This is a genomic window from Serratia sp. HMSC15F11 (assembly GCF_001808215.1).
Classification (GTDB): Bacteria; Pseudomonadota; Gammaproteobacteria; order Enterobacterales; family Enterobacteriaceae; genus Serratia; species Serratia nevei.
Map to the genome: position 1 here is coordinate 57,672 of NZ_KV792422.1, position 110,983 is coordinate 168,654.

A 110,983-nucleotide genomic window follows, 5' to 3' on the forward strand; every position below is an offset into this window, starting at 1 on the left:
AGGTGCGGCGCTGCCAGTCATCGCCGGCTTTGCCCGTTTCACCGCTGCCCAGCCAACGCCGGGCGATCAGCATGTAGCCGACGCCCAGCGCCAGCACCACCAGGCCAATGGGCGTCACGCTGAAGAAACCGAAACCATGGATGCCTTCACGCACCAGTTCGCTGTTGACCACCATGTTGGGCGGCGTGGCCACCAGCGTCATCATGCCGCTGATCAGCCCGGCGAAGCTGAGCGGCATCATCAGCCGCCCCGGTGCGATCTTCATTCTGGCCGTCACGCTGAGCACCACCGGGATAAAGATCGCCACCACGCCGGTCGAGCTCATGAACGCCCCCAGCCCGGCGACCGTGACCATCAGCAGCATCAACATTTTGGTTTCGCTGCTGCCGGCCACTTTCACCAGCCAGTCCCCCACCTGATAGGCCACGCCGGTGCGCACCAGCCCTTCACCGATCACGAACAGCGCCGCGATCAAAATCACGTTGGGATCGCTGAAACCGACCGTCGCCTCCTGCAGGCTGAGCGTGCCGCTCAGTACGAAGGCGATAATCACCAACAGCGCCACCACGTCCATGCGCAGCTTGTTGGTGGTAAACAGCACGATGGCAATCAGCAGTAAACTCAGCACCCACAGTAATTCGCTGTTCAAAACGGCCTCATCCGGCAAATGTCCAAGGGTCTAAAAAATAGCATAAAAAAAACCCGCCGAAGCGGGGTCTAATCAATTAGGGTGAAGATAATGCCGCTCAGGCCAGCCGGCGAACGATTGCGCCCTGCGCCGTTTTATCGACGGCGATCTGCGCCAGCGAATCCAGCCGCAGGTCGACCTGATCCAGCTTCGGCGCATCCGCCGGCGCGTTGACCGCAATCACCTGGCAGCCCGCCGCCAGGCCGGAGAGAATGCCGGCCGGCGCGTCTTCAACCACCACGCACTCGTGCGGCGCAAGCCCCAGGCGCTCGGCGCCCAGCAGATAGGCGTCGGGCTGTGGCTTACCGTGTTTAACCTGCTCGGCGGTGATGAACACCTCCGGCTGCGGCAAACCGCCGGCCTGGCGGCGAGCGCCGGCCACCGGCACCGAACCTGAGGTGACGATCGCCCAAGGGATACCGAGCGCGTTCAGGCGCTCCAGCAGCACAATCGCGCCCGGCAGCGCGCGAACGCCGTCGGTATCCTGCGCTTCGGCCTGCTCCAGCAACTCGAACTCGCGCTGAATTTCCGCCTCGCTTTCGCCCGGCATAAAGTGGCGCAGAGAAGTAATGGCCTGTTTACCGTGAATGAAGTCCAGCACCGCTTGCGGGTTGACGCCGCGGCGCTCGGCCCAGTGCGTCCAGGCGCGCTCTACCGCCGGCAATGAATCCACCAGGGTGCCATCAAGATCGAACAGAAAACCCTTACACTCCACAGAAAACCTCTTCTTAATCAAGCATTGATGATTTGCGCTATCTCAACGGCGCTCAGGTGATACTGGCGCGGACAAGCCAGCCAGATCGCCAGCATACGCTGGTATTTTTCCCACATTTTGGTCTGGGCGTTGAAACCGTGGCTGCCGGAATCGAAGTGAGTATAACGCCCCTCGGTGCTGACCAGGAAACGCACGTAGCTCAGGTAGCGCGCTTCGGTGGCGGCGTCGAAACCGAGAAACGCCAGGCGGCGCTCGTCCAGATCCTGCTTCTCTTTCAGGTTGCCCCAGGAAACCTGCAGCGCATGGTGCATCTCCATCACGTTGATGATGGTGCGGCACACCTCTTCGCTCAGTTCGCCGAAGTCGCGATCCAGTTCGCGCATTTGCAACCCGAAGCCGCGTTCGACGATGGTTTGCAACCGGCGATAACGGTCGCCGTTGTCCGGATCGAGCAGGGTCATCATCTTGTACTGGTTCGACAGGATCAGCCGCTGGGCGTTGGTCATTTCCATCAGGATTTCCTCATTTCTGTGTGATGGCGGGAGCATCGCACAGCGCAAGAACGCAGGAAATCACAACTCGACCGTTCTTTGATTTAAACCGGGGTTATTGACGCTTAGACGAAAAAGGCCGCATCAACGCGGCCTTTTCTCAGTTACAAATCGTCGAGGAAGGTTTTGTCCAGCTGCTTGAAAGCACGCTTGAGCAGATCGGCCAACGTCTGATAGGTCGGCGTGCCTTCGAGCGGCGCTACCGCCTGCCCGGCTTCCGTCAGCTTGTTGCGCACCTCATGGAACCATTGCAGCAGCGTCGGCGGCAGCGGCGTAACAGAACGGCGCCCCAGCCACCACAAGCCCTGCATCGGCAGGCTGCAGGCGAACAGCGCGGTGGCGATCGCCGGGCCGAGCTGGCCGCCCAGCGCGATCTGCCAGGTCAGCGTGAAAATCGCCAACGGCGGCATGAAACGGATAGCGAAACGGGTGGCACGCGCAACGCGGTTCTCCGGAAAGACCGGTGCCAGACGTTTGTCTGACGGCCAGGTTTTCATATAATGCTGCCCGCGCTGGAAGACCTGAAACCAGCTTACGGAACCGGACGGTTTGCTCGTCATTGCGTACCTCAACGTCACGTAAAGAAACTAAAAGCGTGCTGCCAGAGCCCATACTAAAAAATTTGAAGCTTTAAATTTATTTTGTGTTTGCACCGGGCTATCGGTATCCTAAGCCGGCCTTGTGGCCGGTAGAAGATGACGTAAATTTTGTCAACTTTTAGCCCTATAAAAATCAAGATTATTTAAACCGCAGAGAAATCATCGGTTTTTCCATCATCCTGTGATTTGTGCACTTCACATGATGTTAATCATAAATGTCATCGGCACTATGCGCTACGCTTGTTGTCTGATTGACGATTAATTCACCACGTGTTTTCGATTTTCTTTTAACAACACGACTATTTAAGTAGGTACTTCCATGTCGAGTAAGCTAGTACTGGTTCTTAACTGCGGCAGTTCTTCTCTGAAATTCGCCATCATCGATGCCGTTAACGGCGACGAATTCCTCTCCGGTTTGGCCGAGTGTTTCCACCTGCCTGAAGCGCGCATCAAGTGGAAAATGGACGGCGCCAAACACGAAGCTGCCCTGGGGGCCGGCGCTGCACACAGCGAAGCGCTGAACTTCATTGTTAATACTATTCTGGCACAAAAACCAGAGCTTTCTGCGCAGCTGACCGCTATCGGCCACCGCATCGTGCACGGCGGCGAGAAGTTTACCGCTTCCGCTGTGATCAACGACGAAGTTCTGCAGGGTATCAAAGATTCCGTGCCGTTTGCACCACTGCACAACCCAGCTCACCTGATCGGCATCGCGGAAGCGCTGAAATCCTTCCCTAACCTGGCCGACAAGAACGTTGCCGTGTTCGACACCGCGTTCCACCAGACCATGCCGGAAGAATCTTACCTGTACGCCCTGCCGTACAGCCTGTACCGCGACCACGGCGTTCGCCGCTACGGCGCACACGGCACCAGCCACTTCTACGTGACTCAGGAAGCCGCGAAGATGCTGAACAAGCCGGTAGAAGAAGTGAACGTGATCACTTGCCACCTGGGCAACGGCGGTTCCGTTACCGCAGTGCGCAACGGCCAGTGCGTTGACACCTCCATGGGCCTGACCCCGCTGGAAGGCCTGGTGATGGGCACCCGCAGCGGTGACATCGATCCGGCTATCATCTTCCACCTGCACGATTCTCTGGGCATGAGCGTTGACCAGATCAACAAGATGCTGACCAAAGAATCCGGCCTGCTGGGCCTGACCGAAGTCACCAGCGACTGCCGTTACGTTGAAGACAACTACGACAGCAAAGCCGACGCCAAACGCGCCATGGACGTGTTCTGCCACCGCCTGGCCAAATACGTCGGCGCCTACAGCGCGCTGATGGAAGGCCGTCTGGACGCGGTGATCTTCACCGGCGGCATCGGCGAGAACGCCGGCATGGTGCGTGAGCTGACCCTGAACAAACTGGGCCTGCTGGGCTTCGAAATCGACCACGACCGCAACATGGCCGCTCGCTTCGGCAAATCCGGCGCCATCACCAAAGACGGCAGCCGCCTGGCGCTGGTGATCCCGACCAACGAAGAGTTGGTCATCGCGCAGGACGCATCCCGCCTGACCGCGTAATGCTCTCAAAACACCGTCAGCCCAGGCTGACGGTGTTGTTTTAGCCTCATGTTAATCGTGAAGAGGACTATTCTGTGTCACGTACTATTATGTTGATCCCCACCGGCACCAGCGTCGGCCTGACCAGCGTCAGCCTGGGTGTCATCCGCTCCATGGAGCAAAAAGGCGTTCGTCTGAGCGTGTTCAAGCCTATCGCTCAACCGCGCACCGGCGACAACGCGCTCGACCAGACCACCACCATCATCCGCAGCAACTCCACCATCCCGGCGGCCGAACCGCTGCGCATGGACTACGTTGAGGGCCTGCTGAGCTCCAACCAGCAAGACGTGCTGATGGAAGAGATCGTGGCGCGTTACCACGAGAACACCAAAGACGCGGAAGTGGTGCTGATCGAAGGCCTGGTGCCGACCCGCAAGCATCAGTTCGCCAACGCGCTGAACTACGAGATCGCCAAAACCCTGAACGCCGAGATCGTCTTCGTGCTGGCGCTGGGCAACGACTCCCCGGCGCAGCTGAAAGAGCGCATCGAACTGGCGCGCACCAGCTTCGGCGGCAGCAAGAACAAAAACATCACCGGCGTGATCATCAACAAGCTGAACGCACCGGTCGACGATCAGGGCCGCACCCGTCCTGACCTGTCCGAAATCTTCGACGACTCCACCAAAGCCAGCATCGCCCACGTCGATCCTGCGCAGCTGTTCGCCAACAGCCCGCTGCCGGTTCTGGGCTGCGTGCCGTGGAGCTTCGATCTGATCGCCACCCGCGCCATCGACATGGCTCGCCACCTGAAGGCCCGCGTGGTCAATGAAGGCGACATCATGACTCGCCGCGTGAAGTCCGTGACCTTCTGTGCGCGCAGCATCCCGCACATGCTGGAACATTTCCGCCCGGGCTCTCTGCTGGTAACCTCCGCAGACCGTCCTGACGTGCTGGTCTCCGCCTGCCTGGCGGCGATGAACGGCGTGGAAATCGGCGCCATCCTGCTGACCGGCGGCTACGCCATCGACGAGCCGATCAAGAAGCTGTGCGAACGCGCCTTCCAGACCGGCCTGCCGGTGTTCATGGTTGACACCAACACCTGGCAGACCTCGCTGAGCCTGCAGAGCTTCAACCTCGAAGTGCCGGCGGACGACCACCAGCGCATCGAGAAAGTGCAGAACTACGTGGCCAGCCACATCAACACCGAGTGGATCGACTCGCTGACCGCCACCTCCGAGCGCTCACGCCGTCTGTCTCCACCGGCGTTCCGTTACGAGCTGACCGAGCTGGCGCGTAAAGCCGGCAAACGCATCGTGCTGCCGGAAGGCGACGAGCCGCGCACCGTGAAAGCGGCGGCCATCTGCGCCGAACGCGGCATCGCGGAATGCGTGCTGCTCGGCAACCCGGACGAGATCCAGCGCGTCGCGGCAGCGCAAGGCGTTGAGCTGGGCAAAGGCATCGAAATCGTCGATCCGGTCGCCGTGCGTGAAAACTACGTGCCGCGTCTGGTTGAGCTGCGCAAGAGCAAAGGCATGACCGAAGTGGTCGCGCGCGAGCAGCTGGAAGACAACGTGGTGCTCGGCACCCTGATGCTGGAACAAGGCGAAGTCGACGGTCTGGTCTCCGGCGCGGTTCACACCACCGCCAACACCATCCGTCCGCCGTTGCAGCTGATCAAAACCGCGCCGGGCAGCTCGCTGGTGTCCTCCGTGTTCTTCATGCTGCTGCCTGACCAGGTACTGGTCTACGGCGACTGCGCGATCAACCCGGATCCGACCGCCGAGCAGCTGTCTGAAATCGCCATCCAGTCTGCGGATTCCGCCGCGGCCTTCGGCATCGAGCCGCGCGTAGCGATGATCTCCTACTCCACCGGCAACTCCGGTGCGGGCAGCGACGTCGAGAAAGTGCGCGAAGCGACCCGTCTGGCGCAGGAAAAACGCCCGGACCTGATCATCGACGGCCCGCTGCAGTACGACGCCGCCATCATGGCCGACGTTGCCAAGTCCAAGGCGCCGAACTCACCGGTAGCCGGCCAGGCGACCGTGTTCATCTTCCCGGATCTGAACACCGGCAACACCACCTACAAAGCGGTACAGCGTTCCGCTGACCTGGTCTCCATCGGGCCGATGCTGCAAGGCATGCGCAAGCCGGTGAACGACCTGTCGCGCGGCGCACTGGTTGACGATATCGTCTACACCGTTGCGCTGACGGCGATCCAGTCTTCCCAGGCTGACGCTGCCGCCAAGGCGTAATTCATCGCCAAACGAAACAAGGGCCGGCATTGCCGGCCCTTGCTATTTCATTCATCCCTTCTCTCGCTTTATTACTCCGCGCTGGCAATAACCTGCAAAATCTGGCCGTCGCTGATTTTCAGCGAGAAACTGCGCTGCCAGAAACGTTTGGAATCTGCATCCTGAGGATCCACGGTACTGATTGCCACGGTGTATAGCGCATTGCTCTCAAATGCCTTGAACGAGTATGGGATACATTGGCCGGGCGTAATCGTCTCAACGGGCTTCGGTGGTAGAGTGGTCCTGCGCCAGAGCTCATGCGTTTGACTATCCAACCGTTGTTCAATAGCGATGCTGACCAGACTGAACCTGCCACTCTGTGTTGAGTAGGTTTGCGGTAAGATCATTTCCCCGCAGCGTAATGTCCGCAGCGTAAAAACGTTGCTTTTCAAGGATACAGCCACTGAGCAACATCATCATGATGAGGGTATAGATTCTTCTCATTTCAGGTTTCCCTGTCGGCAGGAGTATTAAGAAATCCTTTCAAAACATGCTCATAACGGCTTTTCAAATCAGGACCTATAATACCTTGCATCAGTTTCACCTCAAACCACCGTTCTTTGCCATAACGAGAAAGGATGAAGTAATCTGCAAGAAGGCTGGCTTATGCCTCCATACCATAATCAGCTAAGGAGTAGTAATCAGGCAGCGAGTATTTATAAGTTACCGCCCAGCTCATTATTCCCCGCAGCCGGACGTTCATCCCCATCTGATACTGCCATACGTGGGCCATTTCATGCATGAACCACCATAGGTAGCGCGTTGTTTCTGTGGAAAAATCTTCCCTGAAGTGTTTTTTAGGCCAATAAAGTTCACCATTAGGCGTAACGGCCGTTTCCTCATTCTGCAAACCAAACGGGAAATAGCTCGCGTTATGCACTTTAACAAGACTGTAGTCGATGGCATTTTTATAGAGAAAACGGGATAGCGTGATCTCGCCTGGCGTCAGCCTTCTGAACGAGCCTCTTGCTGTTATCATTATTCACACCATGAATATAACTTATTGTATTTATTAGACTGTTTTTATTATCTCTTTTTACCCAAGCATTGACTATCTATTATCCATTAAAAACAAAAAGCCCCCTAAGGGGCTTCTCAGTTGATAACGTATGAGTCATAACTCAGATACTGGGCAGGAAGGTATGTGCTTTATACATAGCACCAGACCTCATTCGTTACAGCAGTTGTTATTGACTCGAGAACTGCTTTTGCAGCAACTGCCCGGCGGCCTCCAGGATATGCTCGGCGGTCAGGCCGTACTCCTGCTGTAGAAATGCCTGGGTGCCCACCTGGCCGTAACGCTCCTTCACCCCCACGCGCCGCATCGGTGCCGGGCACTCTTCCGCCAGCACCTCCGCCACCGCCGATCCCAGCCCGTTATGAATGCTGTGGTTTTCACAGGTGACGATGCGCCCGGTCTTGGCCGCATAGGTTTTGATCAGTTCACGGTCGATAGGCTTGAGGGTGAACATATCGATCACCGCCGCGCTGACGCCCTGCTGCGCCAGCATCTGCGCCGCCTTCAGCGCCTCCGCCACCATGATGCCATTGGCAATCAGCGTAATGTCGTCGCCGTCGCGCAGCAGGTTGCCCTTGCCGATGGTAAAGCGCGAGCCCTCCTGGTAGATGCGCGTCGCCTGCTTGCGAATGGTGCGCACCCAGTAGAAGCCGCGCAGATCCATCAGCTGACGCAGAATATCGGCGAACATGGTGGCGTCGGTCACCTCCAGCACCACCGAATGCGCCAGCCCGCGCACAATGCCCATATCCTCGAACGACATGTGGGTGCCGCCGTTGTGGCAGGCGCTCACCCCGGCGTCGGAGGCGATCACCTTGACGTTGTTGCGCTGATAATCCAGCGACATGAACAGCTGATCGAAACAGCGGCGGCTGGCGAAGGCGGTAAAGGTATGCACAAACGGCACCCTGCCGGTGAGCGACAGCCCGGCGGCGACGCCGATCACGTTGGCCTCCATGATGCCGCAGTTGATCACGTGCTGCGGGTGATCCTTGTGCACGCCGTCCATCGCCATCGAGCTCATCAGATCCGCCTCCAGCGCGATGATCGGCGCGCCCGCCTCAATCTGCCGACGCACCGCGCCGGCGTAGACTTTGCGCATTTCGACGGCGTCGTTTTCCAACTGCGTCACTACGTTAAACATGGGCGGCCTCCAGTTCGGCGATGGCTTTTTCGATTTCCTGCTGCACGTCCGGCGTCAGGCGCAGGTGGTGAGAGTTCGACAGGTTTTCCAGATAGGCCACGCCCTGCCCTTTGATGCTGTCGAGCACGATCGCCAGCGGCCGCTGTTCGCCGCCGCGCGCCGGCGCCACCGCCGCCAGCAGCGCCGCGATGTCGTCGCCCTTGATGGTCTGCACCTCAAAGCCGAAGGCGCGGAACTTGGCGGCCAGATCGAACGGTTGGATCACCTCGTCCAGCGCGCCGTCCAGCTGTTGCTTGTTGTAATCGATGAACAGCGTCAGGTTGTTCAGATTGTGGTGGGCGATAAACTGGAACGCCTCCCAGCACTGCCCTTCGTTCAGTTCCCCGTCACCGAGGAGGCTGAACACCCGATTGCGGCGCCCCGCCAGCCGATGGGACAACGCCATGCCGGCGGCGATCGACACGCCCTGCCCCAGCGAGCCGGTGGTGGCGTCCACGCCACGCGTGCGCAGCCGGTCCGGGTGGCTCGGCAGACGCGTGCCGTTCTGGTTAAGGGTCTTCAGCTCCGCCAGCGGGAAGTAGCCCTTGATCGCCAGCGTGCTGTACAGCGCCGGGCCGGCGTGCCCTTTCGACAGCACGAAGTCATCGCGCTCCGGCCAGTCCGGATCCGCCGGATCGATACGCATCACGCTGCCGTACAGCACCGCCAGCGTCTCCACCACCGACATGCAGCCGCCGTAGTGGCCGAAGCCCAGCCCGGTCAGCGCTTTCAGCGTTTCCAGGCGGATCGCCCGCGCCAGGGTATGCAGCTCTTCAATTTCCGTTTCGCTCGTTGTGTCGTTCATCAGTCTGCCCTCGTTATTTCTCGACGCGGTCAGCGGCCGGCGCGCCTTTGCGTTTTCCCAGGAAGTTATGCGCCACCAGCAGCGCGAACACGGCGACGATCGCCAGCATGATCATCTCCTTCGACATAAAGCGCGCCATATTGCCCAGCAGGATGCCGATCGCGCCGAAGTCGGCGTCGGAGAAGGTGGTGTTGGCAAAGCCCAGCGCCCCCAGCACCGGCAGCAGCAATACCGGCAGGAAGGTGATCAGCAGCCCGTTGGCAAAGGCGCCCAGCATCGCGCCGCGCCGCCCGCCGGTGGCGTTGCCGAACACCCCGGCGGTAGCGCCGGTGAAGAAGTGCGGCACCACGCCGGGCAGGATCAACACCATCTTCAGCTGCCCCAGCAGGAACAGCCCGGCCAATCCGCCAAGGAAGCTGAACAGGAAGCCGATCAGCACCGCATTGGGGGCATAGGGATAGACCACCGGGCAATCCAGCGCCGGCCGCGCATTCGGCACCAGCTTTTCCGAGAAGCCGGTGAACGCCGGCACAATTTCCGCCAGAATCAAACGCACGCCCTGCAGGATGATGAACACCCCGGCGGCGAAGGTGATGGCCTGAATGATCGAATACACCAGGTAGTTCTGGCCGCCGCTGAGCTCGCTTTCCACATAGGCCCGCCCGGCGCAGATCGCCAGGATCAGGTAGATGACGATCATGGTCATCGAGATCGAAATGGAGCTGTCGCGCAGGAAGCTGAGGTTTTTCGGCAGGTTCATCTCCTCGGTCGAGCGCGAGTTTTTGCCCACCTTCGAGCCGATCCAGCCGGACAGCACGTAGCCCAGGGTGCCGAAGTGACCGAAAGCGATATCGTCATTGCCGGTGATGCGGCGCATATAGCGCTGGGCGATCGCCGGGAAGAACGCCATCACCAGCCCCAGGGTCAGCGCGCCGGTAAACACCAGCTGCACGCCCTCGAAGCCCGCCACCGTTAGGATGATGCCGATCATGCAGGCCATGTAGAAGGTGTGGTGGCCGGTCAGGAAGATGTATTTCAGCCGGGTGAAGCGTGCCACTACGATATTCGCCACCATGCCGAACGCCATGATTAGCGCGGTGGAGGCGCCGTATTTCTCCAGCGCGATGGAGACAATGGCTTCGTTATTCGGAATGATGCCCTGAATATTGAACGCGTGTTCGAACATGCCGCCCAGCGGATTGAGCGACCCGACCAATACCGTGGCGCCGCCGCCCAAAACGATAAAGCCGAGAATGGTTTTTACCGTGCCTTTCACCACGTCGGAAAACGATTTTTTTTGCGCCAGCAAACCGATCAGCGCAATAAGCCCGACCAGTACCGAAGGCACCTTTAATATATCCACCACAAACTTAAGCGTTTCCTGGATAAACATATCCACCTCGCCAATCGTTTTATTCAGATGATTGAGTGGGCTTCGAAGTAAGCGCGCAGCTTGGCTTCCAGCTCATTAATGTCGATGATGTTGCTGATCACCACCAGCTGCTCGGCCGGTACGCTGGCGCTGTCGGCGATGTCTTTCGCCATCACGAACACGTCGGCGGCGCCGGGGGTGGCGGACGACAGATCGGAGTGTTCGACCTCGGCCGCCACGCCCATCTTTTTCAGCACCTTTTTAATGTTCATTTCCACCATAAAACTGCTGCCGAGACCGGAACCGCAAATCGCCATGATTTTCATAATATCCACCTGTTGAATTTAGCGTGTAGGGTAGCGCCGCCGGTCATATTCCCGGCGTTGTTAGCATTAATAGTGTTCCTGGTGATTAAGCGTTAATAGCGGGCGATAATATCCTCGATTTGCCGTTTATCTTTGGCGTGAAATAACGCCTCCATGGCCTGATTGTCTGAAAATAATTCCGCCAGTTGCGAAATCAATTCGATGTGGCTGTCGCCGTCGGGCGCCGAAAGCATCACCACCACCTGAACCGGATCGTTATCCGCGGAATGAAAGTTCACCCCCTGATGGATCTTCAGCAGCGATAATCCCAACGCGTTGGCGCCCTCCTCCGGCCGGGCGTGCGGCATGGCGATGCCCGGTGCCAGGACAAAGTAAGGCCCGAGCTTCTCCTGCTGATGAAAGATGGCCGTCAGGTAATTCGGCGTGATCACGCCGTCTTGCAGCAGCGGCTGCGCACTCAGCGTTACCGCCTGGCGCCAGTCCTCCACCCGTTCGCACAGCTGTATATGATCGGCGGTCAGCCACTCTTTCAGCACGTTACCCTCCTAAAGGTTGATGGTTTCGGCCGGTGATTAATTCACCGACGACGGTAAAACTTTAATCAACCCCTCCCGGCCACACAGTGATGGATATCACAAAGATAGCGCTACCAAAGCGCTATCATGCAGATCTGTGATAGCGCTATCAAAACACCGCGCCGCGGCATGGCGTTAACCACAATTTTTTCTCGCTCTTTCGGGTAACGGGGTAGAATGTGCCGCATACGGGGATCGTCGAAGCCGCGCCGTCGGCTTCCCGCCCTCACCATTTTTATGCGCCGCGCGCGCATTTCAGTCGGGATTAGGCATGTCGATCGGTAAAAAACGACGCAGCACGGGCAGGGTGACGTTGGCTGACGTAGCGCAGCTGGCAGGCGTCGGCACCATGACGGTGTCGCGCGCGCTGCGCACGCCGGAGCAGGTTTCAGACAAACTGCGCGAGAAGATTGAAGCCGCGGTGAGCGAACTGGGGTATCTGCCCAACCTGGCCGCCAGTTCGCTGGCGTCGGCCTCGTCCTACACCATCGCCATGGTGGTGCCCAGCCTGTCCGAATCCGGCTGCGCCGAGATGTTCGCCGGCCTGCAGAAAGTGCTGCAGCCGGCCGGTTATCACATCATGCTGGCGGAATCGCAGCATCACCTCGAACGCGAAGAGAAGCTGCTGGAGACCCTGCTCTCTTACAACCTGGCGGCGGCGGTGCTGCTCAGCGTCGAGCATTCGCAAAACGCCCGCAACGCGCTCATCGCCGCCAACATTCCGGTGGTGGAGATCGGCGCCGTGCGCGCCGATCCGATCGACATGAGCATCGGCATCGACTACGTGGCGGCCATGTATCAGCTGACGCAAACGGTGATCGCCAGCGGCTACCAGAACATCGGGCTGCTGTGCGCCAATCAGGAACAGTGGATCTTCCAGCAGCACCTGCAGGGCTGGCACAAGGCGCTGCTGCGCAACCATATGTCGCCGCATCGGGTGATCAACGCCGCGCAGCCCGCCAGCTTCAGCACCGGCGCGCAGCAGCTGCCGGAATTCCTGCTGGCCTGGCCGGAGCTGGACGCGCTGGTGTGCGCCTCGGACGAACTGGCCGGCGGCGCGCTGTATGAATGCCAGCGGCGGCGCATCAAGGTGCCGGACAATCTGGCGGTGGTGGGGTTCGGCAACAGCGAGTTCAGCCGAGTCTGCCAGCCGCCGCTGACCACCATGACCATTCCGCATCGTGACATCGGCATTCAGGCCGGCCAGGCGCTGCTGGCGCGCCTGAACGAGCAGCCCTGGCTGCCGGCAGGCTCCCTGCCCGCCACGCTGTGCCGCCGCGACAGCTGCTGAACCCGCGCCATAAAAAAAGCCGGTCGATGACCGGCTTTCTCACGCGTTGGCGTCTCAGTGGTTGTCGAGCGGCTTACCGTAATCCTGTTCGTTGTTGCGCGTCAGCCACAGCGACAGCGCCTTCAGCGAATCCGGGGTAAACTCGTCGCAGCGCGCGGTGATCTCTTCCGGCGTCAGCCAGCACACCTCGGCCACTTCTTCTTCCTGCAGCGCGAACGGGCCGTGCGATACGCAGCTGAACAGCGCGCCCCACACCCGGCACTGCTCTTCTTCGAAGTAGAACAGACCGTGTTCGGCGAAAGGCACACCGGCGATGCCCAGCTCTTCTTCCGCCTCGCGGCGCGCCGAATCCAGCACGTTTTCACCGCTTTGCACTACGCCACCCGCCGTTGCGTCCAACCAGCCCGGGTAGAGGTCCTTGATCTCGGTGCGACGCTGCACCAGAATTTTTCCCATCCCATCATGCACCACAATATAGGTAGCACGATGACGCAGCCGCTCCGCCCGCATCTGTTGACGACTGGATTGCGCGATCACCTCGTTTTGCTCGTCGACGATATCAACCCATTCGGTATCTGCAGCCTGACCCTGTTCCGCCATCCTCTAAAACCTTCTATTTTGGCGCGATGCATCCCGCGCGCTGGTTAATCAATGAGTGTTTTTCAAAGATTTTTATTGTGTGTGTATAAATTAGTGCGTTTAGCGTGTTAACGCCACTTCCGCGACGACCTTGCCGTCGTCGAGCGTCAGCACGCGCAAAGTGCCCCGATCCAACATGCCGTAGCTGGCCGGAAAGCCCCCTTTGGGAATGCTGACCGAGCCCGGATTGAAGCAATAGATCTCACCCTGCCGCTCCGCCTGCGGCAGATGCGTATGGCCGTAGGCCAGGACGTCACCGCGGGATAACGGCGGCAGTGCCGAGGGATGATAAAGGTGACCGTGGGTCAAAAACAATCGTCTTTTTTGCAGTAAAACCTGTTGCCAGGGTGCCTCGATGGGAAACGTCAGCAGCATCTGATCGACCTCGCTGTCGCAATTGCCGCGAACGGCGATGATCTTGTCGCTATAGCGATTCAATCGTTCGGCAACCTGAGCGGGCTGATACCCGGCCGGCAGCGCGTTGCGCGGGCCGTGATTCAGCAAATCACCCAGAAGAATCAACCAGTCGGCGCCGTTTTGTTCGAACAATTCCAGCACGCGTTCGGTAGCAGGCAGCGATCCGTGAATATCCGAGGCGAACATCAGCTTCATAACCTTGTCCTATAGAGGGAAATAAGCGCCATTTTACCGCGCCGGCGCCGTGCGGCAAACCGCCGCCCGCCCCGGTGGAGAATTGTGATCCAACCGCGCAGATAGCATCGGACGAATCCCACATAGCCTGCTATCCTTAGCTGCTATTGTTGGATCTCTGATATACCTTTGTGCGCGGCGAAGACCGCAGCAACGTGTAATGAATTACAGATCACCTTACCGCAGGAGGCAACATGATTGACCTGTATTACGCGCCTACTCCCAATGGTCACAAGATCACCTTGTTTTTGGAAGAGGTCGGCTTACCCTACCGTATCCATCGCGTAAACATCAGCGCCGGCGAGCAGTTCAAACCGGACTTTCTGAGCATTTCTCCCAACAACAAAATCCCGGCGATCGTCGATCAGCAACCGGTGGACGGCGGCGCGCCAATCAGCCTGTTCGAGTCCGGGGAAATCCTGCTGTATCTGGCGGAGAAAACCGGCAAGCTGCTGAGCAAAGGCCTGCGCGAACGCGCCGCCACCCTGCAGTGGCTGTTCTGGCAGGTGGCCGGTTTCGGGCCGATGCTCGGGCAGAATCACCACTTCAACCACTACGCGCCGCAGCCGGTGCCTTACGCCATCGAGCGCTACCAGCTGGAGACCAAGCGGCTGTACGGCGTGCTGGAAGCCGAACTGCAAAAACACCCGTACCTGGGCGGCGACAACTACAGCATCGCCGATATCGCCACCTACCCGTGGGTGGTGTCGCATCCGCGCCAGCGCATCGATCTGGCGGATTACCCGGCGGTGCGCAACTGGTTCGAGCGCATCAGCAACCGCCCGGCGACCGAGCGCGCCTATAAGCTGGCTGAACAGGGCTAACCCCCGCTCCCCGACTCGACTCCCCGCCGCCGGGGAGTCACATCGCCCCTGCGTTATCATTTCTCTACTTTCCGTGTATTCTGAACGCCAATAATCAGACCTATGGAGAATCTCTGATGTCTTTCAGTCAACCCGACGCCGTTATTCGCATTAAAAATCTGCGGTTGCGCACGTTCATCGGTATCAAGGAAGAAGAAATCAACAACCGACAGGACGTCCTGATTAACGTGGTGATCCACTACCCGGCGGACAAGGCACGCAACAGCGAAGACATCGCCGACGCGCTCAACTACCGCACCATCACCAAAGCGATCATCCGCCATGTGGAAGATAACCGTTTCGCGCTGCTGGAAAAATTAACGCAGGATGTGCTCGATATCGTAAAAGAACACGCCTGGGTGACCTATGCTGAAGTGGAGATAGATAAACTTCTGGCCCTGCGCTACGCCGATTCGGTCTCCATGACCATGAGCTACCGCCGGGACTAACTCAGGGAGGTCGACCATGCGGATCCTGATCACCGGCGCTACGGGATTGATAGGCAGCAGCCTGACGGCCAGGCTGCTGGCGCTTTCTCACCACATTACGGTGCTGACGCGAGACGAACGGCGAGCCCGGGCCAGGCTGGGCGACCAGCCGAGCTATTGGCAAACGCTGGACGACCGGCAGTCGCTGGATGACTTCGATGCGGTGATCAATTTGGCCGGCGAACCTATCGCCGACAAGCGCTGGAGCGCACAGCAGAAAGAGCGGCTGTGCCATAGCCGCTGGGATCTGACCGAGCGGTTGGCGCAGCTTATCAAGGCCGGCAGCACGCCGCCCGGCGTGCTGATTTCCGGCTCCGCCGTCGGCTACTACGGCGACCAGGGACAGGCGGTGGTCACCGAAGAGGAGCCGCCGCACGACGAATTCACCCACCAGCTGTGCCAACGCTGGGAAGCGCTGGCGCTGCAGGCGCAGAGCGGCGCAACCCGCGTCTGCCTGCTGCGCACCGGCGTGGTGCTGGCGCCACAGGGTGGCGCGCTGGCTAAAATGCTGCCGCCGTTCCGCTTCGGGCTGGGCGGCCCGATCGGCGACGGCCGCCAATACCTGCCGTGGATCCATCTCGAAGACATGGTCAACGGCATTATTTATTTGCTGGATCACGCCACTCTGACCGGCCCGTTCAACATGGTCGCTCCCTACCCGGTGCATAACGAGCAGTTCGCCGCCCAATTGGCCAACGTGCTCGATCGCCCGGCGTTTCTGCGGGTGCCGGCGTTCGTCATGCGTTTGTTGATGGGGGAAGCGGCGGTGCTGGTGCTCGGCGGCCAGCGGGCGGTGCCGAAGCGGCTGGAGGAGGCCGGCTTCCACTTCCGCTATCTGGAGCTGGAACAGGCGCTGGATGACGTGATTAATCAGCGGGCCGAAGCCCGCTGATCTGAAGTTACTTCAACGCGCCGGACAGGAACTGCTGCAGGCGCGGGCTTTTGGGGTTGCCGAACAGCTCGGCCGGCGGCCCCTGCTCTTCAATCAACCCTTTGTGCAGGAAGATCACGTGGTTGGAAACGTGGCGCGCAAACTCCATTTCGTGCGTCACCACCACCATGGTTTTCCCCTCCTCCGCCAGCTTCTGCATGATACGCAGCACCTCACCCACCAGCTCGGGATCCAGCGCCGACGTCGGTTCGTCAAACAGCAGCACTTCCGGCTCCATCGCCAACGCGCGGGCGATAGAAACACGCTGCTGCTGGCCGCCCGACAGGTGCACCGGGTATTTGCCGCGCGCCCGCTCATCGATGCCCACCTTATCCAGATAGCGCACCGCGCGCTCGTGCGCTTCGGCCTTGCTCAGCCCCAGCACCTGCACCGGCGCCTCCATCACGTTCTCGAGCACCGTCATGTGGCTCCACAGATTGAAATGCTGGAACACCATGGTCAGGCGGGTGCGCAGCAGCTGCAGCTGCTTCTTGTCGAACACCTTCAGCTGGCCGTCTTTGTCGCGCACCATGCGAATGTCTTCGTTGTTCAGGCTGATCGAGCCTTCGCTCGGCTTCTCGAGGAAGTTGATGCAGCGCAGAAAGGTGCTTTTGCCGGAGCCGGAGGAGCCGATGATGCTGATCACATCCCCGGCGTTGGCCGCCAGCGAGACGCCCTTCAGCACTTCGTGGTCGCCATAGCGTTTATGCAGTTCCGTGACGGCTAATTTATTCTCAGACATGGTTTTTCTTCCCGTCATTTATCAGTGACTAACGTGTGCCATCCAGCGTCTTTCAGCCTTGCGGAACAGGCTGATTAACACGTAGGAGATGATCAGGTACAGCACCGCCGCAATGCCGAAAGCGTAAAACGGCTGATAGGTCGCGGCGTTGATGTCGCGCGCGATCTTCAGCAGATCCGGCACGGTGGCGGTAAACGCCAGCGCGGTGGAGTGCAGCATCAGGATCACTTCGTTGCTGTAAGCCGGCAGCGCGGTGCGCAGCGCCGAAGGCAAAATGATGCAGCGATACATCTTGAAGCGCGAGAAACCGTAGGCGTTGGCGGCCTCGATTTCACCGTGCGGCACCGAGCGGATGGCCCCGGCGAAGATCTCGGTGGTATAGGCGCAGGTGTTGAGCGTCAGCGCCAGGATGGTGCAGTTGAGCCCGCTGCGGAAAAACGCGTTGAGAAACTCGCTGCCGCGCACGATCTCAAGGCTGTACATGCCGGAGTAGAACACCAGCAGCTGCACGTACAGCGGCGTACCGCGAAACACATAGGTGTAGAGCCACACCGGGAAACGCACCCAGCGGATGGAAGAGACGCGCGCCACCGCCATCGGGATCGCCAGCAGCCCGCCCATCACCACCGAGGCGATCAGCAGCCACAGCGTTACCGCCACGCCGGTGAAGCGGTAGCCGTCGCTCCACAGCAGCGACTGCCAATACTGTTGCAGGATCTCAATCATAGCTCGGCCCTCTTGACGCCCAGTGAGTAACGCCGTTCAAGCCACAGCAGCACGCCGTTGGAAACGGTAGTGAAGATCAGGTAAACCACGCCGGCCACGATGGCGAAGAAGAACGGCTGATAGGTGCCTTTCCCCGCCAACTGCGTGGCTTTCACCACGTCGTTCAGGCCGAGGATCGACACCAGCGCCGTCGCCTTCAGGATCACCTGCCAGTTGTTGCCGATGCCCGGCAAGGCGAAACGCATCATCGCCGGGAACAGAATGCGCCGGAAGATCTGCGCGCCGCTGAAGCCGTAGGCCGTCGCCGCTTCGATCTGCCCTTTCGGCACCGCCAGATAGGCGCCGCGGAAGGTCTCGGTAAAATAAGCGCCGTAGATAAAGCCGAGGGTAATGATGCCGGCGCCGAGCGGATCGATATCGATCTGCGCGAAGCCCAGCAGCATGGTGATGTTGTTCAGCGCGATCTGCAAACCGTAAAAGATCAGCAGCATCAGCACCAGATCGGGCACGCCGCGGATCAGCGTGGTATAAGCGCCGAACAGGCCGGAGATAAAGGGGTTATGAGACAGTTTGCCACCGGCGCCGATCAGACCGATCACCACCGCCAGCACCACGGAACTGAGGGCCAGCTCCAACGTCACCAGAGCCCCCTCGAAAATCAGTTGGGAATAGCCTTGCAGCATCTACTTCACCCTGTGGTCTAGGATCCGAACCATCGGGGCCGGCGCACCGGCCCCGCAGTCACAGCATGGAACGGGAAGCGGATTACCCGCCGTAGACGTCAAAGTCGAAGTACTTTTTCGCGTATTTGTCGTAGGTGCCGTCTTTACGCATCTCGGCGAAGGCTTTGTCCAGCGCCGCTTTCAGCTCGGTATCGGTCTTGCGCAGCCCCATGCCGGTGCCGACGCCGAAGAACTTGTCATCCTTCACCGATTCGCCGGCGAACGCATAGTCTTTGCCCGGCGGCTGTTTCAGGAAGCCGTCGCTGCCCGCCACTTCATCCTGGAAAGCGGCATCGATACGGCCGGAGGCCAGGTCGGCATAAGCCAGATCCTGGTTCTGGTAAGGCACGACGGTCACCCCTTTCGGCTGCCACATGGCGTTGGCGTAGGCTTCCTGGGTGGTGCCCTGCAGCACGCCCACGCTCTTGCCTTTCAGCGCTTCGGCGGTCGGCAGCAGCTTGGAGCCCTTCGGCGCGATCAGACGCGCGTTGGCGGCATAAAGCTTGTCGGTAAAGGCGATTTCCTGCTGGCGTTTTTCAGTGATGGACAGCGAAGAGATAATGGCGTCAATCTTCTTCGCCTTGAGGGATGGGATCAGCGCGTCGAAGTCGCTCTCCACGAAGGTGCATTGGGTATTGATGCGTTTGCACAGCTCTTTGGCCAAATCGATGTCAAAGCCAACCAGCTCGCCTTTGGCGTTTTTGGATTCAAACGGCGCGTATGTCGGATCGGTGCCAATCTTCAGCGTGGAAGGAATGGCGGCAAAGGCGCTGCTGGCGGCGCTCAAAGCCAGAACTAACGGCAAAATCAAAACCCGCTTTTTCATAAATTACCCTCAAATTGATTTTTTTGATGCCACTACGGGCATTACTTTCCCCACCAAATCAATTTGCAGTAATCGTGCCACATTCGGTGCTACGGGCGGAGGGAACGGCTCCGGCCTTCACAATACTGTTTCCTGGGACGATAACCGCAAAATTAAATCGGCCGGTCGGGGCCGCGCCACTGGCAGCCGCGACAAGGCGGCGCCATGAAACAGTGAGCGTGATGAAGTGGGATCATTATGGTGCATACTCCGCCCTAATTCAGTGCGGTGTTGCACAAATGTACCAATTTAGGGATGAAACTGTTAATTAACACCCTGCCAGCGGGTGAACAGGTCGGTCGGCAGTTCGATATCAAACTGGTCGATCACCCGATTAACGGTCTGATCGATGATGTCTTCCACGCTTTTCGGCTGGTGGTAAAACGCCGGCACCGGCGGCATGATCACCGCCCCCATCTCCGCTGCCTGGGTCATCAACCGCAGGTGCCCCAAATGCAGCGGCGTTTCCCGCACGCACAGCACCAAACGGCGGCGCTCTTTGAGCACCACGTCGGCGGCCCGGGTCAGCAGCCCGTCGCTGTAGCTGTTGACGATGCCGGACAGGGTTTTGATCGAGCAGGGCAGGATCGCCATGCCCAGGGTCTTGAAGGAGCCGGAGGAGATGCCGGCGGCGATGTCGCGCGCATCGTGCACCACATCGGCCAGCGCCTGCACTTCACGCAGGCTGTACGGCGTTTCCAGCGCCAGCGTCTGTCTTGCCGCATTGCTCATCACCAAATGGGTTTCCACCTCTGCGACGTCGCGCAAAACCTGCAACAGGCGCACGCCGTAGATAGCGCCGCTGGCGCCGGAAATGCCGATGATGAGTCGTTTCATGGAAAATGGCCTCTGCCGTAAAAAGTAAGATCAGGCAGACTTTGCCGCAATGGCGAGGGATAAGCAAGTCAGAGGAGCAAGGTGCACCGCCGCAGACGCGGCGATGCACCCTGAGGGAGCAACGCAGGCGGTTAGCCTTCGTTATGCAGTTCCAGATTTTCCGCTTCGGTTTGCCCCCGCAGCGCCTTGGCGTCGTCGCTGCGCAGCGACTCCAGGTATTCCAGATAGCTTTGGTCGACGTCTTTGGTCACGTAGATGCCGTTGAACACCGAACATTCGAACTGGGTGATGTCCGGGTTCTCTTCGCGCACCGCTTCGATCAGATCGTCCAGGTCCTGGAAAATCAGCCCGTCGGCGCCGATGATCTGGCGGATTTCATCCACTTCACGCCCGTGGGCGATCAGTTCGTTGGCGCTCGGCATGTCGATGCCGTAGACGTTCGGGAAGCGCACTTCCGGCGCGGCGGAAGCCAGGTACACGCGCTTGGCGCCCGCTTCGCGCGCCATCTCGACGATCTGTTCCGACGTGGTGCCGCGCACGATGGAATCATCCACCAACAGCACGTTCTTGTCGCGGAACTCGGCGCGGTTGGCGTTCAGCTTGCGGCGCCCCGACTGGCGCCGCGCCTGCTGGCCCGGCATGATGAAGGTGCGGCCGACGTAGCGGTTCTTAACAAAGCCCTGGCGGTATGGCTTCTCGAGAATGCGCGCGATCTCCAGCGCGATGTCGCAGGAGGTTTCCGGAATCGGGATCACCACGTCGATGTCCAGATCTTCCCACTCGCGGGCGATCTTCTCACCCAGCTTCTGGCCCATGCGCACGCGGGCGCTGTAGACCGAGATCTTGTCCATAAAGGAGTCCGGGCGCGCGAAATAAACGTATTCGAACAGGCACGGGTTGGTTTTCGGGTTCTCCGCGCACTGGCGGGTGAACAGCTGGCCCTTGGTGGTGATGTACACCGCTTCGCCCGGCGCCACGTCGCGCAGGAACTCAAAGCCCAGGGTATCCAGCGCCACGCTCTCGGAGGCCACCATGTACTCGCTGCGGCCATCCTCCAGCGTGCGCTTGCCGATCACCAGCGGGCGAATGCCGTTCGGGTCGCGGAACGCCAGCAGGCCGTGGCCGATGATCATCGCCACGCAGGCATAAGCGCCGCGCAGTTGCTGATGCATGGCGGCGACCGCGGTAAAGATGTTGTCGGCCTCCAGCGGGTAGTGCGGGAAGCGGTCCAGCTCGCTGGCCAGCACGTTCAGCAGGATTTCCGAGTCGGAGGTGGTGTTGACATGGCGGCGGCCGCTTTCGAACAGATTTTGGCGCAGCTCATGGGCGTTGGTCAGGTTGCCGTTGTGGGCCAGCGTAATGCCGAACGGCGAGTTGACGTAGAAAGGCTGGGCCTCAGAGGCGCTCGAGCTGCCGGCCGTCGGGTAACGCACATGGCCAATGCCCATGTTGCCCTGCAAGCGTTGCATATGGCGCGCCTCAAACACATCCTTCACCAGGCCGTTGGCTTTACGCAAACGGAACCCGTTGTGGGCGTCAATGGTGACGATGCCTGCGGCATCCTGGCCACGGTGCTGAAGCACCGTCAGCGCATCATAAATCGACTGGTTTACCGGCATGAAACCGGCGATACCGACAATACCGCACATGTTGTCTTTTCCTCATCAGCGCTACCGCCCCGGCAATTGGGTCGGCAAGAAACTCGACGTGCTCTGCAGGTAGTCAAAGAACCACCTGATGACGTAACTGAACTGGGGAATGAGCTGCGACTGTTTCCAGTCGGCGCTTTGTGAGAAGCCGGTAAAGGTGTCCAGGAAGAACAGGATCGCCGCGACGATCAACACTCCGCGCAGCGCGCCGAAGCAGATGCCCAACACGCGGTCGGTGCCCGACAACCCGGTTTTCTCTACCAGTGAGCTAATCACATAGTTAACAATAGCCCCTACGATCAAGGTCGCGATGAACAAAATCGCGATCGCGATGCCGTTTCGCACCAGTTCATCTTCAAAACGAGTGAAATAGACCGCAAGGTAAGAGTAGAAATGGCTGGCAACAAAAAACGCACATCCCCATGTCACAAGTGACAATGCTTCGCGAACAAACCCTCGGATCAGGCTCACCAGAGCCGAAAATCCAATCACCGCTATAATGACGTAATCAATCCAGACCATGAACTATTCCAATGACGAATCGCCCCTGCATCCAATTCGCGGCGAATTCTAACAGAAAAAGAAAACGTTTGCGTAGGGGATTTCCTACCACGTTACAAATAAAAAGCGGCGCTCAAAAAATTCCCAATCGCCGCGCCTACATAGGTGATTTCGCCTGTAAAAGGCGCGGTTTTTCTCGCTTTCTCTCCACAACTCCTTAATTCAGGGGCGCATCGTGCTGCGCCCCTGCGGGGTTTAACGGCCGTACGGCTTCACCTGCCCGCTCAGCCCGCTGATCGAGTTCAGCGACGGCAGCGCCGCCTGCAGCTTCTGCTTGGAAGCGTCCGGGCCGACGTAGATGCGGGTGATCTGCCCCTGCACCGGCGTTGACGGCACGGTAAAGGCGCGATAGCCCGAGAGGCGCAGCGAGGCGACAATCTCGTTCGCCTTGGCGGCGTTTTTCAACGCCCCGAGCTGCACGACATAGGCTTGTCCAGCCGGCGCTTTTTCTTCCGCCGGTTTCGGCTGCGGTGCCGGTTCAGGCTTCGGCGTCGGTTCAGGTTTCGGCTCCGGCTTCGGCGCCGGCTTCACTTCCACCGGCTTCGGTTGCGGCGTCGGCTTCGGCTTCACTTCTACCGGTTTGGTTTCTACCGGTTTCGGCTTGGGCTGCGGCACCGGTTGAGGACGAGTTTCGACCGGCGGCGGTGCCACCTGCGTCGGCTGCTGAGCAGTCTGCCGCGCCGCCTGTTGCGCCGCCGCTTCGTTGGCCGCCTGCTGCTCGACCAGCGCGCCCGCCCCTTCCGGCGGCTGTGCCGGCAGTGGCTGCGTCACCGGCGGCAGCACGTCGTTCTCTTCGACATCGCCCGCCTTCGGCACCAACGGAATGGCCGCGAATTCATCCTCGTAATGCTTCTTTTTGCCGTCCAGCAGCCCTGGCAGGATGATTACCCCCAGCGCTACCAGAATCACGGTTCCAACCAGTCGGTTCTGAAATTTACTCGCCACTCACACTCCCCGCATCTCGTCTAACGCCGCCATCACCTGCGCCACGGTGTGGAACGATCCACAGACGATCACAATATCCTGTTTATCAGCATCCTGCATAGCCTGCCGCCAGGCAGTTTCGACATCATTAAAGCGGCGCGGTTCCGTCAGATGTTGCGCCAGCTGTTCGACGCTGGCGCCGCGCGGCCCGTCGAGCGGTGCGCAGTACCATTCATCCACCTGCTCGCTGAGGCAGGCCAGCGTGCCGGCGATGTCTTTGTCCGACAGCATGCCCACCACCGCGCGCACCTTGCCGCCGTCGCGCGGCAGTTTGGCCAGGCGCCCGGCCAGATAGCCGGCGGCGTGCGGGTTGTGCGCCACGTCGAGGATCAGCGTCGGCTCCCGCCGCACGATCTGGAAACGCCCCGGCAGTGTCGCCTGTTGCAGCCCGGTGAAGATCGCGCGTTCGTCGATTTCCAGTGGGGAGCAGTTCAGCGCCGCCAGCGCGGTAGCGGCATTGGCCAGCGGTACATTCGGCGTCGGCAGATCGGTCAGCAGCGTGTCGCCGCCCTGCCACTGCCAGCGATCTCCCTGCTCGCTGAAGCTCCAGGCTTCGCCGCGGCGATACAGCGGCGCGACCAGCGTTTCGGCAACCTGACGAATGCTGTTCGGCATGTCGGGTTCGCCCACCACCGCCGGCTTGCCGCTGCGGAAAATGCCGGCCTTCTCGCGGCCGATGCTTTCGCGATCGTTGCCCAGCCAGTCGGTGTGATCGAGCGCGATGCTGGTGATCACCGCCACGCTCGGATCGACGATGTTTGTGGCGTCGAGACGCCCGCCCAGCCCCACTTCCAGGATCACCACGTCGAGCCGCGCCTGTTTGAACAGCTGCAGCGCCGACAGGGTGCCGAATTCGAAATAGGTCAGCGACGTTTCGCCGCGGCCGGCTTCAATGGCGGCGAACGAGCGGCTGTGCTCCGCTTCGCTCAGCTCTTCCCCCTGAATGCGCACGCGTTCGGTATAGCGCACCAGATGCGGCGAACTGTAGACGCCGACGCGCAGGCCGGCGGCCAGCAGAATGGCTTCGAGGGTGCGACAGGGGGTGCCTTTGCCGTTGGTGCCGGCAACGGTGAACACCGTGGGAGCGGGGGTCAGTAAATCCAGATGTGCCGCGACGCGCTGTACGCGCTCAAGGCCGAGTTCGATCGCCTGGCTGTGCAGACGTTCCAGATAATAAAGCCACGAGCTCAATGGCGACGTGGCTTGGGGAATTTGGTGGTTTTGCATGAGTCCCATCACTGAACTTGGGTTCATTAATCCATCAGGGCACCACCCTCACCGCGGTAAAGGCGATGCGCTTCGTGACTGCCGCCAGCCTGCAAACCGCAGCGAGAAGGGCTGCGGCCGTCAGGGAACGGGCATCAGCCGTCACTTAGCCACAAAGTGGCGGCTGAACCCGGGCGGGATCCGTCTTTGCCTCAGGCGTCGGCCTGCTGCTCCGGCTCAATGACCGGCGCGGCCTCATCGAAATGCGGCTGCGGCTGGTTGGTCAGCTTGGACAGAATGCTCGCCAGCGTTTGGCGCATTTCCGGGCGGCGAACGATCATGTCGATCGCGCCTTTTTCGATCAGGAACTCGCTGCGCTGGAAGCCCGGCGGCAGTTTCTCGCGCACGGTCTGCTCGATCACGCGCGGGCCGGCAAAGCCGATCAGCGCTTTCGGCTCGGCGATGTTGATGTCGCCCAGCATCGCCAGGCTGGCGGAGACGCCGCCCATGGTCGGGTCGGTCAGCACGGAGATGTACGGCAAGCCGCGCTCCTGCATTTTGGCCAACGCCGCGCTGGTTTTCGCCATCTGCATCAGCGACATCAGCGCCTCCTGCATGCGCGCGCCGCCGCTGGCGGAGAAGCACACCAGCGGACAGTTGTCCTCCAGCGCCTGCTCAACCGCACGCACGAAACGCGCGCCAACCACGGAAGACATCGAACCGCCGATGAAGGCGAATTCAAAGGACGCCGCGACGATCGGCATGCCGTACAGCGTGCCCTTCATCACCACCAGCGCATCTTTCTCGCCGGTCGCTTTCTGTGCGGCGACCAGACGATCTTTATAGCGCTTGGAATCCTTGAATTTCAGAACGTCTTTCGGCTCCAGATCGCTGCCCAGCTCCACTTCGCTGCCTTCATCCAGCAGGGTATGCAGACGCGCGCGCGCGCTCATACGCATATGGTGGTCGCACTTCGGACACACTTCCAGATTACGCTCCAGCTCGGCGCGGTAGAGAACCTGGCCGCAGCTGTCGCATTTGGTCCAGACCCCTTCAGGAATGCTCGCCTTACGGGTTTGTGTGATATTGCTCTTGTTAAGAATTCGTTCAATCCAGCTCATCGATGACCTTTCTGTTTGAACCTGGCACACGCCAGTCCGCTGTTCATGCTTTAACAATCCCCCCGAAAACACCCCAATGAAAAAATGCCCGTTCGCGGCGCGGCAAGCGCGGCGACTGAGGCATCGGCTTCAGGGTTGTTCGCAGGAACAGATCATAATGTCGCTCATTAAACCATATCGGCCCGACGCTGTGGACAAAAAACTGGTCGAACCGACAGGTTGAGCGATGTTTTTATTGTTTTTGCTGGCGGGCGGCGGCGCGCTTGTGGCGCCAAATTTCAATCACGCCCGGCAGAATCGAAACGATGATGATCCCGACGATCAGCAGTTTCAGGTTCTCCTGCACCACCGGCAGATCGCCGAACAGGTAGCCAGCATAAGTGAAGAGCAGCACCCAAACCAGTGCGCCAATCACGTTGTAGGCGGCGAAGTGGCGATAGGACATATGCCCCATACCGGCGACGAACGGCGCAAAAGTACGCACGATCGGCACGAATCGCGCCAGAATAATCGTTTTCCCACCGTGTTTCTCATAGAACTGGTGCGTCTTGTCCAGATAGCTGCGGCGGAAAATTTTCGAATTCGGGTTGCTGAACAGCTTCTCGCCGAACAATCGCCCGATAGTGTAGTTCACCGCATCGCCGAGGATCGCCGCCACCACCATCAACGCCACCATGGTGTGCACGTTCAGATCGTTGGTCGGCAACGCCGCCAGCGCACCGGCGACAAACAGCAAAGAATCCCCCGGCAGGAACGGCGTCACCACCAGACCGGTTTCGCAAAACAGGATCAGGAACAGAATAGCGTAGACCCACATGCCGTATTGTGCGACCAGTTCGGCCAGGTGCACATCAATATGCAGAATGAAATCAATAATAAACTTGATGATGTCCATAAATTCTCTCATTGATGCCGGGTGTTTCAGTCACCCGGCAGAAGCACAAGGGAGCGACGCTTTCAGGCGTGCCGGCGTTTAATCGTCGGGCAAAAACAGCGGCCCCATCGGCGGTCGCGGTAGACCAAAGTGGTCAGGGTAATCCACGGCAACCAGATACAGCCCCTCGGCTCGCGCCGTCGCCGCCGCCAGGTTGCGATCTTTCAGCGCCAGCAACTTGGCCATCCAGTTCTCATCCTGATTGCCGCAGCCGATCTCCATCAGGCTGCCGACGATGTTGCGAACCATGTGATGCACGAAGGCATTCGCCTTGATATCTACCACAATATATTCGCCGTAGCGCGTAACCTTAACGTGTTTTACGCAGCGCCACGGGGTGCGCGACTGACATTGCACCGCGCGGAACGAAGTGAAGTCGTTTTCGCCCAGCAGCGCCTGCGCCGCCCGATGCATACGATCGGCGTCCAGCGGGTGATAAAAATGCGTCACCCCCTGTTGCAGCACCGCCGGCCGGTAGCGATGGTTGAAAATAATATAGCGGTAGCGGCGCGCGGTGGCGCTGAAACGCGCGTGAAAATCGTCGGCGACGGGGCTTACCCAACGCACCGCGATATCCGGCGGCAGATGGGTGTTTACCCCCATCGTCCAGGCGGCGTCCTTGCGGCGCGCGGTGGTTTCGAAATGCACCACCTGCCCGGTGGCGTGCACCCCGGCGTCGGTACGCCCGGCGCACAGCACGCTAATCGGCGCATCCGCCACCTTGCTCAACGCCTGCTCCAGGCGTTGCTGCACGCTGGCCACTTCTTGCTGCCGCTGCCAGCCGTAGTACCGGCTGCCGTCATATTCGATGCCCAGCGCAATTTTCAGCGTCGGCTGAACGGGCAAGACCACCTCAGACATCAGTACATCTGCTCCTGCACCAAACGCTCGGCGGTTTCGATAGCCATCAATGCGCCGCCGAAGCGCACATTGTCCGCGACGGTCCAGAACTGCAACAGCTCGGGGATGCCGTAATCGTTACGCAGACAACCGATGCTGAGCGCATCGCTGCCGGAGGCGTCGGTGACCTGAGTCGGGTAATCGTCCTCTTCGCTCAGCTGAATGTCCTCGACCTCTTCGAGCTCGCTGCGCGCCTCTTCGGCGGACAGCGGGCGCAGCGCTTCCAGGTGCACCACCTGCGCGTGGCCGTAAAACACCGGCGACTGAACGCAGCTCACCGAAATCGGCAGCCCTTCATCCTGCAGCACCTTGCGCACCTGATCGACGATCAGGCGTTCTTCGCGCACGCTGCCCTGCTCGTCGGCAATCAGCGGCAACAGGTTGAACGCCAGCTGCTTGCCGAAAACGCCTTCCTCGGCCGGGATGCCGTTCAGCAGGCGCGCGCTCTGGCCGGCCAAGTCGTCCACCGCCACCTTGCCGCGCGACGATACCGACATCAGCGTGGTGACGTGCAGACGCGACAGCCCCGCCTGTTCGGTCAGCGGTTTGATCGCCGTCAGCAGCTGACTGACCATGCTGTCGGCCACCGCCACGATATTGCGGTTGCGGTAATCCGCCAGCACCTGCGGGTTAACGCCCGGCACCACCAGCGGCACATCCGGCTCCATGGCGAACAGGCCGCTGGTGTCGATCACCAGGCAGCCCATGTTGCCGGCTTCTTCGGCATAGCGCGCGGAAGCTTCGCTGCCGGCAACGAAGAAGGCCAGCTGCGCCTGTGACCAGTCGAACTCTTCGGCGTTTTGCACCAGAAGAGACTTGCCGTTGAAGCGCACATTGGCGCCCGCGCTGCGTTCGCTTGCCAGAGGATAGAGCTCACCCACCGGGAACTGGCGTTCCTGCAACAATTCCAGCAACGCTTCACCTACCGCGCCAGTGGCGCCGAGCAGCGCGATATTCCAGCCGTCAGACATCGGGTTTTCTCCAGAGTATTTCATTCATAAAAGCAGACGGGCAGTGCAACCACCGCCCGATAATCTTTGCCGCTCACTGTAGCGGCGTTGGCTTAAGACAACCTTACGCGCTATGCCACGCTGAAACCCAGCTTGCCGAGCAGCTCGGCGCTGGCGCTGTCATCGCATTGCACGGCCAGCGACGACCACTCGCGGCGTTCCTGATAGTGCTTGCGCAGGCGATCGAATTCGCCCGGTTGCCCGGCGACTTTGCGCAGCGGCGCATCATCGCGGCGCACATCATACACCAAGTGCATCAATCGTTTTAACCGCGCTTCATCCAGCGGCCCGTTGAGGCGGATCTGGCTGAACTCCGGCACCGGCAGCAGCGAGGCCAGCGCCACCTGCTGCGGCTGCCCCAGATGGCGGCTGAACGCTTCGAACACCTGAGTGGTGCCGCGCGCCTTGCCTTCCAGCGTATACCCGGCGATGTGCGCAGTGCCGATATCCACCCGCGCCAGCAGCGGCAAGGAGAGATCCGGCTCCGGTTCCCACACGTCCAGCACCGTGCTCAGCTTTTTGCCCTTTTCCAGCACCTGCAACAACGCGGCGTTATCCACCACCGGCCCGCGGCAGGCGTTGATCAGAATGCGGTTGTCCGGCAGCGCCGCCAACAGGTCGGCGTCCGCCAGATGCAGCGAATGGTATGGGCCGGATTTATTCAGCGGCGTATGGAAGGTCAGCACGTCGGCCTCGGCCACCAGCTTCTCCAGCGGCCAAAACTCCCCGGCGTCGCCGCGATCGGCACGCGGCGGATCGCACAGCAGCGTGCGTACGCCCAGCGCTTTGAGGCGCGCGTCCAGGCGGGAACCGACGTTGCCCACGCCGATGATGCCGACGGTTTTATCCCGCAGATGGAAGCCATCGCGTTCGGCCAGCAGCATCAAGGCAGAGAACACATACTCGACCACCGCGATAGCGTTGCAGCCCGGCGCGGCGGAAAAGCCGATGCCCTGCCGTTGCAGCCAGGCGTCATCGACGTGATCGGTGCCGGCGGTGGCGGTACCGACAAAGCCGATGCGGCTGCCGGCCAGCAACGCTTCATTGACCTTGGTGACCGAACGCACCATCAGCGCATCGGCATCCGCCAGCGCCTCACGCGGGATAGGGCGGCCCGGCACAGCCTGCACGTCGCCCAGGCGGCTGAACAGCTCGGCCGCGTACGGCATATTTTCATCAACCAGAATTTTCACTGCGTTCTCCGACGGTTTACGGCTATTTGTCTGCGAAATAGTGTGCCACTGAATCAGGCACGGCGAAAGCGCTCAGGGGTGGTGCCGGCGATTTGCTGGAACATGACGATAAATGCCGACGCGGAGCTGTAGCCAACGTCCAACGCCACATCCTGCACGGTCTTGCCCTGCTCGAGCAGCGACACGGCATGCAGGAAACGCAGGCGCTGGCGCCATTCGCTGAACGACATGCCCAAATCCTGCTGGCAACGGCGCGACAGCGTGCGCTCAGTGGTGTAGACCCGAGCCGCCCACGCCGCCAGCGACGTGTTGTCCGCCGGGCAGTGCTCCAGCGCTTCCAGCACCGGCGCCAAAAATTTGTCGTCAGACGACGGCAGATAGGTTTGCTGGCGCGGCGACAGACGCAACTGATCGATCAGCACCTGACACAGGCGCAAATCCTCTTCCGTCTGCGGAATGTACTGCTTGCGCGCATAGAAATCCTCGGCGATGGCGCGGAAGATGGGCGTCACGCTCACCAGGCAAGGATCGGCCGGCATGCCGGCACACAGTGCCGGCGTGATGTCCACCATGCGGCACTGCGCCAGCCGCTGGTTATAGCAAGAGTGTTCGATGCCGGCCGGCGCCCACAGCACGAACTCCGGCGGCGCCAGAAAGCGCTGCCCGCCGATGCGCAGCACCATGACACCGGCTTTGACCCACATCAACTGGCCCCAGGTGTGGCTGTGCGGCTGGAATTCGGTGCGCGCGTTGAACTCCTCGCAGCGGAACTGCACCGGCTTCGGCGCCGGGATCAGCGACTCGGGGAAATGGCGGATTTCTGGCATGGTTTCGTCCCGTGATTTGTCTTGTTTACGCCGATTTTTGTCTGGATATCGCTATATATGATAAACCGGACACGCGTAGACTAGCCAGCATGTTGGACGTTATTGAGAATAATTATCATGAATATGCTTTTCCCGCTGTTGGCCGTGCTGATTTGGTCGATTAACGCCGTCGTCAGCAAACTCTCCGCCACCGCCATCGATCCGGCGGCCATCTCGCTCTACCGCTGGCTGCTGGCGTTGATTGCCCTGACGCCGTTCGTGCTGCCGGGCGTGCTGCGCAACTGGGCGCAGGTGCGCGCCAACTGGTGGAAATTGATGGTCCTCGGTTTGCTGGGCATGGTGCTGTACCAAAGCCTGGCCTATTACGCCGCACACAGCGTCAGCGCGTTGTTTATGGGCATCATCGTATCGCTGATCCCGCTGCTGACCATCCTGATCAGCATCGTACTGCTGCGCATTGCGCCAACCGTCGGCGTGCTGCTCGGCAGCATACTCTCCTTCTGCGGCCTGATCTGGCTGGTCAGCGGCGGTCAGCCCGGCGTGCTGCTGCAGCACGGTATCGGCAAGGGGGAATTGATGATGCTGCTCGCCACCGCCTCTTACGCGCTGTATGGCGTGTTGACCAAACGCTGGGCCATCGCGCTGCCGAACTGGCAATCGCTGTACGTGCAGATCCTGTTCGGCGTGCTGCTGCTGCTGCCTAATTTCCTGATGGCGCAGGATGTCGGCTTGAACGGCCATAACCTGCCGCTGGTGCTGTTCGCCGGCATTCCGGCTTCGATCATCGCTCCCTTCCTCTGGATCCAGGGCGTGATGCGCCTGGGCGCCAACACCGCCTCGATCTTTATGAACCTGGCGCCGGTGTTTACCGCCGCTATCGCCGTGCTGTTCCTGCATGAACAGCTGCACGGTTACCACCTGATCGGCGGCGGCATCACCCTGCTGGGCGTTATTCTGTCGCAGCGGCTGCGCACGCCGCTGACGCGTAAAGCCAAAGCCCCGGCGACCGACGTCGAATCCTGCAAAGAACAGGCTTAAGGCAGCAGCCTGAAACGCACCCGCACCAACAGGCCGCCCAGCGCGGCGGAGCTCAGCAGCTCCGGGCGGGTGCCGTGATACGCGGTGATGTCCTTCACCAGCGCCAGCCCCAGGCCAGCGCCCGGCTGATCGCCCACGTTGTCCAGCCGATGAAACGGCTGCAGCGCCAGCGCCTTGTCCTGCAAGGCGATGCCGGGGCCGCTGTCTTCAATCTCCAGCACGCCTTCCCCTGACGCCTGATCCTGAGTGAGGCGCGCGGTCACCACGCCCTGGCGCGGCGTGTATTTCAGCGCGTTGTCCAGCAGGTTGGCGCACAGTTCGGCCAACAGCAGCGGTTCCCCCGCCACCTGGCACGCCGCCTCGCCTTCAAACCCGAGATCGATCTGTTTACTGCGCGCCTGCGGCAAGCGGGAAAAACAGGCGTCGCGCAGCACCTGCGCCAGATTGACCGGGTGCAGCTGGCGCTCGGCCTGGTGCTCGCTGGCCTTCAGGCGTGAGAGATGCAGCAGGCGGTCGGTCAGCGCCACGGTATTATCCAGCGTCGTGCTCATCGCCTGCAGGCTTTCGCGCCACTGCTGCGGCCGGTCGCTGGCCAGCGCCACCCCGACCTGAGTCTTCAACACCGCCAGCGGCGTGCGCAGTTGGTGCGAAGCATCGGCGCTGAAACGCTCCTGGCGCGCCACCATCAGCCGCAGCCGTTCGATATAGCGATTGAACGCCACCAGCAGCGGCTGCATCTCTGACCACGGCAATACTCGCGGCAGGGGCGTCAACTCGCCCGGATCGCGCCGCAGCATGATGCCGGAGAGCTTGCGCATCGGCTTCAACACCCGCTTGAGCAGCGCGAACGCCAGAATCAGGGTTAACACCACCACCGTGCCCTGGCTCAACAGCGCCGCGATCATCATCTGTCGCGCCAGGTAACGGCGCGACTCCAGGGTTTCCGCCACCAGAATGGTCGCCATGCCGCTCACGCCCGACTCGTTGATCGGTTGAAACAGCGCCGCCACGCGGATCGCCCGGCCTAGGTATTCCGCATCGTAAAAATGCACCAGCGCCGGGTAGAGCGTGGAGCGCGGGATATGGGGCGGCAAAGGCGGCAAATCGTCATAGCCCGAAATGCTTTTCCCCTGCGGCGAGATCACCTCGTAATAGAGCTGGTCGTTCATGTTGCGCTCGAAGCTGTCGAGCACCACATAGGGCACATCGACCGCCAGTTTGCCGTCGCGCACCACCAGCCGCTCCGCCACGGTGCGCGCCGACGCCAGCAGCGTGCGATCGTAAGCCAGGGTGGCGGCGCTCATGGCGCTGAAATAGTGGGTGTAGATCGAGATGCCGCCCAACGCCACCAGCGGCAGGCCAAAAAACAGCAGCAGTTGATAGAACAACGAACGCGGCGCGTTAAACCACCGCATTGCACCGCTCCAGGCTGTAACCCAGACCGCGCAGCGTGATGATTGCCACGTCGCTGCCCTGCAGCTTTTTCCGCAAACGGTGTACGTAAAGCTCAATGCTCTCCGGATTGGCCTCATCGGACAGCGTAAACACCTGCTCAAACAGCTGCTGCTTGGCCACCGGGCGGCCGCGGCGGTGCATCAACGCGGTCAACACCGCCAGTTCGCGCGGCGTCAGCGCCAGCGGCTTGCCCTCCAGCAGGAAATAGCCTTCGTCGTGATAGGTCAACGCGCCATACTGCAACGCCGGCTGCGCGGCGCCGACGCTGCGGCGCAGCAGCGCCCGAATGCGCGCTTCCAGCTCATCCAGTTCGAACGGCTTGGTGAGGTAATCGTCCGCCCCCAGATTCAGGCCCTTCACCCGATCGGCCACGTCGGTGCGCGCCGTCAGCAGCAGCACCGGCAGATCCTGCCCGCGCTTGCGCAGGCGCGCCAGCAAATCCAGGCCGTTCAAACGCGGCAGCGCCACATCCAACACTGCCAGCGCATAGCGTTCGTTGAGCAACAGATGATCGGCCGCCACGCCGTCCGGGGCGACGTCGACGGCAAAGCCGGCGCCGGTCAGCGCCTTTTGCAACCAGTGAGACAGCTCGGGGTGATCTTCAACCAATAACAGTCGCATGTTTCCATTCCATTGATTTACCTGAACAACCTGACGCCGATAGCGTGCTTGTTAACAGGTCGATAACAGAGAATGGCATGGAAAATAAGGGGATAAAAGAGTGCCGCGCCGCCAGTTTTGGGAGCTGGCACACAATTATGCATATGGAGCGCGATCGCAGGCCGGTATCAGCTCAGCGGAACGGGGCTGTCGGCAACGGCAATGTCCAGCACCGGGCGCAGCTTGTCGGCGGTAAACGGTGAAGACACCAGCACGGAGCGATTGTTGGCGGCAAACACCAGATCGATGCCGGTCACGCAGGCGGTCATCTGGCAGGCATACTTTTCACCGTCGGCATTGACGAAATGCAGCTCAAATACGCCAATATCGGCACGCAGCCGCTTTAAACGACACTGCCCGGTTTCACCGGTCATCTCTGCATAGACCTCCGGCAGCCGTTTAATCGCGCACACTTTGGCGCTGTCCCTGCCACCAAACAATTTCCCTAACGAAAACATATTACTGCGTCTCTATTCATTTTATTGCTCATGATTCTATCGCGAGAGCAGAACCGCAAACCTGATATTACGCAGGATTTTGGCCGGTTTTGCCCCCTGTTCTTCTCTTCCTTTCTATGGTAGTGCACCCGCTCTTCGCTCGCGACAAGCGACCCCAATCACAGACTGGAAACTTTTCCGTCCGCTGAAAGGTAAATGAAAGGTTGTTGTTTTAACAATCTTGCAACCGCACCCGGCGGGATTTCACAACCAGAACAATACCGAGGGCAAGTCACAATGAAAAAAATAATGACCCGTACCTTTACCGCCGCCGCCCTGCTGCTGGCGGCCAATCAGGCCTTTGCCGTGGAAGCGCCCAAACGCACCGAATGCATCGCGCCGGCCAAGCCCGGCGGCGGCTTCGATCTGACCTGCAAGCTGATTCAGGTGTCGCTGCAGGACACCAAGGCCATCGATAAGCCGATGCGCGTCACCTATATGCCCGGCGGCGTCGGCGCAGTGGCCTACAACGCCATCGTCGCGCAGCGCCCGGCGGAGTTCGGCACCGTGGTGGCCTTCTCCGGCGGCTCGCTGCTCAATCTGTCCCAGGGCAAGTTCGGCCGCTATAACGTGGAAGACGTGAAATGGCTGGCGGCGGTCGGTACCGACTACGGCATGATCGCGGTGCGCGCCGACTCGCCTTACAAAACCCTGAAAGATCTGATGGACGCCTTCCAAAAAGATCCCAACAGCGTGGTGTTCGGCGCCGGCGCCTCCATCGGCAGCCAGGACTGGATGAAAACCGCGCTGCTGGCGCGCGAAGTCGGCGTGGATCCGCGCAAGATGCGCTATGTGGCCTTCGAAGGCGGCGGCGAGCCGGTAACCGCGCTGCTCGGCAACCATATCCAGGCGGTCTCCGGTGACCTGAGCGAGATGGTGCCTTATCTGCAGGGCGACAAGATCCGCGTGCTGGCGGTGTATGCCGAGCAACGTCTGCCGGGCCAGCTGGCCGACATTCCAACCGCCAAAGAGCAGGGATACAGCCTGGTGTGGCCGATCATTCGCGGCTTCTACGTCGGGCCGAAAGTCAGCGATGAAGAGTATCAGTGGTGGATCGACACCTTCCAGAAAATGATGGCGACCGACGAATTCAAGCAGCAGCGCGATCTGCGCGGCCTGTTCGAATTCAACATGACCGGCAAAGAGCTGGACGCCTACGTGAAGAATCAGGTTGCCCAATACCGTGAGCAGGCAAAAGTATTCGGCCTGGCCAAATAACCGCAGGGGAAAACCATGAGCGATCGTATTTTTGCCGGTTTCTGGCTGCTGCTGTGTATCGGCGGGCTGTTCATCGGCTGGGGCATCCAAAGCGAATACAGCTATGAACCGCTGGGGCCGCGCCCGTTCCCGCTGGCGATCCTCAGCCTGATGGCGCTGTGCGCAGCCCTGCTGTTGCTGCGCCGCCCGCAGGCGGTGGAGTGGCCGCACAACAAGGTGCTGCAGCGGCTGCTGGTGCTGGTGATCACCCTGGTGCTGTATGCCTGGGGCTTTGAATGGCTGGGCTTCCCGCTGGCGACCGCGCTGCTGACGTTCAGCATCGGCCTGCTGTTTCAAGCCAGCCTGCCGGCGGCGGCCATTTCCGGCGTCGTCATGGGTGCAGCGCTGTATTACGCCTTTGACCAACTTCTCGATGTCACACTGCCGCTCGGCGCCTGGCTGAGCTAACGGGAGCGATGATGGATACCTGGATGTATTTGACCCAAGGGTTCGAAGTGGCGCTGGTGCCGCAGAACCTGATTATCGCCCTGATCGGCTGCTTCGTCGGCACCATCGTCGGCCTGCTGCCGGGCCTCGGGCCGATCAACGGCGTGGCGATCCTGCTGCCGCTGGCGTTTGCCCTCAAGCTGCCGGCTGAATCGGCGCTGATCCTGCTGGCGACGGTGTATATCGGCTGCGAGTACGGCGGGCGCATCTCGTCGATTCTGCTCAACGTGCCGGGCGACGCGGCGGCGATCATGACCGCGCTGGACGGCTACCCGATGGCGCAGCAGGGGCGCGCCGGCGTGGCGCTGTCCATCTCGGCGGTCAGCTCGTTCGTCGGATCGATGATCGCCATCGGCGGCATCATCCTGTTCGCGCCGCTGCTGGCCCGCTGGTCGCTGGCCTTCGGCCCGGCGGAGTATTTCGCCCTGATGGTGTTCGCCATCGCCTGCCTCGGTAGCATGATGAGCCAGAACCCGCTGAAATCGCTGCTGGCGGCGCTGATCGGTCTGGCTCTGGCGACGGTAGGCGTTGACGCCAACACCGGCGTTTACCGTTTTACCTTCGACAGCGTGCACCTCTCCGACGGCGTACAGTTCATCGTCGTTGTAATCGGCCTGTTCTCGGTCAGTGAAATCCTGCTGATGCTGGAGAGCACCAGCGCCGGGCAAAAGCTGGTGCGTAAAACCGGCCGGTTGCTGTTCAACCGCAAAGAGGCGGCGCAGTGCGCAGGCCCTACCCTGCGTTCGTCGGTGATCGGCTTCTTCGTCGGCATTCTGCCGGGCGCCGGCGCCACCATCGCCAGTGCGCTGACCTACATGACCGAGAAGAAAATCAGCGGCAACAGCGACACCTTCGGCAAGGGCGACATCCGCGGCGTAGCGGCGCCGGAAGCGGCCAACAACGCCTCGGCGTGCGGCTCGTTCATTCCGATGCTGACGCTGGGGGTGCCGGGTTCCGGCACCACGGCGGTGATGATGGGCGCGCTGACGCTGTACAACATCACCCCCGGCCCGGCGATGTTCACCGAACAGCCGGATATCGTCTGGGGGCTGATCGCCGCGCTGCTGATCGCCAACGTCATTTTGCTGATCATGAACCTGCCACTGGTCGGCCTGTTCACGCGCATGCTGACCATCCCGCTGTGGTTCCTGGTGCCGGCGATCGCCGCGGTGTCGGCGGTGGGGGTTTATGCGGTGCACAGCACCACCTTCGACCTGCTGCTGATGGTCGGGTTGGGCGTGTTCGGCTACATCCTGCGCAAAATGCACTTCCCGATGTCGCCGCTGATTCTGGGCTTCGTGCTGGGTGAGATGCTGGAGCAAAATCTGCGTCGCGCGCTGTCGATCAGCAACGGCGAGTTCGGCATTCTGTGGAGCAGCAGCATCGCGCAAACGCTGCTGGTGCTGGCGGTCGCGGTACTGGCGCTGCCGCCGCTGCTGCGCCTGATGCGCAAACGCCGCCAACCTGCGGCCGAGGCCAAAGCCGAGTAACGCGAAACGGGCGGGGATCCCCCGCCCGTTGTGTTTAACGGCGTAGGGCCGCAATTCCCCTTTCCAACGCCTCGATATCGTCATCGGCGAGCAGGGGCAGAATCACCGCAAAGTCCGCCTCGGACAAGTCATAGAGGCGCAAGGCAAGCAACCGCACGATAACCTCCGGCGTGAACCGCCAACGGATAAACCGCGCGGGGTTACCGCCGACGATGGCATAAGGCTCAACATCGCCGGCCACCACGCTGCCGGCGGCGACGATCGCCCCCTCGCCTATCGAGATTCCCGGCATCACCATCGCCCGCATGCCGATCCAGCAACCGTCGCCCAGCCGGGTATCGCCTTTGGGGCGGTACGCCTGTTTGATGGTTGCCATAAACGGATACAGGCTCAGCCAGTCGATGCGATGGGTATGGTTGCCGCCCATCAGGATCACCGCTTCGGCCGCGATGCACACGTAATCGCCGATCAGCAGGCGGTCTATGTCGCCCAGCGGCTGCCATTGCCGGCTGACCGCGTCGCCGTGCAGATAGCGCACCACCGAGCGCTCGAAGCCGTTATCCCAGCAGTCGCTGTAGTAGCTGTGGGTGCCTTTGACGATTATATTCGGGTTGGTCACCGTCTGATGCAGCAGCTCGGTTTTGGACCAGTGTTTTTCGGACATGGCGTATTCTCTTGTTACGGGAATAAAAGCCACGGAACGGAATGTCTGTGGCCGTGTTGTCGTTCACTCAACACGGCCATTCAAGCGATAAGCGCTCGTTTCAATCTCGGGTTATTCATCTTACGGTCTCTCTTGCGAGGCGTAATGGTAGCCTATCACGCCTCGGCGGTCTTGCTTTTCAACAGCAGCACCCCGCCCATCACCAGCGCGCTGCCCAGCAGCTGCAGCTGATTCATGCTTTCCCCCAGCAGGAAATAAGCGATCACCGCGGTGAACACCAACTCCAGCGACAGGATCAGGTTGGCCACCGCCAGCGGCAGCGTTTTCAGGCTGATGTTATACAACCCGAAGCCCAGCAGCGTCGGCCCGGCTGCCAGCGCCAGCAGCAACAGCCAGCCGCTCCACTGAATGCCCTGTGCGCCGTGCGACAGGAACCACAGGTCGCCGGCCATGCCGTGGAACGCCGCCAGCGGGAACGCCGTCAACGCCGCGTTGAACGCCAGCTGGTACAGCGCCGAAAAACCGAACACGTACAGAATAGTGTTCCACACCGGATAGCCGCGTTCGCTGGCCACCCGCCCGCCGAGGGTATACAGGGTATAGCCGATGCCCGACAGCATCCCCACCAGCAGCCCCAGCAGATCGAAGTGGCTGTTCCCCATGCTGTCGCCGTTGCTGACCAGGAAGCAGCCGCCCAGGCTGATGGCGATCACCAGCAATTGGCGCAGCGTCAGGCGTTCGCTGTACATCACCCAACCGAGGAACACGGTAAAGCCCACCGAGCAGTAAGTCAGAATGGTCGCCACCGACGCGCCGTTCAGCGCCACCGACAGCGTCCACAGGCTGTTGAACAGCGCCAGCAGCAGCCCGTAAAGCGCGTAGAACACCACCTGTTCACGGCGCAGGCGCGCCCACTGCGGTTTTACCAGCAACAGCAGCGGCAACAGCACCAGCGCCACCAGCGCCGCGCGCCAGAACGCCAGCACAAAGGTCGGCAGGTGATAGTACTCGGTCAGCGCGCGGATGATGATGGCGGTAAAGGCCAGCAGCATGGCGCTGATAATGGCGATGACGTAACCCTGGTGGCTGCCCTGAAAGAGGCGCGCGCCGGGCAGCGCCGGCCGGGCGGAAACGCCTGACGGTAATGACATGAGATCCTCGGAGAAATGGCGACGTAAATGCTCAGGCGGACAGTGTAACGCGGCCATTTTTTCTCACTATAGCCACTTTACGGCGTTGTCATGCAGGCCACTTTTCTGCGCTTGAAGCCCTGTTGACATGAGGTATAGTAAAAACCTCTCTCCATAACCGGGCCAATTTCGCATGCACATCCCGTTGGATCGCGAGCAGGACGTTCCGCTCTATTTACAGATCGAAGAAGCGCTGCGGCGCGCCATCCTCACCGGCGTGTTCGTCGATGGCGACAAACTGCCCTCGACGCGCACGCTGGCGGCCGAACTGGCGGTCAGCCGTTTAACGGTGGATAACGCCTACGCCGAACTGGCGGCCAAGGGCTTTTTGCATCAGCGGCGCGGCAGCGGCGCCTATGTCGCGCACCCGCAAGCGCAGGCGCGCCCGGCCCGGCCGAGCAGCGATGCTCCATTCCCGCTGGAGAGCTTCACCACCCTCACCTCACGGCTGGACGGCTACGCCGACGCCCCGCTGCCGGAGGGGCTGATCAACTTCGCCGCCGGCGTCGGCAGCCCTAAGGTGTTTCCGCTGGAGGCGTTTCGCAAAGTGCTGCTGTCGGTGCTCAGCCGCCATGCGGAAGAGGCCTTCAGCTACGGGGAATACTGCGGCTACTACCCGCTGCGCGATACGCTGAGCCGCATCCTCAGCGCGCAGGGCATCCCCACGCAGGCGGAACAGGTGCTGATCACCAACGGCTCGCAGCACGCCATCAGTCTGGTGGTGCAAAGCCTGCTGGCGCCGGGCGATACGGTGATCGTCGAAGAGCCGACCTACGCCGAAGCGCTGGGCCTGCTGCGCCAGCACCGCATCAATATCGTCACCGTACCGGGCGATCGCCACGGCATGCGGGTGGATTTGTTGCCGGAGTTGTTAGAACGCCACCGCCCTAAACTGATCTACACCATCCCCAATTTCCACAACCCGACCGGCCGCTGCCTGAGCGAGGCGCGGCGGCGACGCCTGCTGGCGATCGCCCAACAGGCCGGCGTGGTGATCCTGGAGGACGACTTCGTCGGCGATCTGCGTTACCAGGGCAAACAGCTGCCGTCACTGCGGGCGCTGGCGCAGCCGGGCGCGGTGATCTACGTCAGCACCTTCTCCAAAATGCTGCTGCCCAGCATGCGCATCGGCTATCTGGTGGCGGACAGCGAACACTATCAGCGTTTCGCCAGGCTGAAACACGTCGACAGCTTCACCAGTTCCAGCCTGATCCAGCGGGCGCTGGACGCGTTCGTCACCGTCGGCCGTTACGACAAACAGCTGCGGCGCGCCGGGCGCGTCTACCGCCGCCATCTGGAGGTGATGATTGATACCTTGCAACGGCGGCTGCCGCCGGGGTGCCGCTTCGAAACGCCGCAGGGGGGCTTGTTTATCTGGCTGACGCTGCCGGCGGCGGTGACCACCGCCGAACTGATGCCGGTCGCCTGGCGGCACGGCGTGACCTTCGCACGCGGCGAATGCTTTTATGCGCAGGAACAGCTGGGCGCGCACGGCCTGCGGCTGAACTTCGCCGCCAACTCGCCGCCGCAGATTGAAGAAGGTATCGCCCGGCTGTGCCGGGCGATTGAGGAGGTGATAACGGAGAAAAACGCCGGTTAGACGGCGGCCCACCACAGCCGCAGCTTCATCCCCCAGTAGCTGGTCCAGCCGGTGGTGCTCTGCACCACCTTGCCCTGCGAGACCACCACGAAGGTCGGCGTCACGCCAATCTGCCACTGCGCCGAGAGCGAACCAGCCGGATCGTTGACCACCGGCAGCGCCAGCCGTTTGCGCGCCAGCCAGTGTTTCACCTGGGTATCGTCGCCCGAGCGCAGCGCGACGGTCAGCACGTTGCCGCCCGCCGCCTGCAAACGGGCGACGTCCGGCGTAGTGAAGCGGCAGACGCCGCACCAGCTGGCCCAGAAGTAAACCAGCAGCGGCCGCTCATGGCTGAGCTGCGCCAACGACACGCGCTCGCCGTCCAGCGTGGTCAGGGTCTGAGCATCGAAGGCCGGCGGCGCCTGCGGCGCGTTCAGCCAATCCATCACCGTCACCACCGCCAGCGCTATCAGCGCCAGCAGCAGCAACTCGCGCCCCCAGCGCTTGAGCTTAGCCATGGTTGGCCTTCGCCAGCTGCTGCTTCACCATCGCTTCCAGCTCTTCATACGACACCGCCCCCGGCAGCATCCGATCGCCGATCAGCGTCGCCGGCGTCCCCTGCACGCCCAGCTGTTCCGCCAGCTCCATATTGGTGCGCAGCGTGGTCATGCTCTGTTCGCTGGGCGCCACCGCCTTGACGCCGGTTTTCTCTTGCGCGGCGGCGATGCTGGCGTTGTCGTGGAAGCCCTTTTTCGCCATCAACCGCTGGTGCAGGGCCCAGAATTGATCCGGGTGCTGTTGCCAGGTGGTGAGCGCCACGCGCGCCGAACTGACTGAGCTTTCGCCCTTGAACGGCAGCAGCTTCACCACCAGCGCCACGTCCGGGTATTGCTTGACGATCTTCTCCAGCATCGGATCAAAACGCTTGCAGTACGGGCAGTTATAGTCGGTAAAGGTCACCAGCGTCAGTTTGGCGTTGGCGGCGCCGAGGCGCGGGCTGGCCGGATCCTGGTACAGCGTTTTGGCGTTCTGCTTGATAGCCTGGCTGATTTGCTGGCCGGCGGTTTGCTGCTGCCAGGCGTCCACCGCCTGCGCCAGAATGTCCGGGTTGGACACCAGCGTTTCGCGGATCATCTCTTTGATACGCGCCTCTTGCGCCGGGGTGAAAGGCTCGGCGGCCCACACCGGGGCGGCGATGATCATCAGTAAAATCAGTAGTTTTTTCATTGTTCGGTTCCTTTGGCATGGGAAAGGGTTTGCAGCACGGCGTCACGGGTCAACAGCGGGGATAACACCTCGCCGTCCGGGCTGCCGGGGCCATAGATTTGGTTGAAAGGCACGGCGACGCTGCCGCGCTTTTGCAGGAAGGCGCTGATGTCGGCCGACGGGCGGCTCCAGTCGCCGCGCAGCGCAACCACGTCGTCGGCGCTCAGCGCGCGCTGTACGTCATCGCGCAGCAGCACATTGAATTTGTTGGCTTTACAGGTCACGCACCAGTCTGCGGTCACGTCGACGAACACCCGCTTATGCTGGGCGAGCGCCTCGGTAATCGCCTGTTCGCTCAGCGGTTGCCACTGCACCCGATCCTGCAACGGCTGGCGCCACAGGCCGGCGGTCAGCGATCCGGCCAGCAAGGCCACGCCCGCCAGCACCAACGTGCCCGCAGCCAGCTTGGTCGCCAACCGTGCGCCCTGCTGACGCCACACCGCCAGCAGCAACGCCAGCAGCGCCAACGCCCCCAGCCACAGCGTGGCCTGCACGCCGATATGATTGCTCAGCAGGCTCAGCAGCCACAGCGACGACGCCAGCATCAGCAGCCCCATTGCCAGCTTGACGGTATTCATCCAGCGGCCGGGGCGCGGCAAGCGCAGCGCCAGCGATGGCCAGGCGGCGATCAGCAGCCACGGCAGGCTCATGCCGATGCCGAGCGCGATGAACATGCCCCACAGCACCGGCAGCGACGCCGCCAGCGCGAAGGCCACCGCCGTGCCGAGAAACGGCGCCGAGCACGGCGTCGCCAGCAGCGTGACGAACGCGCCCTGCCAGAAATGGCCGCTCAGACCGTGCCCATTATGGGTGGCCAGCGACGTATTCAGATCGGACGAGAGGCGCAGATGGAACAGGCCAAACAGGTTGGCGCTGAACAGCAGCGTCACCAGCACCATAAAACCGATAAACCATGGATTCTGGAACTGAATGCCCCAGCCGAGCGCATGGTTGCCGAGCCGCAGCAGCGTCATCAGTAAGGCCAACGCCATAAACGAGGCGACGATACCTAACGACGACGCCAGGAACTGCAAACGCACGCTGCGCCGATCGCGCCGTTCCACCTGCAGGATAGAGCCGAGCTTGATGCCCAGCACCGGCAGTACGCACGGCATCAGGTTGAGGATCAACCCGCCCGCCAGCGCCATCAATACCGCCTGCCATAGCGGGAATGCCGCACCGGCGGGCGCGGCCAGCGGATCGCCAATCGGCAGCGTAATCTGCTGCGCCATGCCGCCGTCGTCGATCACCAGCGTCAGCGTTTTGCCGCGCAGATCCGGCGCCGCATCGCCCCAGCCATCGCTGACCGGCACTCGCGCCAACAGCTGAGCGCCGTCGGTCTCGACCTGCGGCTTGCCGAGATCGGCATCCGCCAGCGTATCGAAGAACAGCGCGGGCTGCTGCCAGCCGGCGGCGCGTTGGGCGGAAATCTGCAGCTCGCCGTTGCGGTAACCGGCCTCGACGCTCTCCGCCACCCCGGCGGCGATCGGCACCTGCCCCATTGCCTGCGCGAAGTCGTGGTTAAACTGCGGATCGTTCGGCGTCGTCAGATCCAGGCTGAACGGGTAATCGGTCAGAATGCAGACGTTGCTGCAGGTGGATAGCGTCAGGGTGCCCGCCAGCGGGCCGGATACCTGGCCTGACATCACGATCGGCAGCGTAACCCGATCGTGATAGCCCTGGGTGGAAATGCCGGCCACCTCGAAACGCTGCGGCGTCGACCAATGCCAGGTCGCCGGCGGCGGGTTGCCCTGCCAGACGATAGCCGGCGCGATGCCGCCTTCGCCTGGGGAACGCCAGTAGGTTTTCCAGCCCTTTTGCAGCTCGACCGACAGCAGCAGGCGGGTCTCCCCCGGCTGTGACGTGTCGGCACGCAGCCGCACCTTGGCATGATCGTTGGCCGGATTTTGCAGCCAGCCGCTGTCCGCCGCCTGCAAGGCAGGCAGCCACAGCATAAACAGGCAAGCGCAGGCCAGCCTGATAATTTTCAACATGTTAATTCTCCATAAATGATTAATTCACCGCGAAAAACGGGCGATTAACTCATTCACGGAAAACGCATAATCGAAGGTGCACCCTGAGGGTGGGCGGTGAAATGGCACGAGGAGGAGGAACACGCAGGCGCGCGGCAATGGTCGGCGCCAACAGCGCCAGCAGCAGGCCCAGCCCGAACAGTACGGTTTCGAACATCACCGGCGGCGCGGCCAGCAATGACTTGGCGCTCAGTTCACAGGGCGTCGGCTGCGCTTCGGCGGCGGTATCACTGGACTGAACGGCGGTGGCCGCCGGGATCCCCAGCGTTTGCTGCAGCGCATGCAGGCCCGCCATGCGCTGGGTCATGCACGTCAGCACCACCAGGCAAGCCAGGCATAAAAACCATTTTGCAATCCGCTGCCGTTTAACCATGCCATCCTCATGTTCGGGTCTGGGGTTATCTTAGCGACGCGGGCGCGATTAGCAACGTTTTGTCGGTAAAGAAATGTCTGAGCGGCGGTATTGATGGCGGCGATTTACAGGTATCATAGAAGGTAAGCCTGCGCTTTTCGCCGGGTACGATGATGATTCTCTCCTCCAGGCATTCTGCGGGGATACACAGCGAAGGACTGGTGATATGCAACCTTTGAGTGGGCCGGGCACCCCAATCGCCGGCGAACGCCCTCCCTCCCCGGGCAAAACGGCGGCCACTGACGATCACCCCCTTTCTCCGGCACAGCGCACGACGCTGGAAAAGCTGATCGTGAAAATCATGACGCTCAGCCCGGCAAAATCGGCGGAGATCTGGGCGACTCTGCGCCACGATCTCGGCGCCGACAACGGCGGTGAACTGCTGGCGCGCCATTTTCAACCGGCGGAACAGCTGCTGCAAACGCGCCTGACGCAGGCGCAGCAAAACCACGCCGGGCGCCAGCTGTTGCAACAGCTGGCCGAATTACTGCCGCAGGGCAACAACCGCCAGGCGGTCAGCGACTTTATTCGCCAGCAGTTCGGCCACACGGTACTGAGCCAGCTGAGCCCACCACAGCTGCAGCAGGTGCTGAATCTGTTGCAGACCGGCGGCCTGACCATTCCTCAGCCGCAGCAAACCGCCACCAGCGATCGCCCGCTGCTGCCCGCAGAGCATCAAAGCCTGCAGCAGCAGGTCACCAAACTTAGCGCGGCCACCGGTGAAGCGCCGGCTAAAATCTGGCAAACGCTGTTTGATCTGGCGGGCGTGAAAACCAACGATCCGCTGCCGGCGCGCCACTTCCAGCTGTTAAACCAATTCTTGCAAGTGAAGGTGGCCCTCAGCCCGCAGAGCGCGCCGACGCTGAACAATCTGCTGGCGGCACTCAAGCAGCCGGCGGACGAGCAAGAGCTGCAGCAGATGAACGACTATTGCCAGGCGCGCTTCAACTGCGGCGCCAATGCGCCGCTGACGCATCCGCAAATGAGCGACGCCATTCATCAACTGTTTGCCCGACGCCTGGAAAAAGCCGGCCAGGCTCAGGCTATCGTCAGCCACCCTGTCGATCCGCAGCCGCTGCTCAACCCGCTGATCGCTGCCCTGCCGCTGCCGCTGCAAAAAGCGCTCAGCAAACCTGCCGTCGCGCTGATCCTGCTGCTGTTGGCGCTGGCCGTCGTGCTGGCGCTGGTGTTTTAACGCTTCAGGCGCAGCCGCAATCCTCAACAGCCGCCCGATCGCGCAACGATCCCGGCTGTTCGCCGATGGCCAACGGATGGCCGTCGCGCAGCCAGAAGTCCAGCCCGCCGATCAGCTCCTTCACCCGGAATCCCAGCTTCGCCAGCTTGTAAGCGCCCTTGGTGGAACCGTTGCAGCCGATGCCATCGCAGTAGGTCACATACACTTTTTCGCGATCCAGCTGCGCCGTGCCGGCTTCATCCATCAGGCGATGCGGCAAACTGAGCGCACCGGGAATATGCCCGGCGGCGTACATCGCCTCCGCGCGGGTGTCGATAACCACCACCCCGTCCACGCCATTGCGCAGATCCTCCGCCACGTCCCAGGCATCCGCATAGCGGCTCAGTTTGGCCGCCAGGTAGGCCAGGCTCTCTTCCGGCGCCGCCGGAGGAAAAGCCAGCACCAATGATTCTTTCGACATACCATTCACTCCCGTGCATCAAGACAGATGACAATAGTGCCCCATTTTGGTCTTATGATTGATACCCATTTCCCAACCGTGATAAGACCCATTATGCGGCACTCGCTGGTCACGTTGTTTCAGCAATCGCCCCACACCGCCGGTACGCTGCGCGATCGCCTGTGCGGCGCATTGCGGCAGGCCATCCACCAAACTGCATTGAGCGTTGGGCAACGCCTGCCTTCCAGCCGGGTGCTGGCCAGCGATCTGGGCCTCTCGCGAGTGACCGTCGAAGCGGCCTACGGTCAGTTGGAGGCGGAGGGGTATCTGCAGCGCCGCGTCGGCCAGGGCACCTTTGTGGCGATTATCATCGCCAAATCACCGCCGCCGGCGACCGCTGCCGGCATACCGCGCCTTTCGCAACGCGGCCAACAGATCGTACAAACCGGCGGCTGCCGCGATCCGCAGCAGCCACGGGCGTTTGCCGCCGGCTCGCCGGATCTGCGTGCGTTTCCGCTGGCCTTGTGGAAGCAACTGACCGCACAGCGCCTGCGGCTACAGGGAGAAAGCCTGCTGCGCTACGGCGACCCGCAGGGCTATTTGCCGCTGCGTGAAGCGATTGCCGCCCACGTCAATCAAACGCGCGGCGTGATCTGCGATGCACGGCAGGTTATCGTGCTGACCAGTTCGCAGCAGGCGCTGCAGCTGATCGCCACGCTGCTGCTGGACAGCGGCGACAGCGTCTGGATGGAAGAGCCGGGTTACACCGGGGCAAGAAACGCTTTTATCAGCGCCGGAGCCGCCCTGACGCCGGTCGCGGTGGACGGCGACGGCCTGCGTGCTGACCCCTCCTTGCCCGACCCTCGTTTGATTTATCTGACGCCCTCGCACCAATACCCAACCGGCGCAGCGCTCAGCCTGGCACGCCGCTTGGCGCTGCTGGCGCTGGCGGACAGGCAGCAGGCCTGGATCGTCGAGGACGATTACGACAGCGAGTTTCATTACGACGGCCTGCCGATACCGGCGATGCAGGGCCTGGATCGCCGTGGCCGGGTGCTGTACCTCGGCACCTTCTCCAAATCACTGTTCCCTTCGCTGCGGTTGGCGTACCTGATCGTCCCGCCTACGCTGGTTGACGCGTTCGTCACCGCGCGCACGGTGTATGACGGCCACAGCGCGCAGCTGATGCAGGCGGTCACCGCCGAATTCATCCGCCAGGGGTACTTTGCCGCGCATATCCGCTACATGCGCCAGCTCTACCGCAGCCGGCGCGATGCGTTGCTGGCGGAAGTTCACGAAAAACTCGGCCACTTCGCCACGCCCGCTCCCGCCGCCGGCGGCCTGCAGCTCAGCGTCTGGCTGCCGCCCGGCCAGGAGGCGGCGCTCAGCCGACAGGCGCAGCGGCTCGGCATCCTCACGCCCGGGCTGACGGCGCAATACCAGACGGCGCAGACGCAGCGCGACGGCTGGCTGCTGGGCTTTTCGGCCCTGACGCCGGGCGAGATCCGCAGCGCCGTCGAGCGGCTGGCGCAGATTGCCGTAGCTTAGCCCGGCCCCAACGGAATGCCGACCGGCTTATTGCTCGGTCAGACGCATTTCAGCCACCAGCGGCAGGTGATCGCTCACCGCCGGCCAATGCACGCCGTTCCAGTCGCCGCTGGCGTTCGGTACCGTCAGGCTGTCCAGATGCCAGCGCTGCGCGTTGCCGGTGAAGAGGTAATCCACCTTGATCTCGGCATTTTCCGCCGGCCAGCTGCGGCCATCCTGCCCGTTAGGCATGATGTCGTTCCAATAGCGGCTCAATTCCAGCCAGGTCACGCTGCCCGGCACATCGTTCATGTCGCCGAACAGCAGCTTGATACCGCGCACTTCGATGGTGCGATCGTTCAGCTCCCGCACCTGATCCAAGCGCATTGTCGGATCTTCCTTGGTATCGAGATGAGTGTTGAACAGGGTGATCGGCGCCGGGAACTCCGGCACGTCGACCTTGGCGCTGAAGGCGATGCGCTGTTCGCGCTGGCCGGACGGCAGCGGATAGATCACGGCGTCGTGCAGCGGATACCTGGACAGAAACGCCAGGCCATATTCGCCGCCGTCGAAGTCGATCGCCCGGCCGAACACCGCCTGCATGCCGGTCAGCTTCGCCAGCTCAGCCGCCTGATCGACGCGACCGCTGCGGGCGGTGAGCTTATCCACCTCTTGCAGCGCCACCACGTCGACGTTCATCGCGCGAATCGCCTTGGCGATGGCGGTCATGTCGCTGACCTTGCCGGCGGCGATATTGAAGCTGGCGACGCGGATCTTCGGCGCCTGTTCCAGTTCGTAGGTTTTGTTTTTCAGGCCGCCCAGCGCGCTGGCCACTTCGCGGCTGTTGGCGTTGCTGTTGGCATGCCCGGTGTCGGCAGAGGACCAGGCGCTGGGAGAGAGGCCAAGGGACAGTAAGGTGATAAGCAGAGCGTGACCGGTGTGCATGAATTCTCCTTGAGGAACAGATAAGTGTTATGTAGGCGCTTCCCAGCCCACAGCTAACACCGATTTTGCCGCAGAAACCTGCGACGATTTCCTAGTTTCACCGCTATTTTTTGTTTCTGCGCGATGCTTCGCATTCTGGCAGTTTACGCATTGCACCGTTGGACAAACGGCTGATTTCGTTTTAAAACCGGTAGATTGCCAACCGCGAGGAGTTCCGATGACCAGCCCGATTGCCGAACAGCTCACCGAACGTTTCTTCCGCTACCTGGCGGTGACCAGCCAGAGCGACGCCGCCGCAACCACCCTGCCCAGCACGCCGGGGCAGCATGAGATGGCGCAGCTGCTGGCGGAAGAGCTGCGCCGGCTCGGCCTGGCCGACGTGCAGATAGACGACCACGCCACCGTCACCGCCCGCAAGCCCGGCACCCAACCCGGCGCGCCGCGCATCGGCTTCATCACCCATATCGACACCGTGGACGTCGGCCTGTCGCCCGAAATTCGCCCGCAGCGCCTGCGCTTCACCGGCGAAGATTTATGCCTGAACGCCGAGCAAGATATCTGGCTGCGCACCGCCGAGCACCCGGAGATCCTGCCCTACCGGAACGAAGATATCCTGTTCAGCGACGGCACCAGCGTGCTGGGCGCCGACAACAAGGCGGCGGTCACCGTGGTGATGACGCTGCTGGCCAACCTGACCGCCACCGATCGCCACGGCGATATCGTGGTGGCGTTCGTGCCGGATGAAGAGATCGGCCTGCGCGGTGCCAAGGCGCTGGATCTGCAGCGTTTCGCCGTCGATTTCGCCTACACCATCGATTGCTGCGAATTGGGTGAAGTGGTTTACGAGAATTTCAACGCGGCGGCGGCGGAGATCCGCATCGAAGGGGTAACCGCCCACCCGATGTCGGCGAAAAACGTGTTAATCAACCCGATACGCATCGCCAACGACATCATCAACCGATTCGACGTGCAGGATACCCCGGAACACACCGACGGGCGCGAGGGCTATTTCTGGTTCACGGATCTGGCCGCCAATGCCAATCAGGCGACGCTGAAGGTGTCGATTCGCGACTTCGATCGCGCCACCTTCGAGGCACGCAAAGCCCGCCTTGAGGAGACGGTGCGCCAGGTGGCGGCCAGCTATCCACGCACCAACGTCAGCTGCAGCATCAGCGACATCTACAGCAACATCAGCAACGCCATCGGCGAAGATCGGCGCGCCATCGATCTGATCTTTGGCGCCCTTGCCGCCCACGGCATCCCGCCGAAGGTGATCCCGATGCGCGGCGGCACCGACGGCGCGGCGCTCTCGAGCCGCGGCATCCTGACGCCCAATTACTTCACCGGCGCGCATAACTTCCACTCGCGCTTCGAGTTTTTACCCGTCAGCGCCTTTGTGAAATCCTACCAGGTGACCCGCAGCATTTGCCTGTTGGCCGCCCGGCAGAGCGGCAATCAGAGTTAGCTCAACAGCCAGCCGACCAACGCGGCCCACGCCAGCAGCGGCAGCGAGTAATAGTGGAAGCGCAACCAGATCTTGCGCTCCCCCGCCATGCGCAGCGCAATCAGGTTGGCGAGCGAGCCGACCGCCAACCCAAAGCCGCCGGCATTAACCGCATAGGCCAACTGCGCGCTGGCGGGCACATAGTTGAGCAGCAAAATGGTGGCCGGCACGTTGCTGACGATCTGCGACAGCCCGACACCCAGCGCGTACACCCCGCCGTCGCTGAGCCCGGCGATCGCGGCAAACGCCGGCTGGAGCGGCGGCAGGCGGGTAAACAGGCCAACATCGATAAACATGGCGGCGAACACGAAAATCAGGCTCCAGTCGATCTGCAACAGCACCCGGCGCGCCAGCAATAAAAAGCCGGCGAACACCGCCAGCAACCCATACAGCGGCAGACCGATATCCAGGCACAGCAGGAAGACCGCATACAGCCCCACGCAGCTCAGCAACAGCGGCCGTTGATAGGGGTAGCCCTCGGTATTCGGCGTTTTCACGATGTCGCGCGCCGGGAAGCTGAACCAGGTCAGCGCCAGCAGGCTCAGCATCATCGCGGCGCCAAACGGCGCCATCTGGCCGATGAAGCCGAGGAAAGAGAGGCCGGAGCGGCTCCACAGCAGGATATTTTGCGGGTTGCCGATCGGCGTCAGCAACGAACCGGCGTTCACCGCCAGCGCCTGAAAGATGATCAAACGGCCCACCGGCAGCGCCGACAGTTTTTTCAGCGTGATGGTGAGCGGAATGACGATAAACAGCGCCACGTCGTTGGTCAGAAACGACGACAACAGCGCGGCAGAGAACACCAGGAACAGCGCCAGCCGCCGTTCGCTATGCAGCCGGTTGATAATCTTGCGGCCAACGAAGTCGAAGTAGCCGCTGACCTCAACGCCTTTGGTCAGCAGCATCAGCCCCAACAGAGTAATGAGGGTGCGGCCGTCGATAAACCCGCCCAGCGCCGCCATCGGCTGCGGATGAAAGGCGAACATCGCTACGCCGGCCAACAACAGCGCATGCAGGAAACGGTCTTTGACAAAGGGATGGATAAGCCGGGAAATGGCGGTTGAACTCATGGTGGCAGCTTGAAACCTCAGCAAGAAGCATGAGCGAGACGTTAGCTCAGGCGCAGCCGCAACGCCAGCAAAATGCTATTTTACCTTTATCCGCTTTCCATTTGCCGCGCTTTACTTTATTTGTAGCGGCTTTCTCGTTTTCAAAGGACATGTTATGGCTTCCCTGTTCGCCAAAGGGGCGTTGCTCAGCGCCTTATGCGCCCTGCTCGCCGCCTGCGACGATGCCTCCTCCCGCCCGCAAATCGATATCGACGGCAAGACCATGGGCACCTTCTACAGCGTTAAAGTCAGCGGTGACGTCGCGATCGGCAAGCAAGAACTGCAGCGGCAGATCGACGCGGTGCTCGAACGGGCCAACGACGATATCTCCACCTACCGCGCCGACTCGGTGCTGTCGCAATTTAACCGTAGCGCCAGCCTCGAACCGCAGCCGATCCCGCGCGGCATGGCGGACATCGTGCTGATGGCCCAGCGCATCGGCCGCGATACCGGTGGCGCCATGGACATCACCGTCGGCCCACTGGTGAACCTGTGGGGATTCGGCCCCGACAAGCATCCGGTCAAGGTGCCGGAACAGGCGCAGATCGACGCGGCGAAGCAGCGCATCGGCCTGCAGCACCTGAAGCTTATCAGCGACAATCGCGGGGAGTGGCTGCAAAAAGATCTGCCGGACATGTATGTCGATCTCTCGACGCTGGGCGAAGGCTACGGTGCCGATGAACTGGTGCGCCTGATGAACCGCAACGGCATTACCAACTACCTGGTATCGGTCGGCGGCGCGGTCTCTTCACGCGGCGTCAACGGCCAGGGCAAACCCTGGCGAGTGGCGATCCAAAAGCCGACCGACCGTGAAAACGCGATGCAGGCGCTGGTGGATCTGCACGGTTACGGCATCAGCACCGCCGGCAGCTACCGCAACTACTTTGAACAAAACGGCCAGCGCTACTCCCATGTCATCGATCCGACCACCGGCAGGCCGATCAACCACCGACTGGTTTCCGCCACGGTGATCGCCCCTACCGCGCTCGAGGCCGACGGTTGGGATACCGGCCTGATGGTGCTGGGCACGGAGAAAGCGTTGAAACTTGCCGAAGAGAAAGGGCTGGCGGTCTACCTGATCAGCAAAACCGACGACGGCTTTAGCGCCGTGATGACACCGCAGTTCAAGGCGTTTTTGGTGCAGTGAAATAAAAAAGCCCGGCACGCAATGGCCGGGCTGGTTGCATGCGCCCGCAGGCGCCGCGCCGATCACTTGGTCAGCGCGATGATGCCGAGGGTCAGACCGGCCACTGCCGCCGCGCCGCCGGCGATCGCGCCCGCGGTTTCCCAGTTATCCTGAGTGGTGCCCTTCATGCAGGTGTTGGTGTGCACCAGACGCCCCTGGTCATCGTAGACCGGAACGCAGGGAGAATCGGTGGCGCATCCGGCCAACACGGCCGACAGTAACCCAACCGCAATTAACTTTTTCATACTTCTTGCCTCAATGTTCGATCACTTTAGAAAGCCACGCCGAGCGATAATCACGCTACCTGGCTATTGTATGCCCAACGCGTGTAATGGCGAGGTAATGATGTGTCAGGGGATGTGATTTGGGAAAACTCCGAGCGCTCGCCCGGCGGGCTTTGAACGGTAAAAAGCCCGCGAAAACGCGGGCTTGATGGAGAGATGAAGCTCAGGCGGAATTATTTTGCCAGTTTGCGCATCACCAGGGTGGCGTTGGTGCCGCCGAAGCCGAAGCTGTTGGACATCACGGTGGTCAGCTCGCGCTGAGTCGGCTGAGTCACGATGTTCATGCCGGCCGCCTGCTCATCCAGGGTTTCGATGTTGATGCTCGGCGCGATAAAGCCGTGCTCCAGCATCAGCAGGCTGTAGATCGCTTCCTGCACGCCTGCGGCGCCCAGCGAGTGACCGGTCATCGCCTTGGTGGAGGAGATAGCCGGGGTATTGTCGCCGAACACTTCACGAATCGCGCCCAGCTCTTTCACGTCGCCTACCGGCGTGGAGGTGCCGTGCACGTTGATGTAGTCGATAGGCGCATCCAGATCCTGCATCGCCATCTTCATGCAGCGCACCGCGCCTTCGCCCGATGGCGCAACCATGTCGGCGCCGTCGGACGTTGCGCCGTAGCCAACGATTTCTGCGTAGATGTGCGCACCGCGCGCCAGCGCGTGCTCCAGTTCTTCAACCACGACCATACCGCCGCCGCCGGCGATGACGAAACCGTCACGATCGGCGTCGTAGGTGCGGGAGGCTTTTTCCGGCGTGTCATTGTACTTGGTGGACAGCGCGCCCATCGCGTCGAACTCGCAGGCCATTTCCCAGCACAGCTCTTCGCCGCCGCCGGCGAACACGATGTCCTGTTTGCCCAGCTGGATTTGCTCAACCGCGTTACCGATGCAGTGTGCAGAGGTCGCGCAAGCGGAGCTGATGGAGTAGTTTACGCCGTGGATTTTGAACGGCGTCGCCAGGCAGGCGGAAACACCGGAGGCCATGGCTTTGGTGACCACGTACGGGCCAACCGCTTTCAGGCCGCGCGGGCTGCGCATCGCATCGGCGCCGAATACCTGGAAGCGCGGAGAACCGCCGCCGGAACCGGCGATCAGGCCCACGCGCGGGTTGTTTTGATACTCTTCTTCCTTCAGGCCGGAAGAAGCGATCGCTTCTTGCATCGCCAGGAAGGCATAGATGGAAGCATCGCTCATGAAACGCACCGCCTTGCGGTCGATCAGGCCGGTCGTGTCGAGCTTAACTTGCCCCCATACGTGACTACGCATGCCGGAATCTTTCAGTTCCTGGGAGAAAGTGATCCCAGAACGTCCTTCCTGCAGGCTCGCCAGGACCTCCTGCTGGTTATTACCAATGCTGGAGACAACTCCCAGGCCAGTAATCACTGCACGTTTCATTCAATACCTCTTCCACTATTTACCTACGGGATTTTGCATCGCACTTTAGCGTACAGATGTAAGCCGAACAAGTCCGATCAGCGTTTTTCAGCTTTATTGTTGTCCAGTTTGCGCCAGGGCGCCAGCGCCGTTAGAATTCGCGGCATCCCTTGAATTTCGAGCTATTGACCGTGAACCACGCCCCCATCCAAACCGCAACGCTAACCTGGAACGAACAGGGTACACCTGTTTCGAAACAGTTTGATGACGTCTATTTTTCCAATCAGGATGGGCTGGAAGAAACCCGCTATGTCTTCCTGCACGGCAACCGGCTGCCGCAGCGTTTCGCCACTCACCCGCGCCCGCTGTTAGTGGTGGCGGAGACCGGATTCGGCACCGGGCTCAATTTCCTTACGCTGTGGCAGGCCTTCGCGGGCTTCCGCCAGGCCGAGCCGGACGCTGCACTGCAACGCCTGCACTTTATCAGCTTTGAAAAATTCCCCCTGCAGCAGGCCGATTTGGCGGCGGCGCATGCGCGCTGGCCGGAGCTGGCTCCCTATGCCGACGAGCTGCGCGCCCAATGGCCGCTGCCGCTGCCGGGCTGCCATCGTCTGCTGTTGGCCGAAGGCCGCATTACGCTCGATCTGTGGTTCGGCGACGTCAACGAACTGCTGCCTCAGTTCGACGCCAGCATGAATAACCAGGTCGACGCCTGGTTCCTCGACGGCTTCGCACCGGCCAAAAATCCCGACATGTGGACCGAGCAACTGTTCGCCGCCATGGCGCGTTTCGCCCGGCCGGAAGGCAGCTTCGCCACCTTTACCGCCGCCGGCTTCGTGCGCCGCGGCTTGCAACAGGCCGGGTTTCAGGTCAACCGTTGCAAAGGCTTCGGCCAAAAACGTGAGATGCTCGCCGGCGGTCTGCCGGCCGATACGCAGCCTACACCCCACCCGGCGCCCTGGTATCGGCGTCCGGCGGCGGACAACACCGCCGACATCGCCCTGATCGGCGGTGGCGTCGCCAGCGCGCTCACCGCGTTGGCCTTATTGCGGCGCGGCGCCAGCGTCACGCTGTACTGCGCCGACGAGCAGGCGGCCGAGGGCGCTTCCGGCAACCGCCAGGGGGCGATTTATCCTCTGCTGAACGGCAGCGGCGACGCGCTGGAGAGTTTCTTCAGCGCCGCGTTTCCCTTCGCCCGTCGTCAATACGACACCCTCTTGCAACAAGGCGTCACCTTTGATCACCAGTGGTGCGGCGTCAGCCAGCTGGCCTACGACGAAAAGAGCGGGGCCAAGATCGCCAATATGCTGAAAACCGACTGGCCGCCGGCGATGGCGATGGCGGCCGACCGCAAGACGCTCAGCGAACTGTGCGGCGTCGATACCGGCTTTGGCGGCATCACCTACCCGCAGGGCGGCTGGCTCTGCCCGGCCGAGCTGACGCGCGGCGCTCTCGCGCTGGCGCAGCGGCAGGGTCTGGTCTGCCGCTACCGGCACGACGCGCAGGCGCTGGCGCGTGAAGAAAACGGCTGGCGTATCGACTTCGCCCACGGCGAAAGCCACCGCCATGCGACGGTGATCCTGGCCAACGGGCACCGGTTGGCCGAGCTGGCGCCGACGCAAGTCCTGCCGCTGTACTCGGTGCGCGGGCAGGTGTCGCACATTCCAAGCTCGCCGGCCCTCGGTCAGTTGAAACAGGTCTTGTGCTACGACGGCTACCTGACGCCGGTCAATGCCAACAACGGCCAACACTGCATCGGCGCCAGCTACCAGCGTGGCGACACCGCCACCGACTACCGCGAGCAGGAGCAACAGGAAAACCGCGAGCGCCTGCTGCGCTGCCTGCCGGAACAGGCCTGGCCACAGCAGGTGGACGTCAGCGCTCATCAGGCGCGCTGCGGCGTGCGCAGCGCCACCCGCGATCATCTGCCGATGGTCGGCGCGCTGCCGGACTATCAGGCCACGGTGACGCAGTATCAGGATTTGCAGCGGCAGAACCAGCGTGGCGAAACCGTCGCCGAGGCGCCGGTCTATCCCGGCCTGTTCGCTATCGGCGGGTTGGGATCGCGCGGGCTGTGCTCGGCGCCGCTGGCGGCGGAAATTCTGGCGGCGCAGCTGTTCGGCGAACCGTTGCCGGGCGATGCACGCCTGCTGGCGGCGTTGAATCCGAATCGGATGTGGATACGAAAGCTGCTGAAAGGGCGTGCGGTTTAATTCATGAATGAGGGGCGCGGTGATGCGCCCCGGCATGGCGGTCAAGCGGCAGGCGTGGCGGCCTGATAGAGGTTTTCCCACATGCCGCGCACCAAGATCTGATCCGGCGGCGAGAGTTCCCCGGCGGCGATCGCCTTATGCAGGCTCTCTTCCACCCGCGCTTTCAGCGCTTCGGCAGTGTGCTCACCCTGCTCTTCCGCTTCGGCCACCGCCAGCGTCAGATGACCGCGCAGGTAGCCACCGGCAAACAGTTCATCATCGCTGGCGTGCTCTACCATGTCATCAATCAGCGCCAAAATGCGCGCTTCGAATTCTGCGATCATCAAATTTCCTCATTAAATAGCGGGCTGTGGCGTCAGTTGAGATCTTCCGGGTACGGAAAATGCTCGGCCGCCAACGGTGGCGTATTGTAGAACGATTGCAACGCCTGAATAAAGCGCGCAGGCCGTGTGGGTATTCCCTGCTCCAGCAGCGCCAATACCCGGGCGCGCACCTTGCGCTGGAACGCGATACGATCCGGCTCGCAGTCGCCGTTCAGGTTGTCGCAGCTGACGTTGAACGGGAAACCGGCCGCCACGCAGAACATCCATTCCAGCGCCTGCGGTTTGATCTCTACCGCTTCGAATTCACTCTGGGTTTGCGCGTCGCGCCCGTCCGGGCAATACCAGTAACCGAAGTCCACCAGCTGGCGGCGCGCTTCGCCGGCGATGCACCAGTGCGAGATTTCGTGCAGGCCGCTGGCGTAGAAGCCATGGGCAAACACGATGCGGTGATACGGCAGTTCGTCGTCGGCCGGCAGGTAGATAGGCTCGTCGTCGCCCTTCACCAGGCGGGTATTGTAGTCATCGCTGAAGCACTGATTGAAGATCTCGATCAGCTGTTCATAACGATGACGGGTCTGCATGTCTGACATAGAAACTCTATAACCACAAAAATAAAGAGGCCATTATACCCGATAAGACAGGGTGCGTAAGCAACGCCCCCTCTTCATCTTTAACCGTGTACCAAGGCGGTCAACCACTGCTGAATTTCCGGGCCGTGATTGTCGTACAGCAGCTTGAGGCTCATCACCAGCGAGACGATCACGATCATCGGCCGAATCAGCTTCTGCCCGCGGGTCAGCACCATGTGCGCGCCCAAACGCGCCCCCAGCACCTGCCCCACCAGCATCACCAGACCGATGCTCCACACCACCTTGCCGCCGATGATGAACAGCGCCAACCCGCCGACGTTGGAGGTGAAGTTCAGCACCTTGGCATGCGCCGTAGACTTGGCGAGGTTAAAACCGCACAGCGTCACATAGGCCAACGCGTAGAAAGACCCGGCGCCGGGGCCGAAGAAACCGTCGTAAAACCCGACGCAACCGCCGGCCACCAGCCCAAACGGCAAGGCCCCGAGGCGGCGTTGACGATCTTCCTCACCCAGCCGCGGCATCAGCAGGAAATAGAGGCCGATGCCGATCACCAGCAACGGCAACATCTGCCGCAGCAAATCGGCGCGCATATGCTGCACCAGAATGGCGCCGGCGATCGAACCGATCAGCGTCAGAAATATCGTCAGCTTTTGGTCGTTGAGGTTCACCGCGCGCCGACGAATAAAGTACAGGCTGGCGGAGAAGGAGCCGCCGACCGACTGCAGTTTGTTGGTGGCCAGCGCCTGCGCCGGGGGAACCCCCACCGCCAGCAGGGCCGGTACCGTCAGCAACCCACCGCCGCCGGCGATGGAGTCGATAAACCCCGCCAGCAGCGCTACCGCAAACAACACCCCGAGCATCTCGGGGCCAATGACAAACCAGTCCATGTGTTATTCCGCTGAGAAATGGTGATCCAGCAATGCCTGACAGGTCGGCGGTAACGGCGGCGGCACGGATTTGCCCGGCTTGGCGTTAGGCTGATGCGGCACGAACCAGCTCGCCAGTTCGGCGCCGCAGCCGTCACCCGGCGGCGGCGTATCCTGCTCCTGGCACTCCAGGCTGCCGGCCGGGCAGCGCAGGCGCACGTGCATGTGCGCACGATGGCCGAACCACGGGCGCACCTTGTGCAGCCAGGCGCGATCGGCGCCGGCATCCAGGCACAGGCGCTGCTTGATCGCCGGGTTGACGAAGATGCGCGTCACCTCCGCGTCCTGCGCCGCCAGCTTGATCAGCGACTCAATTTGCGGCTGCCATTGGCTGGCCACCACCTGTTTGCCGTCCCCTGATACCAGGTCGATCGGCTGTGGTTTCAGCAATTGCTGCGCGCTCCAGCGTTGGCGCGGCAGCTGCAGCCAGATGTCGACGTCGAGCCCCGACTGGTGGCTGGCGTGGCCGCTGCTGAAGCGGCCGCCGGCCGGCATCGCCATGTCGCCGATCAGCACCGTGCCCAGCGCTTTCTGGTTCGCCTGGCTGCTGAGGCGCTGAATAAACGCCAGCAGATCCGGGTGGCCGAAATAGCGGCGCTGGTCGGTACGCATCACCTGGTAGTTCGGTGAGTTCAGCGGCAACGGCTGCGCGCCGATGATGCAGCCGTTGGCGAAACCGCCCACCGCCTGTGGCGCGCCGGCCACCGGGTGATCGATTTTCTGCCACGGCGTCAGCGCCATGGCGGAGGCGGAGGCCGTCAGGGCCACCAGGCCCAACATCCAGTTTTTCATGGCGATTACCAGCGAGGCACGTCGGAAACCACATCACCGTTTTGCGCACGCTGGCGCAGCAGGTGATCCATCAGCACGATCGCCATCATCGCTTCGGCGATCGGCACGGCGCGGATACCCACGCACGGATCGTGGCGACCGCGGGTGACCATTTCCACCGCTTCGCCCTGGCGATTGATGGTGCGGCCCGGCACCATGATGCTGGAGGTCGGCTTCAGCGCCAGATGCGCCACCACCGGTTGGCCGCTGCTGATGCCGCCGAGAATGCCGCCGGCATGGTTGCTCTGGAAGCCTTCCGGGGTGATTTCATCGCGGTTTTCGCTGCCTCGTTTGGTCACCACGGCGAATCCGTCGCCGATCTCCACGCCTTTCACCGCGTTGATGCTCATCAGCGCGTGCGCCAGATCGGCGTCGAGGCGGTCAAATACCGGCTCGCCCAGGCCAACCGGCACGTTTTCTGCGATCACGCTGACCTTGGCGCCGATGGAGTCGCCCTCTTTTTTCAGCGCGCGCATCAGTTCGTCCAGCGCTTTCAGCTTGTCCGGATCCGGACAGAAGAACGGGTTCTGCTCGACCTGATCCCAGTCTTTCAGCTCGCAGGTCACGTCGCCGATCTGCGCCAGATAGCCGCGTACCTGCACGCCGAACTTCTGCTGCAGGTATTTCTTGGCGATAGCGCCCGCCGCGACGCGCATGGCGGTTTCACGCGCCGAAGAACGGCCACCGCCGCGATAGTCGCGCAGGCCGTATTTCTGTTCGTAGGTGTAGTCGGCATGCCCGGGACGGAACACGTCTTTGATGGCGCTGTAGTCTTGCGAGCGCTGATCGGTGTTCTCAATGATCAAACCGATGCTGGTGCCGGTGGTCACGCCTTCGAATACGCCGGAGAGAATGCGTACCTGATCCGGTTCGCGACGTTGGGTGGTGTAACGCGAGGTGCCCGGACGACGGCGGTCCAGATCGTGTTGCAAATCGGCTTCGGTGAGCGGAATGCCGGGCGGCACGCCGTCGACGATACAACCCAGCGCCACCCCGTGAGATTCACCGAAGGTGGTGACGCGGAAAATCTGCCCAATACTGTTTCCTGCCATCACGGCTCCTTACCGTTAGTCTTTTATTGTTATGAGGCCCGCCGTGCGGGCCCTGGAAATGCGGTTTAGCTGCGGTAGAGGCTGAAGTGTTCCTTGCAATCCACCAGCTGCTGTTTGGTCAGCATGAACACGCCGTCGCCGCCGTTTTCGAACTCCAGCCAGGTGAACGGAATGTCCGGATATTGATCCATCAGGTGCACCATGCTGTTACCCACTTCACAAATCAGCACGCCGTCGTCGGTCAGGTAGTCCGGCGCGCAGGCCAGGATGCGGCGCACCAGCTTCAGGCCGTCGCTGCCCGCCGCCAGGCCCAGCTCCGGCTCAAAGCGGAACTCCTGCGGCAGATCGGACATGTCTTCCGCATCGACGTACGGCGGGTTGGTGACGATCAGATCGTACTGGATCGCGGGAACGTCGCGGAACAGATCGGAACGGATCGGGATCACCTGGTGTTCGACGCCGTGCGCCTGAATGTTGCGCTCGGTCACCGCCAGCACCTCACTGGAGATGTCCACCGCGTCCACTTCCGCCTCCGGGAAAGCGTAGCCGCAGGCGATGGCGATACAGCCGCTGCCGGTGCACATGTCGAGGATATGGCGTGGCGGGTGTGGGATCAGCGCGCTGAAGCGATCGTTGATCAGCTCGCCGATCGGCGAACGCGGCACCAGCACGCGCTCGTCGACGTAGAATTCCATGCCGCAGAACCAGGCCTTGTTGGTCAGGTAGGCGACCGGGATGCGCTCGTTGACGCGGCGGATCACGCGCTCAACGATGCGATGGCGCTCGCTGGAGGTCAGACGGGCGGTGTGCATGTCCTCCGGAATATCCAACGGCAGGAACAGGCTTGGCAGCACCAATTGCACCGCTTCGTCCCACGGATTATCGGTTCCGTGACCATAGTAGATATTGGCGGCGTTGAAACGGCTTACCGTCCAGCGCAGCATATCTTGAATGGTGTGCAGTTCGTTCACTGCTTCGTCGACGAAAATTTTGTCCAATTTGCCCTCCGGCAGGCGCTGTGTTTCATGATTTAGCCGCATAGTTTGCCATGAAGCCCGCGACAAATCACGCTTGCCCCTCGCGCTTTTCACTCTGGCCCGAGTTTTGCGTCGACAGCGCTCATTCACAAGGTAAACTAGCGAAATAAACGATTTCCGGTGAATGAAGCATGAAGAACAAGCCCCCTCTGAGCAAAGACGAACAACAGCTCTTCAGAGAGTCGGTGGCGGGCGCGAAAAAGCTGCGCCAGGACACCATCGTCCACCGCCCGCCGAAACCCAAGGTCAAACAGATTGCCCCGCAGCGGCTGCTGCAGGAGCAGGTCGATGCCAGCTATTATTTTTCAGATGAGTATCAGCCGCAGCTGGAAGAAGAAGGCCCGACGCGCTACGTGCGCCCCGGCAGCAGCCCGTATGAGCTGAAGAAGCTGCGACGCGGCGATTATTCGCCGGAGCTGTTTCTCGATTTGCACGGCCTGACCCAGCTGCAGGCCAAGCAGGAGCTGGGGGCGCTGATCGCCGCCTGCAAACGCGAACACGTGCACTGCGCCTGCGTGATGCACGGGCACGGCAAGCACATTCTCAAACAGCAAACGCCGCTGTGGCTGGCGCAGCATCCCGACGTGCTGGCGTTCCACCAGGCGCCGAAGGAATGGGGCGGCAACGCCGCCATCCTGCTGTTGGTGGAGCTGGCCGAGTAGACCCGCAGAAACGACTCAGGGCGATGTCAGACATCGCCCTGAGTTTATTCCGCACCGCATCCGCGGCTCACACTTTGGCCATCACCTGCGACGGGCTGACCTGCCATTCAAACTTGCCGTAACTGCCGTCCGCCGGCAGATCGACGTTGGCAATCGCCGAGGTCGCAAACATCGGCGGGCACTCGCCCGGGCACAGTTCGGCCACCAGATAGCCCACCAGCGGCAGGTGCGACACGATCAGCACCGAGCTCACCCCTTGCATCGCCAGCGCCTGCAGATAGCTGCCGACCTGTTCGGCGTTGCCGCCCGGCGTCAGCTCAGGCAGCACTTCTTCGCCCTCCGGCAGCGTCAAGGCTTCACGCACCGTCGCCAGCGTCTGTTCGGCCCGCAGGTAGGGGCTGACCAGCACGCGTTCAATATCTACAGACTTGGTGTTCAACCAGGCCGCCATCTGACGGGACTCGTCGCGGCCGCATAGGGTAAGGGGCCTTACCGCATCGCTGGCTGCCTCGAGCGCCGCCTCTCCGTGACGCATAATCAAAACTTGCATATTGCACCGCTGTTGTTGACAAAGTAACGCTATACAGAAACGCCGTGCGTGCTGTACCGCCGAGTTTTACAACCCAAAGCCAAAGCTTTAAAACGATAACGCGCCGTCTCTTTATGGCGGCCGGGCATTTTGCCTGAAAGTTTGCGTAAAGAAAACGCTGTTTTTTACAGCAATCCTCCCCGGGCAAACCTAGATTGCTCACAGAACAATCAATTCAACGGGTTAAATTTTAACCTTGCCGCCATGAAATTTATTGATGGCGGTCAAGCTAACTTACCGCTGCCTCCGCCTCGCTGTACAGCCTCACCGGCTGACGCTGTTGCAAGGAGTGATGGCGATCACAACGCGGCCCTGTTGCAACTATAGTGCAAATCGGGCCGCCCTGCGTTCAGCTCCCCAGCGGGTAAAAGCGCTCGCCCTGCTGCGCCATGCGCTGCAAGCGTTCGCACGGGGCGAAGTGTTCGCCGTGCTGCTGACGCAGGTAGTCCAGCGTCTTCACCACTTTCTCGGCGCCGAGCTCGTCCATATAGCGGAACGGGCCACCGAGGAACGGCGGGAAGCCGATGCCGAACACTGCGCCGACGTCGCCGTCGCGCGCGCTGCGGATCACGCCTTCGTCCAGGCAGCGCGCCGCTTCGTTCAGCATCATCATCACGCAGCGTTGAGCGACGGTCGCCGGCAGCATGTGCGCCTTCGGCGTGACGCCGAGCAGCGTATACAATGAGGTATCCGCACGTTTGCGCCGCTGCCGCTGCTGCCCTTCGCTCGGGTAGAGATAGAAGCCGCGGCCGTTCTTGCGCCCTTTGCGCCCGTCTTTCAGCACCGCATCGAACGCAGCCGGCGCAGCGAAGCGCGGCCCCAGCGCCTCGACCAGTACCGGGATGATCTTGGTGCCGACGTCGATGCCCACTTCATCCAGCAGGGTGATCGGGCCGACCGGGAAACCGAAGTCCACCAGCGCCTTGTCCAGCGACTCAATCGGCTCGCCTTCCAGCAGGCAGCGCGCCGCTTCGTTGATGTACGGCGCCAAGATGCGGTTGACGTAAAAACCGGCGCTGTCGCCCACCACGATGGCGGTCTTGCCCTGCTTGTGCGCCAACGCCACGGTGGTGGCGATGGTCTCTTCACTGGTGCCGGCGTGCGGGATCACTTCCACCAGCGGCATCTTGTCCACCGGGCTGAAGTAGTGCAGGCCGATCACCTGCTGCGGCCGCTGGGCTTTTTCGGCGATGCGGCCGATAGGCAGCGAGGAGGTATTGGAGGCGAACACGGTATGCGTCGCGCAGTTTGCTTCGACCTCGGCCACCATCTGCTGCTTCAGCGCCAAATCTTCAAACACCGCCTCGACCACGATATCCACCTGTTCAAAGCCGGTGTAATCGGTAGAGCCGGAGATCAGCATCATCTGTTTTTGCCGCTCGGCCGGGCGCATGCGCTTGCTGCGCACCCGCTTGCCGAGCACGTCCCAGCTGTATTTCAGCGCGTGATTGATGCCGGTTTCATTGATGTCTTTGATACGAACCGGCAAACCGCCGCGGGTGGCGGTGACGCAGGCGATGCCGCCGCCCATCAGACCGCCGCCGAGAATGCCGACGCGGTGCAGGGCGCGCGGCTGAGCATTGCCGCCCCGCTCTTTTTTCAGCGCGGTGGAGGCGAAGAACAGGCTGCGCAGCGCCGCCGACTGCGGCGTCATCGCCAGTTCGCCGAAGGCGCGCGCTTCGGCCTCATAACCGCTGGCGCTGCCGTGATCCAGCCCGGAGCGCACCACCTGAATGATGCGCTCCGCCGCCGGGTAGTTGCCGTGGGTTTTCGCCAACGTTTTCTTGCGCACGATGCTGAACAGCAGATTTTTGCCCAGCGGGCCGTTGAGCAGGCGATCCTGCCACGGCAGCTCGCGCTGATGTTTCCAGCCCTGTTTCACCCGCTCGATAGCGGTCTGCAACAGAATCGACTGCGGCACGGCGTCGTCCACCAACCCCATGCGCAGCGCCTGGCGGGCGCGAATGTGCTTGCCGGTCAGGATCATGTCCAACGCCTTGGCGGCGCCGACCAGGCGCGGTAGGCGCTGCGTACCGCCGGAGCCCGGCAGCAGGCCCAGCTGCACTTCCGGCAGCCCGAGCGCGGTTTTGTCATCGAGCGAACAGACGCGGCCGTGGCAGGCCAGCGCCAGTTCCAGCCCACCGCCCAGGCAGGCGCCGTGAATGGCCGCCACCACCGGCACCGGGAACGCGGCGATCTGCGCCAGCGTGCTCTGCCCTTTCTTGGCCAGCGTTTCCGCCTCTTTGGCGCTGGTGCAGGCGGCGATCATGGTGATGTCGGCGCCGGCGATAAACGAGTCCGGCTTGCCGGAAACGATCACCAGCCCTTCCAGCGCGGTATGCTGTTGCGCCCGGATCAGCACGTCGTTCACCTGTTCGACGAACTCGGCCTTGAGCGTGTTCACCTTGTCGCCCGGTACGTCGATGGTGATCACGCCGATGTTGTCGGGGCGAATCGTCAGCTGAAAGGCCGACGGTTTGGCGCGCTGTTCATGCAATGCGTTTTCAAAGCTCATCATTCCACCTCCACGATCATCGCGGCCCCTAACCCGCCGGCGGCGCAGGCGGTGGTCAGGCCCAGCCCGCCGCCGCGGCGTTTCAGCTCATGCAGCGTCTGGGTGATCATGCGCGCGCCGGTGGCGGCGAACGGGTGGCCATAGGCGATGGAACCGCCCAGGACGTTGAATTTGTCCATGTCCACCTCGCCGATCGCCTGGCTGCGGCCAAGCTTCTCGCGGGCGAACTCTTCGCTGGCGAACATCTTCAGGTTAGCCAGCGTTTGCGCGGCGAAGGCTTCATGCATGTCGATGAGCGTCAGATCGGCCAGGCCGATACCGGCGCGATCCAGCGCCAGCGGCGTGGCGTAGGAAGGCCCCAGCAGCATGTCTTCCCACACGTCGATGGCGGCGAAGGCGAAGCTGCGCAAATAGCCCAGCGGCTGCAACCCCAGCTCTTTGGCGCGCGACTCGCTCATCATCAGCACCGCCGCCGCGCCGTCGGTCAGCGGCGTGCTGTTGGCCGCGGTAACGCTGCCGTGCTTGCGATCGAACGCCGGCTTCAGCTTGGCGTAGGACGCCAGGCTGGAGTCTTTACGGATGTTGTTGTCTTCAGAAAGCTGCGCGCGGTAAGGCGGTACGTAGGCGGTCATCACCTCATCGCGCAGCCACCCCTGCTGCCAGGCCTTGGCCGCCAGCTCGTGGGAACGGTGCGCCAGCGCATCCTGCGCCTCGCGGGTGATGCCGTGGCTCTTCGCCATCTGCTCGGCGGTATCGCCCATGCGCAGCCCGGTGGAATACTCCGCCACCGCAGGCGGCACCGGCATCAGATCGCGGAATTTCAGCCGGCTGAACAGCTTGAGACGCTGCGACAGCGTGCGCGCCTTGTTGACGTCCACCAACGTGCGCGCCAACGCCTTGCTGACGCCAATCGGCAAGACGGAAGAAGAGTCCGCCCCGCCGGCGATGCCGACGCTGATGCTGCCGGCCATGATGCTCTCCGCCACGTTGGCGATCGCCTGGAAGCTGGTAGCACAGGCGCGCGACACGCTGTAGGCGTCGGTATGGACGCTCATGCCGGTGCCCAGCACGATTTCACGCGCGATGTTCGGCGCCTCGGGCATTTGCACCACCTGGCCAAACACCAGCTGTTCGATAAGCTGCGGATCGATACCGCTGCGCGCCAACAGCTCGCTCACCGCCGTTTTCCCTAAATCCACCGCCGGAATGCCGTGATAGGCAGTCGCCTGTTTGGCAAAGGGGGTACGCAGTCCATTCACAATCGCAATGCGGTCACCATGACGGGTCACCAACGGCAGTGCCTTACTCATAAATGCTCCTGAAGAAAATAACGTCAGCGCAATGGGCAGAAAGAGGTCTGACCTGATGAGGTCATTGTTAACCAAACGGTTACATTTGGCAAACCGGCAGAGATCAAAACTGCGAGCAGGCGCACTTTCTATCGGGGGGCGATGTAGGGAAGACAATCCCCGACGCGCGGCAGGCGGCGCCGGGGGGAAAGCGGGGATTAACGCAGGCCGAGCTGGAAGATCAGGGTTTCCGCCTGGCAGGCGAAGGTGAAATCGGCCTCCAACTGCACGCCGCCGTCAACCGGTTTAATGCTACTGCTGATGTCACAAGGGTCGGATTCTACCGCGCGCGCCTTTTCGCTCAGGGCGGCCAGCATGGCTTCTGCATCTTGTTGATTGCTGAACACCTGACTGTAGGATGCGGTGCAATCGGTGTTATCCATCACGGTGCCGACATCCACGCAGCAACACGCGGCGGTTTCCTGGGCGCTGCATTTATTAATTGCATCTGACATGATTGGTTCTCCTCAAGGGCCTCGGTTATCAGCCCAAATTGCCGTTTTACTCACCGGCACAAAGCCACAAAATTCTGCAGGTATTTTACGCTTCCGCGCCGGCAATCACTAGCACTTACTTTTACTGGGTGTTTTAAGTGATGGAAATCACAAATAAAAATGAGCGTCTGCTAAGGAATGGTAAGAATTTTGTTATTTACCGCCGGCTTTTTGTTAAGCAGATCTCTTTTTTGATATCAGGTTGGAAATATTTCAAAAACAAACTTGCAACAATTTCACAGGTCAGACCTATACTTCAGCCACTGGTCTGATTTGTCTGAACGATAACGGACCCTACAATCCCGCGCTCCTTGTTACCTTGTGTAACATAGTTTAAATAATAAACACATAATGAGGTTTTGGTCATGAGCCAGAAAAACCTATTGACTAAATCAGCTCTCGCAGCTGCAGTGGCAATTATTTCTTCAAACGTGTCTGCCGCAGGATTCCAGCTGAATGAGTTCTCATCAGCTGGTTTAGGACGTTCGTATTCTGGCGAAGGCGCCATGGCCGATACGGCGGCCTCCGCGAGCCGCAACCCGGCGTTGCTGATGATGTATACCCGCCCGGAACTCTCCATCGGCGCGGTCTTCATCGATCCGGACGTAGACATCACCGGCAAATCCCCTTCCGGCGCCAGTCTGGATGCGAAAAACATCGCGCCAACCGCCTGGGTGCCGAACCTGCATTATGTTCACCCGATTAACGATCAGTTCGCCGTAGGCGGCTCGGTCACCAGCAACTTCGGTTTAGCGACCGAATTCAATAACGGCTACACCGCGGGCGCTTACGGCGGTAAAACCGATCTGCAAACGCTGAACCTGAACCTGAGCGGCGCTTACCGCCTGGATCAACACTTCAGCTTCGGCCTGGGCTTTGATGCCGTCTACGCCAAAGCCAAACTGGAACGCTACGCCGGTGAGCTGCCGAAGCTGCTTGCCGGTCAAGGCCTGCAAACCGGTAAATTGACGCCTCAGCAAGCCGGGATGATCGCTCAGATCCCTGGCGATACCCAGATTTCTCACCTGAAAGGCGATAAGTGGGGCTTCGGCTGGAATGCCGGCCTGCTGTACGAAGTGGACGAAAACAACCGCTACGGCTTCACCTATCGTTCTGAAGTGAAAATCAAGTTCGACGGCGACTACAAGAGCAGCCTGCCGGCGCAGTACAACCCAATTACCCAGGCGCTGGGCGTTGGTTTGCCGTGGGGCACCAGCGGCAGCACCATCCCAGGCTCACTGGATCTGCACCTGCCGGAAATGTGGGAACTGTCCGGTTACAACAAAGTGGCGCCGCAGTGGGCCATCCACTACAGCCTGGCGTACACCAGCTGGAGCCAGTTCCAGGAGCTGAAAGCCACCGGCAGCAGCGGCCAGACCCTGTTCCAAAAGCATGAAGGCTTCCGCGATGCCTACCGCATTGCGCTGGGTACCACTTACTTCTACGACGACAACTGGACCTTCCGCGGCGGCGTCGCCTTCGATGACAGCCCGGTGCCGGCACAGAACCGTTCCATCTCCATTCCGGATCAGGACCGCTTCTGGGTCAGCGCAGGTACCTCTTACGCGTTCAACAAAGACGCGTCGGTCGACGTCGGTGTGTCCTACATGCACGGCCAGAAAGTCACCATCAACGAAGGCCCTTACACCTTCAACTCGGTGGGCAAGGCCTGGCTGTACGGTGCCAACTTCAACTACCGCTTCTAATCTCACTTGAGAAAGAAGCCAAAGCGCCCCACGGGGCGCTTTTTTTTGCCCGTCGCTTGCCGCCGGCATAAAAAAACCCGCCTGACGGCGGGTTTTCATTGGCGTAACGCCCGTGATTACTGCGAGTCGATGTCGTCCAGCTCGCCCTGAATCGCCTTGGCGTTCGGGTTCTCTTCCGGCTTGAGCGAGCCGCCGTTGGCGATGAAATCGTGGCGCTGGAAGTAAGCTTCGCGCACCATGATGTAAGGATCGGAAGAGTTGCGCAGCAGACCATCGGAATCCAGCAGCTGGGCGCGGGTTTCGATCCCCTCGACCACCCACTTGCCCGCCGACATCCAGAAGGTCAGGTAGCTCAGCATCGGATACAGCGTATCCGCAAAATCGCCGCCTTCGTCACGCAGCGTGAAGCTGCCGTAGCCCGGCAACATCACGTACGGGCCGTAACCCACATCGTAATGGCCCAGCGTGCTGCCGAAGCGGTTCGGTTCTTCGCGCGCCAGTTTCGGGTTGGCCATGCCGGCCACGTCGATAAGGCCGCCCATCCCGAGCAGGGAATTCAGGAAGAAACGGTTGAAGTGGATCATCCCGCGGTAAGGATCGCCCTTCAGGAAGGCGTTGACCATGCTGGCCGGCTCTTCCAGGTTGGAGGTGAAGTTGCTGATGCCGTTACGCGCCGGCATCGGCACGTAGTCGCGCCAGGCCACCGCGACCGGGCGCAGGATATAAGGATCCAGGACGTTGTAGTTGAAGTCGAACATCGTCCGGTTAAATCCTTCCAAAGGATCGGAACGCCCTTGCGGATCTTTGTCTGGCGCGCTGGCACAGCCCACCAGTAATACCGTTGCGAATGCCACCCCAGTCAGGCGAAAGTTCATATTTTTCTCCATAAAAACACGTTCGGTCTTATTTTTCAGGGACCTGCTTGTTTATCTGAACGCTAACCTGCTCTTTACCGCTGAATGTCTGCAGCGAGCTTTCGCCGAACCAGTCTCCCGGCTGCGGCGTGGCCAATCCGTCCTGTGAGAGGCGCACACGCACCTGCACCTGATGCTGTGCCGAGAGTAGACGCTCAGGCATCATGGCGTTGCTGTCATCCAGAGAGAAAGACAGCGGAAAACGGCTCAGCGGCAATTGTTTTACCGCCACCGGCACCGGGCTGACGCCGTCGGTAACCGAGATGACCAGCGTCCCCTGCGTCGGCAGGGCTTTCGCCGCCTGCGGTGACAGCGAAACGGCCACATTCAGTTTAACAGTTTCTCCGCCGGCCTGGGCTTTTGCTTGTGCAATGCTGCGCTTTATCACTTCCGCGCGCGGATCGTTGGCCGGCAGCAGCTGCAGCATCACCTGCCAGGCGCCTATCGCCTGCTTAAAGTCGCCCTGTTCGAAGGCATTGAATGCCAGCAGGCTCAGCACCCGCGGATCGCCGTGATTTTCCGCGATCATACGCCGCAACAGCTGCGTCGCCTGCTTGTTATCCTCCGGATCGTTGGAGCGCGTCAAGACCTCAGCATAGCCGAGCCGCACTTCCAGACTATTCGGATCCAATTGATAAGCATGGGCAAACGCCTGCGTAGCGGTGGTGGCGTTGTTCAGCGCCATACCGACCCGCCCCAGCATCATCCAGTCGTTGATGTTGCGATCGTCCTGCTGCAGCGCGGTGCGCAGCCCCAGCCCGAGGCGGGCGATCTCTTCCATGCTCAGCGGTTTGGCGCGCTCATTGGCGACGCGCTCGCGCAATTCCGGCATTTGCGCCTGCACCAGGCGCCAGTCCAGCACCTGCGCCAGTCCGCCGGTTTTCAGATAAAAGCCAACGGTCACCGCCAGCAATAACAGCACGCCCGGCACCAGCGCCCAGCGATTGATCGGCTTCGCCTGCGCCGCTTGCTCGACGGGAATGTCGTTCAACAGATTCTGTTGCAGCTCTTTCACCAGCTCCGGGCGCTCGGCCACCACGCCTTGCTGCTCGTCCTGCTCCAGCTCGCAGAGGCGATCTTGATAAAAAGCCTTGTTCAACGCATCGCGCGTGGCGGCGCTCTGCTTGCCGTGGCGCATCGCCGGCACCACCAGCAACGCGGCGGCGCCGGCCAGCAACACGCAAATAATCAGCCAAAAAGCCATTAGGGTTTCTTCCTGTCAGTCTCTTGCAACAGCGCCGCCAGGCGCTGCCGTTCCCGTTCGGAGAATTCATCGTCCACCGCCGCGCCAGGCCGGCGACGGGTGCGCAGGATCCCCACCGCCCCGCCGATCAGCACGAACAGCAGCGGGCCGATCCACAAGATCAGCGTCGCCGGCGTTACAGGCGGCTCGTAGGTGACGAAGTTACCGTAGCGCGCCACCATGTAATCGATGATCTGCTGCTTGCTTTGCCCCTGCATCATCAGCTCGTACACCTTGGTGCGCATGTCGGCGGCGATGATGGCATTGGAATCGGCAATGCTGTTGTTTTGGCATTTCGGGCAGCGCAGCTGTTCGGTCAACTCGCGATACTGCTGCTCCTGCTCGACGGAGTTGAAGCGATAGGTATCGATCGCCGCGGCGGCGCTCCAGCTCAGCAGCGCGGCGCACAGCAGGACAATCAGCCTCATACCTCACCCCCGTACTTTTTATACAGCGGCAGCACTTCCTGCTGCCAAACGCGCTCGTTCATGTCGCCGGCGTGGCGATAGCGAATAATCCCCTGTCCGTCGATAAGGAAGGTCTCAGGCGCGCCGTAGACCCCGAGATCCAACCCCAGCATACCGTCGCCGTCGTACAGGCTGAGGGCATAGGGATTGCCGAGGGAATTCAGCCAGGTCACAGCCTTGGCACGATCGTCTTTATAGTTCAGGCCAACCACCCGCACGCCGCGCGCCGCCAGCGTATTGAGATACTGGTGTTCCGCGCGGCAGGTCGGGCACCAGGTGGCCCAGACGTTGAGCAATATCGGCTTGCCGTCGTGCAGCACCGCCTGATCGTAGGTTTTGCCGGGCTGATCCAGCGATTCCAGCCTGAAGGTCGGCACCGGTTTGCCGATCAGCGCCGATTCCAGCATGGTCGGATCTTCGCCGCCGGCGTTGCGCGTCAGTTGCACCATCAGCGCAGTCACCAGCAGGAGGAAGAGGACCAACGGGATAAACAGCAGCTTACGATTCATGGTTGCGCCTCCAGCTTGCCTTCGCGCTTGAGTTTTTTGCTCATGCGGTAACGCGGGTCGAGGATGCACAGCAGGCCGCCGATCGCCATAAAGACGCCGCCGAACCAAATCCAGCGCACGAAGGGTTTGTAATACAGGCGTACCGCCCAGGAGCCGTCCTCCAGCTCCTCGCCCAGCGCCGCGTACAGATCGCGGCTGAAACCGCCGTCGATCGCCGCTTCGGTCATCATGCTGCGCGCCACGCTGTAGTAGCGTTTCTCCGCGTGCAGCGTCGCCTCCGGCTTGCCGTTGCGCGTGACGTCGATGATGCCGACGCCGCCGCTGTAGTTCGGGCCGCGAATGTCGTGCACGTCGCGGAACACGAAGTGATAGCTGTGAATATCCACGCTGTCGCCGGCCTTCATCCGCACGTCGCGCTCCACGCTGTAGTTCTGGCTGAAAGCGATGCCGATCACCGTCACCGCCACGCCGAGGTGGCCGAGCACCATGCCCCAGTGGCTACGGGACAGCTGGCGCAGGCCGCGCCAGAAACCGTGACGGTGGGTAGCGCGCTCATGCAGCTCCATCAGCGTCAGGATGATCACCCACAGCGCCATGATCAGGCCCACGACCGTCATGCCGGCGATGCTGTCCTGCAGCAGCCACGGCAGCAGGATTGACAGCACCAGCGTCGCCAACAGCGCCACGCCGAGGCGGCGCCACAGCTTGCTCGGCTCATCGCGGCGCCAGCGCACCAGAGGCCCGATGCCCAACAGCAGCGCCAACGGCGCCATCAGCCAGGTGAACATGGTGTTGAAGAACGGCTCGCCGATCGAGATGCTGCCCAGCCCCAGCTGTTTGTGCACCAACGGCAGCAGCGTACCCAACAGCACCACCAGCATGGCGGCGATCAGCAGCACGTTGTTGCCCAGCAGGAAGGTCTCGCGCGAGAAGGTCTCGTGCTGCACCCGGCTGCGCACCTGGCCACCCTTGACCGCGTACAGCAGCAGCGAACCACCGATCACGATCACCAGATAGGCGAGGATAAACATGCCGCGCGCCGGATCGGAGGCGAAGGAGTGCACCGAGACCAGCACGCCGGAACGCACCAGGAAGGTGCCCAGCAGGCACAGCGAGAAGGCGGTGATCGCCAGCAATACCGTCCAGGCTTTGAACGTGCCGCGTTTCTCGGTCACCGCCAGCGAATGCATCAGCGCGGTGCCGGCCAACCACGGCATAAAGGAGGCGTTCTCCACCGGATCCCAGAACCACCAGCCGCCCCAGCCCAGCTCATAGTAAGCCCAGGCCGATCCGAGCACGATGCCGAGCGTGAGGAACACCCAGGCCGCGGTGGTCCACGGGCGTGACCAGCGTGCCCAGGCGGTGTCGAGCCGGCCGGCCATCAGCGAGGCGATGGCGAACGCAAAGGCGACCGAGAAGCCGACGTAGCCCATATACAGCAGCGGCGGGTGGAAGATCAGGCCGATATCCTGCAGCAGCGGGTTGAGATCGCTGCCGTCGATCGGGAAATTCGGCAGCGTGCGGGTGAACGGGTTGGAGGTCATGATAATGAACAGCAGGAAACCGGCGGTGATCATCCCCATCACCGACAGCACCCGCGCCACCGCATCCTGCGGCATCGCCCGGCTGCACAACGCCACCGCCAGCGACCAACAGCTCAGCAACAGCACCCACAGCAGCAGCGAACCTTCATGCGCCCCCCAGGTGGCGGCGATGCGGTAATACACCGGCAGTTGGGTATTGGAGTTGGTGGCCACGTAGGCGACGGTAAAATCGTTGACCACGAAGGCGTGCACCAGGCACAGGAACGCCAGCGCAATCGCGGCGAACATGCCGTAGGTCAGCGGGCGGGCGACCGCCATCATACGGCTGTCTTGCCGCGCCGCGCCCCACTGCGGGTAAATGCTCAGCAGCAGCGCGATCGCCAGCGCCAGGCACAGCAGAAAACTGCCCAGTTCCGGCATCATGACTTGGCGCCCTCCGCCTGCGGCGCGTTATACGCTTCCGCCGGGCCTTTGTGGTTCTCTTTCATCGCGTCGGCCACTTCCGGCGGCGTGTATTTCTCGTCGTGTTTGGCCAGCACTTCGCGCGCATTGACCACGTTGCCCTCGCCCAGCACGCCCTGCGCCACCACGCCCTGCCCTTCGCGGAACAGGTCCGGCAGAATGCCGGTGTAGGTCACGCCGATCGCGCCGCGCGCGTCGTAAATCTTGAAGCTGACCTGCAGCGTATTGGGATCGCGTTTCACCGAGCCCGGCATCACCATGCCGCCGATGCGCAGCCGCTGGCCGACCTCGGGCTTCTCATGATTTTCGCCCTTGCCCTGCAGGATTTCACCCGGGGTATAGAACAGATCGATGTTGGAGCGCAGCGCGTACAGCATCAGGGTCGCGGTCAGCGCGATGCCGATCAGCACAACGATCGCCAGATAAAGGCGGCTTTTACGACGTGGATTCACAATGATTTCTCCCGCGGTGCGGCGGATTTTTGTTTTGATTGTTGCGCATGGCGAATGCGCCGCTCGCGCGCCTGACGGCGGCCGATCTCGGCGAGCAACTGCCGCCGTTGCCAGACGGTGTGCGCCACCAGCCCCAACAGCGAAATCAGCGTGGCGGCGACCGCCAGCCAGACATAGAAGGCGTAACCGCCCATGGCGAAAAACGCCGACCAGGAATCGAACGCGGCATTCATGACTGACGCTCCTTATTCACCAGCCCGGCGACCCACGGGCGCTGGCGCTCCTGGAACAGGATCAGATTGCGCAGGCGCATCAGCGTCAGCGTGACGAACAGCAGCAGGTAACCGAGGATCGCCCAGCGCAGCGGGGTGCGCATGCTTGGCGCGATAGACTGCTGCATATTGGTCGAGCCCTGATGCAGCGTATTCCACCATTCGACCGAAAAATGGATGATCGGGATATTTACCACGCCCACCAGCACCAGAATCCCGGCGGCGCGGCCCGCCAGACGGCGGTCTTCAAAGGCGTTGTACAGCGCGATGACGCCCATATAAAGGAACAGCAGCACCAGCTCGGAGGTCAGACGCGCATCCCACACCCACCAGGTGCCCCACATCGGCTTGCCCCAGGCGGAGCCGGTCACCAGCGCGATAAAGGTGAACACCGCGCCGATCGGCGCCATCGCCGCCACCACGGTATCGGACATTTTCATCTGCCACACCAGGCCGATAAACGCCGCCACCGCCATCGAGGCGTAGATACCCATCGACCACATGGCCGCCGGCACGTGAATATAAATGATGCGGAAGCTGTCGCCTTGCTGATAATCCTTCGGCGCGAAACCAAAGCCCCATGCCCAGCCAAGCAGCAGGCAGGCCGCCGCCGCCAGCCCCAGCCAGGGGATAAAGCGGCCGCAGACGTGATACAGCCGTTCAGGCCGCGCCAGTTGATGTAACCATTTCCACATTGTCGTCAGTGCTCACGGTAATTTTTATGCGTCGGCCGCCCCGAGCGCTCGAAACGGCGAAAATCTTCTGCGGGGTACGCTCTTGTCGGCCTTGCCCCGTCTGTTCATTCAATACGTTAGCTAGTGCACGCTCACTCGCAGCGCCGCCGCGGTGGCAAACGGTGCCAATGTCACGCTGCCCGCCAGCATCGCGCCGAGTATCGCCAGGTAACCGTCGATCGGCATGCCCATCGAGGCGGCGTCGATCGCGCCGGTGGCGAAGATCAGCACCGGGATATACAGCGGCAGCACCAGCAGGCTGAGCAGCACACCCCCTTTGCGCAGGCCGACCGTCAGCCCCACGCCGATAGCGCCGATCAGACTCAGCGTCGGCGTGCCGAGCAGCAGCGTCCCCGCCACCGCCAGCCAGGTCTGCATATCGAGCGACAGCAGCAGCGCCACCAGCGGCGACAGGATCAGCAGCGGCAGCCCCGTCACGACCCAGTGAGCACACACTTTGCCCAGCACCGTCATCGGCAGCGGCGTCGGCAGCAGCAACAGCTGCTCCAGCGAGCCGTCGAGGAAGTCGTCGCGAAACAGCCGCTCCAGCGACAGCAGCGAGGCCAGCAGCGCCGCCACCCACACGATGCCCGGCGCAATGCGCGCCAGCAGCTGCGGCTCCGGGCCAATCCCCAACGGAAACAGCGTGATCACAATCAGGAAAAACCACAGCGGGTTGACGATCTCCGAACCTTTACGGCAGGCGATCTTCAGTTCGCGGCGCACCAGGGTCAAAAACATCACAGGCCCCCCGCGTCATGTTCCGCCAAACGAACTTTACCTATCGTTTGGCTGACGCCGGCCAAATCCTGATGGGTGGTCAACAATACCATGCCGCCCCGCTGCGCATGTTGTTCAAAAAGGCTAATCAACTCAGCTACGCCCTGTTTGTCGATCGCCGTCAGCGGCTCATCGAGGATCCACAGCGGCGCCGCGCTGAGCCACAGCCGCGCCAATGCCACGCGCCGCTGCTGCCCGGCGGACAGCTGCGCCACCGGCAGATCCTCGTAACCCACCAGCCCCACCTGCTCCAGGGCGCGCCAGATGGCCGGATGATCGGTTGTGCCGCGCACCGCTTGATAAAACTGCAGATTTTCGAAGGGCGTCAATACGGCTTTGATGCCGGGCTGATGGCCGATAAACAGCAAATCTTGCTGGTAACCCGCACGATCGCGCAGCGTGCTGCGCCCGCGCCAGCACACCTCGCCGCCGTCCGGCCGCGCCAGGCCGGCGAGAATGCGCAGCAAACTGGTTTTGCCCGCGCCGTTCGGCCCTTCTACCTGAATGATATCGCCCGGCTGAACTGAAAAGCTTAGCTCGCTAAACAGGATGCGCTCATCGCGCACGCAACTCAGACTTTTGGCTTCCAGCATCGGGGAACTCATATTTTTCTTTGGGATGGCGAATCATAGCATAAGCCTTTCCCCGCACGCAGCCTGCGGCGGGCGCGCCGACGAGCCAATATGGCGAGCAGGATCAAGAATGCGTGGAAAAAATCGGCGGATTTTAACTCTTGTTACCTTTTTCTGTATTTCGCCGCATTTGGGCCGGGCAACTACGCTTAATGACGTGAACTCCCCCTTAATGAGCAGGAGCGACAGCATGAGCGAGCAGCAGCGCCAGGAGCACGAGCCGGATGAGACGATGCAGGTAGAGAGCGAGGAGCAGGAACAGGGCAAGCGCGAAATCGAAGTCAGGGAAGAGAATCTGCCGTCGCGCGCGGCGGCGGTGCATGAACAGATCCGGATGGAAGGCGAAAAAGAGCTGGAGCGCGACGGGCTGGCGCTGCTGTGGTCGGCGATCGCCGCCGGGCTGTCGATGGGCGCCTCGCTGGCGGCAAAAGGCATTTTCCACGCCCGCCTGCCGGACGATCCCAACCGCTTTTTCATCGAGAACCTCGGCTATACCTTCGGTTTCATCATTGTCATCATGGCGCGCCAGCAGTTGTTTACCGAAAACACCGTCACGGCGGTATTGCCAATCATGCATAAGCCCACGCCGCGCAACCTGCTGATCCTGCTGCGCCTGTGGGGCGTGGTGCTGCTCGGCAACCTGATTGGCACCGGGCTGGCGGCGCTGGCGTTTACCCATATGCCGCTGTTCGACGCCGAAACGCGCGGCGCTTTCGTCAGCCTGGGCGAAGAGGTGATGCGCCATACGCCGGGAGAAATGTTCGCCAACGGCGTCCTGGCCGGTTGGATCATCGCCACCATGGTGTGGATGTTCCCGGCCGCCGGCGCGGCGAAAATCTGGGTGATCGTGCTGATGACCTACCTGGTGGCAATTTGCGATTTGACCCATATCGTGGTCGGTTCGGTCGAGATCCTGTATCTGGTGTTCAACGGCGCGATTGGCTGGCAAGAATTCATTTACCCGTTCGCTCTGCCGACGCTGGCGGGCAACATCATCGGCGGCACCTTTATCTTTGCGCTGATAAGCCATGCGCAGATCCGCAACGATTTGTGCGCCAAAAACCAGGCCGCGCGTCGGCAAGAGGAAAAGCGGCGCCACGGCGGGGAAAAACCGTGATCGCGGTCGGTTAGCCGAGGAAATTTCGGCGTAAAATGGCGAGGTATTGAGCAAACGCGCCGCTAAGCGCTTATTCTGCGGGTAAAAAAAGGTATAATGCCCCGGCAGCTTCGGTTGCCGGTCCGCAGCGTCCCCGTAGTTAAACGGATATAACAAGCCCCTCCTAAGGGCTAGTTACTGGTTCGATTCCAGTCGGGGACACCATTCTTTCTTATCACGCTATTCCTCATCCTCTGCACCTGCAATCCGCCCCTTTTCCCTGTTCAGGTCCGATTGTCGCCGAGCGTTATAATTGGCATCAATTAAAAAACTTAATATCCGTCGGCGTTGAAATCGTCGCCGCCAGCCTTCTGGCCTGCAACTCGCCCTTTTCATCATCGAAATCGAACAGCGTCACGCTATTGGTGAATACATTCGTCACATAGAGATGGTTACCGCCAGCATCGAAAGCGAGCGCACGCGGTTCAATGCCGCCGGCCTCATAGCGCGTCGGCACGCCTGGCAGACCGTCCCTGCCTATTTTTAATACCAGCAGGTGGTTATCGGTGCCGCGATTGGTGGCAATAAGATATCTGCCGCTCGGGCTCAGGGTAATGGCCCCACCGCTTTTCGCCTCCGCCGAATCGAGGCCGCCGTTCAGTTTCACTTTCCCTTGCCGCGTCAATCGATTGTCGTTAACGGCAAACGCCTCGATCTCGCCCGCCATTTCGGTGATGACATAGGCATAGTCGCCTGCCGACGAGAACACCATGTGCCTTGGGCCGGCGCCGGGCGCAAAGGCGACATCGCGCGAAGCATCTGCCTGCAACGGCTGCGCGTTATCCGAACGATAGCGGTAGGCGTGCAGCTTATCGCCACCGAGATCCGCCGCGTACAGGTATTGGCCATCGCGACTGAAGGTGGTGGAGTGCGCATGCCCGCCTTCCTGGCGCCCCTGCACGATGCCGGAACCGGGCGTAAACGGATAATGCTGTACGCGTTCCCCCAGCCTGCCGTCGCTGCCAATCGGCAATACCGTCACCCCCGCGCCGCCTTTGGCGACGGAGTAGTTGGCGACCAACAGAAATTTGCCGTCCGGGCTGAGGGTGGCATGCGTCGGCTGCCGACCCGCGCTGCTCACCGTATTCAGCACCCGCAGGCTGCCAGCCTGATCTATCGCCAAGGCGGTCACCGTTCCCGCGTCCTCCTCATTGGTGGCATAGGCGAAGCGGCCATCGCGGGATGTGACGATCCACGACGGGCTTTTCATTTTAATGGCATCGAGCAGCGTTAACGTGCCGTCGCCATTAACCGCCAGACGATAGAGCCCTTCACTGCGGCGTATCGGCTTCTGCACGGCCGGCGCATCCGGAATATGGGTCCAGGTGCCGACTAACGCTATTTGATGCTGTTCCCGATTATTTGCCATCGCATTTCCTGAAAACATGGAGAGCGTTAATGCCAGCGCTAATTGAATAGCCTGCCTGCCCAAACCTTTAACGTTCACTCTGCCAAAGGCAGGCAACGTTAAAGGTAGCATAAAGAGCGCGCGGCGGTGTTTATTAATCGAGCCAGAGGATTTTTCTATACTCATGATGCCTCCTTTCCTCAACACTACGCCACAGGAATAAGTATATCGACATTGATGATCTTACTGTTTAAATGCTCGTGCCTGTATAATTCGATGAAAAAGCTCTCCCTCATTTTGACATTGATAGCCGGCAGATGGGCGTCATAGATACCCTCAAAAAAGGCAATATACTCAGGCAGCTCCCCTATAAAGGGAATGACAATATATTTTCCCATGGGTATATAGAAGTTAAATATGGAATGAAAAACCTCTTGCTCCTTGCCGTTGGCATGCGGCCGCCCCCCTTTTCTTTTTTCTACGCTATAAGCCCTCCCATTTTTACTGAGCCATTTATCATTCGTCTGGGTAATGTCACTGGCATCTCTGTACTTCCTGACGGAGTGGAAAATCAATGCCTTGTACTGCTTCAACATGTCGATATCATCCGGCATGACCGTATGATAAAAATAGGGTTTATTGTCGCTGCCATACGGTGGGATCTGGGTGGAGAAATCCCATCCCCGGCTGTTCCTAAAGCTGTTGGGCGTTTCGCCAAAGAAACGTTTGAATGCCCGCGTGTAGCATTGCTGAGATGCAAACCCGGATGCCAGGGCGACATCCAATATGTTACCTTGATGCTGTTTGAGCAAGACAGCGGACCGGCTCAGCTTTCTATTCCTGATATAAGTCCCTAACGTAATGCCAAAATAATGTTTAAATAACCGCTGTAAATGCCATTTAGAGTAACCCGAGACAATGGAAACCTTCTCAACGGAAAGCCCCTCTATAATATTTTTCTCCATATACTCCAAGACCTGTACAAGAATATCCTTTCTATAATCCATGAGCGCTCCCTGCCTTTATAAAAATCGTGTCCTTTTTATTAAAATCGTTAACCTCTCAAATCAAGTCATTAAGATTAATCCTAAAAAAAATCACCCTGTCAATGCAATTTTTACGGCATAGGAAAAGTCATCATATAAATAACTGAAAATGATCATGTTATACAAATACGCTTGCGAAAAATCCGTGAATAAAAAATGCGCCAAGCAAAGTGCATCCATTAAAGATGCATTTGCCCCGCCAGGGTGAATCACACTTTATGTTAATTGTTTTATCTTAAAGTGTTTTTTACGTTCCACGGGCATGGCCGAATAGGAATTTCATCATCAAAAATTAAATCGTGTTTTATTGTTTGGCCGGTTGATAAAACTATTGAGCCGAATACGAAAAAGTATGAACGATGGTGAAGGAAGATGCGGCGGATAAGCGCAAGATCTTAACCTCGGGCCCGATAATCACAGATCGTCATTGCAAGTTTCTTTTTTATCTTCTCCCGCACGGTGAAGAATCGACGTTTCAACAAACCTTGTTCGATGCCCTATTTTCCCTCCATGTCAATTGGCTCGCCACTGGTGCCCCGCTGAACCGCCTCCCCTTCCCTCGTAACAGTACCGCGTCTGCTTGTGCCACGCTTTATTGACCAAGCGCAGCAAAAAGCCCGGCTCGCAAAGCCGGGCTTTTCATTCACGGACTGATCAATCAGCCAGGTTGTCGATCTCTGCGGACCTGTGCTTACGCAACAGATACAGCAGCAAAGACACCCGCCGCTCGGTGCGTTCCGGGGTATCCGGCGGCAGGTTGTAGCGCAGGGTATAGCGCTCGTTGTTCTCGTTGCAAAAATCGATAACGAGTACGGGCGCAGAGGCCCCGGCTACTTTTCGATAATTCAGCGAAATGCACGACAGGTTTTTTTTCATCTCAACTTACCGCGAGGGTGCGGCGGGTTGATTCGGCAATCCTCCCCACGCCGGCGCTCAGCGCGGCGCCCAACAGCAGCACCAACAGCGACCCCCATGCGGCGCGCGACAGCTGTTTAGCCGCTTCATCGGCCGCTTCACGCGCTTTCTGCTCGGCCTCAGCCTTGAGTTTCTCTACTTTCTGCACCGCCTGCTGATAAGCCTGAGCGTAGTTATCGACGATTTGGCTCGCTTCATCACGGCTCTTGCCGGTGCGCGCCGCAACGATATTCACCAACGCATCCTTATCGGCCGCGCTCAACGTCGGCTCGCCGGACTGCTTGACGCGGTCGAACCACTGCTTGAGCTCGGAGGCGGCCCGCGCCGGATCGGCCGCCGCGTCCATGGCCGATTGCTTGCCGTCGGCGGTCGCCCTATCGGCCTTCTGTTCCAACCGAGCCGGATCCAGTTCCGGCTTGCCGGTCTGCTTGAGCGTGGCGTTCAACTGGTTTTCCAGGCTTCCCCAGTCAAGGCTGATGCCCTTTTTATCCAGCTGTTGCTTGAGGCCTTCGCCCACGTTTGGCGCTGCCGCCGCCAGGCCGCTGCCCGCCAGCGAAAGCCCTTTGCCCACCGCGCTACCCGCCAGCCCCACCACGCCACTCGCCAATGAAACCACCAGCCAGGTGGTCAGCAAGGTGGTGATCGCCCAGCTCAGCAGGCCATGCAAGCCGCCGCGATTCGGTGCGGTGCGGCCGGCGACGAACGCGCCTGCGGCCAGCGAGGCCAGCGTTGAAACCAGCAGCCAGATCCCGGTGCCGGTGCCAAAGCCGCTCAGCGGGTTGCCCTTTTGCATCATATCCACGGCCTGGGCACCGACAGCCGTACCCAGCACGCTGAAGATCAGATAAGTCACCAGCGCCACGGCACTCCCGGCCAATATCGAGCCCCATGACACCTGAAACGCAAAGCGATTTGATTCATAGACAGTGGTCATCGTTGTTCCTTATATTTTCTGGACAAGTGATTGCACGCGCGGCGGATAACCGCGCAGACAAATCCAGTCTGCCGCGCGGCGCTGTCGGCCGTCCCGGTTCATTTGCGCCAGAATGACTAGTGCATTCACACCCTGCGAATACGCACGTTATGCACTAAGCTGCTCAGCGAGTAGCGTAACCCGCGGCCCCCGTCAGAGGCCGCTCCCCCTTCTGTCTAGCGGAGAGCACATGAACCCATCCGTCCTGGCCAGCGAAACCCACCGCGGCCACCTGCAGCAAATCATCTCCGGCTTGTCCGACGGCGTGATCCTGACGGATACCGATCAAACGCTGCTTTGGGCCAACGAAGCCGCGTTGGCCATGCATGGCGTGAGCCACCAGAAAGCCTTGGGGGCCAATGCCGCCGAGTACGCGGCGCGGTTTGCCCTGCGTTATCGCAACAATCACCCGCTGGCGCTGGAACAGTACCCGCTGAACCGGGTTGCCGATGGCGAGACCTTCACCGATGTGGTGGTGGAAGTTCGGCAGGTCGACGATCCGGACAGCTTCTGGGTGCACCGCCTGCGGAGCCTGATTATCACCGATGCGCAGGGGCAGCCGGAGCTGCTGGCGCTGATCCTGAGCGACGCGACGGAGTGGGCCAGCGCCGAACAGCGCTTTGAAAAAACCTTCAACGCCAATCCGGCGCCGGCGGTCATTTGTCGGCTAAGCGACCTGCGTTACGTCAAGGTCAATCAGGGGTTCCTCGATATGACCGGTTACCAGCGTGAACAGGTTATGGGGCGTTCGGTCTATGAACTCGACGTATTGGAACAGGCTGAGCACAAAGAGCTGGCGATTCAGCGCCTGGGGGAAGGCGCAACCATTCCGCAAATGGAGGCCGAGCTGAAACTGCCCGGTGGCGGAAGCAAGCTGGTGGTGGTTGCCGGCCAACCGCTGGACATCAATGAAGACGACTGCATGCTGTTCACGTTTACCGATCTCGAACCCCGGCGTCAGGCGGAATCGGCGCTGCGGGAAAGTGAAGAGCGGTTCGCCAAGGCATTTCGCCTGAGCCCGGTGCCGACGTTGTTGTGTACGGCGCACGAGCGGCGCGTGCTGGACGTCAACGAAGCCTTCACCCGCACCACCGAGTACGACGCCGAAGCCTTGATCGGCAAAACGGTCGATGAGATCCAATTTATTGACGATCCCGAGGCGAACCGCCGTTTGTTTGCCGCGCTGGAAAAAAGCGGTAACGTCGAAGGGCTGGACATCCGGGTGCGCAAGAAAGGGAGCGAGTCGATCGACTGCGTGGCCTCGGCAGATGCCGTCAGCATTCACAATGCGCCCTGCTACCTGCTGGTGCTCATGGACATTACCGAACGCAAACGCTCGGAGCTGGAGCTGGTGAGCGCCATCGAAGAAGTGATGCAGGACGCTTCCTGGTTCAGCCAAACCTTGATTGAAAAACTGGCCAACGTGAAAAGCATCAACCGGCCCGATCAGACCGGATTTAACGCCAGCGATCTCACGCCGCGCGAGCGCGATGTGCTGGAATTGATTTGCGAGGGGCTGCCGGACAAGAAAATCGCGGCGCGCCTCAATCTGGCGCTCAACACCATTCGCAATCATGTCGCGACGGTCTATTCCAAACTGGGCGTGCATAGCCGCAGCGAAGCCATCGTCTGGGCCAGGGAGCGCGGGCTGTTTACCGGCGGGCCGGCCACCAGGAACGGCAAGTAGCCTGCAAATGCACTATCCTTACCGATGCAAACGCCCCTTATAGGCACAAAGTGAAGTGCATAACATGGAGGTGCAAATGCAGGTTTTCGCCCTGTGCGGAAGCCAAACGGATCGAACCTTAGGAGCGCATCATAATGAACAGCGAAAAAGCCAATGGCATGATGGAAAAAGTGGCGGGCAAAGCGCAGGAAATGGCGGGCGACATCACCGGAAACGAACGTTTGCAGGCTGAAGGCGCCACGCGCTATGCAGCAGGCGCGCTGCAAGAAAAATACGGTGACGCCCTGAGCTGCGCCGGCAGCATGATGAAGAAAAACCCCCTCGCCGCATTAGCCCTCATTGCCGGCGCTGGCCTGTTGGCCGGCCTGCTGCTGCGCCGCCGTTGATGCGCGCCGACCAGCACACAGTCTTTCCCTGAATGCCGCGCTCGGAGGGTCACCACCGGGCGCGGTTCTTCGCGGCCAGGCAGGCCTTATCGATTTGTTATTGGACTCTCAGCTGTTTCTTTAATTCAAGGTATCGAGTATGCAATGAATCATTACCCTCCGTTTTCTTTATTTTATCATCGAGTAAATCAACAAAGTTTTCACCAAATCTATCTTCAATAAACGGATTTGCACCATGTTTAAGCAGAAGATTCATATGGTCAATTCGCCCCAAATAAGCACACTCCACTAATGGCGTTCTCTTTAACCTATCCTGAATGTTAATGTCCGCACCATATTTTATCAGTGTCGCCATTGTCTCCGTATTACTGGATTTGATTGTCTGAAATATTATTGGCAGACCATCAAGTTTGCCTCTTGCATTAGGAGACAATCCCCCATCAAGCAATGCCTTTAACCAAATACCGTTGTCTAATTTTGCCATCCATTCAGCAGGACTGGCACCGCCATTGGGGCGAGGTTGCAGTGGATCGGCTCCGGCCTTTACCAACTCGGTCGCAATCTGCAGCCGTTCCGACGTGGCATTATCATGAGTCGACGTCGCCAGGGCAAAAAACAATAATGTCATATCGTGTTCACCGGGGCTGTTCAGATCCGTCTCTTTCGCCAACCGTTTGATGTCGCCGATATTCCCATCGCGGATAGCCTTAGCCAACACAAGCTGTTGACCTGTAAAGTAACCTTCTGGCGGCAAGTCCATTTCTTTCTCCTTACATCCGGTTGTAAGCATCAATCCAATCGCGATGAACAGCGCTGCGAACACGTTAAAAACTTGTCTCATTAAGCTACTATATCCTGTGACCGATTGTGGCGATATCATCGTCTTTTTCCTGTTCGATGCAGTCTATCACTTGTTGGATGCCATGTCGGTCACCCATATTGCCCACACCGCCATCAAGCGTGTGTTTAACACCAACGGCATCCGGCAAATGCGACGATAATTTTTCCTTCGCGGCCAATAACGCAAGGTTGCCATTAACGTCGATAAAATCTTGCCTGAGATCGACTTCCTGTAACCTCGTCAAAACTTCGCCCTTCACCCGGTAGGCGTTGATAATATCTTCACGGCCCACCAAGGAACCGCCATATTTTTCCACGGTACCCGAATTCAACCCCGCAGCATTAAATGTCCACCCAGATTTACCGCTGGTCATTGATGCCGCCGATGCCAGCCCACCGCCTAGCGAATGCCCGGAGGTATCTACCCGGCCCTTTAATAAAGAGCCAATATCTACAGCTCTTTGATAGTATGCAGATTCAGCACCTCTGCCTTGGTTGAAGTTATTCGTCCAGTCTTCTAGGTTCTTTATCTCTGGCAGTTCACGGTCGATAAATATCTTCTTCGCCGCATTCAGTTTACCATTAGGAAGTTCAGGCATCCTTGACCCGCGAAAAACAACTGTCGGATTCATATCATCGCCAAACACGGCTTTATCCGGAGCATAAACCCTTGCCAAAAAACCCGGTGATATCTCATTGTCATAAAGCATTTCCCGGCGAATCCCTAAACCATCCAAAAAACCGCCGTCATTACTCACATCCCGCCATCCTTCCGGCACGCCAGGCGTAGCCGCCAACGGATTGGTCGTGTTATAGACATTCTGCGCCAGCTTGGCCTTTTCCACCGCGACGTTATTTTGCGCCAGGCGTTGCGCCGCAATCCGCGCATCCGGATAGATACTTCGCTCCCCCCGACCAATCAGATATTTTCTCGCCTGCCAACGCTCCTGTTTGCTCATTGGGCGAACGACCTCTTTGATGACGGTAAGGCTTGAGCCAACGGCGGCGGCCACCGCCTGCATCAGCGGCGGATTTTTAGCGGTGTTTTGTCTCGGGGGCAAGGAAGTTGGTTTAGGCCTCGCGGCGTATCGGCTGATCATCTCTTCATAACGTTGAATTATACGTTCGACTGGGTACTGCGGCGGCAATACACTGCCGGGATAGCGCTGCAGGCGCCCTTGCGCATTGATGAAAAACGGATATTTGACGGGGCTCCAGGCACCGATACTTGCATCGACGGCCAGCAAACTGCCGCGTTTTAGTTCATCAAACACGCCGCGCTTCATGCCGCTATCTTCCCGGTAACTCGATACGCCAATACCGGACTGCGTATTGCGCGTGATAGTGTGCCTGCTCGATATCGACGACATGGACGAACCGCCGAACAGGTAATGTCGCTCCAGCTCATAACGCGCATCGGCGGGATTGAGGATGCGGGCGAATTTCTCCGGCGCCAACGATTCCGACATAAAATAAATCAACTGCACAATGGCCTCCCTTCGGCTTGCTCCTGGCTTTCCCTTCGTCTGTCAGTGAACGTCACTGGACGAGCCAGTTTTTCATCATACCTACTGATCTACTTGACCGATACGTGCGTAAGAAATAACGGCCTTATTTTTCACCGTTTCTCCTTCTACGTCACATTTATCTTTAACAGGTTTATGTCAGACCTCGTCAATTTCTAATTTCAGTCTGCCAGCAGACAAGTCATTTATCGGTTCATGTTATCTCATCATCTTAATCCTTAAAATCTATGACGGTAATCAGTAAACAGGGCCCTGATATATAACCTGAACATATTAATCAACTTGGGTTTATCACTCATACCATTAAGTGTTAATATTGGCGCATTGCGCGCACGGAGAAATAGCATGTTCCCCAGTAAAAAACATTCACAGCGGGCCACCCCGCTGACCAGCTATCAATTTTCCCGGCTGCATACTTTCGAATGCGTCGCACGTCATTTATCTTTTGCGCTGGCGGCGCAAGAATTGTCGATCACCCCCAGCGCCGTAAGCCACCGCATTAATCTGCTCGAAAAGGAGTTGGGCTTCCTGCTATTCCAGCGCTTTCATCGCAGAATTACCCTGACGCCGGAGGGCGAGCGCATGCAATGGGCGCTGGACAGCTCCTTCAACACGCTGAACCAGGAAATTCTGGACATCAAGAATCGCGAGCTGACGGGGACGTTGACCCTCTATTCGCACCCGTCTCTGGTGCAATGCCTGCTGCTGCCGCGCATCGGCGACTTTATCGCCCAGCACCCCACCATTCACCTCAACATTCTGACCGGGCAGGAGATCATCAACCTGGCCAACCGCGGCGTGGACTTGGCGATGTACTTCGGCAAACTGCCCTCGGGGCGGCATCTGGACGAGGCCTTTATGCAGGAATCGATGGTGCCGATCTGCACGCCGCAGTATGCCGCCGCACATAGCCTGTACGATGCGCCGGAAAACCTGGCCCACTGCACGCTGCTGCACGATCGCTACAACTCCGGCGAAGACGAGTGGCAAACCTGGTCGCAACACTTTGCGCTGGGGCTGGATACCGACAGTAAAAGCATGGAGTTCGACCGCTCCGATCTCGCGGTGCTGGCCGCCACGCGGCACCTTGGCGTCGCCATGGGGCGGCTCAATCTGGTGCAGGACTGGATCAAAAGCGGCGAGCTGATCATTCCGTTCACCGACATGACCGTGCCCTGCGAGCATTGCTATTTTACCTCGACCATCTCCGAGCGGCAGTGGCCGAAAATCCTCGCGTTTAAGCAGTGGATCATGAAAATCGCCCCTCTGGTCTGATGGCCAGAGGGTTAGCGCTCTATTTTGGGGGAATAAGAAAAATGCAGCGCGCAGGCGTAGAGCCGACCGGCCTTTGAATAAGAGATATATTTGCGGTTTTTATCCCAGGTAAGCAGGGAATTATTGGCAAAATAATAAACCTCCAATCTCCTCCCATTAGCCAACCTCGACCAGCCTCGGCTTCTTATCACGGTAAAATCACCGTTATCGCTGAGCGTAATCAGCGGCACGCCCCAGGCATAGCGGGATATTTGCAGCTGAATAATGAATTGGCTTTCGCAGCTTATTTGGTAGTTCTGTACATCAACATCCATAATTTATATTTTTGGTGCCACCCTTCGGTCAAAATAAATAAGATAAGAACAACTCACCACGATTAATCCCAGCACGATCAGCACGGCCCCCAATACAAACTCAATTTGCAACGGCTCACCGAGAATGACGACCCCCGCCAAGATACCGAATACCGGCGTCATAAAGGTGAGAATGCCCAGCGAGGAGGCCTGATAGCGACGCAGCAGCGAAAACCAGATCAGATAGCTGAAAAACGACACCACCACGGTCTGGAACAGCAGGCTGTACCAGGCCACCGGGCTCAGGGTGAAATGCAGGTTTCCCGTCGCCAGCGCCGGCAACGACAACAGCACACAGGCGCCCGTCAACTGGCACAGCAGCGTCTGTTTGGCCGGGCACTCCGCCAGGCGCGTGGTGCGGATCACCAGGGTAGAAGCTCCCCAGGCGATCCCCGCCAGCAGGCCGTAGAGATCGCCTTTCAGCCGTTCGGCTCCGCCGCTTCCCTCAGCCATGCCCGATATGGCCAGCACCACGCCGCCAAAGGCGATGAGCATGCCCAGCCACTGCACCGGCGACAGGCGCTCTTGAGGAAGGAGAAAATGCAGGCCAAGGGCGGAAAACAGCGGCGCAGTGTACAAAAACACCGCCATATGTGAGGCGCTGGTGTAACGCAGCCCTGCGGAGACAAAAAAGAACTCCAGCGCGAACAATGCCCCCACGCTCAAACCGGCGCACAGCGTGGCGCGATCCCAGGTGAAGCGCTCGCCGCGGCCGCGCGCCAACAGGTAAACCGCCAGCGCGGCGAGACCCGAGCGAATGGCGATTTGCAGCACCGCCGACACATCCGGCTCGGCGGCCTTGATTGCCACCTGTTGCATTCCCCAGATGGCGCATAGCATCACCATCGCGGCGGCAGCCCTGCCGTCGATTCCGACTCTCGCATTCATAATAGGGTTCTCGCCACCGTGAGAATAATAACGGGCAACCGTCGTATTATTCTTTATAAACCACGATTTCCTGATAAAGCTTAATAACCTCACCATCGCTATCGACAGAGTCGGTATATTCCGTTTGCTGCGCCAAATGAATCACCTTCCATCCTTTGCGCGCTAATTCAGGGATCGTCAGGCGCCCCACGCCGCGGCAGGGGAACAGGGTGTCATCCGACAACCTAAGCTTACTAACCTCTGCGTAATCATAAGCTTGAGAATGACAAACGTGCGACTCCGCCGCCATCGCCGGCAGTGAAAACAGCCCCACTAACAACATTAACAGGTTTCTCATGGCGACCTCCCAATCGCTTATTCATGCCGGCCGATTACGCAGACAAAGGCTGACGTTAATACGCCGGTGAAAGGCTCAAATTAATTATCTCTTGCACGGATGAAATTACAGGCTGGCGCCGGTGACTGACAAATGAAAAATATAAACCTTGGCGTTAAATGAATTCATCCGAATCGAGAAACATGAACAGCGGCCCTTTGCACCGCACGGAATGGTCAAAAACCGGCCAATAATTAGCAAGAAAAGTAATTATTTATGCCCCTGTTTATGTTACAAATGCCGCCCGCCGCTAAAACACCAAAAAAAACCGTCAAAATGCGCATAAACGCAGCGTTATGCGCAAAACATCGGCATGGCGGCGCTGATGGGGCGGTCATACATAAAACAGGGATAACACATGGCAATGAAATTGCGCGTATTGACTCAAGCGGTGGCGCTGGGTCTGGCGATCGGCAGCGCGTCCTTCGCCGCTCAGGCGGAAATCACCCTGCTGAAGCAGGATCCGCAGGCCGGCGATCCGCTCAGCCGCCTGAACTTCACCGTTGGCGGCAGCATCCGTCCGCAGTTCAACAACATGACGGGCGACGGCGACAAGGGTTCCTACAAGCGTAACGGCTTCGACGGCGGCACCCGCTTCCGTTTCGCGGCGGACTACTACCTGTTCGACGATATCAGCTGGATCAGCTACTACGAGCTGGGCGTGAATATTCCGGCGCTGTTCGACTGGGATCATCACTATGCCGACGGCGCGAGAAACACCAGCCGCCGCATGCTGTACACCGGCCTGAAAAGCAACACCTGGGGCCAGATGACCTTCGGCCAGCAGAACAGCGTTTATTATGACGTGGTGGGCGCCAAGACCGATATCTGGGACTACGACATGTTGGCCCAGGCGCCGGGCAACGGCATCAACGGCGACTACGACGGCTCTTACCGTTCACGCAAAATGCTGAAGTACAAGAACCGCTTCGGCGATGCGGACGTTTATGCGTCGTACCTGTTCAGCGACAGCGACTACCTGCCGGGCAACGGCCTACGCTATAAGCGCAAAGGCGGCGGCTCACTGGGCGTGGATTACCACATCACGCAGGATCTGACCTGGGGCACCGCCTGGAACTACACCCGCGCCGAAATGCGCAACCCGTCCACCAGCGGCAGCAAGAGCTACGATCAGAACATCGTCGGCACCGCCCTCAGCTGGAAACCGGACAACTGGACCCTCACCTTCGGCGGCGGTTACTACCACGACTTCCTGACCACCAAGAAAGCCGACGTCAACAATTACTTCGCCGGCGATGCGTGGGGTATCGAATACCTGGCCGGTTATACCGTGCCGGTTGGCCAGTACGCGGTGAAATCGGTGATGCCGTACTTTATGGGCGATCGCCTGGAATACGTCACCGGTCGCAACTACCAGCGCATCGACAACGGCCTCGGGGTTACCGTACAGTTTGACTACGGCTTCCGCGTTGACGTTGAGCACGTGCTGACATCGAGCACCGACAACCTCGGCGATATGACCGTGGTGCGTCTGCGCTACGATTTCTGATGCTCAGAACGTAAAAAAGGCCGCGCAAGCGGCCTTTTTCGTTTATGGACGCAGCGTCAGAAACCGCCGCGCGCCGAGCGTCCTACCGCTTCGCCCAGCTGCCATACCGCCATGGCGTAATGGGTACTGTGGTTATAGCGGGTGATGGTGTAGAAGTTCGGCAGGCCGTACCAATACTGGTAGCCGGTGCCGACGTCCAGCCGCAGCAGGCTGGCTTCCTGGTTATCCCCGAGCGAACCCTGCGGGCTCAGGCCGGCTTCCGCCAGCGCGGTGACCGAGTAGCGGGTCTTGAAGCCATTTTCCAACCCCGGCGCCTGGCCGTTGGCCTGAATCGCGACCGGCTCGCCTTTGGACCAACCGTGCGCCTTGAAGTAATTGGCCACGCTGCCAATGGCATCGACCGGATCCCACAGGTTGATATGGCCATCGCCGTTGAAGTCGACCGCATAGCTCTTGAAGGAAGAAGGCATGAACTGCCCATAGCCCATCGCGCCGGCGAAGGAGCCGCGCAGTTCGAGCGGATCGTCGCCTTCGGTGCGCGACATCAGCAGGAAGGTTTCCAGCTCACCGGCAAAGTAATCGGCGCGGCGCGGGTAGTCGAAGGCCAGCGTCGCCAGCGCATCGATAATGCGGGTTTTACCCATTACGCGGCCCCAGCGGGTCTCCACGCCGATAATCCCCACGATGATCTCCGGCGGCACGCCGTACACCTGCCAGGCACGCTGCAGCGCATCCTGATATTGATTCCAGAACACCACGCCGTTTTGCACGTTATCCGGCGTGATGAACTTGTTGCGGTAGCGCAGCCAGGAGCCATTCGGCCCGGTTGGCCCCTGCGTCGACGGCGTCGGCGCCTGCCTGTCCATCAGCCGCAGTACCGAATCCAGGCGCCGTGCCTGCGCCAGCACGTCGTGCAGCTGCTGCCGATCAAAGCCGTGTTCCTGCACCATCTTATCGATAAAGCGCGCGGTATTCGGGTTATTGGCGAAATCACCACCCAGCGGCGCGCCGCTGTGCGCCGGGCTCAGCAAAAAGCCGCCCTTTACCGGGGTGCCCTGCGGCGTAGCGGTGGGACTGGGTTTCGGCGTGCTGCTACAGGCAGCAAGCAAGGTAATCAGCGGTAAAAGCGCAACCAGGTGACGCATCGGATATCCATATAACCATGCAAGAGATAAGTGGGAGTTATGTTAATGCATTGTTCGGCGCGAACAAACTGGATTATGTCGCCAATTACCGCGTCAGGTAGCCAAACGTGCCAAATTGTGACGTTTTGCACGGTGAAAGGACGCCCGGTGCGGCCACGCGGAATCTCAACCGCGACTAAATGAGAAAAATTATCACCTTGACGCCCCCTTTTACCCCGATAAAATGCCCGGCTGCTTGCCATCCGGCTATCGCCGCAATGATCACGACAATGGACTGTAATGGAATCTCTCGGACAACTCGCCAAAGATCTTTACCGTGGGCGCATCTCGCGCAAACCCTTTGTTTTCTCGCTGGCGATCTTCGCCGTTGGCATCGTGTTGCTGTCGTTTCTGTCGACCTACCTGGATAAAAACCATTTTCGCGCCCATGCGCACGGTGATACCGAGGAATTCGTCTCGGTATTGCTGTACCTGCTGTGCATTATGGTTTGGGCGCTGTTCTGTTTCGGTCTGGTGACGTGGTTTATGGCCAAAACCGCGTTTCGGCTCAACGATATCGGCCTGCCGGGTTGGGCGCTGGCCGTGGCGTGCTATGTTTGCTCGGTGCTCAACAACTACTCCCCCGGCCCGGTGGCGCGCTGGCTGCCGCTGTTCAGCCTGGCCGTCATGATCTGCGCCCTGCTGTTGCCGCCGGGCGGGCTGCGCCGCAAGCCGGACGGCAACGCTGACGACTAACGCAGCTGCACCACCTTGTTCGCTGCCGGTTCGGCCGCCGTCAACCTGCCGCTGACCTGGCTGATGCCGCCGCCGCTGTTATGGGACACCACGGCGATCGGCAAACGCCGCAGCTGCCGGGTCAGCTCCGGCGTGATATAGCCGATGTGGGTGTTCTGTTGCTGTTTCCGCCAGCGGCCGGCCGCCCTGCGGCGGGAGAAATACTGGTTGTATTTGGCCCAGGCGATCAACGTGACGGCATTGAACAACGCCACAATGATATACAGCGAGATCACCTCCAGCAGCGACAGGGCAGAACCCACCCCGTGCTGATCCATCACCGATATCAGGCCGCGGCTGAACAGATAAAGGAAGCCGCACCAGGCGAAAAGCGTCAGCAGGCTGTCTACCACGCGCGGCAGCAGGCCGCGTTCGGAATAAATCAGGACGTCCGTCATTCTTTGATCCTCCCAATGCCCCGATCGGGGCTGATCCAGCGCGCACGCCCGCGCCGAGCTTTCAACATCACTTTGGAAAACGCCACCAGCGTGGTCAGCAGGCTGAGCAGCCAATACACCAACGGATACCAGATGATCCAGAACAGCGAGCGGCCGAAGCCCTTCTCATAGCGCTTCTCCAGCAGCAGGCTGACGGTGAACTGCAGCAGGCACACCACACCCAGCACCAGGCCGGTAAACGCCGGCGTCAGCAACGAGTGAATGCGGATGCCCTCCGGCAGCGGCACCGCCAGCCCGACCAGGAAAATCAGCACGCTGACCAGGTAAGTAAACGCCCACAACGTAGAGAGGCAATACTCGGCGAACAGCAGCCACATATGCCGGTGCTCCCAGGCCCACAGGTTGCGCAGATTCTTTAAAAACACCTCGGCGCCGCCCTGCGCCCAGCGCAGGCGCTGCTTCCACAGCCCGCGCAGGGTCTCCGGCATCAGGATCCAGCACAGCGCCCGCGGTTCGAAGAAGATAGCCCAGTGCTTGAGCTGCAGCTTCCAGCTGATGTCGATGTCTTCGGTGATCATGTCCTGGCTCCAGTAGCCGACATCGGTAAGCGCTTGCTTACGAAACGCGGCCACCACGCCGGAGATGGTGAACAGGCGGCCATAGACGCGCTGCGTGCGCTTGATAAGGCCGATGATCGACGAAAACTCACCGACCTGGATGCGGCCGATCAGCGTGGAGCGCGTGCGGATGCGCGGATTGCCGGTCACCGCGCCGACGTGCGGATTGGCCAACAGCGGCGCCACCAAATAGGCCGCCGCATCGCGATCCAGCAGCGCATCGCCGTCGATGCACACCAGAAACTCGCTGCGCGCCGCCGCCGCGCCCGCCTGCAGCGCGATCGCTTTGCCCTGATTTTGCGCCAGATGGATCACCCGCAGGCGGGGGAACTCCAGCGTCAACTGATCCAGCACCTCGGCGGTGTCATCGCTGGAGCCGTCGTTGATGGCGATCACTTCGATATTTTCATAGCGCTGCGCCATCGCCGCCGAAATGGTTTCACGCGCGTTCAACCCTTCGTTGAAACAGGGGATCAGCACGCTGATCGACGGGTTGCCCGGCAGCACCGGCGCGGGCATGTCCGGGCTCCAGCGCCAATGGCGCTCGCGGTGCAGCCAGAAATAGATACCACCGGCGATCCAGATACCGGACATGAACAGCGGCCAGAAAAACACGAAGTTGAGCAGCACTTCGCCGGTAAACAGCAGGACGATGCCGAAAGGCACGCTCAACACCAGGCACAGGATAAATAAGGCAATTAAACGATCGGTCATGGCAGTGGGAACCAGGCTGAGGACAACACCGGGCGAACGGCATCCAGCTTAGGCCGATCGTCGAGGAAGTTGTCGGGGTAATAACCAAAGCTCTGAGCGCCATTGCGCTGCAGGCGACGCATCCATTCGGCCAGCAGTTGACCGTCATCCAGGCTGATCCGGCGCTCCTTACGCCAGTCGACGGCCTGCAACTCAAACACCGTTTTATCGAGCGCGCCGGGGTAAGCGGCCACTTTGCCCACCAGTTGATCCAGCCAGCGGCCGCTGGCGGCGCGCGACACGTTTTCCATCAGCGGCATCGCCATCGGCGCCACCCAGTCGTAGGCCTGCAGGAAATCCGCCAAGTTCTGGCCGAACCAGGCTTCGCTGGCGGGATCGAGCACCGGCATCGCATAGATGTTGCGCGCGGTTTGCACCTGCGGGCCGCGGATCGCCCGCACCCGCTCGGTCAGCGACTGGGTAAACGCGATCAGCGCCCGGCTCTTGAAGCGCGTCCAGCGCGCCATCTGCTGCGGATCCTGGCGTATCGCCGCCACCGAATCGGCGAAGCCGGCCTGGCGGTAGGCCGCAACGGCGTCGGGGCCGGCATCTTCGAAGTCCGACAGCAGGGCATCGTCGTGGAACAGGATCCCTTTAAAGGTGGCGTGCGCCGCCAGATCCTCGTAGATCTCACCGATGCGCTGGCGCGCCACCGGGTTGAACGGCGACAGGCGGCGGTACTGCTTGTCGTCTACCGACAGCTGCCCGCTTTGCGGATCGAGGCGCTGCACGCGCGGCACGTCAGATCCCAGCTCGAACGCCAGCACCGGCATCCAGGCATACACGGCCACGCCGGTGCGCGAAGAGAGCTGCCAGGAGACCCGGTTGAACAGGTCAGCCTTCATCGGCAGCCAGCGGTTGGGGAAATAGAGCTCGCGCACGTTGCCGTCGCCTTTTGGATCGGCGAACGCCTGCAGGAAAACGGTATTGATGCGCAGGTCGTAGATGCGCTGGATCAGCTTGTCGAGATTTTTGGCCTGCTGCTGCGGATCGGGATCGTAGAGGTAGTCGAGATCGACGTGCGCCACCCGCATGATCTGCCGGTTCTGTATCTGCGTCAGCTGCTGGGCGAAGCTCGTCAGCGACGGGTTGCCGGCCACCAGCATGCGCGGCACGTTTGCAGGCGCGTTGACGTCTCCCAGCCCGTTCTCCAGCGTCAGCGCCATGCGGTAACCGTGCTTGCGCGCGATGTCCAGCGCCACGCCGCCGGCCGCGCCGTACGGCCAGACCCACACGCGCGGCGCCTTACCGGTGGCGGCGGTGATGCGCTGAGTGATCAACGCCACGTCCTTCTCGATGCGTTGGCGATATTCCGCCTCGCTTTCGTAGCGGCCCCGTTTGGCGTCATACAGCCGATTGGCGACCGCCGGTTCGGTATTGCCCTGCGGGTTGGCGATGCCGCCGTAATGCGACGCGTAGGTGTGCGCGCCGATCTCCACCAGCCCGGAGTCCGACACTTCCCGCACCTGCTGCCAGGTGAGGAAGCGATCGCGCGGCGTCATCAGGCCGCCGAAATCGACCGGCTTGCCGGCCGGCGCATCCAGCCAGACGCCAACCGGCGCCAGCACCGCCGGCCAGTTGTAGGCCTTCAGCAGCGGAAAGACCCGGCTGTAGAAGCTGCGGTAGCCGTCGTCGAAGGTCAGCAGCACCGCCTTGTTCGGCAACGCCGGGCCGCCGTTTTGCGCCTGCAGGATCTGCTCGACCGACACCGGCTGGTAGCCGTTTTGCTTCAGCCAGGCGAACTGTTCGTTGAGCGCGCTGGTGCGCACCGACATGTAGCGCTGGTCCGCCGCGCCGTCTTCCACGTCATGATACGCCAGCACCGCGTAACGGTTGGCCGGCCAAGGACGTTCCATCGGCCCCACGGGGCGCTCCGCCGGCGGCGTGAAGCGCGGCACGTCCGCCTGGCTGCAGGCGGTGGTCAGCAACACGGCCAACACGAAAAACGAGGATCGAATAAGCATGATTATTCCTTTAAAAACGATAATTCAGATCAAACGTCCCGCCGATGTTCCGCTCGCGTTTGCCGTCGTACGGATGCTTCTCAAACTGCAGCATCGCGCCGGCGTCCAACACCCCGCTCCAGCTGATGCGCTGGCCGTAACCCAGCTGGGTGATCGGCTTGCGCGCATAGTCCCGCTGCCAATAGCTGCCGGCACCGGCCTGGAACTGCTGACTCCACTCGGTCTGATAATGGCGATACAGGGTGTGATCGAGCGTTAACGACGGCAGCAGCGTGAAGTCGCGCTTCGGGTTGTAATACGGCACGTTCTCCTGGCTGTTGCGGCTGCCGGACAGCGTCAGGTTCATGTCCAGCCGATAGCGGGCGCCGGCGAGCAGCCGTTGCCGCCCTTCCAGGCCGTATTCCAGCCGATTGTTGCCATCCGAGAAGTGCGAAGGCGCCACGCTGGCGCGCAGCTCGCGGCTTTCGTTCTGCTGCCAACGCAGCCACAGGTTGCCGCCGTTGGCGCTGATGCCGTTGGTCAACGCACGCAGCGGCGTCTCGGCCGACAGGCGCGCCACCGAACCGCCGAGGCGCCATTGATCATTCAGGTCATACCAGGATGAGAGGCGCAGGCCGAGCTCATTGCCATGGCCGTAGTTGCGATTGGCCACCTCGGCCTCCAGCCACAGATCGCGCGAGCGCCACTCGGCGCCGGCGCTGAGATCGCGGTTGATGCCTTTGCCCTCGTCGAACTGGCCGGTGTTGAATCCCCAGCCGGTGAACAGCCGCCAGTTGTCGTCGATCGGCGGCGAATAGAGCGCAGCGTGAATGCCAAAATCGTGGCTGCCGCTGACCGGCCCGTCGGAATCGATGCCCTGATTGCCGCTGATGCGCAATTCAGACATGTGGTGAATGCGGCGCGAACGCTCGAGCTGCTGAGCGGCGACGCTTTCCGGCGCGCGCTGGATGACATCGTCGGCCAGCAAATCCAGCTGGCGCCACTCCTGCAACTCCTGCGCGACATAGCCCTGCTGGATCTCCAACGGCAGGCTGCGCGGCTCCAGCCCTTCCACCTGCTTCAGCTCATCCTCGGCGCGACGCGGCCAGCCGCGCGCCAAATAAACGCTGGCCAAGGAGATGCGCAGACCCTGATTGCCCGGCGCCGTTCGCGCCAGATGGGTCAGCTGCCGTTCGGCCTCGGCCAGATCGCGTTGATAAACCCGCGACTGCGCCAGCAGCGATTGGCCGACCAGCCAGTCATCGTTGTAGGCCAGCGTCGGCAGCTGGTAAAGGCGGGTCGCGTAGGGATAGCGCTGGCTGACGCGCTGTGCCAGCAACGCCGCCTGATCGATGCGTTCGTTCTCCGCCTGCGCGTAAAACAGATCGGTTTCGTCTTCGGCGGTCACCGCCTGCGGTGCGGCGGCGTTCAGGCGGCCGAAAATGGCCTGCGCCTTGTCCGGCTGCTGCAGATAGAGGTAGGCGGACGCCGCCCAGCGCTGGGCATAATCCGGCACCGTACGCCCTTCCGCCTGCAGGGTTTGATACTCGCTCACCACGTCGGCCATTCGATAACGCGCCAGCAGCGCACCCAGGCGATCGATACGCGCCTGTTGGTAGCTGTCCTGCGCCTCCGGCAGCGGCCGCCACTGCGTCAGCAGTTGGTCATAGCGCGCCAGCGCGCGGTCGGCGATGACGAAACGTTCCTGTTCGCCGCGAGCATCGATAAACGACAGCCGCACCAGTTCGGCGGCTTCATCCGCCTGCAGGCGCCGCTGCTGAGCGGGCGGCAATGCCAGCCCCTGGCTTTCACGCAGCGCCGGATCCGCGACCCGATTCGCCGCCAGCAGCGTCACGTAATAAGCCTGAATTCCGGTGTCGGACGGCGCCAGCGCACGAGCATGAGTGGCGTTTTCCAGCGCCGCCCAGCTGCGGCCGGCGGCCTGGTCCACATAGGCGCGCGTCAGATACCACGTCGCCGGCTCCAGCAGCTTCTCCGCTTTTGCCGCTTCCGTTTGCGCCTGCACATCCTGCCCAGCATCCGCCAGCGTCATCACATAGCCACGCTGCAGACCGCCGTCGGCGGGAGCGAGCTGCAACGCCGCACGCCACAGGCGCAGCGATGGTTGCCACTGCTTCAGGTTGCGATAGGCGCGGGCCACCGTCGCCAGACTGGCGCTATCCCGTTGCAGCGCAGCGCCGTCGGCACGCCAAAGCGCGACCACCTCTTCATCGTGGCCGGCCCAGCCGGCCACCTGGATATAATCGGCTCGCTGCTGCAGGCTCAACCCCTCCTGAGCGCGCCGCTGTGATAAATACGCCAGCACCGGCGCGGTATCACCCGACCTGGCCTGACGGATCAGCGCGTCATAGCGTTCATCCGCCAGCGCGGCGGCCGGCAGGGATAAACCGATAAACAGCAATGACGCCGCATATTTGGTGGCGTGGCGTTCGGTAAAGCGTAATGAACGCGAGTTAACTTTAGGCACGAGGTATTCCTTTAATCCGTGAGCTGCTGTCCTGGCAAAGTGGAAATGCGAGCAGGCACCCGAAAAATCGGCTAAGGTCGTCGGGTAATAAGCATGGAGTAATGAATATTTCTGTCTGGCGCACGCTTAAATAGAATCGAATGCGCCTTTGCCTAAAAAGAGTATTTTATAAATCTGCCAATGAATACCGCAGCCAGGTGATATCTGAATGAAAATGGAATTTCACAATTGTTAAAAAGTGAAATAATAAAAATTAAAACCATAAAAATCATAAACATGAGATTTTGTCATGATCAATATTCTTATCTTCACCCTTTCGTGTGAAATTGTATAAAAACCGACGTGATATTTGATTTCAATTCTCATTATCAATCATTAATAGGGATGTTAATCCAAGCACCTAATTAAATAATCTTTCTTCCCGCAAAAAATAATGAGAATATTGCTAACAATACAATTAAATTTGCCTGCTAATAATTATTGCTTTCAATTTAAATTCCCCCACGGCTACGTTCATGCTGGCTATCTCCCGGGCATGCCGTCACAATAGCGCCTCATTCAGGCTTCAATCAGGGATTGCCATGTACAGCCACTACCCCGCCCATTACACCTTCGATAGCGACAGCGACGCCTGGCAGATCGGTTTCCACGACTTCCCCGAGTGGCAATCGGCCTGCTATAAACGCGAAGACGTCGAGCTGGAAGCGCAGGAAAGCCTGCTGGCCGCCATTACCGCCGCGATGGACGAAGGGCTGCCCCTGCCTGCTCCTTCCCCGCTGCAAACCGATGACTTGAGGATACACCTGCCGGCGCTGGTGGCGCTGAAGATCGAACTGCACAACGCCATGCTGCGCAAAAACACCGGCAAAGCGGAGCTGGCACGCAAGCTGGGATTCAACAGCGGGCAAATGGAGCGGTTGCTGGATCTCGGCTACGCCTCGAAGGTTGAGGCGTTGGAGCAGGCGCTGTATCTGCTGGGCTACGAAGTGCGCGTGACAATAAGCGAAGTTTGCCAATAAGTTAGCGGCAGGTAAGCGAAATATTATCCGATGGGGCTAAATTTTCCCCATTGTGCGCCGATATGATCGTTACCTAATCACTTGTCGCAACAACGAAGGCTAAAAATGGAGTGGAGTCGCCGTCATATTTGGGCCGTTATTCTGCTGTCTTGTCTCGTTTTTTGGGCCATTTTGGTGACCGGCATCAACGCCGTCGCTTGAGCGCCTGCTACCGCATTGCAATACCTAACGCTTAACGTCGCCCATGACTGAGTGATATCAGCCATGGGCGATGAAACAAAACCCCGTGCAGGCCTAAAGACATAATATAAAAATATTATTTAATATCAATCAATTAACCCAAAGCCTTCTTTCAATAACACGAATAATTACCGGGCTTACTATAAGCGTAATAACCAATCAGCCGATAAGTAGCGCTATACCTACAAACCCCTCAATATCGCGCTCACCGAACAAGTTTGCTGTTTTTATCCAAAATGCACGCTCCCCCTGAGTCGAGGGGTCTGAAGGCCTCGCAAGCAAAAATGTCAGTATATAAATGCCAGCCCCTATCAGAAGTTTAATCCCTATTGGGACACGTCTGCTTTCCATTAAGAATGACCTCAATCGTTCCATAAGACATCAGGCCGTTAACTAACCTGACTGGCCGGGTAGAGACTAATGCCTGACGAATAGCTAAAAAGTCAGTCCGATGCTGCAATGTAATACAGCCCAAAGAAATACCTAAAGGGCCTGATGGATGCAAACGGAAATATCCCCGTTTTACCCCATTGATCCATGTATAGTCGTCAATTTTGCCATCTTCACGATAGAGGGCAAACCACTCATATTTGATAACCGGTGTCGATGTCGGCCACGAATAGAAATCATGAAGATCGGTTCTCAACATTCATTTCCAGCCGCCCGTTAGCCTGTTGACGATGTGATAACGGCCCTGAGGGATTGGGCCATTGTCAGGAATAGCCACGCAACCGGCTTGGTTACGATATATTCCATTGCCCGAGTAAGCCAGAAAAGTGCCAACACCGTATATGAGTAAAGGGGAGAACTGAGCATCATTAACGATAAACTCTCCATGTAGCGGCATAGGTAAAACTCCTTTTTACCGTTCATTAGTATAAAATTCGCACAAACACAAAAATCATCTACCGAAAAAGAATACCTGCGGCTATCGTGGGTCAGAAAGTTGGCCTATCCCGACTTAAAAAGCGTTATAAAACAGTCTTCGCTGTGCAAAAAACAGCCGAAAATTGTGATCAAAAACACAGTATTGAAATCAGACCAGTATTGAGAGTACATTAGCGCCGATCCTGTCGCGGTTCGGATTTTACCTCACGGAGCATGAGGCGCGACAACCGGACAACCCGTACGTGGGGCCGTTGTTCTTTCGCTTGGAAGAACCCGCCCGACAGGCAGGTTGCCCATAAAACACTCAGCACAACAATCGGGATCATTGCTGGCGAGGACTCCAGACAGGAGTTGTTCAGTGAAATATTTTTTGATGGGCGTGTCATTCATGCTGGTTGCCTGGGTTGGCACCTTCATGTTGATGGTTGCCTGACAGCAGCCTGACCAAGAACACAGCCAAAGGGACGCGCAAGCGTCCCTTTGTCGTTTCGGCTTGCGATCATTTGCCCGGCATCATGCGACGCAGGGTGTCGTCCTTGCGCAGATAATGGTGATACAGCGCCGCCAGCGCATGCGCGCCAATGATAAAGTAGCCGATGTTTGCCAGCGTCTCATGAACCGTTTTGACCAGCTTGCGCATCACCGGATCCGGCGTCACCCACTGCGGCATCGGCCAGCCCAGCAAAGGCCACGATTTCCCGCCGTAGGCCAGGGTTAACATGCCCAACAGCGGCAACATCAGGAAGACCACGTACAGCAGCCAATGGAAAATCTTGGCGCCTACCTCCTGCCATTCCTCCAGCGGTGGCGTGGTCGGCGGCGCCGCGTGGAAAGAACGCACCGCCAACCGAATCAGCATCAGGGCAAAAACCGATACCCCAAAGTTGAAATGCAGATTTTTGACCATCGGCGCCCACGCCTCCGGCACCGAATCTTTCAACAACATCGCCGCATAGGTGAGGATCACCATCAACAGCGTCAGCCAATGTAAAACGATTTGCGATCGCGCGTAGCGGTTGCTCATACACTCTATCCAAAAAATAAAATTCAGCGTAGTTGAGCATAATGGGGAAATGATGAAGAAAACCTTGGGACGGAAAAAAATAAGGCCGAGCGAACGCCCGGCCTGACAGGATTATTTGCCGCTGCCGGCCTTGCCCGGCTTCAGCAAGCCGTCCGCACGGAACATCGCCTTGATGCCGCGCACCGCCTGGCGGATACGGTCCTGATTCTCGATCAGCGCGAAGCGCACGTGGGTATCGCCGTAATCGCCGAAGCCGATGCCCGGCGAGACGCAGACCTTGGCCTCCGCCAGCAGGCGTTTGGCGAACTCCAACGAACCGAGGTGGGCATAAGGCTCGGGAATTTTCGCCCACACGTACATCGACGCCTTCGGATTTTCCACCATCCAGCCGGACTCGTGCAGCCCCTTCACCAACACGTTGCGGCGCTGCCGATACTGCTCGGCGATATCGCGCACGCACTGCTGATCGCCTTCCAGCGCGGCGATGGCCGCCACCTGCAGCGGCGTAAAGGTGCCGTAATCGTGATAACTCTTGATGCGCGCCAGCGCGCTGACCAGTTCAGGATTACCGACCATGAAACCGATGCGCCAGCCGGCCATGTTGTAGCTTTTCGACAGGGTGAAGAACTCCACCGCAATGTCTTTCGCCCCCGGCACCTGCATGATCGACGGCGCTTTCCAGCCGTCATAGACGATATCGGCATAGGCCAGATCGTGGATCACCAGCACGTTGTACTGCTTGGCCAGCGCCACCACCCGCTCGAAGAAATCCAGCTCCACGCACTGCGCGGTCGGGTTGGACGGGAAGCCGAGGATCATCATTTTCGGACGCGGGATGGTTTCCCGAATGGCGCGCTCCAGCTCACCGAAGAAATCCACGCCGTCCACCAGCGGCACCGAACGCACCTGGGCGCCGGCGATCACCGCGCCGTAAATGTGGATCGGGTAGCTGGGGTTCGGCACCAGCACGGTATCGCCGTGATCGAGGGTCGCCAGCATCAGATGCGCCAGCCCCTCTTTCGAACCGATGGTGACGATGGCTTCGCTTTCCGGATCGATATCCACCTGATAACGATCGGCATACCAGCGCGAAATGGCGCGGCGTAGGCGCGGAATGCCGCGCGAGGTGGAATAACCGTGGGTGTCGTCGCGCTGGGCGACGGCGCACAGTTTTTCCACGATGTGCGGTGGCGTCGGGCCGTCGGGGTTCCCCATGCTGAAATCGATAATATCCTCGCCGCGACGGCGTGCGGCCATCTTCAGTTCGGCGGTGATGTTGAATACGTAAGGGGGAAGGCGTTCAATGCGCGTAAAACGGCGCTGTGGACTGTTATCAGCCATAGGGGATTCCTCGATAGACGTTAGCGCCCGGACCGTCCGAGCGACGCAGGCCAGCGAACTGACCGAATATCGAACATAGCGCAGCGCCGACGAGCTTGTCGATACCCGGCGCGATATTTTTATTTGCCGCCCTGAAACTCCGCCGCCAGCAGCCCGAACAGCCAGTCGTCGCACCACTGCCCCGCCAGACGGAAGTTATCGCGCAGCGTGCCTTCCAGCTGAAAGCCGCACGATTCCAGCAGGCCGCGCGAAGCGAGGTTGCCCGCGGTCACGGTGGCGGTCAGCTTGTGAAAGCCGCAGGCGTTCACCGCAAAATCCAGCACCGCCCGCAGCGACTCCTTGCCATAGCCCTTGCCCTGCCCGGCAGGCAAACTCCCGTATCCCACTTCCGCCTGCCGATACGGCACCCACTGCGGGCGAAAACCGGTAATGCCCACCGCCTCTCCGCTGTGCTTCTCACGCATCACCAGGCACAGCCACTGCTCGCCGTGTTTGTCCCAGGCCGGCAGCCGCTCCTCGAACCGGGTGCGGATCTCCGCTTCGCTGCGCGGATCGGAGATGTAACGGATCACCTCGGGATCTTGGTACAGGCGCAAAAACAGCGGCCAATCCTCGACGGTTATCGACTGCAAACTCAGACGTTCAGTGACCAGCTTCATAAAATCTCCGAAAAACGAAAAAGAGGAACTTACGAATGAAATATATCTCTTTATTTTCCCCGATTGGTTGCCGATAATCATTCACGTTAAAACTACAAAACCATAACGTCTTGCCCGATTCCCTACAACCGCTCGCCGCAGTCACTCACGCGGCACGAGGAGAACACCATGGCCTCTTTAGTCATCGACGATATTCCGCAGACGATCGTTAACGTCAAACGCCAGCTGCGCCAGGCATTGCCGAACTACCGCGACGTATTTCTGGCGCTGGAAGAGAATATCCGCAGCCAGGTCGAACAGATCCGCCGCGAGCTGGCCGCCGGCCACAATCCGGTGCCGCAGATCGACGCGGAAGATATCCTGCAGCAGCGCGTCAGCGAGCAGCAGATAGCGCTGATCAAACAGCGCGGCGCCTGCGCCATTCGCGGCGTGTTTCCCCGCGCCAAGGCCGAGGGCTGGAACCGGGAAATCGGCGACTACCTTGAGCGCAACAACTTCGTCGAGCGGTTGAAAAACGCCGCTGAAGACAACTATTTCGGCAAGCTGGCCGCCAGCAAACCGCAGATTTACGGCATCTATTGGTCGAAACCGCAGGTCGAGGCGCGGCAGGATGCGCGCATGCATGCGGTGCAGGTGTTCCTCAACAGCCTGTGGGCCACCGAGAGCAACGGCAAACAGCATTTCGATCCGACCCGCATCGCCACTTACGCCGATCGCACCCGCCGCCGCCCGCCGAACTCCTCGTCGCTGGGCCTGTCGCCGCACGTCGACAGTGGCACCATCGAGCGCTGGCTGGACGAAAACTTCCGCTATGTGTATCGCCACGTTTTCTCCGGCGACTGGCAGCAGTACGATCCCTTCGCCGCCGACGGCCGCACCGAGGTGCGCGAGATAGCCTCCCCGGCGGTCTGCTCGATGTTCCGTACCTTCCAGGGCTGGACGGCGCTGACGCCGCAGCGCACCAACGCCGGCACGCTGAACCTGGTGCCGATCGCCAACGCCATGGCCTATGTGTTGCTGCGCGCGCTGCAGGACGACGTCGCCGACGACGATCTGTGCGATGCGGCGCCGGGCCGCGCGCTGTCGATCTCGGAAAAGTGGCATCCCCTTTTATTAAGTGGGATTTCCCCTATTCCCGATCTGGAGCCGGGCGACACGGTCTTTTGGCACTGCGATGTGATCCACGCGGTGGAAAACGAGCATAACGGCGAATTCGACAGCAACGTGATGTACATCGCCGCCGCGCCGGGCTGCGAGAAAAACGATGCCTATCTGCAGCGCCAGCTGCCGAGCTTTATCGACGGCAGAACGCCGCCGGACTTCGCCCCCGACGACTTCGAGGTGGATTTCGACGGCCGCGCCACCGCCGACCTGCTGACGCCGCTGGGCAAAACGCAGCTCGGCATGGGCTGATCCCCCCGCCCGTGGCGCGCGCCACGGGCCCCTTTCGCTGTGGTATACTGCCGCCATCCGTAGGCCGCAGCGAGAACCCGTCGTGCACCCTTTTTTTGAAATGCTGTTGGCGGTGTTTGATCGCGCCGCGCTGATGTTGATCTGTCTGTTTTTCCTGACCCGCACCCGGCTGTTCCGCCAACTGCTGCAAAAAGAAGACCATACGCCGCTCGAGCTCGGCATCGTCACGGCGATTTTCTCGCTGTTCGCGCTGTTCAGCACCTATTCCGGCATCAACGTCGAAGGATCGCTGGTTAACGTGCGCGTCATCGCCATTATGGCCGGCGGCATCCTGTTCGGCCCCTGGGTGGGGATCGTCACCGGCATTGTCGCCGGGGTGCACCGCTATCTGATCGACATCGGCGGCATCACCTCGGTGCCTTGTCTTATCACCAGCATCATCGCCGGCATCAGCGCCGGCTACATCAACCTCAAGGTGAAAAAAGAGCAGCGCTGGCGCGCCGGCATCGTCGGCGGCATGCTGTGCGAATCCCTCACCATGCTGTTGATCGTGCTGTGGGCCAAGCCGACCGAGCTTGGGTTGGACATCGTGTCGCAGATTGCCCTGCCGATGATCCTCGGCACGGTGTGCATCGGCCTGATCGTGCTGCTGGTGCAAAGCGTCGAGGATGAAAAAGAGGTGATCGCCGCGCGCCAGGCCAAGCTGGCGCTGGATATCGCCCACAAGACGCTGCCCTATTTCCGCAACATCAACAGCGAATCGCTGGCCACCATCTGCGATATCATCCGCCAGGACATCCGCGCCGACGCGGTGGCGATCACCGATACCCATCAGGTGCTGGCCTACGTGGGCGTAGGGCGCGAAGCCTATCCGATCGGCCGCGAAGGGCTGAGCCGCGTCACCCGCGAAAGCATTCGCCACGGCAAAATCATCATCAAGAACAACCTGGAAAACCCGGCGGCGCCGCAGATCCATTCGCAGCTGGTGGTGCCGCTGTGGGAAAAAGGCGAAGTGACCGGCGCGCTGAAAATTTACTACTGCCACGCCCACCAAATCACCAACACGCTGAAGGTGATGGCGGTCGGGCTGTCGCAGATCATCTCCACGCAGATGGAAGTGTCCCGCATCGAGCATCTGCGCCAGATGGCAGATAAAGCCGAAATGCGCGCGCTGCAGAGCAAGATTAACCCGCACTTCCTGTTCAACGCGCTGAACGCCATCTCTTCCTCTATCCGCCTGAATCCGGACACCGCGCGCCAACTGATCATTAACCTGTCGCGCTACCTGCGCTACAACCTGGAGCTGAACGACGAACTGATCGATATCCGCAAGGAGCTGCATCAGATTCAGGACTATATCGCCATCGAACAGGCGCGCTTCGGCGCCAAGCTGACGGTGATTTACGACATCGACGACGACGTCTCGGTGCGCATTCCGAGCCTGCTGATCCAGCCGCTGGTGGAGAACGCCATCGTGCACGGCATCCAGCCCTGCAAGGGTAAAGGGGTGGTGGTGATCGCGGTGAAAGATCAGGGCGATCGGGTGAAGATTTCGGTGAAGGATACCGGCCACGGCATCAATCAGGAAACCATCGATCGGGTAGCGCGCAACGAGATGCCGGGCCACAATATCGGCCTGCTCAACGTGCACCACCGCGTGTCGCTGCTGTACGGTGAAGGGCTGCATATCCACCGCCTGGAGCCAGGCACCGAAATCGCGTTCTACATCAGCAAAAACGGCGGCAAGCTGCATCAGGAAGCGAGCGCGCCGCCGGTCGGGGAGGCCTCATGAAAGCCATTATCGTAGAAGACGAATTCCTCGCGCAGGAAGAACTCAGCTACCTGATCAAGAAACACAGCAATATCGATATCGTCGCCAGCTTCGAGGACGGCCTCGACGTCCTGAAATACCTGCAAACCCATCAGGTTGACGCCATTTTCCTCGACATCAACATCCCGTCGCTGGACGGCGTGCTGCTGGCGCAAAACATCAGCAAGTTCGCGCATCGCCCTTCGATCGTGTTCATCACCGCCTATAAAGAGCACGCGGTGGAAGCGTTCGAGATCGAGGCGTTCGACTACATCCTCAAGCCCTATCACGAGGCACGCATCGTCACCATGCTGCAAAAGCTGGAGGCGCTGCATCAGCGCCCCGCCGGCGCGGCGGAACCGACCAGCGCACCGAGCCGCGGCAGCCACAGCATCAACCTGATCAAAGACGAGCGGATCATCGTTACCGACATCAACGACATCTACTACGCCGCCGCCGATGAAAAGGTGACGCGGGTCTACACCCGCCGGGAAGAGTTCGTGATGCCGATGAACATCACCGAGTTTTATGGCCGGCTGCCGGAAGAACATTTTTTCCGCTGCCACCGCTCTTACTGCGTTAACCTGTCGAAGATCCGCGAGATCGTGCCCTGGTTCAACAATACCTACATTCTGCGGCTGAGCGATCTTGAGTTTGAAGTGCCGGTCAGCCGCAGCAAGGTGAAAGAGTTTCGCCAGCTGATGCGCCTGTAAGCGCTTACCAGCGCGGGCCCGGACGGTAGTAATAGCCGGGCGGTGGCGGCATGCGGTAATGCGGCCGGTCGCGCCAGTCGCGCGGCGGCGGCCCGTAGTAAATCACCCATGGCGGCGGGCCATAATAGTACCCGCGCGGGCGTTCATACCGGTGGTGATCGGCCCACCAGCGCGGATCGCGCCAGCGATAGCCGTCCCAGTAGTGGCCGCGATTGTCGCGATCGCCGATATGCAACGACAGGCCCGGCACGTTCACGCCGATGGACACGTCGGCCTGGCTCGCCAGCGGCAGCGCCAGCAGCGCGGCCAGTAACAACAGCGTTTTTTTCATTTTATGGACTCCTGCAGAGCGGACCTCGTCCGATCGCAGATAACATAGTCCCGCGCTCATCGCCGCTCTATAGGCGCAATGCCGATTTACGCCTTTCAGACGCATCCTTCACAATTTCACCACAATCATTCACCGGCAGTTAACAATAAATCGTTGATATCTTTGATGTAGATCACGTGCCACCCACGGCATTTCACGCGCTTTTCGGTGCAAAAACGGCAGCTCACGCCGCATAACATGCATTTCATTCCTTCCGCCGTGCAACTCATTCCCGATCCGCCGCCCGCCGGGTGGGCCGGCCATATAATAAGCCCATACCGCGGGAACAAAGCTTCACCCCGCAAATTTCAGCCAGCGGCTCACGCCCGGCAACGCACACACAGGAAGGAGACCGGCCATGAACACCAAACCGGCAAATCGCAGCTTAATCGTTCTCGGCACCATCATCTGTCAGATGGGCCTGGGCACCATCTACACCTGGAGCCTGTTCAACCAGCCGCTGGTCGACAAGTTCCACTGGGGACTGGCGGACGTCGCCACCACCTTCTCCATCACCAGCTTCTTCCTGGCCTTCGCCACGCTGTTCGCCGGCAAGCTGCAAGAGCGCTTCGGCATCCGCAACCTGACGCTGTGTTCCGGCATCCTGGTCGGCCTGGGCCTGATCGCCAGCGCCCACGTCAGCTCGCTCGACATGATCTACCTGCTGGCCGGCGTGGTGGTGGGCTTTGCGGTCGGTATCGCCTATATCTCCACCCTGTCCAACCTGATTAAGTGGTTCCCGGCCAACAAAGGCCTGATTTCCGGCATCTCCGTCGGCGCCTTCGGCAGCGGCAGCCTGCTGTTCAAATACGTCAACGCCGCCCTGATCGCCGACGTCGGCGTTTCCGGGGCCTTCTTCTACTGGGGCGCCATCGTGATGGGCCTGATCGTCGTCGGTTCCCTGCTGCTGAAAGAGCCGGTGCTGGCGACCAACGCCGCGCAGCAAGGCGCCAACGGTCTGGGCAACGACTTCAGCGTGCGCCAGATGCTGGCCACCAAAGAAGCCTACCTGCTGTTCACCATCTTCTTCGCTGCCTGCATGAGCGGTCTGTACCTTATCGGCATCGTGAAAGACATGGGCGTTCAACTGGCCGGGATGGATTTGGCCACCGCCGCCAACACCGTGTCCGCCGTCGCCATCTTCAACACCGCCGGCCGCATCATCCTGGGTACGCTGTCCGATAAAGTAGGCCGTATGCGCGTCATCAGCTTCACCATGCTGGTTACCGTGCTGGCGATTGTCGCGCTGAGCTTCATGACCCTGAACCACACGCTGTTCTTCATCTGCGTCGGCGCGGTAGCCTTCTGCTTCGGCGGCAACATCACCGTGTTCCCGGCGATTGTCGGCGACTTCTTCGGCCTGAAGAACCACAGCAAAAACTACGGCATCATCTACCAGGGCTTCGGCCTGGGCGCGCTGGCCGGTTCGTTCGTCGCCAAATACTTCGGCGGCTTCCACGCCACCTTCATGGTGATTGGCGTTCTGTCCGCCGCTTCTCTGCTGATTACGCTGTTCATCAAAGCGCCGAAGGCAGTGGAAGCGGAAACGGCAGAAACCACCCAAACGGCGGAGCTGGCCAAAGCCTGATACCCCGCGAAAACGACAAGGGGCGCAACCTGTGGGTTGCGCCCCTTTTTTATGCCCCATTTCTGAGCTTACAGGTGCATGCCCAGCGTCTGGCGCAGATGCGCACCGGCACCCAGCAGGCCCGGCTGGCCGTGCGTTATCATGAACACCGGGATTTCGCGCACATAGTCGCGGAAGCGCCCCTTGTCTTCGAAAGCGGCGCGGAAGCCCGAGGCCTTGAAGAATTCCATAAAGCGCGGCACGATGCCGCCGGCGATGTACACGCCGCCGAAGGTGCCCAGATTCAGCGCCAGGTTGCCACCGAAGCGCCCCATGATCACGCAAAACAGCGACAGCGCGCGGCGGCAGTCGATGCAGCTGTCTGCCAGCGCCCGCTCGGTGATGTCCTTCGGCTCCCATTTCTCCGGCAGGCGGTTGTCCGCCTTGACGATGGCGCGATACAGATTGACCAGGCCCGGCCCGGACAGCACACGCTCGGCGGAAACGTGCCCCACTTCCGCGCGCAGCACCTCCAGAATGATGTCCTCTTCTTCGCTGTTCGGCGCGAAATCGACATGGCCGCCCTCGCCCGGCAGGCTGACCCAACGGCGATCGACGTGCACCAGGTGAGCAACGCCCAGCCCGGTACCGGCGCCATACACCGCAATCGGTTTGCCCGGCTGCGCATCGCCGCCGCCAAACTGCAGCACGTCGTCCGACGAGAGCATCGGGATCGCCATCGAGACGGCGGTGAAATCGTTGATCACTTCCAGATGGCTCAGCCCCAGGCTGGCCTTCATTTCTTTGATCGAGAACGCCCAGCTGTGGTTGGTCATCGCCACCCAGTCTTCGGTCACCGGGCAGGCGATCGCGATACAGGCGTCCTGCACCTCGATATCGCACGCTTTCAGGTATTGGCGGATCACCGCCTC

At 60.4% G+C, this 110,983-nt stretch carries 112 protein-coding genes, 1 tRNA gene and 1 pseudogene (2 of these 114 only partly in view); 32 read left to right on the top strand and 82 right to left on the bottom strand.

The genetic code is table 11. The features are described from left to right. The 4 genes from HMPREF3138_RS07480 to yfbV all read right to left on the bottom strand — a co-directional run. Positions 1-667 carry the 5' end (the start) of an SLC13 family permease gene (locus HMPREF3138_RS07480; RefSeq protein ID WP_071605314.1) on the bottom strand. Its footprint begins 1,184 nt before the window's first position, so 667 of the gene's 1,851 nt are visible here — the first part of the coding sequence; the start codon lies at positions 665-667; the stop codon falls past the left edge of the window. 79 nt (positions 668-746) lie between these two features. Continuing rightward, on the bottom strand, positions 747-1,403 hold the full coding sequence (locus tag HMPREF3138_RS07485; protein WP_038876413.1) for a sugar phosphatase: 657 nt from the start codon (positions 1,401-1,403) through the stop codon (positions 747-749). Between the two features lie 17 nt (positions 1,404-1,420). Continuing rightward, on the bottom strand, positions 1,421-1,915 hold the full coding sequence (locus HMPREF3138_RS07490; RefSeq protein ID WP_016926898.1) for a YfbU family protein: 495 nt from the start codon (positions 1,913-1,915) through the stop codon (positions 1,421-1,423). Between the two features lie 143 nt (positions 1,916-2,058). Beyond that, positions 2,059-2,514 (bottom strand): terminus macrodomain insulation protein YfbV, encoded by a 456-nt coding sequence (gene yfbV, locus HMPREF3138_RS07495; protein ID WP_004936061.1) that lies wholly within the window; start codon positions 2,512-2,514, stop codon positions 2,059-2,061. Positions 2,515-2,872: 358 nt separating this feature from the next. Between yfbV and ackA the strand changes: the two genes are divergently transcribed. Both ackA and pta read left to right on the top strand, forming a co-directional pair. Beyond that, complete coding sequence (gene ackA / locus HMPREF3138_RS07500) at positions 2,873-4,075, top strand: acetate kinase (protein WP_025303669.1); 1,203 nt, start codon at positions 2,873-2,875, stop codon at positions 4,073-4,075. Positions 4,076-4,149: 74 nt separating this feature from the next. Beyond that, positions 4,150-6,306 (top strand): phosphate acetyltransferase, encoded by a 2,157-nt coding sequence (pta, locus tag HMPREF3138_RS07505; RefSeq protein WP_033648050.1) that lies wholly within the window; start codon positions 4,150-4,152, stop codon positions 6,304-6,306. Between the two features lie 71 nt (positions 6,307-6,377). Here the strand turns inward: pta and HMPREF3138_RS07510 are convergent, their stop codons facing one another. From HMPREF3138_RS07510 to HMPREF3138_RS07540, 7 genes are all read right to left on the bottom strand, one after another. Then, positions 6,378-6,737: a putative T6SS immunity periplasmic lipoprotein gene (locus HMPREF3138_RS07510; RefSeq protein WP_223294913.1), complete on the bottom strand. Its 360-nt coding sequence runs from the start codon at positions 6,735-6,737 to the stop codon at positions 6,378-6,380. 212 nt (positions 6,738-6,949) lie between these two features. After that, positions 6,950-7,324 (bottom strand): hypothetical protein, encoded by a 375-nt coding sequence (locus HMPREF3138_RS07515; RefSeq protein WP_223294912.1) that lies wholly within the window; start codon positions 7,322-7,324, stop codon positions 6,950-6,952. A 208-nt stretch (positions 7,325-7,532) separates the two neighbouring features. Then, complete coding sequence (locus HMPREF3138_RS07520; RefSeq protein ID WP_038876416.1) at positions 7,533-8,507, bottom strand: transketolase family protein; 975 nt, start codon at positions 8,505-8,507, stop codon at positions 7,533-7,535. Further along, entirely contained in the window at positions 8,500-9,351 is an 852-nt protein-coding gene (locus tag HMPREF3138_RS07525) for a transketolase (RefSeq protein ID WP_038876418.1), read from the bottom strand. The genes HMPREF3138_RS07520 and HMPREF3138_RS07525 overlap by 8 nt, the downstream gene beginning before the upstream one ends. 13 nt (positions 9,352-9,364) lie before the next feature. Further along, entirely contained in the window at positions 9,365-10,744 is a 1,380-nt protein-coding gene (locus HMPREF3138_RS07530) for a PTS ascorbate transporter subunit IIC (RefSeq protein ID WP_004936074.1), read from the bottom strand. A 23-nt stretch (positions 10,745-10,767) separates the two neighbouring features. After that, positions 10,768-11,049 carry a PTS sugar transporter subunit IIB gene (locus HMPREF3138_RS07535; RefSeq protein ID WP_038876420.1) on the bottom strand — a complete coding sequence of 94 codons (282 nt, stop codon included), beginning with the start codon at positions 11,047-11,049 and terminating at the stop codon, positions 10,768-10,770. Between the two features lie 92 nt (positions 11,050-11,141). Next, positions 11,142-11,585 (bottom strand): PTS sugar transporter subunit IIA, encoded by a 444-nt coding sequence (locus HMPREF3138_RS07540; RefSeq protein WP_038876423.1) that lies wholly within the window; start codon positions 11,583-11,585, stop codon positions 11,142-11,144. 310 nt (positions 11,586-11,895) lie between these two features. Here HMPREF3138_RS07540 and HMPREF3138_RS07545 point away from each other — a divergent pair, with 310 nt between their 5' ends. Further along, a complete protein-coding gene (locus tag HMPREF3138_RS07545; protein WP_038876425.1) occupies positions 11,896-12,915 on the top strand; it encodes a LacI family DNA-binding transcriptional regulator in 1,020 nt (339 codons plus the stop codon). Between the two features lie 54 nt (positions 12,916-12,969). On the opposite strand, the gene yfcD is transcribed toward HMPREF3138_RS07545, so the two are convergent. Continuing rightward, a complete protein-coding gene (yfcD, locus tag HMPREF3138_RS07550; protein ID WP_038876427.1) occupies positions 12,970-13,515 on the bottom strand; it encodes an NUDIX hydrolase YfcD in 546 nt (181 codons plus the stop codon). A gap of 99 nt (positions 13,516-13,614) precedes the next feature. After that, a complete protein-coding gene (gene yfcE / locus HMPREF3138_RS07555; protein WP_038876428.1) occupies positions 13,615-14,166 on the bottom strand; it encodes a phosphodiesterase in 552 nt (183 codons plus the stop codon). Between the two features lie 233 nt (positions 14,167-14,399). Between yfcE and yfcG the strand changes: the two genes are divergently transcribed. The 3 genes from yfcG to HMPREF3138_RS07570 all read left to right on the top strand — a co-directional run bounded on the left by yfcG (position 14,400) and on the right by HMPREF3138_RS07570 (position 16,448). Then, positions 14,400-15,029, top strand: coding sequence for a GSH-dependent disulfide bond oxidoreductase (gene yfcG, locus HMPREF3138_RS07560; RefSeq protein ID WP_038876430.1), 630 nt, complete (start codon positions 14,400-14,402; stop codon positions 15,027-15,029). A gap of 116 nt (positions 15,030-15,145) precedes the next feature. Then, entirely contained in the window at positions 15,146-15,517 is a 372-nt protein-coding gene (gene folX / locus HMPREF3138_RS07565) for a dihydroneopterin triphosphate 2'-epimerase (RefSeq protein WP_025303682.1), read from the top strand. 16 nt (positions 15,518-15,533) lie between these two features. Then, positions 15,534-16,448, top strand: a complete 915-nt coding sequence (locus HMPREF3138_RS07570; protein WP_038876431.1) for a TIGR01777 family oxidoreductase — start codon at positions 15,534-15,536, stop codon at positions 16,446-16,448. 7 nt (positions 16,449-16,455) lie between these two features. Here the strand turns inward: HMPREF3138_RS07570 and hisP are convergent, their stop codons facing one another. From hisP to HMPREF3138_RS07645, 15 genes are all read right to left on the bottom strand, one after another. Next, positions 16,456-17,229, bottom strand: coding sequence for a histidine ABC transporter ATP-binding protein HisP (gene hisP, locus HMPREF3138_RS07575; RefSeq protein WP_038876434.1), 774 nt, complete (start codon positions 17,227-17,229; stop codon positions 16,456-16,458). Positions 17,230-17,250: 21 nt separating this feature from the next. Further along, positions 17,251-17,955: an ABC transporter permease gene (locus HMPREF3138_RS07580; RefSeq protein WP_038876436.1), complete on the bottom strand. Its 705-nt coding sequence runs from the start codon at positions 17,953-17,955 to the stop codon at positions 17,251-17,253. Further along, entirely contained in the window at positions 17,952-18,638 is a 687-nt protein-coding gene (locus HMPREF3138_RS07585; protein WP_038876438.1) for a histidine ABC transporter permease HisQ, read from the bottom strand. Before HMPREF3138_RS07585 ends, HMPREF3138_RS07580 begins: the two co-directional genes overlap by 4 nt. Positions 18,639-18,720: 82 nt before the next feature. After that, on the bottom strand, positions 18,721-19,503 hold the full coding sequence (hisJ, locus tag HMPREF3138_RS07590) for a histidine ABC transporter substrate-binding protein HisJ (protein WP_019453740.1): 783 nt from the start codon (positions 19,501-19,503) through the stop codon (positions 18,721-18,723). Positions 19,504-19,806: 303 nt separating this feature from the next. Next, complete coding sequence (locus HMPREF3138_RS07595; protein WP_038876440.1) at positions 19,807-20,379, bottom strand: UbiX family flavin prenyltransferase; 573 nt, start codon at positions 20,377-20,379, stop codon at positions 19,807-19,809. A gap of 131 nt (positions 20,380-20,510) precedes the next feature. Then, positions 20,511-22,028: an amidophosphoribosyltransferase gene (purF, locus tag HMPREF3138_RS07600; RefSeq protein ID WP_070558903.1), complete on the bottom strand. Its 1,518-nt coding sequence runs from the start codon at positions 22,026-22,028 to the stop codon at positions 20,511-20,513. A gap of 21 nt (positions 22,029-22,049) precedes the next feature. Then, entirely contained in the window at positions 22,050-22,550 is a 501-nt protein-coding gene (cvpA, locus tag HMPREF3138_RS07605; RefSeq protein WP_004936119.1) for a colicin V production protein, read from the bottom strand. 234 nt (positions 22,551-22,784) lie between these two features. After that, positions 22,785-23,534, bottom strand: a complete 750-nt coding sequence (dedD, locus tag HMPREF3138_RS07610) for a cell division protein DedD (RefSeq protein ID WP_038876445.1) — start codon at positions 23,532-23,534, stop codon at positions 22,785-22,787. Next, the gene (folC, locus tag HMPREF3138_RS07615; RefSeq protein WP_070558905.1) at positions 23,535-24,800 is read right to left on the bottom strand and encodes a bifunctional tetrahydrofolate synthase/dihydrofolate synthase; all 1,266 of its coding nucleotides are present in this window, start codon (positions 24,798-24,800) and stop codon (positions 23,535-23,537) included. Positions 24,801-24,991: 191 nt separating this feature from the next. Continuing rightward, positions 24,992-25,900: an acetyl-CoA carboxylase, carboxyltransferase subunit beta gene (accD, locus tag HMPREF3138_RS07620; RefSeq protein WP_033643880.1), complete on the bottom strand. Its 909-nt coding sequence runs from the start codon at positions 25,898-25,900 to the stop codon at positions 24,992-24,994. A 232-nt stretch (positions 25,901-26,132) separates the two neighbouring features. After that, positions 26,133-26,795 (bottom strand): DedA family protein, encoded by a 663-nt coding sequence (locus HMPREF3138_RS07625; protein ID WP_019453745.1) that lies wholly within the window; start codon positions 26,793-26,795, stop codon positions 26,133-26,135. A 78-nt stretch (positions 26,796-26,873) separates the two neighbouring features. Beyond that, positions 26,874-27,695 carry a tRNA pseudouridine(38-40) synthase TruA gene (gene truA, locus HMPREF3138_RS07630; RefSeq protein WP_038876450.1) on the bottom strand — a complete coding sequence of 274 codons (822 nt, stop codon included), beginning with the start codon at positions 27,693-27,695 and terminating at the stop codon, positions 26,874-26,876. Next, on the bottom strand, positions 27,695-28,705 hold the full coding sequence (locus HMPREF3138_RS07635; RefSeq protein WP_038876452.1) for an aspartate-semialdehyde dehydrogenase: 1,011 nt from the start codon (positions 28,703-28,705) through the stop codon (positions 27,695-27,697). The genes truA and HMPREF3138_RS07635 overlap by 1 nt, the downstream gene beginning before the upstream one ends. A 110-nt stretch (positions 28,706-28,815) precedes the next feature. Continuing rightward, positions 28,816-29,937, bottom strand: a complete 1,122-nt coding sequence (gene pdxB / locus HMPREF3138_RS07640; RefSeq protein WP_038876454.1) for a 4-phosphoerythronate dehydrogenase PdxB — start codon at positions 29,935-29,937, stop codon at positions 28,816-28,818. Positions 29,938-29,990: 53 nt separating this feature from the next. Continuing rightward, the gene (locus HMPREF3138_RS07645) at positions 29,991-30,764 is read right to left on the bottom strand and encodes an AraC family transcriptional regulator (RefSeq protein WP_038876456.1); all 774 of its coding nucleotides are present in this window, start codon (positions 30,762-30,764) and stop codon (positions 29,991-29,993) included. A 117-nt stretch (positions 30,765-30,881) separates the two neighbouring features. Between HMPREF3138_RS07645 and HMPREF3138_RS07650 the strand changes: the two genes are divergently transcribed. Further along, positions 30,882-31,802 (top strand): DMT family transporter, encoded by a 921-nt coding sequence (locus HMPREF3138_RS07650; protein ID WP_038876458.1) that lies wholly within the window; start codon positions 30,882-30,884, stop codon positions 31,800-31,802. Here the strand turns inward: HMPREF3138_RS07650 and HMPREF3138_RS07655 are convergent. The 3 genes from HMPREF3138_RS07655 to HMPREF3138_RS07665 all read right to left on the bottom strand — a co-directional run bounded on the left by HMPREF3138_RS07655 (position 31,799) and on the right by HMPREF3138_RS07665 (position 34,375). Beyond that, on the bottom strand, positions 31,799-33,217 hold the full coding sequence (locus tag HMPREF3138_RS07655; RefSeq protein ID WP_038876460.1) for a sensor histidine kinase: 1,419 nt from the start codon (positions 33,215-33,217) through the stop codon (positions 31,799-31,801). The genes HMPREF3138_RS07650 and HMPREF3138_RS07655 overlap by 4 nt on opposite strands. Beyond that, positions 33,204-33,878, bottom strand: coding sequence for a transcriptional regulator TctD (gene tctD / locus HMPREF3138_RS07660; protein ID WP_038876462.1), 675 nt, complete (start codon positions 33,876-33,878; stop codon positions 33,204-33,206). Before tctD ends, HMPREF3138_RS07655 begins: the two co-directional genes overlap by 14 nt. 167 nt (positions 33,879-34,045) lie before the next feature. After that, entirely contained in the window at positions 34,046-34,375 is a 330-nt protein-coding gene (locus HMPREF3138_RS07665) for a hypothetical protein (RefSeq protein ID WP_038876465.1), read from the bottom strand. 276 nt (positions 34,376-34,651) lie between these two features. Here HMPREF3138_RS07665 and HMPREF3138_RS07670 point away from each other — a divergent pair, with 276 nt between their 5' ends. Genes HMPREF3138_RS07670 through HMPREF3138_RS07680 form a run of 3 tightly spaced genes read left to right on the top strand, consistent with a single transcriptional unit; the run spans position 34,652 to position 37,608 of the window. Then, entirely contained in the window at positions 34,652-35,632 is a 981-nt protein-coding gene (locus tag HMPREF3138_RS07670; RefSeq protein WP_038876466.1) for a Bug family tripartite tricarboxylate transporter substrate binding protein, read from the top strand. Positions 35,633-35,647: 15 nt separating this feature from the next. Beyond that, on the top strand, positions 35,648-36,079 hold the full coding sequence (locus HMPREF3138_RS07675) for a tripartite tricarboxylate transporter TctB family protein (RefSeq protein WP_019453755.1): 432 nt from the start codon (positions 35,648-35,650) through the stop codon (positions 36,077-36,079). A gap of 11 nt (positions 36,080-36,090) precedes the next feature. Further along, positions 36,091-37,608, top strand: coding sequence for a tripartite tricarboxylate transporter permease (locus tag HMPREF3138_RS07680; protein ID WP_038876469.1), 1,518 nt, complete (start codon positions 36,091-36,093; stop codon positions 37,606-37,608). Between the two features lie 34 nt (positions 37,609-37,642). On the opposite strand, the gene HMPREF3138_RS07685 is transcribed toward HMPREF3138_RS07680, so the two are convergent. Then, positions 37,643-38,272 (bottom strand): CatB-related O-acetyltransferase, encoded by a 630-nt coding sequence (locus HMPREF3138_RS07685; protein WP_038876471.1) that lies wholly within the window; start codon positions 38,270-38,272, stop codon positions 37,643-37,645. Positions 38,273-38,427: 155 nt separating this feature from the next. Next, entirely contained in the window at positions 38,428-39,423 is a 996-nt protein-coding gene (locus HMPREF3138_RS07690; RefSeq protein WP_038876475.1) for a DMT family transporter, read from the bottom strand. A 172-nt stretch (positions 39,424-39,595) separates the two neighbouring features. Here HMPREF3138_RS07690 and HMPREF3138_RS07695 point away from each other — a divergent pair, with 172 nt between their 5' ends. Further along, positions 39,596-41,062: a MocR-like pyridoxine biosynthesis transcription factor PdxR gene (locus HMPREF3138_RS07695; RefSeq protein ID WP_038876477.1), complete on the top strand. Its 1,467-nt coding sequence runs from the start codon at positions 39,596-39,598 to the stop codon at positions 41,060-41,062. On the opposite strand, the gene HMPREF3138_RS07700 is transcribed toward HMPREF3138_RS07695, so the two are convergent. Genes HMPREF3138_RS07700 through HMPREF3138_RS07715 form a run of 4 tightly spaced genes read right to left on the bottom strand, consistent with a single transcriptional unit; the run spans position 41,059 to position 44,713 of the window. Then, positions 41,059-41,559 (bottom strand): protein disulfide oxidoreductase, encoded by a 501-nt coding sequence (locus tag HMPREF3138_RS07700; protein WP_038876480.1) that lies wholly within the window; start codon positions 41,557-41,559, stop codon positions 41,059-41,061. The two genes, HMPREF3138_RS07695 and HMPREF3138_RS07700, sit on opposite strands and share 4 nt — an antisense overlap. Then, positions 41,552-42,268: a DsbA family protein gene (locus tag HMPREF3138_RS07705; protein ID WP_038876482.1), complete on the bottom strand. Its 717-nt coding sequence runs from the start codon at positions 42,266-42,268 to the stop codon at positions 41,552-41,554. The genes HMPREF3138_RS07700 and HMPREF3138_RS07705 overlap by 8 nt, the downstream gene beginning before the upstream one ends. Next, on the bottom strand, positions 42,265-44,301 hold the full coding sequence (locus HMPREF3138_RS07710; RefSeq protein ID WP_038876484.1) for a protein-disulfide reductase DsbD family protein: 2,037 nt from the start codon (positions 44,299-44,301) through the stop codon (positions 42,265-42,267). Before HMPREF3138_RS07710 ends, HMPREF3138_RS07705 begins: the two co-directional genes overlap by 4 nt. Before the next feature lie 49 nt (positions 44,302-44,350). Beyond that, positions 44,351-44,713, bottom strand: a complete 363-nt coding sequence (locus HMPREF3138_RS07715) for a hypothetical protein (RefSeq protein WP_038876488.1) — start codon at positions 44,711-44,713, stop codon at positions 44,351-44,353. Between the two features lie 205 nt (positions 44,714-44,918). Here HMPREF3138_RS07715 and flk point away from each other — a divergent pair, with 205 nt between their 5' ends. Continuing rightward, positions 44,919-45,947 carry a flagella biosynthesis regulator Flk gene (gene flk, locus HMPREF3138_RS07720; protein ID WP_038876491.1) on the top strand — a complete coding sequence of 343 codons (1,029 nt, stop codon included), beginning with the start codon at positions 44,919-44,921 and terminating at the stop codon, positions 45,945-45,947. Positions 45,948-45,951: 4 nt separating this feature from the next. Here flk and HMPREF3138_RS07725 read toward each other — a convergent pair whose 3' ends face one another. Then, entirely contained in the window at positions 45,952-46,407 is a 456-nt protein-coding gene (locus tag HMPREF3138_RS07725; RefSeq protein ID WP_038876492.1) for a rhodanese-like domain-containing protein, read from the bottom strand. A gap of 93 nt (positions 46,408-46,500) precedes the next feature. On the opposite strand from HMPREF3138_RS07725, the gene HMPREF3138_RS07730 reads away from it, so the two are divergent. Further along, the gene (locus HMPREF3138_RS07730) at positions 46,501-47,934 is read left to right on the top strand and encodes a MocR-like pyridoxine biosynthesis transcription factor PdxR (RefSeq protein ID WP_172417758.1); all 1,434 of its coding nucleotides are present in this window, start codon (positions 46,501-46,503) and stop codon (positions 47,932-47,934) included. A gap of 27 nt (positions 47,935-47,961) precedes the next feature. Here the strand turns inward: HMPREF3138_RS07730 and HMPREF3138_RS07735 are convergent, their stop codons facing one another. Then, complete coding sequence (locus HMPREF3138_RS07735; protein ID WP_038876498.1) at positions 47,962-48,858, bottom strand: endonuclease/exonuclease/phosphatase family protein; 897 nt, start codon at positions 48,856-48,858, stop codon at positions 47,962-47,964. 217 nt (positions 48,859-49,075) lie between these two features. Between HMPREF3138_RS07735 and pepT the strand changes: the two genes are divergently transcribed. Further along, positions 49,076-50,323 carry a peptidase T gene (gene pepT, locus HMPREF3138_RS07740; RefSeq protein WP_038876501.1) on the top strand — a complete coding sequence of 416 codons (1,248 nt, stop codon included), beginning with the start codon at positions 49,076-49,078 and terminating at the stop codon, positions 50,321-50,323. Here pepT and HMPREF3138_RS07745 read toward each other — a convergent pair. Further along, complete coding sequence (locus HMPREF3138_RS07745) at positions 50,320-51,432, bottom strand: SLC13 family permease (RefSeq protein ID WP_038876503.1); 1,113 nt, start codon at positions 51,430-51,432, stop codon at positions 50,320-50,322. The two genes, pepT and HMPREF3138_RS07745, sit on opposite strands and share 4 nt — an antisense overlap. Positions 51,433-51,586: 154 nt before the next feature. On the opposite strand from HMPREF3138_RS07745, the gene apbE reads away from it, so the two are divergent. After that, complete coding sequence (gene apbE, locus HMPREF3138_RS07750) at positions 51,587-52,618, top strand: FAD:protein FMN transferase ApbE (protein WP_038876506.1); 1,032 nt, start codon at positions 51,587-51,589, stop codon at positions 52,616-52,618. Positions 52,619-52,680: 62 nt separating this feature from the next. On the opposite strand, the gene HMPREF3138_RS07755 is transcribed toward apbE, so the two are convergent. Next, positions 52,681-52,902 carry a putative periplasmic lipoprotein gene (locus HMPREF3138_RS07755; protein ID WP_004936201.1) on the bottom strand — a complete coding sequence of 74 codons (222 nt, stop codon included), beginning with the start codon at positions 52,900-52,902 and terminating at the stop codon, positions 52,681-52,683. Positions 52,903-53,114: 212 nt separating this feature from the next. After that, the gene (gene fabB / locus HMPREF3138_RS07760) at positions 53,115-54,335 is read right to left on the bottom strand and encodes a beta-ketoacyl-ACP synthase I (protein ID WP_016926857.1); all 1,221 of its coding nucleotides are present in this window, start codon (positions 54,333-54,335) and stop codon (positions 53,115-53,117) included. A 170-nt stretch (positions 54,336-54,505) separates the two neighbouring features. Here fabB and mnmC point away from each other — a divergent pair, with 170 nt between their 5' ends. Then, on the top strand, positions 54,506-56,527 hold the full coding sequence (gene mnmC / locus HMPREF3138_RS07765; RefSeq protein WP_038876623.1) for a bifunctional tRNA (5-methylaminomethyl-2-thiouridine)(34)-methyltransferase MnmC2/FAD-dependent 5-carboxymethylaminomethyl-2-thiouridine(34) oxidoreductase MnmC1: 2,022 nt from the start codon (positions 54,506-54,508) through the stop codon (positions 56,525-56,527). 41 nt (positions 56,528-56,568) lie between these two features. Here mnmC and HMPREF3138_RS07770 read toward each other — a convergent pair whose 3' ends face one another. From HMPREF3138_RS07770 to prmB, 6 genes are all read right to left on the bottom strand, one after another. Continuing rightward, a complete protein-coding gene (locus HMPREF3138_RS07770; protein WP_016926855.1) occupies positions 56,569-56,850 on the bottom strand; it encodes a YfcL family protein in 282 nt (93 codons plus the stop codon). 32 nt (positions 56,851-56,882) lie between these two features. Beyond that, positions 56,883-57,431 carry an elongation factor P hydroxylase gene (locus tag HMPREF3138_RS07775; protein WP_162215436.1) on the bottom strand — a complete coding sequence of 183 codons (549 nt, stop codon included), beginning with the start codon at positions 57,429-57,431 and terminating at the stop codon, positions 56,883-56,885. A gap of 89 nt (positions 57,432-57,520) precedes the next feature. After that, positions 57,521-58,327, bottom strand: coding sequence for a sulfite exporter TauE/SafE family protein (locus HMPREF3138_RS07780; protein ID WP_038876510.1), 807 nt, complete (start codon positions 58,325-58,327; stop codon positions 57,521-57,523). A gap of 3 nt (positions 58,328-58,330) precedes the next feature. After that, the gene (mepA, locus tag HMPREF3138_RS07785) at positions 58,331-59,158 is read right to left on the bottom strand and encodes a penicillin-insensitive murein endopeptidase (RefSeq protein WP_038876512.1); all 828 of its coding nucleotides are present in this window, start codon (positions 59,156-59,158) and stop codon (positions 58,331-58,333) included. Positions 59,159-59,163: 5 nt separating this feature from the next. Next, complete coding sequence (gene aroC, locus HMPREF3138_RS07790) at positions 59,164-60,249, bottom strand: chorismate synthase (protein ID WP_038876514.1); 1,086 nt, start codon at positions 60,247-60,249, stop codon at positions 59,164-59,166. A 65-nt stretch (positions 60,250-60,314) separates the two neighbouring features. Further along, positions 60,315-61,247, bottom strand: a complete 933-nt coding sequence (gene prmB / locus HMPREF3138_RS07795; protein WP_033648158.1) for a 50S ribosomal protein L3 N(5)-glutamine methyltransferase — start codon at positions 61,245-61,247, stop codon at positions 60,315-60,317. Between the two features lie 170 nt (positions 61,248-61,417). On the opposite strand from prmB, the gene smrB reads away from it, so the two are divergent. Beyond that, positions 61,418-61,948, top strand: coding sequence for an endonuclease SmrB (gene smrB / locus HMPREF3138_RS07800; protein ID WP_004936226.1), 531 nt, complete (start codon positions 61,418-61,420; stop codon positions 61,946-61,948). Positions 61,949-62,015: 67 nt separating this feature from the next. Here the strand turns inward: smrB and sixA are convergent, their stop codons facing one another. The 4 genes from sixA to HMPREF3138_RS07820 form a co-directional block, all read right to left on the bottom strand. Next, entirely contained in the window at positions 62,016-62,498 is a 483-nt protein-coding gene (sixA, locus tag HMPREF3138_RS07805) for a phosphohistidine phosphatase SixA (protein WP_004936230.1), read from the bottom strand. Between the two features lie 388 nt (positions 62,499-62,886). Further along, on the bottom strand, positions 62,887-65,052 hold the full coding sequence (fadJ, locus tag HMPREF3138_RS07810) for a fatty acid oxidation complex subunit alpha FadJ (protein WP_038876516.1): 2,166 nt from the start codon (positions 65,050-65,052) through the stop codon (positions 62,887-62,889). Beyond that, positions 65,052-66,362 carry an acetyl-CoA C-acyltransferase FadI gene (gene fadI / locus HMPREF3138_RS07815; RefSeq protein ID WP_033653729.1) on the bottom strand — a complete coding sequence of 437 codons (1,311 nt, stop codon included), beginning with the start codon at positions 66,360-66,362 and terminating at the stop codon, positions 65,052-65,054. Before fadI ends, fadJ begins: the two co-directional genes overlap by 1 nt. Before the next feature lie 197 nt (positions 66,363-66,559). After that, positions 66,560-66,856 carry a YfcZ/YiiS family protein gene (locus tag HMPREF3138_RS07820; RefSeq protein WP_072145088.1) on the bottom strand — a complete coding sequence of 99 codons (297 nt, stop codon included), beginning with the start codon at positions 66,854-66,856 and terminating at the stop codon, positions 66,560-66,562. Positions 66,857-67,260: 404 nt separating this feature from the next. Here HMPREF3138_RS07820 and fadL point away from each other — a divergent pair, with 404 nt between their 5' ends. Then, entirely contained in the window at positions 67,261-68,601 is a 1,341-nt protein-coding gene (fadL, locus tag HMPREF3138_RS07825) for a long-chain fatty acid transporter FadL (protein ID WP_038876518.1), read from the top strand. A gap of 116 nt (positions 68,602-68,717) precedes the next feature. On the opposite strand, the gene mlaA is transcribed toward fadL, so the two are convergent. The 10 genes from mlaA to ccmA form a co-directional block, all read right to left on the bottom strand. Further along, positions 68,718-69,476: a phospholipid-binding lipoprotein MlaA gene (gene mlaA / locus HMPREF3138_RS07830; RefSeq protein WP_070558907.1), complete on the bottom strand. Its 759-nt coding sequence runs from the start codon at positions 69,474-69,476 to the stop codon at positions 68,718-68,720. A gap of 28 nt (positions 69,477-69,504) precedes the next feature. Continuing rightward, the gene (gene ccmI / locus HMPREF3138_RS07835; RefSeq protein ID WP_038876522.1) at positions 69,505-70,719 is read right to left on the bottom strand and encodes a c-type cytochrome biogenesis protein CcmI; all 1,215 of its coding nucleotides are present in this window, start codon (positions 70,717-70,719) and stop codon (positions 69,505-69,507) included. Further along, the gene (locus HMPREF3138_RS07840) at positions 70,719-71,186 is read right to left on the bottom strand and encodes a cytochrome c-type biogenesis protein (protein WP_070558910.1); all 468 of its coding nucleotides are present in this window, start codon (positions 71,184-71,186) and stop codon (positions 70,719-70,721) included. The genes ccmI and HMPREF3138_RS07840 overlap by 1 nt, the downstream gene beginning before the upstream one ends. After that, positions 71,183-71,734 carry a DsbE family thiol:disulfide interchange protein gene (locus HMPREF3138_RS07845; protein ID WP_038876527.1) on the bottom strand — a complete coding sequence of 184 codons (552 nt, stop codon included), beginning with the start codon at positions 71,732-71,734 and terminating at the stop codon, positions 71,183-71,185. Before HMPREF3138_RS07845 ends, HMPREF3138_RS07840 begins: the two co-directional genes overlap by 4 nt. After that, on the bottom strand, positions 71,731-73,701 hold the full coding sequence (locus tag HMPREF3138_RS07850) for a heme lyase CcmF/NrfE family subunit (protein WP_038876528.1): 1,971 nt from the start codon (positions 73,699-73,701) through the stop codon (positions 71,731-71,733). Before HMPREF3138_RS07850 ends, HMPREF3138_RS07845 begins: the two co-directional genes overlap by 4 nt. Further along, positions 73,698-74,192: a cytochrome c maturation protein CcmE gene (gene ccmE / locus HMPREF3138_RS07855; protein WP_004936264.1), complete on the bottom strand. Its 495-nt coding sequence runs from the start codon at positions 74,190-74,192 to the stop codon at positions 73,698-73,700. The genes HMPREF3138_RS07850 and ccmE overlap by 4 nt, the downstream gene beginning before the upstream one ends. Next, positions 74,189-74,425 carry a heme exporter protein CcmD gene (gene ccmD, locus HMPREF3138_RS07860; protein ID WP_004936267.1) on the bottom strand — a complete coding sequence of 79 codons (237 nt, stop codon included), beginning with the start codon at positions 74,423-74,425 and terminating at the stop codon, positions 74,189-74,191. The genes ccmE and ccmD overlap by 4 nt, the downstream gene beginning before the upstream one ends. Next, positions 74,422-75,159: a heme ABC transporter permease gene (locus tag HMPREF3138_RS07865; protein WP_004936270.1), complete on the bottom strand. Its 738-nt coding sequence runs from the start codon at positions 75,157-75,159 to the stop codon at positions 74,422-74,424. Before HMPREF3138_RS07865 ends, ccmD begins: the two co-directional genes overlap by 4 nt. 120 nt (positions 75,160-75,279) lie before the next feature. Beyond that, on the bottom strand, positions 75,280-75,939 hold the full coding sequence (ccmB, locus tag HMPREF3138_RS07870) for a heme exporter protein CcmB (protein ID WP_025303731.1): 660 nt from the start codon (positions 75,937-75,939) through the stop codon (positions 75,280-75,282). After that, positions 75,939-76,571: a cytochrome c biogenesis heme-transporting ATPase CcmA gene (gene ccmA / locus HMPREF3138_RS07875; protein WP_038876532.1), complete on the bottom strand. Its 633-nt coding sequence runs from the start codon at positions 76,569-76,571 to the stop codon at positions 75,939-75,941. Before ccmA ends, ccmB begins: the two co-directional genes overlap by 1 nt. A gap of 229 nt (positions 76,572-76,800) precedes the next feature. Between ccmA and HMPREF3138_RS07880 the strand changes: the two genes are divergently transcribed. Then, positions 76,801-77,727: a formate/nitrite transporter family protein gene (locus tag HMPREF3138_RS07880; RefSeq protein WP_038876534.1), complete on the top strand. Its 927-nt coding sequence runs from the start codon at positions 76,801-76,803 to the stop codon at positions 77,725-77,727. A gap of 129 nt (positions 77,728-77,856) precedes the next feature. Beyond that, positions 77,857-77,931, top strand: a tRNA-Arg gene (locus HMPREF3138_RS07885). 94 nt (positions 77,932-78,025) lie between these two features. Here HMPREF3138_RS07885 and HMPREF3138_RS07890 read toward each other — a convergent pair. After that, positions 78,026-79,300 carry a lactonase family protein gene (locus HMPREF3138_RS07890; protein ID WP_223294910.1) on the bottom strand — a complete coding sequence of 425 codons (1,275 nt, stop codon included), beginning with the start codon at positions 79,298-79,300 and terminating at the stop codon, positions 78,026-78,028. 20 nt (positions 79,301-79,320) lie between these two features. Further along, complete coding sequence (locus HMPREF3138_RS07895) at positions 79,321-80,121, bottom strand: helix-turn-helix domain-containing protein (protein ID WP_038876537.1); 801 nt, start codon at positions 80,119-80,121, stop codon at positions 79,321-79,323. Positions 80,122-80,519: 398 nt separating this feature from the next. On the opposite strand from HMPREF3138_RS07895, the gene HMPREF3138_RS26655 reads away from it, so the two are divergent. Beyond that, positions 80,520-80,759: a hypothetical protein gene (locus HMPREF3138_RS26655; protein WP_144062828.1), complete on the top strand. Its 240-nt coding sequence runs from the start codon at positions 80,520-80,522 to the stop codon at positions 80,757-80,759. Between the two features lie 55 nt (positions 80,760-80,814). On the opposite strand, the gene HMPREF3138_RS07900 is transcribed toward HMPREF3138_RS26655, so the two are convergent. Together HMPREF3138_RS07900 and HMPREF3138_RS07905 are read right to left on the bottom strand one after the other, a co-directional pair. Further along, on the bottom strand, positions 80,815-81,036 hold the full coding sequence (locus HMPREF3138_RS07900; RefSeq protein WP_004936288.1) for a hypothetical protein: 222 nt from the start codon (positions 81,034-81,036) through the stop codon (positions 80,815-80,817). 1 nt (position 81,037) lies between these two features. Then, positions 81,038-82,009 (bottom strand): YrzE family protein, encoded by a 972-nt coding sequence (locus tag HMPREF3138_RS07905; protein ID WP_038876539.1) that lies wholly within the window; start codon positions 82,007-82,009, stop codon positions 81,038-81,040. Positions 82,010-82,238: 229 nt separating this feature from the next. On the opposite strand from HMPREF3138_RS07905, the gene HMPREF3138_RS07910 reads away from it, so the two are divergent. Continuing rightward, positions 82,239-83,735 carry a helix-turn-helix transcriptional regulator gene (locus tag HMPREF3138_RS07910; protein ID WP_038876541.1) on the top strand — a complete coding sequence of 499 codons (1,497 nt, stop codon included), beginning with the start codon at positions 82,239-82,241 and terminating at the stop codon, positions 83,733-83,735. A 134-nt stretch (positions 83,736-83,869) separates the two neighbouring features. Further along, positions 83,870-84,121, top strand: coding sequence for a CsbD family protein (locus HMPREF3138_RS07915; protein WP_038876543.1), 252 nt, complete (start codon positions 83,870-83,872; stop codon positions 84,119-84,121). Positions 84,122-84,218: 97 nt separating this feature from the next. Here the strand turns inward: HMPREF3138_RS07915 and HMPREF3138_RS07920 are convergent, their stop codons facing one another. Together HMPREF3138_RS07920 and HMPREF3138_RS07925 are read right to left on the bottom strand one after the other, a co-directional pair. Then, positions 84,219-84,962, bottom strand: a complete 744-nt coding sequence (locus tag HMPREF3138_RS07920) for an ankyrin repeat domain-containing protein (RefSeq protein WP_038876545.1) — start codon at positions 84,960-84,962, stop codon at positions 84,219-84,221. Between the two features lie 7 nt (positions 84,963-84,969). After that, positions 84,970-86,448 (bottom strand): DUF8093 domain-containing protein, encoded by a 1,479-nt coding sequence (locus HMPREF3138_RS07925; RefSeq protein ID WP_049193677.1) that lies wholly within the window; start codon positions 86,446-86,448, stop codon positions 84,970-84,972. Positions 86,449-86,832: 384 nt separating this feature from the next. On the opposite strand from HMPREF3138_RS07925, the gene dsdC reads away from it, so the two are divergent. Beyond that, positions 86,833-87,762 carry a DNA-binding transcriptional regulator DsdC gene (dsdC, locus tag HMPREF3138_RS07930; RefSeq protein ID WP_033648097.1) on the top strand — a complete coding sequence of 310 codons (930 nt, stop codon included), beginning with the start codon at positions 86,833-86,835 and terminating at the stop codon, positions 87,760-87,762. A gap of 11 nt (positions 87,763-87,773) precedes the next feature. Here the strand turns inward: dsdC and HMPREF3138_RS25255 are convergent, their stop codons facing one another. Genes HMPREF3138_RS25255 through HMPREF3138_RS07940 form a run of 3 tightly spaced genes read right to left on the bottom strand, consistent with a single transcriptional unit; the run spans position 87,774 to position 89,340 of the window. Next, positions 87,774-88,076, bottom strand: a complete 303-nt coding sequence (locus HMPREF3138_RS25255; protein WP_060442068.1) for a hypothetical protein — start codon at positions 88,074-88,076, stop codon at positions 87,774-87,776. Between the two features lie 3 nt (positions 88,077-88,079). Beyond that, positions 88,080-89,003, bottom strand: a complete 924-nt coding sequence (locus HMPREF3138_RS07935) for a DMT family transporter (RefSeq protein WP_038876546.1) — start codon at positions 89,001-89,003, stop codon at positions 88,080-88,082. A gap of 46 nt (positions 89,004-89,049) precedes the next feature. After that, the gene (locus HMPREF3138_RS07940; protein ID WP_070558912.1) at positions 89,050-89,340 is read right to left on the bottom strand and encodes a hypothetical protein; all 291 of its coding nucleotides are present in this window, start codon (positions 89,338-89,340) and stop codon (positions 89,050-89,052) included. 397 nt (positions 89,341-89,737) lie between these two features. Between HMPREF3138_RS07940 and HMPREF3138_RS07945 the strand changes: the two genes are divergently transcribed. Further along, entirely contained in the window at positions 89,738-90,889 is a 1,152-nt protein-coding gene (locus tag HMPREF3138_RS07945; protein WP_038876548.1) for a porin, read from the top strand. 56 nt (positions 90,890-90,945) lie between these two features. Here the strand turns inward: HMPREF3138_RS07945 and mltB are convergent, their stop codons facing one another. After that, entirely contained in the window at positions 90,946-92,034 is a 1,089-nt protein-coding gene (gene mltB / locus HMPREF3138_RS07950; protein WP_038876549.1) for a lytic murein transglycosylase B, read from the bottom strand. A gap of 279 nt (positions 92,035-92,313) precedes the next feature. Between mltB and HMPREF3138_RS07955 the strand changes: the two genes are divergently transcribed. Continuing rightward, the gene (locus HMPREF3138_RS07955) at positions 92,314-92,769 is read left to right on the top strand and encodes a DUF805 domain-containing protein (protein ID WP_038876550.1); all 456 of its coding nucleotides are present in this window, start codon (positions 92,314-92,316) and stop codon (positions 92,767-92,769) included. Here the strand turns inward: HMPREF3138_RS07955 and pgaD are convergent. Genes pgaD through pgaA form a run of 4 tightly spaced genes read right to left on the bottom strand, consistent with a single transcriptional unit; the run spans position 92,766 to position 99,007 of the window. Further along, entirely contained in the window at positions 92,766-93,206 is a 441-nt protein-coding gene (gene pgaD, locus HMPREF3138_RS07960; protein ID WP_038876551.1) for a poly-beta-1,6-N-acetyl-D-glucosamine biosynthesis protein PgaD, read from the bottom strand. The two genes, HMPREF3138_RS07955 and pgaD, sit on opposite strands and share 4 nt — an antisense overlap. Next, complete coding sequence (gene pgaC / locus HMPREF3138_RS07965; protein ID WP_038876552.1) at positions 93,203-94,537, bottom strand: poly-beta-1,6-N-acetyl-D-glucosamine synthase; 1,335 nt, start codon at positions 94,535-94,537, stop codon at positions 93,203-93,205. The genes pgaD and pgaC overlap by 4 nt, the downstream gene beginning before the upstream one ends. After that, on the bottom strand, positions 94,534-96,540 hold the full coding sequence (gene pgaB, locus HMPREF3138_RS07970) for a poly-beta-1,6-N-acetyl-D-glucosamine N-deacetylase PgaB (protein ID WP_038876553.1): 2,007 nt from the start codon (positions 96,538-96,540) through the stop codon (positions 94,534-94,536). The genes pgaC and pgaB overlap by 4 nt, the downstream gene beginning before the upstream one ends. A 10-nt stretch (positions 96,541-96,550) precedes the next feature. After that, complete coding sequence (gene pgaA / locus HMPREF3138_RS07975) at positions 96,551-99,007, bottom strand: poly-beta-1,6 N-acetyl-D-glucosamine export porin PgaA (RefSeq protein WP_083301469.1); 2,457 nt, start codon at positions 99,005-99,007, stop codon at positions 96,551-96,553. A gap of 581 nt (positions 99,008-99,588) precedes the next feature. Here pgaA and HMPREF3138_RS07980 point away from each other — a divergent pair. Beyond that, on the top strand, positions 99,589-100,026 hold the full coding sequence (locus HMPREF3138_RS07980) for a type II toxin-antitoxin system HicB family antitoxin (RefSeq protein WP_038876554.1): 438 nt from the start codon (positions 99,589-99,591) through the stop codon (positions 100,024-100,026). Between the two features lie 559 nt (positions 100,027-100,585). On the opposite strand, the pseudogene HMPREF3138_RS25260 reads toward HMPREF3138_RS07980, so the two are convergent. Beyond that, positions 100,586-101,113 (bottom strand): annotated as a pseudogene (locus HMPREF3138_RS25260) (DUF2778 domain-containing protein). Between the two features lie 399 nt (positions 101,114-101,512). Here HMPREF3138_RS25260 and ypdK point away from each other — a divergent pair. Continuing rightward, complete coding sequence (gene ypdK / locus HMPREF3138_RS26200; RefSeq protein WP_099782600.1) at positions 101,513-101,587, top strand: membrane protein YpdK; 75 nt, start codon at positions 101,513-101,515, stop codon at positions 101,585-101,587. A 66-nt stretch (positions 101,588-101,653) separates the two neighbouring features. On the opposite strand, the gene HMPREF3138_RS07990 is transcribed toward ypdK, so the two are convergent. The 3 genes from HMPREF3138_RS07990 to HMPREF3138_RS08000 form a co-directional block, all read right to left on the bottom strand. Beyond that, positions 101,654-102,178, bottom strand: a complete 525-nt coding sequence (locus HMPREF3138_RS07990; protein WP_038876556.1) for a cytochrome b — start codon at positions 102,176-102,178, stop codon at positions 101,654-101,656. 111 nt (positions 102,179-102,289) lie between these two features. After that, positions 102,290-103,519 (bottom strand): alanine transaminase, encoded by a 1,230-nt coding sequence (alaC, locus tag HMPREF3138_RS07995; RefSeq protein WP_038876558.1) that lies wholly within the window; start codon positions 103,517-103,519, stop codon positions 102,290-102,292. 119 nt (positions 103,520-103,638) lie between these two features. After that, complete coding sequence (locus HMPREF3138_RS08000; RefSeq protein ID WP_038876560.1) at positions 103,639-104,178, bottom strand: GNAT family N-acetyltransferase; 540 nt, start codon at positions 104,176-104,178, stop codon at positions 103,639-103,641. A gap of 168 nt (positions 104,179-104,346) precedes the next feature. On the opposite strand from HMPREF3138_RS08000, the gene HMPREF3138_RS08005 reads away from it, so the two are divergent. From HMPREF3138_RS08005 to HMPREF3138_RS08015, 3 genes are all read left to right on the top strand, one after another. After that, positions 104,347-105,591: a DUF1479 domain-containing protein gene (locus HMPREF3138_RS08005; RefSeq protein WP_038876562.1), complete on the top strand. Its 1,245-nt coding sequence runs from the start codon at positions 104,347-104,349 to the stop codon at positions 105,589-105,591. A 100-nt stretch (positions 105,592-105,691) separates the two neighbouring features. Then, positions 105,692-107,383: a sensor histidine kinase gene (locus tag HMPREF3138_RS08010; protein ID WP_038876564.1), complete on the top strand. Its 1,692-nt coding sequence runs from the start codon at positions 105,692-105,694 to the stop codon at positions 107,381-107,383. Continuing rightward, entirely contained in the window at positions 107,380-108,114 is a 735-nt protein-coding gene (locus tag HMPREF3138_RS08015; protein ID WP_038876567.1) for a LytR/AlgR family response regulator transcription factor, read from the top strand. Before HMPREF3138_RS08010 ends, HMPREF3138_RS08015 begins: the two co-directional genes overlap by 4 nt. Positions 108,115-108,118: 4 nt before the next feature. Here the strand turns inward: HMPREF3138_RS08015 and HMPREF3138_RS08020 are convergent, their stop codons facing one another. Next, the gene (locus tag HMPREF3138_RS08020) at positions 108,119-108,445 is read right to left on the bottom strand and encodes a DUF2502 domain-containing protein (protein WP_038876569.1); all 327 of its coding nucleotides are present in this window, start codon (positions 108,443-108,445) and stop codon (positions 108,119-108,121) included. A gap of 397 nt (positions 108,446-108,842) precedes the next feature. On the opposite strand from HMPREF3138_RS08020, the gene HMPREF3138_RS08025 reads away from it, so the two are divergent. After that, positions 108,843-110,072 carry an L-lactate MFS transporter gene (locus tag HMPREF3138_RS08025; RefSeq protein ID WP_033635420.1) on the top strand — a complete coding sequence of 410 codons (1,230 nt, stop codon included), beginning with the start codon at positions 108,843-108,845 and terminating at the stop codon, positions 110,070-110,072. A 68-nt stretch (positions 110,073-110,140) separates the two neighbouring features. On the opposite strand, the gene glk is transcribed toward HMPREF3138_RS08025, so the two are convergent. Further along, positions 110,141-110,983: the 3' portion of a glucokinase gene (gene glk / locus HMPREF3138_RS08030; RefSeq protein WP_038876571.1), read on the bottom strand. 120 nt of this gene lie beyond the right edge of the window; the window shows 843 of its 963 coding nt (coding positions 121-963); its start codon lies beyond the right edge, outside the window — the gene reads right to left on this strand; it ends in the stop codon at positions 110,141-110,143.

Excerpts from the sequence above, each read along its gene's own strand:
- purF (WP_070558903.1), bottom strand. The coding sequence starts at position 22,028 with ATGTGCGGTATTGTCGGTATCGCCGGTTTCATGCCGGTAAACCAGTCG.
- HMPREF3138_RS07645 (WP_038876456.1), bottom strand. The coding sequence starts at position 30,764 with ATGCCAGAAATCCGCCATTTCCCCGAGTCGCTGATCCCGGCGCCGAAG.
- fabB (WP_016926857.1), bottom strand. The coding sequence starts at position 54,335 with ATGAAACGTGCAGTGATTACTGGCCTGGGAGTTGTCTCCAGCATTGGT.
- HMPREF3138_RS07980 (WP_038876554.1), top strand. The coding sequence starts at position 99,589 with ATGTACAGCCACTACCCCGCCCATTACACCTTCGATAGCGACAGCGAC.
- yfcG (WP_038876430.1), top strand. The coding sequence starts at position 14,400 with ATGATTGACCTGTATTACGCGCCTACTCCCAATGGTCACAAGATCACC.
- HMPREF3138_RS07840 (WP_070558910.1), bottom strand. The coding sequence starts at position 71,186 with ATGAGGCTGATTGTCCTGCTGTGCGCCGCGCTGCTGAGCTGGAGCGCC.
- hisJ (WP_019453740.1), bottom strand. The coding sequence starts at position 19,503 with ATGAAAAAGCGGGTTTTGATTTTGCCGTTAGTTCTGGCTTTGAGCGCC.
- HMPREF3138_RS07900 (WP_004936288.1), bottom strand. The coding sequence starts at position 81,036 with ATGAAAAAAAACCTGTCGTGCATTTCGCTGAATTATCGAAAAGTAGCC.
- HMPREF3138_RS07530 (WP_004936074.1), bottom strand. The coding sequence starts at position 10,744 with ATGTTTATCCAGGAAACGCTTAAGTTTGTGGTGGATATATTAAAGGTG.
- HMPREF3138_RS07655 (WP_038876460.1), bottom strand. The coding sequence starts at position 33,217 with ATGCGGTGGTTTAACGCGCCGCGTTCGTTGTTCTATCAACTGCTGCTG.
- hisP (WP_038876434.1), bottom strand. The coding sequence starts at position 17,229 with ATGTCTGAGAATAAATTAGCCGTCACGGAACTGCATAAACGCTATGGC.
- ccmD (WP_004936267.1), bottom strand. The coding sequence starts at position 74,425 with ATGAATGCCGCGTTCGATTCCTGGTCGGCGTTTTTCGCCATGGGCGGT.
- HMPREF3138_RS08005 (WP_038876562.1), top strand. The coding sequence starts at position 104,347 with ATGGCCTCTTTAGTCATCGACGATATTCCGCAGACGATCGTTAACGTC.
- HMPREF3138_RS07850 (WP_038876528.1), bottom strand. The coding sequence starts at position 73,701 with ATGATGCCGGAACTGGGCAGTTTTCTGCTGTGCCTGGCGCTGGCGATC.
- ccmB (WP_025303731.1), bottom strand. The coding sequence starts at position 75,939 with ATGTTTTTGACCCTGGTGCGCCGCGAACTGAAGATCGCCTGCCGTAAA.
- HMPREF3138_RS26655 (WP_144062828.1), top strand. The coding sequence starts at position 80,520 with ATGGTGAAGGAAGATGCGGCGGATAAGCGCAAGATCTTAACCTCGGGC.
- HMPREF3138_RS07705 (WP_038876482.1), bottom strand. The coding sequence starts at position 42,268 with ATGAAAAAACTACTGATTTTACTGATGATCATCGCCGCCCCGGTGTGG.
- pepT (WP_038876501.1), top strand. The coding sequence starts at position 49,076 with ATGACCAGCCCGATTGCCGAACAGCTCACCGAACGTTTCTTCCGCTAC.
- folX (WP_025303682.1), top strand. The coding sequence starts at position 15,146 with ATGTCTTTCAGTCAACCCGACGCCGTTATTCGCATTAAAAATCTGCGG.
- dsdC (WP_033648097.1), top strand. The coding sequence starts at position 86,833 with ATGTTCCCCAGTAAAAAACATTCACAGCGGGCCACCCCGCTGACCAGC.
- HMPREF3138_RS07675 (WP_019453755.1), top strand. The coding sequence starts at position 35,648 with ATGAGCGATCGTATTTTTGCCGGTTTCTGGCTGCTGCTGTGTATCGGC.
- yfbV (WP_004936061.1), bottom strand. The coding sequence starts at position 2,514 with ATGACGAGCAAACCGTCCGGTTCCGTAAGCTGGTTTCAGGTCTTCCAG.
- HMPREF3138_RS07820 (WP_072145088.1), bottom strand. The coding sequence starts at position 66,856 with ATGTCAGATGCAATTAATAAATGCAGCGCCCAGGAAACCGCCGCGTGT.
- HMPREF3138_RS08000 (WP_038876560.1), bottom strand. The coding sequence starts at position 104,178 with ATGAAGCTGGTCACTGAACGTCTGAGTTTGCAGTCGATAACCGTCGAG.
- apbE (WP_038876506.1), top strand. The coding sequence starts at position 51,587 with ATGGCTTCCCTGTTCGCCAAAGGGGCGTTGCTCAGCGCCTTATGCGCC.
- flk (WP_038876491.1), top strand. The coding sequence starts at position 44,919 with ATGCAACCTTTGAGTGGGCCGGGCACCCCAATCGCCGGCGAACGCCCT.
- HMPREF3138_RS08020 (WP_038876569.1), bottom strand. The coding sequence starts at position 108,445 with ATGAAAAAAACGCTGTTGTTACTGGCCGCGCTGCTGGCGCTGCCGCTG.
- HMPREF3138_RS07920 (WP_038876545.1), bottom strand. The coding sequence starts at position 84,962 with ATGAGACAAGTTTTTAACGTGTTCGCAGCGCTGTTCATCGCGATTGGA.
- yfcD (WP_038876427.1), bottom strand. The coding sequence starts at position 13,515 with ATGGCGGAACAGGGTCAGGCTGCAGATACCGAATGGGTTGATATCGTC.
- HMPREF3138_RS07625 (WP_019453745.1), bottom strand. The coding sequence starts at position 26,795 with ATGGACATCATCAAGTTTATTATTGATTTCATTCTGCATATTGATGTG.
- HMPREF3138_RS07895 (WP_038876537.1), bottom strand. The coding sequence starts at position 80,121 with ATGGATTATAGAAAGGATATTCTTGTACAGGTCTTGGAGTATATGGAG.
- cvpA (WP_004936119.1), bottom strand. The coding sequence starts at position 22,550 with ATGGTCTGGATTGATTACGTCATTATAGCGGTGATTGGATTTTCGGCT.
- HMPREF3138_RS07685 (WP_038876471.1), bottom strand. The coding sequence starts at position 38,272 with ATGTCCGAAAAACACTGGTCCAAAACCGAGCTGCTGCATCAGACGGTG.
- HMPREF3138_RS08025 (WP_033635420.1), top strand. The coding sequence starts at position 108,843 with ATGAACACCAAACCGGCAAATCGCAGCTTAATCGTTCTCGGCACCATC.
- HMPREF3138_RS07515 (WP_223294912.1), bottom strand. The coding sequence starts at position 7,324 with ATGATAACAGCAAGAGGCTCGTTCAGAAGGCTGACGCCAGGCGAGATC.
- HMPREF3138_RS07570 (WP_038876431.1), top strand. The coding sequence starts at position 15,534 with ATGCGGATCCTGATCACCGGCGCTACGGGATTGATAGGCAGCAGCCTG.
- HMPREF3138_RS07525 (WP_038876418.1), bottom strand. The coding sequence starts at position 9,351 with ATGAACGACACAACGAGCGAAACGGAAATTGAAGAGCTGCATACCCTG.
- HMPREF3138_RS07715 (WP_038876488.1), bottom strand. The coding sequence starts at position 44,713 with ATGGTTAAACGGCAGCGGATTGCAAAATGGTTTTTATGCCTGGCTTGC.
- alaC (WP_038876558.1), bottom strand. The coding sequence starts at position 103,519 with ATGGCTGATAACAGTCCACAGCGCCGTTTTACGCGCATTGAACGCCTT.
- fadJ (WP_038876516.1), bottom strand. The coding sequence starts at position 65,052 with ATGAGCTTTGAAAACGCATTGCATGAACAGCGCGCCAAACCGTCGGCC.
- HMPREF3138_RS07955 (WP_038876550.1), top strand. The coding sequence starts at position 92,314 with ATGGAATCTCTCGGACAACTCGCCAAAGATCTTTACCGTGGGCGCATC.
- HMPREF3138_RS08010 (WP_038876564.1), top strand. The coding sequence starts at position 105,692 with ATGCTGTTGGCGGTGTTTGATCGCGCCGCGCTGATGTTGATCTGTCTG.
- HMPREF3138_RS07535 (WP_038876420.1), bottom strand. The coding sequence starts at position 11,049 with ATGAAAATCATGGCGATTTGCGGTTCCGGTCTCGGCAGCAGTTTTATG.
- HMPREF3138_RS07910 (WP_038876541.1), top strand. The coding sequence starts at position 82,239 with ATGAACCCATCCGTCCTGGCCAGCGAAACCCACCGCGGCCACCTGCAG.
- HMPREF3138_RS07990 (WP_038876556.1), bottom strand. The coding sequence starts at position 102,178 with ATGAGCAACCGCTACGCGCGATCGCAAATCGTTTTACATTGGCTGACG.
- tctD (WP_038876462.1), bottom strand. The coding sequence starts at position 33,878 with ATGCGACTGTTATTGGTTGAAGATCACCCCGAGCTGTCTCACTGGTTG.
- HMPREF3138_RS07490 (WP_016926898.1), bottom strand. The coding sequence starts at position 1,915 with ATGGAAATGACCAACGCCCAGCGGCTGATCCTGTCGAACCAGTACAAG.
- HMPREF3138_RS07680 (WP_038876469.1), top strand. The coding sequence starts at position 36,091 with ATGGATACCTGGATGTATTTGACCCAAGGGTTCGAAGTGGCGCTGGTG.
- HMPREF3138_RS07725 (WP_038876492.1), bottom strand. The coding sequence starts at position 46,407 with ATGTCGAAAGAATCATTGGTGCTGGCTTTTCCTCCGGCGGCGCCGGAA.
- HMPREF3138_RS07845 (WP_038876527.1), bottom strand. The coding sequence starts at position 71,734 with ATGAATCGTAAGCTGCTGTTTATCCCGTTGGTCCTCTTCCTCCTGCTG.
- HMPREF3138_RS07745 (WP_038876503.1), bottom strand. The coding sequence starts at position 51,432 with ATGAGTTCAACCGCCATTTCCCGGCTTATCCATCCCTTTGTCAAAGAC.
- HMPREF3138_RS07865 (WP_004936270.1), bottom strand. The coding sequence starts at position 75,159 with ATGTGGAAATGGTTACATCAACTGGCGCGGCCTGAACGGCTGTATCAC.
- pgaB (WP_038876553.1), bottom strand. The coding sequence starts at position 96,540 with ATGCTTATTCGATCCTCGTTTTTCGTGTTGGCCGTGTTGCTGACCACC.
- HMPREF3138_RS07665 (WP_038876465.1), bottom strand. The coding sequence starts at position 34,375 with ATGTTTTCGTTAGGGAAATTGTTTGGTGGCAGGGACAGCGCCAAAGTG.
- HMPREF3138_RS07690 (WP_038876475.1), bottom strand. The coding sequence starts at position 39,423 with ATGTCATTACCGTCAGGCGTTTCCGCCCGGCCGGCGCTGCCCGGCGCG.
- fadI (WP_033653729.1), bottom strand. The coding sequence starts at position 66,362 with ATGAGTAAGGCACTGCCGTTGGTGACCCGTCATGGTGACCGCATTGCG.
- mepA (WP_038876512.1), bottom strand. The coding sequence starts at position 59,158 with ATGAAAAACTGGATGTTGGGCCTGGTGGCCCTGACGGCCTCCGCCTCC.
- folC (WP_070558905.1), bottom strand. The coding sequence starts at position 24,800 with ATGCAAAACCACCAAATTCCCCAAGCCACGTCGCCATTGAGCTCGTGG.
- HMPREF3138_RS07710 (WP_038876484.1), bottom strand. The coding sequence starts at position 44,301 with ATGTTGAAAATTATCAGGCTGGCCTGCGCTTGCCTGTTTATGCTGTGG.
- accD (WP_033643880.1), bottom strand. The coding sequence starts at position 25,900 with ATGAGCTGGATTGAACGAATTCTTAACAAGAGCAATATCACACAAACC.
- HMPREF3138_RS07730 (WP_172417758.1), top strand. The coding sequence starts at position 46,501 with ATGCGGCACTCGCTGGTCACGTTGTTTCAGCAATCGCCCCACACCGCC.
- fadL (WP_038876518.1), top strand. The coding sequence starts at position 67,261 with ATGAGCCAGAAAAACCTATTGACTAAATCAGCTCTCGCAGCTGCAGTG.
- HMPREF3138_RS07770 (WP_016926855.1), bottom strand. The coding sequence starts at position 56,850 with ATGATCGCAGAATTCGAAGCGCGCATTTTGGCGCTGATTGATGACATG.
- mltB (WP_038876549.1), bottom strand. The coding sequence starts at position 92,034 with ATGCGTCACCTGGTTGCGCTTTTACCGCTGATTACCTTGCTTGCTGCC.
- ccmI (WP_038876522.1), bottom strand. The coding sequence starts at position 70,719 with ATGGCTTTTTGGCTGATTATTTGCGTGTTGCTGGCCGGCGCCGCCGCG.
- smrB (WP_004936226.1), top strand. The coding sequence starts at position 61,418 with ATGAAGAACAAGCCCCCTCTGAGCAAAGACGAACAACAGCTCTTCAGA.
- yfcE (WP_038876428.1), bottom strand. The coding sequence starts at position 14,166 with ATGAAGCTGATGTTCGCCTCGGATATTCACGGATCGCTGCCTGCTACC.
- HMPREF3138_RS07935 (WP_038876546.1), bottom strand. The coding sequence starts at position 89,003 with ATGAATGCGAGAGTCGGAATCGACGGCAGGGCTGCCGCCGCGATGGTG.
- HMPREF3138_RS07915 (WP_038876543.1), top strand. The coding sequence starts at position 83,870 with ATGAACAGCGAAAAAGCCAATGGCATGATGGAAAAAGTGGCGGGCAAA.
- HMPREF3138_RS07775 (WP_162215436.1), bottom strand. The coding sequence starts at position 57,431 with ATGCAGACCCGTCATCGTTATGAACAGCTGATCGAGATCTTCAATCAG.
- HMPREF3138_RS07880 (WP_038876534.1), top strand. The coding sequence starts at position 76,801 with ATGAGCGAGCAGCAGCGCCAGGAGCACGAGCCGGATGAGACGATGCAG.
- aroC (WP_038876514.1), bottom strand. The coding sequence starts at position 60,249 with ATGGCAGGAAACAGTATTGGGCAGATTTTCCGCGTCACCACCTTCGGT.
- HMPREF3138_RS07780 (WP_038876510.1), bottom strand. The coding sequence starts at position 58,327 with ATGGACTGGTTTGTCATTGGCCCCGAGATGCTCGGGGTGTTGTTTGCG.
- pgaC (WP_038876552.1), bottom strand. The coding sequence starts at position 94,537 with ATGACCGATCGTTTAATTGCCTTATTTATCCTGTGCCTGGTGTTGAGC.
- HMPREF3138_RS07695 (WP_038876477.1), top strand. The coding sequence starts at position 39,596 with ATGCACATCCCGTTGGATCGCGAGCAGGACGTTCCGCTCTATTTACAG.
- HMPREF3138_RS07545 (WP_038876425.1), top strand. The coding sequence starts at position 11,896 with ATGTCGATCGGTAAAAAACGACGCAGCACGGGCAGGGTGACGTTGGCT.
- HMPREF3138_RS07735 (WP_038876498.1), bottom strand. The coding sequence starts at position 48,858 with ATGCACACCGGTCACGCTCTGCTTATCACCTTACTGTCCCTTGGCCTC.
- HMPREF3138_RS07635 (WP_038876452.1), bottom strand. The coding sequence starts at position 28,705 with ATGTCTGACGGCTGGAATATCGCGCTGCTCGGCGCCACTGGCGCGGTA.
- ccmA (WP_038876532.1), bottom strand. The coding sequence starts at position 76,571 with ATGCTGGAAGCCAAAAGTCTGAGTTGCGTGCGCGATGAGCGCATCCTG.
- truA (WP_038876450.1), bottom strand. The coding sequence starts at position 27,695 with ATGTCTGAGGTGGTCTTGCCCGTTCAGCCGACGCTGAAAATTGCGCTG.
- HMPREF3138_RS07905 (WP_038876539.1), bottom strand. The coding sequence starts at position 82,009 with ATGACCACTGTCTATGAATCAAATCGCTTTGCGTTTCAGGTGTCATGG.
- HMPREF3138_RS07940 (WP_070558912.1), bottom strand. The coding sequence starts at position 89,340 with ATGAGAAACCTGTTAATGTTGTTAGTGGGGCTGTTTTCACTGCCGGCG.
- HMPREF3138_RS25255 (WP_060442068.1), bottom strand. The coding sequence starts at position 88,076 with ATGGATGTTGATGTACAGAACTACCAAATAAGCTGCGAAAGCCAATTC.
- HMPREF3138_RS07755 (WP_004936201.1), bottom strand. The coding sequence starts at position 52,902 with ATGAAAAAGTTAATTGCGGTTGGGTTACTGTCGGCCGTGTTGGCCGGA.
- HMPREF3138_RS07890 (WP_223294910.1), bottom strand. The coding sequence starts at position 79,300 with ATGAGTATAGAAAAATCCTCTGGCTCGATTAATAAACACCGCCGCGCG.
- pgaD (WP_038876551.1), bottom strand. The coding sequence starts at position 93,206 with ATGACGGACGTCCTGATTTATTCCGAACGCGGCCTGCTGCCGCGCGTG.
- HMPREF3138_RS07650 (WP_038876458.1), top strand. The coding sequence starts at position 30,882 with ATGAATATGCTTTTCCCGCTGTTGGCCGTGCTGATTTGGTCGATTAAC.
- HMPREF3138_RS07595 (WP_038876440.1), bottom strand. The coding sequence starts at position 20,379 with ATGAAACGACTCATCATCGGCATTTCCGGCGCCAGCGGCGCTATCTAC.
- HMPREF3138_RS07945 (WP_038876548.1), top strand. The coding sequence starts at position 89,738 with ATGGCAATGAAATTGCGCGTATTGACTCAAGCGGTGGCGCTGGGTCTG.
- HMPREF3138_RS07670 (WP_038876466.1), top strand. The coding sequence starts at position 34,652 with ATGAAAAAAATAATGACCCGTACCTTTACCGCCGCCGCCCTGCTGCTG.
- HMPREF3138_RS07520 (WP_038876416.1), bottom strand. The coding sequence starts at position 8,507 with ATGTTTAACGTAGTGACGCAGTTGGAAAACGACGCCGTCGAAATGCGC.
- HMPREF3138_RS07700 (WP_038876480.1), bottom strand. The coding sequence starts at position 41,559 with ATGGCTAAGCTCAAGCGCTGGGGGCGCGAGTTGCTGCTGCTGGCGCTG.
- mlaA (WP_070558907.1), bottom strand. The coding sequence starts at position 69,476 with ATGAACTTTCGCCTGACTGGGGTGGCATTCGCAACGGTATTACTGGTG.
- sixA (WP_004936230.1), bottom strand. The coding sequence starts at position 62,498 with ATGCAAGTTTTGATTATGCGTCACGGAGAGGCGGCGCTCGAGGCAGCC.
- HMPREF3138_RS08015 (WP_038876567.1), top strand. The coding sequence starts at position 107,380 with ATGAAAGCCATTATCGTAGAAGACGAATTCCTCGCGCAGGAAGAACTC.
- HMPREF3138_RS07580 (WP_038876436.1), bottom strand. The coding sequence starts at position 17,955 with ATGATTGAGATCCTGCAACAGTATTGGCAGTCGCTGCTGTGGAGCGAC.
- HMPREF3138_RS07585 (WP_038876438.1), bottom strand. The coding sequence starts at position 18,638 with ATGCTGCAAGGCTATTCCCAACTGATTTTCGAGGGGGCTCTGGTGACG.
- ackA (WP_025303669.1), top strand. The coding sequence starts at position 2,873 with ATGTCGAGTAAGCTAGTACTGGTTCTTAACTGCGGCAGTTCTTCTCTG.